Here is a 115,343-nt window from a genome sequence, read left to right on the forward strand (position 1 = left end):
ACATCAAGTCGTACTGATTTTACCCCGGAAACAGAACCCCAGGTTCATGTTTGTCCGATGGTTTGATTAGTAAAAAACGGTCAACCTTTTTTAGGGATCGACAACTCGCAGCTCATAACTCAAAGCTCGCAGCTAATTCAGTCCCATCGAACGCGTATATACTTGTCGTTCTTCTTAAAGTGCGGGGGTATAATTTTGAGGATGGCTTCGCGGAGTTTGAAGAGTAAATTTTCTTTTACGAAGCCGTGGTGTACCGCGAGACTTACTTCACGCACGGGTTCGGGTGATGTAAATCGTTTTACGTGTTTGCTTTTGCTGTTCACGGCCAGCTCGGGTATTAGGGTATAGCCGTAGTTATTATCGACCATGGCTTTCAACGTTTCGAATGAACCGCTTTGATAATTGAGCTGGTGATGTACTTTGTTGTTTTTGGCTGCGCAGAGGTTTTCAACTTGTCCGCGGAAGCAGTGACCTTCTTCCAGCAAGAGTAAATTTTCGTAGGTAAGTGTTTTGAGATTTATTCTCTCTTGCTGATAATATTTCAGGTTTTCGGAAGTATATAATAATATAGGTTCGTAGAAGATTGGGACTTCGCGAATCTCTTTATCATCGATTGGCGTTACGAGTATAGCAACATCAAGCCGGTTTGTTTTCAGGTAGTTGATGATGTCGTGCGTTTGCAGCTCCATCACGGTGAATGATGTGCCCGGATGTTTCTGCAGAAAATCGTTGAGGAATCTGGGCAACAAGTAGGGGGCAAGTGTCGGAATAACTCCGAGTCTGAATTCTCCTTCGATGGAATCTTTTTCGGTGCGTATAAACTCTTTCAGATTTTTTACCTCCTGCAAAATTTGTCGTGCGCGACTGATGATGATTTCACCGGAAGGTGTTGGCTTGAGCGGCTGACTCTTCTGAAAAATTTTTACATCAAGTTCATCCTCCAGTTTTTTCACCATCATGCTCAATGTAGGCTGTGTAACATGACAATGTTCAGCTGCCTTCACGTGATTCCGGTGAATGTCAAGTGCGATTATATACTCTAATTGTTGCAGATTCATTCGTTTGCAAAGATCGTTAAAACGGTATAATAAATATTAATAATATGTAAATAAGTATTATTGATGTGGTTTATATCATTTGCAAATATATTTTTGCAGCATTCACAAACAAACTATATTAAAAATCACTTATGAGTAAAGGTATTATTTCTGTTGGTCAGGCATTCCCTGCGTTTAAAAAGGCTGCTGTTGTATCACTTGAAAAAGGAAAAGAATTTTTTGATATCAGCTCAGAAGATCTGGTAAATGATGAAGGTCGCTGGACTGTAATCTTCTGGTGGCCAAAAGATTTTACATTCGTATGTCCTACGGAGATTGCTGAGTTCAACAAGAATTACGGTGAGTTCCGCGATCGTAACGCAAACCTGATCGGTGCTTCTACCGATTCTGAATTCGTTCACTTGGCGTGGAGAAAAAACCACGATGATCTTCGTGATCTGAAATTCCCGATGCTCGCTGATACTTCCAAATCACTTGCTGAAGAACTTGGTATACTGGAGCCAAACGAGAAGATCGCTTACCGCGCTACTTTCATCGTTGATCCTCAAGGTGTAATTCGTTGGGTAAGCGTTTATGATCTGAACGTAGGTCGTAACGTGAAAGAAGTTGTTCGTGTACTGGATGCGCTTCAGACTGACGAGCTTTGCCCTTGCAACTGGGAAAAAGGAAAAGAAACTTTGAAAGTGTAGGTTGACGATGGAATCAACAATAACATATTCAGAAAGCACGCAAGAGTTCCTTGATTTCTTAAAGTTAGAGAAAGACTATAGCACGCATGCGCTTGATCTGCTTGAAGAAGGCAAGTCGCGCTACCTGGCTGATCTGAAAATCAACTTCAAGAATTCTTTTGAAAGCGAGTATCTGTCGAAAAAAGAAATTGCGTTACTCGGAGTTGCTCTGGCCGTTAATGCCAACAGCAAAATTCTGCGTGCGTTCTTTTCAGACAATGCACGCCAGGAGGGAGCTTCTGCTGAAGAGATCGCTGAAGCCGTTGCGTGTGCATCGTTGCTCAGCGCAAACAATGTGTTCTATCGCTTCCGTCATTTCCTGAACAAGGAAAAATATAACGAGATACCTGCGCGTATCAAGATGAACATTATGGCAAGACCTGTTACGGGTAAAGAGTTCTTTGAACTGGTGAGCCTGGCAGTAAGTGCTGTAAATGGTTGCGAGATGTGTGTGAAAGCGCACGAAGCATCCCTGATTGAACTCGGAGCAAAAGAAGAACGCGTATTTGAAGCCGTGCGTCTAGCGGCTGTTATTACAAGCTTGACTAAAGTTGTTTACTAGTTAGTTTGTTCACATAGATAAGTTGAGAAAAAGAGAAAGCCCGGAGCGATCCGGGCTTCTCTGCTTTTTAGCGTATTGGGCGGGTACCCCCACCGTTGTATATACTTTTAGAAATGACTTACGCCATCGTATAGTTTATTGCCGTCATTGGTGTGCACGGCATAGGTAAATCCTTTTTGCAGACAGTATGCGCCATACTCTCCGTTTTTATTCAGGGCGAGAAATCCAACCTGAACCTGCTTTGCTTTCTCCGGATTCTTTTTCAGAATGCGCTCAACCGCCAGGCGGCATGCATCTGCCGGTGAGTTACCCTGGCGCATCAGTTCTACTACGAGGTGACAACCTACAATGCGAATTACTTCTTCGCCTACCCCGGTAGATGTAGCGGCACCAATTTCATTATCGACATATAGCCCCGCACCAATGATAGGAGAGTCGCCTACACGACCGCGCATTTTATATGCCATGCCACTCGTAGTACACGCACCTGATAAATTTCCCTGTGCATCTAACGCGATTATACCAATGGTGTCGTGATTCTCGATGTTGGCTACCGGTTTATACTCACTCTTCTTTAACCACTCTTTCCAGGCTTTCTCGGATTCCTTCGTAAGCAGTTTTTCTTTTTTGAAACCGTTGGCCAATGCAAACTGCAACGCACCGTCACCTACCAGCATAACGTGTGGCGTTTTCTCCATTACTTTACGTGCAACAGATATAGGGTGAACAATGTGTTCGAGGAAAGCAACCGATCCACAGTTACCATGTTCATCCATAATGCAGGCATCGAGTGTAACTTTTCCTTCGCGATCGGGCAAACCGCCAAGTCCTACGGAGGTTTCCTTCGGATCACCTTCGGGAACACGCGCACCAGCTTCAACTGCATCCAGCGCTCTTCCACCAGACGATAAGATTTTCCAGGCATCTACATTGGCCTGAAGTCCGAAGTTCCAGGTAGAAAGCACGATTGGCTTCTGACCTTCGTGGCCTTTGGCAAAACTTTTTCCGAATGGTAAAAGCGATGCGCCCAGTGCCGAGAGCTGAATGAATTTTCTGCGGGTAGTCATTTTCCTTTGGGTTATTATTCTTCTGTCTCAGGTTAAACGTAAAGGTATACTATATCTAACCTTATGCCTATATATACTTCAAATCAGAGGGGAATGTTGCCGTGCTTTTTCTTTGGAAGCTGGGCAACTTTATTCTCTAACATCGCAAACGCACGAATCAGCTTTTCGCGTGTCTCATCCGGGTATATTACTTCATCAATATAGCCACGGTGTGCTGCGCGATACGGGTTCGCAAATTTATGCGTATACTCTTCTACTTTTTCTGCAAGTTTAGCTTCCGGATCGGCAGCTTCGGAAATTTCTTTTCTGAAAATTATTTCAGATGCTCCTTTTGCTCCCATTACGGCAATTTCAGCGGTTGGCCATGCGTAGTTCAGGTCTGCTCCAATGTGTTTTGAGTTCATCACATCATACGCACCTCCGTATGCCTTGCGTGTAATTACAGTGACACGGGGCACGGTGGCTTCTGAAAATGCGAAGAGTAATTTTGCTCCGTTGGTAATGATGCCGTGCCACTCCTGATCCGTGCCTGGTAAAAATCCCGGCACATCTTCAAACACGAGCAACGGTATATTAAAGCAATCGCAGAAGCGAACAAAGCGTGCGCCTTTCACACTTGAATTTATATCGAGTACACCCGCCAGCGAAGCCGGCTGATTTCCGACTATACCTATACTGCGACCTGCTATACGTGCAAAGCCCACTACTATATTTTCTGCAAAGTTCTTATGTACTTCAAAGAAGCTTCCATCATCCACTACACCGTTGATGACCTCGCGCATGTCGTACGGCTGGTTCGGGTTAGCCGGAATGATGTCGTTGAGCACCGCACGTTTTTCATTGCCCATCGTATAGGGCAGCCGTGGTGCTTCGTCTTCGCAGTTCTGCGGTATATAGCTGAGCAGTCTTTTCAGATATGTTATACATTCCACCTCGTTGGCACACGCAAAATGCGTAACGCCACTTTTCGAACTGTGTGTCTGTGCACCTCCCAGTTCTTCGGCTGTTACATTTTCATGTGTTACAGTTTTTACTACGTTAGGCCCGGTAACAAACATGAACGAAGTGTTCTCCACCATCAGAATAAAATCGGTGATGGCAGGAGAGTATACTGCACCACCGGCACATGGGCCCATGATGGCAGAGATCTGTGGAATAACTCCGGACGCTAATGTGTTCCGGTAAAATATATCGGCATAGCCACCGAGCGATACAACGCCTTCCTGTATACGCGCACCGCCGGAATCGTTCAACCCGATCACCGGAGCTCCGTTCTTCATGGCGAGGTCCATGATCTTCACAATCTTTTCAGCGTGTGTTTCGGAGAGCGAACCTCCGAATACGGTAAAGTCTTGTGAGAATACATATACCAGCCGGCCATTCACCGTGCCGTAGCCGGTAACTACACCATCGCCGAGGTAATATTCTTTATCAAGGCCGAAGTCTTTGCTGCGGTGCATTACAAATTTCCCGAGTTCTTCAAACGAGCCTTCATCGAGCAGTAAATGGATGCGTTCGCGTGCCGTTAGTTTTCCTTTGGCATGCTGTTGTTCGATCCGTTTCTCACCACCACCGGTTAATGCTTCCTGATTCTTGCGTTCCAGTTCATCAAATTTTTCTTGTAATGCTGATTCCTTGATTGTTCGCTTGGCCATCTTGATTGTGAATTTGTCTTAAATATAACAGTCGTCAGACTACCTGCAACAGCCTGCAAAATGTTACACCATTAGTTGCCCGTTAGCCGGGTTGAATGTGGATAATAAATTAGTATCTTCACGCGCCCTTCCTACCCCTTATGAATAGTAAGATTGCTATTATCGACATGGGAACAAACACGTTCCATCTGCTTATTGCCGAAGCAGATGAACGGGGATATCATATTGTCTCGCGCGACCGGTTAGCTGTTAAGATTGGTATGGGAGGTATAAACGAGGGCATTATTACGGAAGAAGGATTGCACCGCGCACTGCTGGCCATGCAGAGTTTTAAAAACACCATGGAGCAATCGGGAATAACAAAAGTTTTTGCGTTTGGTACCAGTGCACTGCGCAACGCACGTAATGGTGAAGAGGTTGTAAAAAAGATCAAAGCTCTTACGGATATAGATGTAAATATTATTTCGGGTGATAAGGAAGCCGAGTATATATACATGGGTGTGAAAGCAGCGCTGCACATGGAGCGTGAGAAATCGCTGATCATCGATATAGGAGGCGGCAGTGTTGAATTTATAATCGGAGATAACGATCATATTTTCTGGAAGAAGAGCCTGGAGATAGGGGCGCAGCGTTTGCTTGAGAAATTTCATAAAAGCGATCCGATCACAGCCGATGAGATCGAGGCACTGAATATATACTTTGAAAAAGCACTCGTTCCTGTTTTTGATGCGCTGAAAATTCATCAGCCTGAAATACTCATTGGTTCCTCCGGTACATTTGATACCCTGAGTGATATATTCTGCATCACACACGATATAAACAAGAGCGCTGAAGAGATCGAAACACCGTTATCAATACCGGGTTTCTATGAAATATACCAGGAGCTTATTCATAAGACTCGCGCAGAAAGAATGAACATGCCGGGCATGATTGAAATGCGTGTAGACATGATCGTTGTGGCGTGCTGCCTGATACGTTACTTACTGGAACACCATGCCTTTAAACGCATCCGCGTTTCTACCTACTCGCTGAAAGAAGGTGTGTTTGCCTCGATGATCAGCGAAATGAAATTACCGGCTTAAGATTCTTTTGCCTCGGTATCGATCTCTTTCATTGTTACCCGCTTCACGATAAATCCGATCACCGCTCCCAAGGCGGCAAAGCCCAGTACAATAAAGAGTATATTTTCTTCATATACATCCGTCTTCAGATTCAGGAACCTGCCAATGAAATAACCAATCGTACTTACGCTGGTTGCCCAGATCAATCCGCTGATGATACTATATACTAAAAATTGAACCGGCCGGATGTTGCTCATGCCAATGATAAGCGGAATGATGATGCGGAAGCCGTAGAGGAAACGATAGGTAAAAAGTATCTGTAGTTTATGGTGCAGAAAGAAATGTACAACAGGTTGAAATTTTGCCTTGAGCTTGGGCCGGTGCTCAACAAAATATTTACCGTTAAGTCTGCCGATGATGTAATACAGCCAGTCGCTGATGAACGACCCGGTAAAGCCGAACAGCACGGTATAAGGACCTTCAAACAAACCGCGATGAATCAATGATGATGCTACCAGGATAGCCGTTTCACCTTCGAAGAAGGTGCCGATCATCAATGCTATATATCCGTACTCATCCAGAAATTTCTCCACTACTCTCCGAAGTTATCCAGCCTGCACATGTTATCCATACCGATGTGCATAAGGGCATCGCCTGCGTTGATCACCGGAATGTTATTCAAACCTACAACATAACCGGTTACCGGAGTAATTACCTTTTCTTTAAATTCTCCGAAAGGATCTGTTATCGTACCTACCCATTCATCTTTTTGTACCAGCTGGCCGCAGTACACATTGGTTTGAAAGAGGCCTGCGTTCTTGGCGCGAATCCACGTAGTGCTCCAGATGGTTTTATTCTCAACTTCCGGATGAGGCGCTTCCTCGATCATGTTCAGGTGTTTCATAAGACGCAACGTACCGGCTATGCCTTCTTTGATGGCGTTCTGATCGAAGCGCAGCGATTCGCCTCCTTCATACACAATTATATATTTACCACGCTTGGATGCTTCCTTGCGCAGCGAATTAGGGCGAAACGGAGAATTGAGGGTAAACGGTGCATGAAACGCGTGTGCCAGTTCAATATTCTTGTCATCGGTTAGCAGTGCCCTTACCTGCGGATAGTTGGCGCGCATAGCCCCACCGGTATGAAAGTCGATACCATAGTCGATATAGGGGATAACATCGTGCATGAGGTGATATGCCACGCGACTGGCCAGTGAACCGTTGCGTGAACCGGGAAATGAGCGATTTATATCTTTACCATCAGGCACATCGCGTGAATAGTTAAGAAAGCCATACATGTTGATGATGGGCATGCAAATAACGGTTCCGCGTTTTGGCTGATGCATACCGCCATCGAGGATTCTGCGAACGATCTCCATGCCGTTGATCTCATCGCCATGCATACCAGCAATAAGTGCGAGCACCGGACCATCTTCGAGTCCGCGTGAGACATAAATAGGAGTATCAATAATGGTATGCGAAGGGAGCCGCGCAATGTTGATATCGATTTCTTTAAACTCTCCGGGAAGAATGGTGTGACCGGCAATCTTAAATTCTTTCATGATAAATCCACAGTCTACAGGCTTACAGATACCGAAAGTTAATATTTATCCGGGAATACCCGTAGGTTCGTTATTGGTTATCCGTTAACAGGTAATCGTTATTCCTGTGTGTAATGGATTTTATTTCACGGATAACGATTCACTGTTAGCGATAACGATTCACGATTAACGACCAACCGATAACGGATCCAGGCATTGCTTACACCATGCTTTTGCAGATGCTATATCCGTAAATGATTTGATAACGAGGGGATCTTTTCGCTCATTATGTCTGGCGATAAAATCGCGGACGTTTATGGCGGCAAAAACACTTTCAGGCATTACAATGGCCCGGTAGTGAAGTCCCAGTGCATAGGCTTTGGTACTCCATTCGAGACCCGTCCACTCAACATCTTCATCATCGAAAATTTCGGATTTACTAAGATCTCCTATCCAGGCAATCTTGCCGTATTTTCTTATTTTCTGCTGTATCATTTCAAGGCCGAACTCACCTTGATTTCTGAAATCTTCAGAACCTATAAATCCATTATAGGTTGAAATGAGACATGGAACAGATGGATCAAAATCTATCGACCCGCTTTCTGTGGTGTATAATTTAGTGATCATTAGGTATATGTTAGGTATCACATCAAAGCTATACCTTCGGAGGAATACGTGTACCATGTGTTTATTTCCAACTGAATGTCGATTATATACAGAGAACGTGGTACGTAGTTTTACGGAAGTTCGTGACTCGTTATCCGTTATTCGTAGGTGGGGTATAGATTTCGATGTGTGGAGGGGTATATCTATATATGACGTAAGAAATCCAATGGCACGAAGGAACACAAAGAAGGCGCAAAGGTTTACAAAGGGAAATTTCTCTGCGTAACGCTGTGCCTTCTTTGTGATTTGTGTAATGGATTTAATTCACGGATAACGATTCACTGTTAACGGATAACGTCAGGTCAGTCATCAGGCATTAACCTTATCCTTCTGAATCTTCTTCTTCGTAGCGTGCTTTTCTACGAAGCGAACAATTTTACCGGCAATGTCTACCTTGGTGGCGGCTTCGATACCTTCCAGTCCGGGAGATGAATTTACTTCTATAATAAGCGGTCCGCGTTTCGAGGGTAACATATCAACACCGGCTATGCTGAGTCCTACTTTTTTAGCGGCTGTTATAGCAGCATGTTTTTCGGTGCGGCTCAGTTTAATTACCTCGGCAACACCTCCGCGGTGGAGGTTCGAGCGGAACTCACCGTCTTTGGCTTGCCTGCGCATGGCACCTACAACTTCACCATCTACTACAAAAGCACGGATGTCGGCACCTTTCGCTTCTTTTACAAACTCTTGTATAATGATGCGGGCATGTACACCGTGAAAAGCTTCTATTACCGATTGAGCTGCTTTTTTATTTTCGGCCAGCACTACACCAAGCCCCTGTGTGCCTTCGAGAAGTTTTATAATTACCGGGGCACCCCCTACAGCATCGATGGAATCTTCAGCATCAGCCGAGTAGTCCATAAATATAGTTTTGGGTAAGCCGAGGCCTGCGCGCGAAAGTATCTGGAGACTTCTCAGTTTGTCACGCGAGCGTATCAACGCCTGCGATTCAACGGCAGAGAAAACTTTCATCATCTCGAACTGGCGCACAACGGCTGCACCATAAAATGTTACCGAGGCGCCGATACGCGGTATAATAGCATCGAAGTAATCCAGCTTGCGTCCCTGATACAGCACCACCGGATTTTTCTTTTCAATGAATAGCACGCACTTCATGTGATCAATAATTTCTACGGTATGGCCGTGCTTCTCACAGGCTTCTTTCAGGCGAAGCGTAGAATATAATTTTGGATTGCGTGACAGTATAGCAATGTTCATACAAAGCGTCTTAGCCTCTTTTTTGTTTTTTTAAAGTACGATGCAGTTTTTGTTTTTCGCGAAAAGAAAGGTTCTTCTTTTTTACGTCAATGATAAAGCGGTTGCGCAAGATCTTTCGTCCTATTAAGATCGGAAATTTAAGTGAACCCCGGTTACTGAGCGAGAATTCTGTAGTTATTTCTTCGTTAAAAATTTTTAACGTTGTAACAATCACAAATCTTCGTTCCACCTCACCAAAAGAATTTTTAATATTTCGTATCTGGTAATCGGAGGTAGTAAATTTCATGCCTGTAAATTCCGGATGTTCTTCGTCCAGCAGAATAAATTCAAGTTTCCCACCAACAACTTCTGCCTTATGGCAATGCAGGCTACTGGTATAGGCACCAGTATCAATTTTAGCATGGATATTAATCAAGCCGAACTCGGGCAGATCAACGCGGTCGTAGCGTCCAAGAATCTTTTGCATTGACGGATAATTGCTGGGCGAAATATAAATAGCCGACATCAGTTTAAAAAAGTTATGCCACCGCAATATTGCAGTGGCATAACCGTTTTGTTTGTATACTGTCCTTATATATACAAGGCAGCGAAAAAATATAGGTAATTCCTAGCCCTTGGCTTTAACCGCAACGGCTGTATTCTCCCACTTCATTACAATTTCATCTTTCACTACGCTGATGTTAAATGTTTCTACAAAAGCCGGTGCTTTCGAAGGTTTAACTTTTACACGCAGTACATCGTCTTTGTCTTTATAATTATAGGCACCCCACTGCTTGGTGTCGCTGTTGAAGATAACAGTCCATTCACTTTCGCCTGGTATAGTGAACAAAGCATATTTACCGGCAGCCAGTTCTTTTCCTTCTATTTTAACAGGCTTGTCGAATTCAATGGTGGTAGCTTCGTTTGCTCCGGTTCTCCATACTTCACCGAAAGGAACCAGGCCGCCCATAATTTTACGACCGCGTGCAGAAGGCTGGCAATAAACAACTTTTACATTGGCAGCCCCGATCTTTCCGGAAGCTTCTGCTTTAGGACTCGCAGGTTTGTCTTGCGCAAACACAGCAGTGATCATGGTTGCGAATGCGAGCGTTAAGAATGCTATTCTTTTCATGGTTTTTGTTTGGTTTTAATTTAACAATGGTGATATACGCAAAAGTGCCTCCGATGGCCGGAGGCACTAACACAAATATTATAATATTACCTGTAAACTTCTTTTTAGAACGCGACACGAAGAGCAAAAGTTACTTCAACGGTAATTTTTAACAATTTATTTACGAATGGTTTCTGATTTTCGGAATTCGCTTCTATTTTCCACCCCGGTACATGCCGAACGCTTACCGTTTATCCTGACTCCGTCTACCCGACAACTATATAATTGAATGCGGGAAATGCGTTCTGTTGGAAGCAGAACATCGTAAAATCACCAGATTTTATAGAGTACCAGGCTTCAGATCATTCGGTATATTTCTTTGGATCAATTTACAGTACGATTAACCCCCTATAAGAATGTTTCTGGTACAAACATCTTTACCCCGATCGCTGTGTGAATTCATCTGTAAAAAGAGTATATACATCCTGCAGGGTGTGTTGCGCTCTTTTACGAATTACACGCATTGCCTGACAACCGGTATCAAATTACCGCTGACAAACACACAAGCTTTCAGCTGCAAAGTATAGTAAGTGGCTGCTTTATCAAACAATCAGATTAACCCCAGACCTATGTTGAAATATATACTTTCCGCCTCGGCTATCGTGTTGATGGCGTTTACACCATTGCCAGTAAAAGATAAACCCGCCAATACTTTTGTGCAGCCGGTATACCAGGAACTGCCGCTCGGCAGTATAAAACCAAAAGGCTGGCTGTTGCAACAATTGCAGATTATGAGCAAGGGGTCAACCGGACACCTTGATGAAGTACACGCCAAGATTGCCAACGACAACGGCTGGCTCGGTGGTAAAGGTGATGGCTGGGAAGAAACTCCGTATTGGTTAGACGGTGCTGTACCACTTGCCTATTTACTGGACGATGCAGCATTGAAAACAAAAGTGTTGAAGTATATCGAGTGGACATTGAAATCACAACGTCCTTCCGGATACTTTGGTCCAATCACGAAACCGGAGCGCGAGCAAAATATACAGATCACTGCCGATAACTGCGAAGCTGGTGAGGACTGGTGGCCGAAGATGGTAATGCTGAAAGTAATGCAGCAATATTACGAAGCAACCAATGACCAACGTGTAATAACTTTCATGACACGCTATTTCCAATACCAGATGAAATCGCTGAAGACTTGTCCTATTGGTAAATGGACCGAGTGGGCAACTTCACGTGGTACGGATAATGAGATGATCATTCAATGGCTATATATGATCACGAAAGATAAAGCGCTGCTGGACCTTGCTGCCCAAATAGAAGCGCAAAGCTTTACATGGAGCACGTGGTTCGGCAATCGCGATTGGGTAATGCACGCTGCTGCGAATCAAACTGATGAACACTGGATGAGTCGCCATGCGGTAAATATAGGGATGGCACTTAAGTCGCCCGCTATAAATTATCAGCGCGCTGGTGATTCGCTATACCTGAAACAATTGAAGACCGGCTGGAACGACCTGATGTTATTGCATGGTTTACCCATGGGTATATTTTCAGGAGACGAAGACCTGCACGGCAATGATCCTACACAAGGTGTCGAATTGTGTGCTATTGTAGAATCGATGTACTCGCTGGAGAAGATCATTTCCATTACCGGAGATATACACTATATGGATGCGCTCGAACGCATGACGTTCAATGCACTACCCACACAAACATCAGACGACTATAATAACAAACAGTATTTCCAGATAGCAAACCAGGTGGAGGTATCGCGCGGTGTGTTTGATTTTTCGTTACCGTTCGATCGTGGCATGAACAACGTATTCGGTTTGCGCAGTGGCTATACCTGCTGCACCTCGAACATGCACCAGGGCTGGACTAAATTTACCACGCACCTGTGGTATGCCACTCCGCAGGGAGGACTTGCAGCGTTGGAATATAGTCCCAACGAAATCACGACCACTATAAAAAGCGAGCGCATTACTATCTCAGAAGAAACAAATTATCCGTTTGAGGATGTGATCAACTTTAAGTTTGCCATGAAGAAACCGGTAACCATGCCGTTGCAACTGCGCATACCAGCCTGGTGCAAGGAAGCGATTGTTACGCTTAACGGTAAACAACTGCGCACAGCCAACGGAGGACAGATTATTACGATTGAGCAAACCTGGAAGAATAAAGATATACTCACACTGCAATTGCCGATGGAAGTAACTACTTCAAACTGGGCAAAAAATTCAAGAGCCGTTGAGCGGGGACCGCTGGTATATGCATTGAAGCTGGGTGAACGCTGGGAGAAAAGTAATGAACCTGCCGAAGGAGATTACTATAGTGTATACCCGACCGAGGCGTGGAACTATGGTTTGTTACAGGAGGCTATCAATAATCCGAAAGCAAAACTGCAGGTAACCGTGCAGCCGGTGGCTACTCCGTTTATCTGGAACCAGCAGCATGCACCCATAACCATAACAGCACCGGCCCGGAAGATACCCGATTGGAAAGTGGTGAACGGTGTTGCCCATCAGCCGATAACCAATCGTACCAATGTATACCAGGGAGAAACCGGAAAAGAAGTTGAGACAATATCGCTGATACCGTATGGATGTACCAAGGTGCGAATCGTTGCATTTCCTGTAGTAAAGTAAATCAGAATGGATAGCCGATAGCAATGTTGAACACAATATTGTCACCACGCCACGAAGAACTGCCGAAGTCTATATCTTTTGTTACCCAGCCTTCGGCAGGTCTTCGCAGTGGGAAGGCTACATCAAAACGTAACACAAAAAAGCTGAAGTCGAAGCGAAGTCCAGCACCAGTACCAACAGCGAGCTGATTCAGGAATTTATCTTTATTAAATTTTCCTCCGCGTCTGTTCTCTTCGTCAGCGCGCATCAGCCATATATTACCGGCATCAACAAACATAGCACCTTTCAATGATTTGATAATGTCAAATCTATACTCCAGGTTTCCTTCAAGCTTAATATCTCCGCGCTGATCGATGAAGCGCAGGGTACCGTCACTTGGATTGGCTAGTATATCGTATGTACCAGGACCAATGGATCTAGCCGGAAACGCGCGTATACTGTTTGAACCCCCTATAGCAAACTGTTTTATATAGGGCATGGTGGCTGAAGAATCTCCAAATGCATAACCAACGCCCACCACAAGTCGCGTGGCAATTTTATTGTGTTCATCCATAGCCCAATAATAGCGCACGTCAACATCGCCACGAACGTAGCGTGAATAGGGGAGATGAAAAATTTCATACTCTTCTCCTTCTTTGGGTTTATCAACGATACGCTGTACGGCATTTAACAGGTTACCGGCGACATCTATATTTCCATTGAAGTAAAAATTATGCTCGCGGTACTTGCGTTCTTCGTAACGCTGCGATATATCTTCCGATAATTGCGTGTTGATGGTATAGGAGTATCGGGTTCCCAATATAAACTGATCTTCGAATGAGCTGGCAAGTACTGGATTTTGTATTAACAGTGTATCAAATATCTTGGAACGTTTATCGGTCTTTAGAAATGTTAAGTCGATTGGAAATAATTCGTGCGATTTGGATATACTTTCTTTCCAGTTATAGCCATAGCCTGCGTTAAACGAGTTGATGCGGAAATAATTGAGCCTGTTTTGAAAATTATAACCAAGCTTGAACTGTGTCTTGGGTAAATAGCGTCTTGAAGTATAGTCAATGTAAATGGGAGCTATAAATCGCGGCACGGTAAGACTTGATTCGATTCCCATCTCAAACGAGTTGAGCGCGCCCGATGTCTGCCGGCTGATCTGTACTTCATACGAAGTGTTGAGCTTGAGCTGAAACAACTCGGCTCCTCTTAGAAAATTACGATTGGTAAATGTTAAGGCTACACCCGGCCCGACAAAGTTATTCGACTTGGACACAGCCTGCACTTCAGCCCGCAGCGATTTCTTCTTCAAAGGCGTCAGGTATACATCGGCATGCAGCATGGCAGAATCCTTTCGGGGTGATTCGGAAAATTTGATGTTTACAAATTTAAAAGCACCCAGTCCCATCAAATGACTCAAAGTAAAATCATGTGCTTCACGACTATAGATCTTACCCTTTTTTAAGTTGATCACATCGGTAACAACCTCCGGCCGGAAAAAATGTTTTTTATCAATGTAATAGTAGTTATTAATAAGAGTTGTGTCTCCCGGAGCCTGAACGGTGCTGTCCATTGACAAGGTATAATCAGGGTATACATTGATTCTGTCCAACCGATAAATTCGCTTCGCCCGATCCGGTATATTATCCTCCAGTTTTAGCGTCAGGTCTACCTTGCGTTTCCCTATAGTGCTATCGGCTTCAAACACCAGGTACTTGTCGTCAAAGTAATAGAAACCATAGTTCTCTACTTCTTCCTCGATGCGCACCTGTTCAGCCTGCATGCGCCCGAGGTCATAACGTCTTCCGGTATCCAGCAGGGATTCATTTTTGAGTGATTCAATGATCGCGGCATAAACACTATCCTTTACCTTGGGATATTCAATACTGCGAAGACGATACGGCCGGTATAGTGTTACATCGTAAATTACCTTGCCATTCTTGCCTTTGGTAACAACTTTACTTTTAACCGTAGAGCGAAAGTATCCTTCATTCTGCAATTGTCCTTGTAATGTCTTGGCCGTGCGATCGGGAGTTGTCTCACTCATTAACACCGGTGTATCACCTAATTTATACTTCAGGAAATTACGAAAGCCACCCTTTTTCTTTTTTGGTGTACCCGCTATATAATATAGCCATACGCCGGGGCGTGACCCGAGAAGCTTTGCGTTGGGTTTCGGGTTTATAAAGGTCTGCAGTTCACTCTCCAGTATTCTCTTTCTGCCTACACGCCCTTGCGGTGTCTCAAATTTTATAACAGCTCCGTTGTAAAATGCTTCACCTTCCTTCAGATATTTTGTACCGGTACATGAAGCCAGCAGCATTGCCGTGAACGTCAGGATGCCGATCATGAAAGGTATACGATGTATGCGCATGGTATCAGTTTTCCTTGGCATTGGCTTTGAATAATTCGCGGAACGCATCGTAATCTTTTATATAAATGAATCCGGCACCGGTCTCGATCAATTCACCATCGATCATATCATAATTACTGTTGCGGAAACCGGTAATGCGCAGCCGCCCGTCTTCCGTAAGTTTATACTCCAGCGCAAGGTCGCCTATATAGTCTGTGAAACCATTCTGATTGGAGGTACTACCTTCCACATCCAGGTTACCGGCTACTTTTACCACAAGCCTGTCGTTGAGTAACGTTTTGGAAACGCCCAATTGTAATTCAGTCTGTCCTTCGGCACGACCACTCGAATAGTCTTCGTATGATTTCACATCGAATGAAAGTTGCACACCCTTGATGTTTTCAGAAAGCCGGTTTAATTGATCGGTTAGTATTTTGCTTACACTGTTGCGTGCTGTAGACGCTACACCCGAGCCGCCACCTTCGCTCTCAAGCGGATTGTCTGAAACAAAGCGCTTCAGTATCAACAGTGCAAATACCTGTTTGTTCAGGTCAGACTCCCGCGTGTTGATATCCTTGATCTTTGCATATATACTTCCGCCAAATGCATTCTGTTTGTCCTGCGGCATATCGAGCAGGAAACTGATATCCGGTGAAAGCAAATTGCCTTCAATGATAAGATATACCAGGAAGGGGAGTCGCTGTTTATAGGATGCATCTTGCGTAGCAGAAGGCATTTGATTTGCCACTAAATCAATAGGTGATGTTTCTACTTTGAACAACGCACGAATGTTCATCTCCGGTTGCAGTATATTTCCAGTCCAGGTAATGGTACTTCCCTTTTCAATCGAGAATTGCCGCTTCACAAGTTTATAGAAGGAAAGATTGTACGATCCTTGAGTGATCTCATAGCGACCGGATAATTGCATGTCACCGGTTTCATCAATATCAAATGTAAGCGTTGAGTTACCTTGTACTGAAAGTTTATCACCGGTCACCGGATCTATAATAATATTCAGAATTTCATCATCATTCAATTCTATATTGGCGGTTAGCTCTATACCGGTAAATTTAGAGGTGACAGTATCTTCAGGTTCAATGGATGCGAGGAACGGATCCTTAACAGCATCGCGATCTACAAACCGAACGATACCTTCCTGTTCCAGGATCGTCTTCTCTGTTTCCGGAACGATGTATGTAAATTCACTTCCTTTGCTCAGACTGGCATTGAGTTGTACTTTCGGAAAGTCGGATGTACCGGTAACTTTTGCCTTTGTATTAATGCGCACGTTACCATAGAAAAGATCGTTGTCATCTTCGGTCGTATTAATCACCTGGAAGTTTTCGGCATTTAGGGTAAGCGCAAGATCATACGAGTTGAACGTGTTTGATTTTACGGTGCCATCCAGTACCGCTTGATTACCTTTATCATCTTTAATCTTGAACTTGTTTAGCGCAATGCCAGTCCCATTCAGCCGAATGCTTTCATTCTCCAGTGTAAATTTACTGCCAATGATCGTGGGTGTAAATTCAGCAGCTTTAAACGTAAGTATACCATCAATCTCCGGGTTATCAGTATAACCTTCTATGCGAACCTCGCCAACAAGTTGTCCTTTCATATTTTTTACCTGTTTCATGGTGAGCGGTTCGACTGCCGCTATATCAAAGCGATTGAGTGTGGTGGTAAAGTGTATTTGTGGTTTTACTTCGTTGGATGTTATATAGCCGGCTGCCTGCAAGTCCATATTGGTGCCATCTACACGCAGGTCTATATTAAAGGGACCCGTAGCCGTTTTACCCAGGGCGAGTGCCAGGTCGCCCCACGATTGATCAAGTATAGCAAGTTTACGAATATAGAGCGTTGAATTAAAGGATCCTTGACGTGCCACGCCTATATTGAGATCGCCATCAATGATGCCGCTTACAGGTGTAGTACCTTCTACAACGCTGGTTATATTTTTAAGATCTACTTCATTAAATACTACGGTCATCGTTGTGTCGCGATCTTCGCGTTTTAACAGAAGAATCCGCTCGTTACCTTTTGAAATATAGAAATTGTTAGGAGTCATGCCCCCGCCCGTAAAACGCAATGTGTTATAGAACGGTATACTCCACGATTCATAGTTCAGTATTACCTGGTTTCGCAAGAAGCGGAATTGAAATGCATCTTCAAAACTGTTAAACACACCGCCCAGCATATACTTCTCGTGTTGCAGCGAATCGTATATAATAAAACGACTATAGATGGAATCGTTCATAACATTCCCCGATAACTTCAATGCTTCCATGCGTAGTGTATCATAACGAACTTTCTGAACCAGAAAAGTATAGTCAAGTGATTGCTCATTGGATATAACTTTTAATCCGATCGAGTCCATTGCGAGCCCCGCGTAATTTATCTCGGCCAGCTTTACCGACATCCATAGTTTGTGTTCAGCACTGTTAAAGGCACCGGCAATTTCTCCGGGTACAAACGGATCGAGATCGGGGAAGATGATCTCGGTAAGCAGGTCAGTATTTTTAATAACCAGGTTGAAATCGAAATTCTGTGGATCGGCAGGCTTGTTGAAAACAGAATCGTGCAGCGAGAAATAGCGATGTATATGTCGCTTGAGTGTTTCAGGCAAACTGAAGATGTTGATGTTACCTTTGAACTCACCAGAGAGTATATCTGAATTTACGGTGATCTCGCTTTGACCATGCTGATCGATGGACGCGAACAACAACGAATCAACTGCATATAGTTTGGTGCCGTTAAAGATGGCCACTTTACGAATGTTCAGGTCGCCATTGATTACTTTGAAATCGGCTGTAGCCAGATTTACATCAATTGTACCGCGGGCCCGTAACGGACGCTCCGATAAATTCAGGGCGCGAAAATCAGCATTGGCAAGGTCGAACTTGAAATCATAGCGCGGTATATCTTCATGGTAATCAAGATCACCTTCGAGCTTGAAGTTTAGATTTTTGTCATCCAGCTTCGCGATACCAGAGAAGAAATATTTTTTGAGCGAGCCGTCTATTATAAAATTCTTATAGCTATAGTTGTTATAGAGAAACTCCTGTATCGTTAATTTTAGCGCTGCGTTAATGTTTTTCATCGTAAAGCCTGCACCTTTTACAGATGCCTGCAGCGATATAGGCCCCATGGTTTGTTCCTGCCTCAGTAATTTGCCCAGGTTGAATTTCTTCATAGATACTTGTGCATCGTAATTTTCAGAAGCGGTGCTGTCAAAGTCCATGTCAGCGCGCAGGTTAATCGCCCCGAAGTCACTGGTGAGTATAGCTTTTGCATCCGGTGCCTGTGGCGTACCTTTTACAGTGCCGGCCAGATTTATCCAGCGTGGCAAGGCGATTGCAGAAGGCAACATGGTATCCGGAAGAATATACTTCACATCGGCTGCCGTGGTATAGAATTTCTTCAATGCTATATTCAATGAAGCTCGCTTGGTATCGGGTAACCCTTTAATCGTGCCGGAAGCTTCCAGTGAAGTTTGCGAGAGTGTACGTAAATATAGGCGTTCGAGTGTGAAGTCTTTAAGCTTGCCATTGGCAATTACCTCGAGGTCAACACGTGTATCTTTCGTGAGTGTAAGCGGAATACTGTCGAGTAAAGCCGGTGCCAGATATAGTATATCCCGTGCAGACAACGAAGAGCGGGTAACATTCATGGTTACAGCAGCATCGCCATATTGTTCTGCCAGTTTCGTGAAAGATGGAAATGTAGCTTCAGCTTCCATGTTAAGCGTAGTGTTGGGAGTATTGAAATGAAAATCCTGTACGCGGAGAGCTTTATCCGTTAACGCGAAGTCGGTCTTGAAAGAAGAGATGGTAAAGCCGCTCTTATCTTGCAATGTCAGATCTTCCAGTTTGCCCGCTATATCTATACCTTTCATTTTCAGATCTTCTGCCTGCATAGAGAAGTTCGTAATCCACAGGTGATTGAAGTCGATGGCATCTTTTACTGCTGGCTGATTGAAATCGTAATATTGAATACTGTTGTCAGTCAGGTTCAGTTCATCCAGCGATATCGTCCATGGTGTAGATGCTATACGGGTGTCCTGCACTTTTTTGCTTTCCGGAGTCTTTTTACCCGCCGTTTCTTTGGGCTGCGCGCCAGGTGTAACGTTGGCCATCTGGTGATACGCTATAAATGTTTTCTCAAGCGTAAACGAATGGAGCTGTAGGGTCTGTTTTTGCAAATCGATTGCTTCTGCATCAAGCTCGGCATTGCCCAGGTCCAGTTCGATCCGTTGTGCTGTGGTATGGTTGGTATAGAATGCTTTTACCGATTTAAGCCGTACAGTATTTACACCCAGATCAAAAGGAAGCGAAGCTGTGTCCGGTAGCGCTGCCGTTGTGCTGTCGGGTCGGGGTGCTGCTGCTGGCCGCTGTGTAACCATAGCAGAAACATTTTCCAGTGCGATTTCATCTGCCTTGATGATGGATTTCGTGAGATCAAACTCATCCATGCTGATTGACAGCTCTTCGCTCCGGAGCTGAATATCATTTCTCTCCAGTGAATCGCGGAATGCAAACCGAGTGTTATGCAATGCTATATCTTCAATAGAAAATTTCCAGGGCGTTGCCGTGGTATCTTTTACAGTGGTAGTATCGGCACTAGCAAAGGCCTTGATTATATAGTCGAAGTTGAAAGCGCTGTCGCGTGCCGAGCGACTGATGTAGCCGCGCAGCGTATCGATTTCGACATCGTTCAGTTCTATCGTGTTACGGGTTAATCCCCACAGGTCAGTATCCACGGCCAGTTCACCTATATATAGCAGCGTGTCGTGTCGCTGGTCTTCGAGGTATAAACCGTTCAGTACAACCTTCTTGGGAAACGAGAGGCTTACGTGGGCAAGCCTGACTTCGGTACCGATCTTATCGTGCAGGAATGTAACAGCCTTTTGAACGATGGCATTTTGAACAGCGGGGATCTGAATGGCAACGGAAAGAGCAACGAGCAGCAGTATTACAGAGAGAACAAACCACCCTAATACTTTTATCGTTTTAACCAGAATTCTTTTCGGCTTCCAAAGCAATTTCATTTCACAGCGTTCTCTCTGCTAATTAATAAAATTATGCCATTTGAGATTTATGTATTGAGGATAACTTTCCTCATTTTTTATTAATAGAAAGGTCAACTACCTGTGAAGTATTTCCACAAAATCACCAAACTGTGGGATTGATTTTTGTAATCAGGAAGCAGTATGAGGGGAGCCGAGGTAAGTATACCGAAGTTGACGTGGCTTTAATACTCTTATAAAATTATATGAAAGAAATTGCCAACCGTGTTAACCAGTATCTCTGGTTAGCGATCCTGCTCTTTATTGTGCTGTATTATGGCAAAGTAATTTTGATCCCGTTGGTATTTGCTGCTATGCTCGCCATGCTGATGGCTCCGGTATGCAGGCGGCTGGATGGATGGGGACTGCACAGAGGGCTGTCATCGTTCATCTGTATTTTTATTTTACTTGTTGTATTGTCGGGTGTAATGGTTGTGGTTATAGCAGAAATATACTCCTTTGCTGACGAGTTTCCGTCCATCGAAAAGAAGGCTAACGGACTGTTATCGCAGATACAAAAATTTGTAGAAGCAAACTTCGGTGTAGAGCCGGAGCGACAGCTTGCGATTGTAAAGGAACAGGTAAAAGAATTTGGTAAATCTGCCGGTATGTTTGCCGGTAAATTGGTAGCTGGGCTCACCAGTACAATTGCCGGATTACTGATCACGCTCGTATTAACCTTTTTATTCCTGTTCAATAAAGAGCGTTACGAAATATTTATACTGAAGCTATATAAAGAAGAAGAGTCTGCAGAGATAAAGAAAATTGTAACGGAGATTTCTACCGTAGCTCAAAAATATCTTACCGGAAGGGCTACTTCTATATTAATTCTTTTTGGATTATACGCTGTAGGATTATTGATTGTTGGTGTAAAGAATGCTGTGCTGCTGGCAGGTATAGCCGCGTTGCTTACCATTGTACCCTATATAGGCTCAACCCTGGGTGGAGCATTTCCATTTATGATGGCACTGGTAACTGAAGATTCGTTTCAGCCCGCACTGGGTGTTGCCGGTGTTATTATTTTTATACAGGCTATGGACAATTACTTCATTGAGCCAAACGTTGTTGGCGGTGAAGTGGCATTGAGTGCGCAGGCTTCTATTCTAACAATTATAGTGGGAGGCTTGATATGGGGAGTTGCCGGTATGATACTCTTCATCCCGATGCTGGGTATACTCAAGATTATATTTGATCATGTGGAACCGTTGAAACCTTTTGGCTATATCATAGGCGATCCCGATGCCAATAAACCTTCGAAACTGAAGATGTGGATTATGGAGAAAATAGGAAAGAAGCGAAACGTGAGACACCCTACACGTAAAAGAAAAACGGAATAATGCTGATTTTAAATTGGTGTTAAACTGCTATCTTTCTGCCGACTTAACACTAACCTGATGAGACTGCCTGCCTGTGCCTGTTGGAAGACCGTTGTGTTTATTCTGTTCGCGTTTATTCCAGTTTCTATTTTTGCTCAACATGTTTCGATTAGATCAGCCCCTGCGTGGGTAACGCCCCATAGACCTGACGTTGGCGCGAAGCCGAATGCGAAAGATGCTGCCGGCTCGTACTACCTGTTAATCGATAAACAGAGTCATGTTGAGAAGCAAACAGATTTTTTTCACTATGCCTATAAACTAATAACGAGCGAAGGTGTACAGGAGATGTCTGATATCTCGGTTGCGTTCGATCCTTCCTTTCAAAAGTTAACCTTCCATCAATGTATCATCCACCGCGATGGTAAAACTATTGGTAAGCTCAGCGCAGGTAACATTCGTACAATACAGCGTGAAGAAAGCATGGATCGTTACTTGTATGATGGTTCGCTTTCTGCCGTTATTAATCTGCAGGATGTTCGGGTCGGAGACATTATTGAATACGCGTACTCGATTGAAGGCTATAATCCTGTTTACGAAGGACACTATACTAATATAGTATATTTTGATTTTACAGTGCCTTACGAGCAGTTTAAAGAACGTATTATTTTCCCGGCCGGAAAAAAGATATATGTCAAATACTTTAATGATGAAGTAAAACCGGAAGTGCGTACGGTGGGAACATCAACGGAGTATCAGTGGTCACTTCATCGTGTCAACGCAGCGGTTTCCGAAAGTAATGAACCTAGCTGGTATGAAGGATATCGTTTTGCGCAGGTGACAGATTTTAAAGATTGGACTGAAGTAGCGGCTTGGGCAACAAAACAATTTGAAGTAACAGAACGTGAGCAAAAGCAACTGCAAAGTAAAACAGACGAATTGTTCAAAGGTCTTGATAAACCTGCGTTGATATTAAAAGCTATACGGTTCGTACAGGATGAAGTTCGTTATCTCGGATTTGAATCAGGACTCAACTCACACAAACCACACGCACCGCTGAATGTTTTCGAACAGCGCTTTGGTGACTGTAAGGACAAATCACTTCTGTTAACTACTATATTGAATATATATGGCGTTGAGGCGTACCCGATGCTGGTAAGCACAACGTTGCGCGATCATACTTCCGAGCGTTTGCCTTCGCATACTATCTTCAATCATTGTGTTGCCCAGATTGTTTATGATGGCAAATCTATATTTATCGATCCTACCATTAACAATCAGGGAGGATCACTGGATAATTATTATTTCCCTACCTATGGACAAGGTCTTGTGGTAAGTGCGAAATCTACGGATTTACGTACGCTGCCAGATCCCGTTAAATCTTCTATTAATGAAGAGCATACCATAGACGTGGCTGAGATTGATGGCGAAGCTATACTTACTGTGCAAACAATATATAAGGGCGTTGAAGCCGATATTCAGCGAAGTGATTTTGCTAGCCGCAGTGTTGATCAGATTCAAAAAGACTATATAACTTTTTATACGAACCTGTATCCGAACATAGCTGTTATTGACACCGTTCGTATGGAAGACAACCGCGAAACAAACACGGTTACAATTCATGAGAAGTATAAAGTACCGGGTATTTGGACAACACGCGATGGCGATGAAGACAAATTGTATGCTGAGTTTTATCCGCTTACGTTGGAAAACTATTTCAATGTACCCAAATTACAGACGCGTAAGGTGCCCTATAGACTTGCATTTCCGTTGTCATATGAGCATACTATACGGGTAAATTTACCTGAAGCCTGGACTATAACTCCTGATAACAAGAATATCGAATCACCCTACTATAAGTATGATTACTATGTTTCGTACAATGAAAATGATCATACTCTAATTCTGCAGACACTCTATAACACCAAGAGCGATCATATACCGGCATCTGCCATGACAAGTTTCGTTGAAGATCATGGTGTAATGATGAAGAACCTTTCCTATAATCTTTCTTATGATAAAAGTCTCGCCAACGCCTCCGGTATCAGCTGGTTTGCTGTGGTTGTTTCATTGGTAGCATTCGTGATAGCAGCATGGTTTGCGTTGCGCTTGTATAATTACTACGATCCGGAGCCGGAACTCACACGAATAAACGGACAGCCTATAGGAGGATGGCTGGTGTTAATTGCAATTGGTTTAATTATAACTCCCTTCAGAATTATATATGAGCTTTTCTTCGCTACTTCATTCTATGATGAGATAACATGGGTTTCTGGCTGGCGCCAGGAAAACTATACATTGGTGGGCCTTACCATTTTTGAGTTGGTTTATAATATAACAATTGTTGTTTTTGCAGTACTGCTGATTGTATTGTTTTTTGAAAGACGATCGTCTCTGCCTAAACTTATTATTATATACTTCTGGCTGAACGTGGCTATTTCGGTTATAGATACCTTGATAGGATGGAAATATTTTTCTGATATCACACAGCGTAACGAGATGTTTAAAACAGTGTTCCGCAATCTCATTGCCGCTGCTATATGGATACCGTACTTCAATACTTCTACACGCGTACGCGAAACTTTTGTGGAGCGATCAGGCACAAGCGATGATTCAAGTGAAATTATCTCATCGGATAGTGATACTCAACAGATGTAATTTTAGCATTGCATACGAGATCTCCCACAGGTTATTTTGCTTTCTCTCCATTCGCCTTTATCATAATACCACTTATGGCTTCGCCCGACTTTCATGCCAGTATATTGGTGGCCTTCAAATTCCTTGAACTGGTTGTAATTTTCGGCCAGGTCTTTTTCAACTTCTTTTTTCTGCGTCTTCACACGTGGCGTTGAACTCCGTTTCTTTACACCCTTTTTGGAGCGTGTTGCAATGGCTTCCATAATCGATAACGATGTGAGTACCTGATATCTTTTTTAACAAAATCCTGCCCGGAGAACAACACTTGCTGCCGGCATTGTATTGATAACCAAGAATAGCAGCATAAAATTTGTATTTTAATGCGCTTTACCCGGAGTGTTCAACTTATGCGTTTGGTTTGTATACTGGTATTTTTGTTCGCCGTTTCGTTTGTTTTTGCAGATACCGAAATCGAAAAGCCGTTGCGTACGCTGGATGGCGTGGTGGCGAATCGTCAGGAATATGTAAATAAAAAGAATGAACGCATTGCCCTTCTCAAGAGCGAATTGAAAGATGCAGTGCCGGCAAACCGGTATACTATATATTTCAAATTATACGAAGAGTATAAAACCTTTATTTACGATTCTGCTTTTACCTATGCGCGCAAGTTACAGGACGAAGCATATCGCTCGCACGATGCTTCCAAAATTGCGTTCGCCAAAGTAAAGCTGGGATTCATCCTCGTTTCTTCCGGTATGTTTAACGAAGCGTTGGATTCGCTCCACACCGTTAATCGTTTTGTTCTGGCGGATAGCCAGCGCGTTGAATTTTACGCACTCATGGCGCGCACGTATTATGACCTGGTGGATTTTAACCGTGACCGGTATTTTACGGAATTGTATACCAGGCTGGGCAATCACTATATAGATTCTGCATTGCAATTTTGTAAAGAGAATTCAGGTGCGTTTTACTCGTTGCAGGCGCAAAAGCACCTGCGGAAACAAGCATACACCGAAGCAACCACTGACCTTGAAAAAGTTCTCAACCGCCCCGGACTCACCGATGCCGAACTTGCCATCGCGGCCAGTACACAAGGCTATATTTACCTGCAGACTGGTAAAACTGACGATGCAATCCTGATGCTGATTACAGCGTCTGCCGCAGATGTTCGTTCGTCTACAAAAGAAACACTGGCTATTCTCAATCTTGCCGAGCTGCTCTATAAGAAAGGTGATGTACTGCGCGCGTACGAATATGTGAAAGTAGCGATGGACGATGCCAACTTTTACGGTGCACGCCATCGTAAGATTCAGGTCGCTGCGATCTTCCCCATCATCGAAGGGCATAAGCTTAACACGGTAGAGCATCAACGTAAACTGCTCATCACGTATGCTGTTGTTATCACCATCCTTTCACTTATCACGATAACGTCTGCTGTTATTATCTATAAGCAGTTCCGCAAATTGAAGCAGGCAGAAGAGCACATTACCAATGCGAATGCAAATTTACAGGAGGCCAATGCGTTGCTGAAAGAAGTGAACAATCGCCTTATGGAAGCCAACAAAATCAAGGAAGAGTATATCGGTTATTACTTCAATATAAATTCAGAATACCTGGTAAAGATACAGGCCTTCAAACAGGCGATCGATACCAAGCTGATGACGAAGAAGTATGATGACATTCGTTACGTGGTGAACAACATAAACCTGAAAAAGGAGCGCGAAGAATTATACCTCAGTTTCGATAAAGTCTTTTTGAAATTGTTCCCGGACTTTGTTACAACCTTCAACTCGTTCTTTAAAGAAGAAGATCGCATCGTTTTAAAAGAAGGACAGTTGCTGAATACCGAGCTTCGTATCTTCGCACTTATCCGCATGGGCATTCATGACACGGAAAAGATTGCGAAGATACTCGATTACTCCATCAACACCATTTACAATTACAAGGCGCGCATCAAGAGTAAATCCAGTGTGGCCAATGAAGACTTTGAACAGAAAATCATGGAGATAAAAGCACTTTAATAACCCGCTTCGGTTTACAATCCATTTATATTTTCCGGATATCATGCAAAATACAACTTCTTGAATGCTAGAAAGTTGATGGTATATAACCCTTAAAAACATTTATATTTTTAGTGGATAAATTCTCCTTCAGGGGGTAACATGCTTGCTTTGTTACACAATCGATAGCAGAAAATATAGCCATCGATAGTATGCAATAGCAAACGCTCTTAAACCCTATCCTGATGAAGGCACTCGCTGTTCTGTTTACCATTCTTGTTACCATTCCCGTTGCTGTGTGCGGAAAGGAAAAGCCGCTGGAGGTAAGCTCTCCTGATAAATCGATTACCGTACGACTTACCCTGAAAGACAACGGTGCCCCGGTCTACACGATACAACGGAATGGCCAGACGCTGATCGCGGATTCCAAGCTGGGTTTTATACTAAAAGATCAACCAGCGCTTACCAAAGATTTTAACTTAGCAGACGCAAAACGCACATCGTTTGACGAAACCTGGACACAGCCCTGGGGAGAAGTGAAGTCCATTCGCAACCAGTATAATAGTCTGGTAGTAACCCTGGAGGAGCAAACCGCACTGAAACGCAAGCTCGTGCTGGCGTTCCGGGTATATAATGATGGGGTGGGTTTTCGCTACGAGATACCGCAGCAACCCAACCTGAAAGATTTCGTGATCATAGACGAGCTCACGGAATTTACTTTCGCGCACAACCTGGACGCATGGTGGATCCCCGCCTATAGCGAAGACATGGATTCAGAATGTCTCTTCCGAAAAAATAAAGTAAGCGAACTGGAAGATAAAGTTCATACGCCTATAACGTTCGAGGGGAGCAATATATACCTGAGCATTCACGAAGCTGCACTGGTTGATTATGCCGCGATGACACTGGTGAACACAAACAGTCAAACGCTGAAGTGTGACCTTGTGCCGTGGGCGAATGGTGATAAAGTAGTAGCCACAGCTCCGATGAAAACACCGTGGCGTACGTTGCAGATTGGCAGTAAACCCGGTGACCTGGTAACATCACACCTGATTCTGAATCTCAACGAACCGAATATACTGAGCGATGTATCGTGGATAAAGCCCGGTAAGTATAATGGTATATGGTGGGGCATGCACATTAAAACACATACGTGGGAAGGTGGCCTGCATCACGGTGCCACGACTGAAAATATGAAGACCATGATTGACTTCGCCAGCAAGCATAAACTCTCCGCAGTGCTAGCAGAAGGATGGAACGAAGGCTGGGAAGGTGATTGGACTGCCGATGGTAATTTCAACTTTACCAAGCCTTACCCGGATTATGATATAGAAGCGATCAGTAACTATGCGCGTGAACGAAATATAGGATTGATCTCACATCATGAGACCGGTGGAAACGTAGCAAACTACGAACGACAACTGGAAGATGCTTTCAAGTTTTGTGCGAAGTATGATATACACCGTCTGAAGACAGGCTATGTAAACAGACGCCCCGCGGGAGAACATCACCAGGGACAGTTTATGGTGCGACACTATCACAAGGTAATGGAAACAGCCGCACGCTATAAAGTAATGCTCGATGTACACGAACCTGTAAAAGATACCGGCCTTCGCAGAACGTACCCGAACATGATGACGCGTGAAGGCGCAAGAGGTACGGAGTACGAAGCATGGAGTACGGGCAACCCACCTGCGCATACAACGATACTACCCTTTACACGCTGCCTCGGCGGGCCACTCGATTATACACCGGGTATATTTGACATCCAGTTTAAAACCGAAGGTGCATTTCGGGTACACACTACGCTGGCGAAGCAACTCGCGCTATATGTCGTGATCTATAGTCCGATGCATATGGCGGCCGATCTGCCACAGAACTACGAAGGTAATCCTGCCTTCAAATTTATTGAAGATGTACCCACCGATTGGGAATATACTTTAATACCCGATGCAAAGATCGGTGAGTATGTAACCACTGTACGCAAAGACCGGAACAGTAACGATTGGTACCTGGGCAGTATTACCAATGAAGAAGCCCGCACGCTTAGCATTAAACTTGACTTTCTGCCGAAAGGCAAAAAATACAAAGCCGAAATATACCAGGATGGCAGAGATGCCGATGTAACCACCAACCCGTTGCCGATTGATATTACAACGCAGCCGGTAGACGCTGGCACGGTGCTGAAGCTGACACTGGCCAAAGGCGGGGGAACAGCCATTCGTTTTGCAGAAGTAAAATAAACAAGAAGTATATATGGAACGGAATATGATGCACAACACCACTACGGCCGTGAAAACTATTGTAAAGGCGCGCAAGATAGAGTTTGATGGCGAGCATAAGAATGATTCGTTGCTGATCGGAAACTTTGGCGATGTTGAATTTACAGCCAAAGGTGTTTTTGATCTTTCCGGGATGATCTACTCAAAGAAGAATGTAGAGTTTACCATTATCGGCACGGGCTCGATCCGCTTTCACGGCGTGTGCAGGAAAATTATTATACACCTTGTTAAAGGCGATTGCACGCTTGACTTCAGCAAACTTACCAGCAAGGAGGTGTGCTGCGTTTCATTACGCGACAACTCCCAGACGATTGTAGGCCCCACCAAAGTGATAAGTCGTGCCAACCTGCAGGACAAAGCTATTTTGAAATATAGCGGCAACCCCCGGTTGCAGAGTTACTCTATTGCCGGCAACTCGCGCATTGAACTGGTGGAAACTATAGCGTAATTACTGCTCTTCAAAGTCAGCATCGGAGCTATAGACGAAGCGTAAGTACATGCGTTCCGATCCGTTCATCGTAGTAATGATGAGCACCGTTATCATGCTGATGCAGAAGAAACCAAAGCTCTCGCCCAGGTAGCTGATATAGCCGCAGGTAACGAGCAACCTTACAATTTCAAGGTAGTATATCCATTGCTGTTGTTCCAGCAAGGCACCACAGTTAATAAGCGTGATCAGGATGAGGATGGAAATGAACGTAGCTTCCACACCACTGAGCTCGTTGAAGAATAATGTAAACAGAAATAAAGCGATTACCGTTGCGACCAGTTGCAGGTTAAGATATAGTTTAAAACGCAGTGTAGACCGGAAGCTTTTCCTTTCCGGCAGCCAGGTGTCCTCCAGGTCTTTTCGGATATCCTGATCCAGGTCTTCCGGTTTCCCCAGCAGTATACGCATGGACTGATATATATTTCCGCTTCTGCGACAGGCCTCAGCCAGTTCGGCATAATAATGAAAATGTTGCCACAGAAAGCTGTGGCGTTTTAAGGGATGGGTGAGTCCGTATACCGGCTCTTCTTCCTCCTTCTGAAATGTGCCGAAGAGCTTGTCCCAAAACACAAAGATGTCTCCATAATTCTTGTTCAGGTATTTTTCATTGGATGCATGGTGTACACGGTGATGGGAGGGAGTTATGAGTATATTTTCCAGCCATCCTAATTTCCCGATCAGTTGTGTGTGCGTAAAGAATGAATACGTGCCATGGATAACCAGTATAGCGATGACCATGGCCGGGTGAAAACCGATGAACGGAAGTATACACCAGAATACATTCCGGACAATGGCCTGTAATGTAGTGATGCGTGCCGATACGGTATAGTTAAAAGTCTCACTGTGGTGATGCACAATGTGAGCACCCCACATAATATTGATTTCGTGGCCGAGGCGGTGATACCAGTACCAGATCAGGTCGGTGGCCAGCAGCAAGGCTACCCACACGGGCCATCCGTACGGTATTTTGAGCAGCGCGTAATGCTCATATATATAGTAATATAATCCGTAGAAACTTCCGGTGATGAATAAGTTCAACAGTCTTTCTGCTATACCAATGGTAATGTTGGAGACCGTGTCTTCGTACGTGAAGAGTTGGTCTTTGCCTTTTTTAACTGCGAGCAGATATTCAAGTGCTAAGAAGATGAAAAAAGCAGGAATGATAAACGCTGCCAGGTTGAGTTGTGTATCCATAGAAATATACAATCAAGGTTGTTCTATATCCTGATGGGATAAATAATAATCTATAGCAATGCGTTGCCATTGCCGGATAACCTCAGGAAATTATTTCGGTGGAATGCCTCAAAAATAATAAAAGTATATTAATTCTATAGAGTTTTGGTAAATCATTTTTAATTTGACCGCTGAAAAAGAAAAACGAGTCCACAGGAACTACCGGGTGATGCGGTTGTGTTTTGGTACAATTATTGGCAGAAAGGGCCATATACCGGACTATGAATGTATGCGCAAACAACGGAGGCCTGTGGATGTATAGGTTGTTAATTATTTGTTAATGATCTGCAGGGTGAATCGGATTGCCAGCGAAATCAATCAATATTACACCGGTTTATTTAGTCTCCTATGGCAACCATTTATACTTTCAACAGGAAGGCTTGTCGGAGAAGAATTATAAAATAACGTAGAACCCATTATTTTAATCATAAAGTTAAATTCTTAAGTATCATGAAAAACAATTCATTGCTCAGAGCATCGGTAGCGGTTTTTGCCGTATTCGCGTTGTTGGCATTTACAAAGCCCGCACCCGTAAAGTTTAAAGTAGACACAAAAGCCAGCACACTGGCCTGGACTGGTAAGAAAGTTACCGGACAACATACAGGTAATGTTCCGCTTACTGCCGGAGAACTTACTGTTGAAGGCAAGCAGATCAAACAAGGTACATTTGAAATCGACCTGTCATCGCTTACAGTAACCGATCTGAAAGATGAAGGCTCCAATGCTAAACTGGTTGGTCACCTGAAGAATGAAGATTTCTTCAACGTTGCTAAATATCCAAAAGCAACTTTCGAGATCTCATCGATTACTCCAAAAGCAGGTGACGAGTACCTGGTAAAAGGTAAACTTACTATTAAAGGTATAACCAATGATATCGAGTTCCCTGCCACTATCAAGAATGACGGCAAGAAACTTACGGCTACTGCAAAGATCGTAGTAGATCGTACTAAATATGATATCCGCTATGGTTCATCAAGCTTCTTCGATAACCTGGGTAACAAGGCTATATCAAATGAGTTTGAACTTGATTTGAACCTCGTGGCTGCAGCACAGGCTGGCGTTTAAGAAAGATTAAGACCATACTAAAAAAGGAAATGCATTTTTTGCATTTCCTTTTTTTATTTTAGGGATATATAGGTTAAGTTCCTTAATAATTTTAGCCACGCTGGCAAGTTATCTTGTTATGAAGTCTTTGTAATATACTTCGTAACATGTTTTTCGCGATTCAATGTATATCTACTTTTGAACCAACCTTACTATATATCTATGCAGAAAAATTACCGCGTGCTTGCCATAATGCTTATGATGGCTTTTGCTGGTTTGAAGATTGCTGTTGCGCAGCCTAAACTGAAAGTAGATCATGATGCGCTGAACTTCCTGGTGATGGGCGACTGGGGCAGAAATGGCGAAGATCACCAGAAGCCTGTGGCTGAACAAATGGGTAAATCTGCTGCAACCCTGGGTGTTGACTTTATAATTTCAACGGGTGATAATTTTTACCCGAGCGGTGTGATCAGCGAGTTCGATCCCTTATGGAAATATTCGTTCGAAGATATATATACTGCGTTCTCGTTGCAGTGGGATTGGTACCCGGTGCTGGGCAACCACGACTATAAATCCAATCCGGATGCGCAGGTAGCCTATACGAAGATAAGCCGCCGGTGGAAGATGCCCGCGCGTTATTACGAGAAGCGATTCGCCATCAATGGTGATACAACGAACCAGGTACTCATTGCCTTTATTGATACCAACCCGCTGATCCGCGAATTTTATAGCAATGCAGAGTATGGACCGAATGTACGTTCACAGGATACTACTGCGCAGAAGAAATGGCTCGATAAAGTATTGTCCAATCCATCGCCCAATATCAAATGGAAGATTGTTGTAGGGCATCACCCGATGTATACCGGCAGCGACAAGCGCAGAAACAGTTACGATACCCGTGCTACACGGGGTTCTCTGAAAAGTATACTGGAGAAGTATAAAGTACATGCTTATATAGCCGGACACGACCACAGCTTACAACATATCGTTCCAGCGGGAGTTACGCATCATTTTGTATCGGGAGCTGCGTCAGAAGCTACCCAGGTTGGAAAGTTGCCCGAAAGTAAATTTGCCGCATCGCAGTATGGTTTCATGGTGTTTAGTGTTACGCGCGATAAGATGGTGGTGCAGGTAATTGAATATACTGGTGCCGTGCTCTATAGCACCGAGATAAAGCGATAGTGACTACACCATTTCCACTAACCATATTTAAAAATGAAAATCAAAAAAACGTTTTTGCTGGCCGCGCTGGTAGCATTGGCTGGTTGCGATCATGAAGTTATTAAACCGCAGGTAACGGACGAACCGGTAAGCGATGAGACAACCGGTATAGCTGCATCAGCGAGAGCGGCATCATCGGGTTCTTTCTCCGTACTGACGTACAACGTTGCCGGATTACCCGAAGGATTGTCAAGCTCGAATCCTGAAGCGAATACGCCAGAGATGGGACTACGCATTCGCGACTATGATATAGTACATGTACAGGAAGACTTTAATTACCACGCTGCCTTGTATGCCAACGACAACCATGCCTACCGCACACCCACCAGTGGCGGTGTACCTTTTGGTGACGGGCTCAACACGTTGTCCAAGTTTCCCTATACCGATTTTCAGCGGGTTAAATGGAATAACTGCAACGGTACAGACTGTCTCACACCCAAAGGTTTTACATTCAGCCGTATACGGATTGATGAAGGTATATATGTAGATTTCTACAACGCGCATCCGAATGCCGGTACAGCTACAGCCGACCTTGCCGCAAGACGTGCGAACATTACTCAACTCTCACAATTTATAACACAGAACTCGACTGGCAATGCTGTTATCGTAATGGGCGATCTCAACTGCCGATATACACGTGCGGAAGATAACGTTCGTGAATTGATAACAAACAACGGTCTTACTGATACCTGGATACAACTGGTGCGCAATGGAAATATACCTGCTATGGGAAGTCCGGCACTGGTATGTGAATTTCCGAACATGACCAACCCTTGTGAAGTAGTGGACAAGATCTTTTATCGCGATAGTAAATTTATAGACTTCACACCCACATATTATCAACTGGATGATCCGGATTTTGTAACGGACGATAACCAACCGCTTTCTGATCATTATCCGTTGCTTACCAATTTTTCGTGGTCACTCAAGAGTGGCTTTTTGTTGAGCGATTTGTTTGGTGGTCCGCATGGCACACCGTTCAATGATCTCGCACAACTTGCAACCACTTCGGTGGCGAGTAAATTTATTATACGCGGTGGTTCGCGTGTAGACCAGGTGGGTGTTCAATTAACAACCGGTACACTACTGCAACACGGTGGTACCGGCGGCACCGAAAAAACGCTTACACTGAATGCTGGCGAGTATGTTCAATCCGTAAAATTATGCTCCGGTCAAAAAGATGGTCGTACGCGTATATTCTATATTGAGTTGCGTACCAACCAGGGAAGAAGTATAGCTACGGGTTCGCAGACCAGTTCCTCAGTAACCTATACCGCTGCGACAGGCTGGCGCGTTACCGGCTTCTTTGGAAACTCCGGTGATGAAGTTGATAAACTCGGAATTATATATACTGCTAACTAGGTATACCTGGATTGAAAAAGCCGGCAACTATATTTATAGTGCCGGCTTTTTGTCTATGATACTTGTTTAAATTTTTTGACAGGTACAGAGCATATTGCTGCAGGTATTTATTTCATAGCATCATTTACCGGCTGACTGTCTACGAATTGCTCAAATGATACAATCTTTCCAGCGGTTAATTTCCAGAGATGTACTACACGTGCCTCGAACGATTTATTCGTATTCTTGTTAATACCAGTATAGGTTCCATAGGCAGCAACCTGGTCTCCATCTGCTATATAGCCTTCGGGAGTAAATTTGTACCCGATCCATTCGGTGGCCAGGCGATGAAATACATTTTTGCTGATTTCCTCTAAGCCGGTATATGTACCGCTATACGGAAAGCCTTTTGCTTCTGTCCACGTAGCATCTGCTGCCAGGTACCGTTCCAGGTTCTTACCGTTTTCTTCAGATGTCTTGCCTTCGTAGGTACTTTTTACAATCTCCAGGTTATTCATACGATGGTTGTTTGATTTGCAACCTGGCAACAGGGTTAGTGCTCCCAGGCAGATGATGAATATATACCTCATGGTGCATACTACCATTTCATTTCACCTGTATTTACTTTTGCTCCGATCTGTAAGGCAATTTCGAACGTTAGTGAAGGATAGTGCGCTTTAATTGCCTTGATCAATGCTTCTGAAGTTTTATTGGTCTTCAACGCTTCTTCATAGTATTGAATGTATTCTTTGGTGTGTTTTACTGAAGCGATCGTAAACGCTGCATCTGCTTTAGCGTGTGCCGGCATTACAATTTCAGGATTCAGTGAAGCGATCTTGTCCAGAACAGTTATCCAGTTGTTACGGGCTTCTGTGGTTTGAGCGTCAGCCATCCACAGGTTAAATGTATTTCCGAATACATTTATACCACCCACAACAGCTTTGGCAGATGGTATCCAAACAAAAGTTCTGGAAGGGAACTGGTCCAGTCCGATAACTTCCAGTTTTTCACCTTCTATATCAAGGGTATTACCCTGAAGTACCTGTGGTAAAACTATATTTGATGTAATGGCTTTACCAAGTTTACCTCCCCATACGTCCAGCTTTTTCTGCGCGGTTGCTTTGATGTGATCGATCGTTGCAGGCGTAGCATATACTGTTACGTCAGGAAAGTGTCTCTTGAAAACTTCAAGACCGAAGTAAAAATCCGGATCGCCATGACTAACATAGATAGTCGTTAATTTCCTGCCAGACTGCTTGATGTGCTGCGCTACAGTTTCAGCATCGGCTAACGTAAATTGTGCATCGATCAATACTGCGTTGGATTTTCCGGAGACAACTACGGAAGCCACTCCAAAACTGTTTTCGGATGCATTGAATACATCGAGGGTTAATTTTCCTGCTTCAATTTTTCTGAAGCTTTGTGCCTGTCCTTCCATACTAAATAAAATTGAGATTGTTAGAAATAAGCTTGCTACTAGTCCATTCATCGCGCTGTGATTAAACAATAGGCAAAGCTATTTCTATCAACACCCACAAAGCATTGAACAAGTTCAACAAAATTCAACAAGGCTACTTCCCTTGAGACAGTTTCTTTCTGATTTTACTTACAAACTCATGGCTGATGCCCAGGTAACCGGCAATGAGTCGGTTGGACAGCCGTTTGTGATGCGGGTATTTATCGATGAAATCCAGGTAACGTTCATCAGCGGTCTTACTTAAATTATCGATCATCCGTCTCTGGAGCGAAACGTGTGTCTTTTGCGTCATGATCCGGAAAAGCCTTTCAATTTTAGGATAATGTTCGTAGGCAAAATCCTTGTCTGATTTACTGATGAGACAAACTTCACTGTCCTCCAACGCTTCTATCGATAGCATGGATGGCTTCTCATTAGTAAAGCTGTCGATATCTGTAATCCACCAGTCAGTGGTAGCGAAATATAGTATCTGCTCAAAACCATTATAGTCTACATGATAAATACGGAAAAGTCCGTTCGAGACAAACCCTTCGAAATTGCATACTTCTCCCTCTCTCAGAAGATGATCTTTCTTCTTAACCGACCTTATTTTGAACAGCCGGCAGAAATCGTCAAGTTCTTTATTGGAAATCGAAATGTGTTTGGCTATATTTTCCTTCAGCGATTCGATCATTGGTTAAATATCCGTGAACTATTTCGAATCTCAAAAAGAGTCAGGTATATACTTTTCAGACCAACGTACGCATATAGATTTTCTACTCCCGCTTAAATGCTTCGAAGAATCCCTCTTCAAAGCTTGCTCCGATGGGTATCTCCTGGTTGCTTCCCAATGTTATAATTTTATTTCGTACACCCGTTATTAATTTGAAAGGAATGATATAGGAACGATGCACGCGTATAAATTCTTTCGGAGAAAGCTTAGACAGCATGGTTTTCATCGTCATGCGTGTTAGTATGGTTTTGCCGTTCTGTAAATGGATCTTCAGGTAATCGGCCAGCCCTTCAATGAAGAATATATCTGCGGTTGCAATTTTTACGAGGCTATATTCTGCGCGGATAAAGATGTGTTTCTGTTCGCGACTTTCTTTCTGGTTCAGAAAATTATAGTACTCGTTCGCTTTGTTTACGGCAACTTCAAAGCGTTCCTGCGAATAGGGTTTCAACAGGTAATCGACTGCGCTCAGGTTAAAGCCTTCAATGGCATACTCGCTGTGTGCCGTGGTAAAGATCACCATCATATCCTGCTCTATATCTTTATAGAAATCAATACCCGATATCGCAGGCATGTGTATATCGAGGAAGATGAGATCGATGGGATGTTTTTGTAAATACTTTTTTCCTTCACCGGTTTGCGTGAAAGTCTTTTCCAGTTTCAAAAAACTTACGTTGCTGCAATAGGCTTCCAGTATTTCCAGCGGAAGCGGTTCATCATCGATAGCAATGGCCTTTATCACAGGTGAATCGTTAGTTGTACGCGAAAGTATTTTTCATCATCATTTAAAATTAGGAAGTGCTGCGAAGGATACAATAGCTGCAGCCTTGATTTTGTATTCTCAATGCCGTGGCCGCTCTTCATGTGCGGATCGAGCGCTACTTTTACTTTGTTGTTCTCTACAGTAAGTTTCAGGCTTTGCTCTTCTATTTCGATCTGAATGTTGATGGATGATTCTTCGTCAGGATTAACTCCGTGTTTAAATGCATTTTCAATGAACGGGATGAGCAGGAGTGGAGCGATGGTTTGATTGGTTAATGTACCGGTTACTTTACAGGACAGTTGCACACGCTTGTCCAATCGCATCTTTTGCAGATCAATGTAGTCGTTAATGTAGCTGATTTCTTTTTCGAGTGATACGCGACCGTTGCTTGTTTCGGTTACAATATAACGCATCATGCCGGAAAGCTTCAGAATGCTGCTGGCGGTAGCAGCTGATTTTTCGCGTACGGCCATCGCATATATATTGTTCATCGTGTTGAACAGGAAATGCGGATTGATCTGCGCCTTGAGTGAAAGTAACTCCGCATGGTTGCGGGCTATTTCCGTATTGAACAACCTGCTTCGTACACGTAACAAAACTGAAAAGAGTATAACGGCTACATAGAGAAATATATGGTGTCTGATTTCTTCTATAAATGTAAACCCTTGTGGTTTGGGTAACGGATCGGCTGGTCCGTTAACAGGTGGAAGCGCCAACGCAACGTGTTTATCAAACGGGTTGTGACCCGTTACGAAAGAAGGGAGCAAGGTGATTACGAGAAAACCCGCGACAATAAAAATAGCGTAGAGGATATATTTCTTCTGGAAATAAAACTGAGGGATGAGTACAAAGAAGTTGAGGTAGAAGAAAAGCAACATGATGGTATTTCCGATGAAGTCGCGCTGCGTAGGGCGCGAGAAAATAAAATCCTTCTCTTCCGGGGGATGCGGGAAAAGAAATATAGGGAGTATCAGGAAGATGATACAGCCGATGATATGCCACCAAAGATACTTGCGTGCGCTCATGAACATGGTGTGTGACGTGAACGGATGCCCCGGTATATAAAAATCATAAAAAGGAATGGTTTATAAATGCCAATCCTTCTCAAACTTAGCATGACGATGGAATAATTTCCAACAATTGCGGTGTAGAACGCTTTTGTGTCGAAAAACGGAATTGTGGTTGGGAAATAATATGCTAGATACCGAATGGCACGTCTACGGCTGTTGTTCGTGCTTCAAACACTTCGAAAACGGAAGTATATTCTTCTTTGCCGCGCAGTATGCACTCTTCTACGTGTTGAATGGTATAGTTGGGCGATTGGCGTATCCAGTCGGCAACACTTTCGGATAGTAGCAGTTCTTTTTTATAGCGGCTGCATAACTCCAGTATGCGTGCACAGGTATTGAGCACATCGCCATGGTATAGCAATTCACGTTTGCCTCCCTGTGCTTCCGATGCTGACACCATACCGGTATGTGCGGCAGCTTTAAACTCAGGGAAGATGCCGAATTTTTCAAGGTATAGCTCGCGGTTTTGGGCAAGCCGCTTTTTGAAATCGTAAAAAAGTTTTATGCACTTCGCGTTTTTATTGTCAGTGTCGGTGCGCCAGGTGAGCACAGCTTCATCGCCCACAAACTGGTATATCTCTGCCTGGTGAAGCTTGATCACTTCTGCCAGATCATTAAAACATGTATTGAGGAAACGACTGTAGCGTGCGTGGCCGAGTTGTTCGGCTATAGTAGTGGATGATTTGAGGTCGATGAACAAAAAGATGCGATCTTCCTCTTGCGGAATACGATACTTACCCGATATGAAGTTAAGCATTGTACCCGGCCCGATATGGTAATGAACTACTTTGAACAGACTCAGGATGATACTGAACAACATGAGGTATATAAAGCTCGACCAGAATATACCGGTTTGAAGAAATCTGCCTGTATCGATAAGTGTATCCGCCCAGGATTTTCCAAAATATACTTTGGCGAACAGCGTTTGTACGAATGCAATACCACAGATAACAGTAGTTGTTGTGATAAGAAAGCGCAATACTGTATAGTGGCGACCGGGTAAGTGTGCTATGCGGGGCAACACGTTGAATTCTATAAATGCCATGCCGGCACCGGTAACTATACCTGCGAGTGCAATAGTCAGGTTAACCATGCCTTCAGGCAGATTTTCCATCATGGATGTATCACTGCCGAGTTCATTCAGTATTCTGAAAAGTATTAACCCTCCTATATATACTGCCATCAGTGCAATGACTTCTGTTATTTTGCCGGATTTCTTTTTCATAAGCGGCTATACATAGCGAAACTGAATGGTAAAGATTTACTACAAAGATGAGATTAATAATGCATTTATAATAGAAAGAGTAATGCCGGTTCGCTCTGAATTAATTACTACCCCAAAGCAATAAAAACGAGTGCAAGCCGAACATTACTCCTATATTTTGACACAGATCACTACATGTAGCAGTTTTCTGTTTATTTACAGAGAAAAAATAATGTCGGGTGCCTGAAATCAATATACCACATACCTAAACCTGCGGCTACCCGAACATTACTTTATATCTATACTTATGTTTTTTGTGTGATGAAACAGAAAAAGAATAATGCCGGGAACCCTAATAATTACTACCCCAAAGCAAGAACCCGGGTAACTCCGGACATTACTCTAAATCTTTTAATATTTATAGTACCGGAGTTACTGTCGGTGACAGCAACCACTCCAGTGCAGCTTTTTCAGAATGAAAGACCACGCGTGTTACACGATCAACGTGTATTCCCTTTTGAAGTTTTTCGAAGCCGGCTTTGGCAAAAACGTCTTCGGCCTCGATCACAGCGATGCGCTTTACACCCTTGCTCTCGATTACGAATACAACTTTCGCCAGGTATTCCTGTACTTCCCTGGAAAGTACCTTCAATTCAGAATGATCAATCAGCAGCATATCGCATAGATTATTCTTCGAGTATGTATCCATAAAAGCAGTTACCGCAGCGAGGTTTGTGACTTTAAGAAAACCCGAGAACTTTAGCTTGAGAGCATGCGGACCAACTTGTGTGATCTCGCAATGCTCTTCCTGAAATATAGTTTTGAATGTCATAGAATGTGATGATGAGGAATATATAGTTATTATTAATTCAGGCTGGCAGGCTCAATCATTTCTCTTTCAAGCACAGTCTCCTCGTGCGCATGGTTTGCCCTTCCTTTTTTCGGACGTGCATTCCATTTGTCTTTTATACGGTCTACCGTATAATATACCATGGGCACTACGAAGATGGTAAGTATGAGCGATGAAAGCAGACCCCCGATCATTACAATGGCAAGGCCGTTCTTCCATTCGGCACCGGCACCTTTTGCCAACGCAATCGGCAACATACCAATCACCATCGCGATGGTCGTCATGAGTATAGGACGAAGACGTGCTTTACCCGAAGCGATTAGTGCATTATACGTTGTATAGCCTTCTTCTTTTTTCTGATTGGTAAAGTCTACCAGCAGAATCCCGTTCTTCAAGACGAGCCCCAGCAACATAATTATACCCAGCATGGTAAAGATGCTCATTGAGCTCATGGCAAGGTTCAGTGCCAGGAACGCTCCGATCAACGCAACCGGAATAGAGAACAACACAACAAACGGATATATAAAGCTGTCGTATAGCGCCACCATGATCAGATATACCAGTAAAATAGCGGCACCCAATGCCATACCCAATGCCGAGAATGAATCAGCCTGACGTTCTATATCTCCGGTCCATTTCATTTCAACAGAAGACGGAAGCGGATCTTTAGCCAATGCCGCGTTGATGTTGGTTGCCATAACACCGGAAGTTATACCCAGTACGTTGCTCTTTATCGTAACCGATGTTCTGCGGTTCTTGCGCTCCAACATAGAAGGACCACTGCTTTGCCGTATGTCGGCAAATTGTGTGAGTGGTATAACTTCCTGATTGTTGTTTACAAAGGTGATGTCTTCAACATCGGCCGGGTTGTTGCGATCAAACTCATCCAGGCGAACGTTGATGTCGTACTCCTGTGTACCCACGCGATACGTGGCATCGGTGTTACCCGTATAGGCATTTTGCAACGTACTGCCTACTGTAAATATATTCAGTCCGAGTTGTGCCATCTTTTCACGGTCGATGTTCACATTCAACTCAGGGTTACCGTCTTCCACACTTACGCTTACATCATTGGCACCGGCCATCTGCCTGATCATCTTCTCCATTTTGTGCGCAGCCTCCATCAATGCTGTGCGGTCTTCGCTGTTTAGTACGATTTGTATCGGTTCATCGGAGCTGGTGATACCTACCACAGCCGTATTTACTTCTATACCCGGATATTTAGCTTCGATCACACTACGAACTTTCAACATATATTTCTCGGTAGTAAGATCACGTTCTTCCTTACCCACCAGTCCTACCGTGAGCTCGGTTTTATTTTCACTGCCCACGTTAGCTACAGATGCAAAACCTGCTGAGCTTGCACCGCCTATATTGGAAAATACACTCAGTACTTCCGGTTGTGATAAAAGGTAATTTTCAATTTCGCGAGTCTTCAGGTTGTTCTCTGCGATTGGTGTACTCTTGTCGTACTCAAGCTTCACGGTAAATTTACCACGGTCACCGGCAGCCACCATTTCCTGTCCAAGTATACCCAGCGACATAACATAGCCAGTTGCTACGAACGCTGCGATAACCGCAAGGCTTGTGATTACTTTATGACGCAGTGTCCACTGAAGCTGACGTGCATACGCATTGGTAAGGGATGTGATAAACGATTCAAACCAGATGAGAGGTTTGTGAAGCCAGTTGGAAGCATTGAGGTGTGTTACTCGGCCGAAGCGTGATGCCAGCCACGGTGTAAGTGTAAAGCAAACAAACAAACTCATTAACGTAGATACCACGATGGTAACGGAATACTGACGGAGCAGGTCGCCAATGGTTGTATTGATCATGGCTATAGGAGCGAACACCACAACGTCCACCATGGTAATGGCAATTGCAGAGAACCCAATTTCCGCGCGGCCTTCCAGGGTAGCCTGTATTTTGTTTTTACCCATGTGCAAGTGGCGGTGTATATTTTCAAGTACCACGATGGAGTCATCAACCAGGATACCGATCACCAGCGACATCGCGAGCAACGTCATCAAATTCAACGAATAGCCGAAGAGATACATGGCTATAAATGTAGAGAGTAGCGAGGCTGGTATAGCAACCAATACAATGAGCGAGTCGCGCAAGCTGTGCAGGAACAATAACATTACGGCAGCAACCAGTATAACGGCTATAATAAGATCGTGCGTTACAGCGTCAGCAGATTCAAGTGTAAATTCAGATGTATCGTCTGCTACAATAATTTTCAATCCCTGGTCAGCATGCTTTTTCTCCAGCTGTACAATTTGATCACGCACTTGTTTACTAATCTCCACGGCATTGGCATCACTTTGTTTTTTAATCGTTATACCGATACCATCCTGTCCGTTATAGCGGTTTAATACCGTTTGTTCTTTTACACCATCTTCTACATCCGCTACATCCTGTACACGTACGGTGCTTCCGTTGGCAGCTGTCGTTATACCTAATAAACGAATTTGTTCGAGGCTGGTAAATTTACCCGCGAGGCGCACAGTCATCTGTTCATTTGTGTTCTTTACCTTTCCGGTAGGAAAATCGAGGTTGGCATTATTTATAGCTTGTGTAACCTGCGACAGGGATATACCATAGTATACCAGTTTATCTTTATCAACATTTACTTTTATCTCGCGTTCCTGTCCACCGAGTAACCGGGTTTCACCGATACCTTGTATCTGCTGGAATAAAGGCAATACTTCATCATCTACAAGGTCATAAAATTCCTGTGTCCCCATTTTGGATATAGCCGTGAGCTGCATAATGGGACGATCGCTTGGCGATACTTTGGATATAGAAGGAGATTCAGCATCATCCGGAAGATCGGAAAGTATATTGTTAAGCTTGCGCTGAACTTCCTGTTGCTTATCATCGATGTCGGTACCTACGGTAAACTCTACCGATATTACCGATACACCTTCGTATGATTGAGACAGTGTACTTTTTACACGGTCGATTCCGGCAACTACATCTTCGATTTTCTTGGTAACCGATTGTTCTACATCTGTGGGAGAAGCACCGGGATATGACGTTGTTACAACCAGCGTAGGTATATCAAAGTCGGGCATGAGCTCATAGTTGAGCTTGGTATAGGTAAACAATCCACCAAGCATCAGCACCGAGAATATAACGATGATGAGCGAGGGGCGTTTAACGGCAATTTCTGTTAGTGACATAAATGCGGTGGTTATTATTTAGCGATTTCTACTTTGGAACCGTTGGAGAGATTGATCTGGCCGCTGGTAACAACCTGTTCTCCCTGCTTCAATCCATCGATAACTTCTACTTCCATTCCGTTGCTGCCGCCGGTGTGGATGTCGCGCAGCGTGGCGATACCATTTTCAATTACATATACCTGTGGATTTTTAGCAGAGCCCAGTAAGGCACTGCGTGGTATAACCAGTGTAGCGGAATGAAGATCTTTACTTACAATCGCTCTTCCGTACATGCCGGCTTTGAGTTCGGTGTTTTTGTTATTCTTCAGCAACACTTTCACCGTATAGTTGTGTGAATCATCGGCACGGTCTGCTACATAATCGATCTTGCCCGTTAAAGGATGGGTAGGGTATATATCCGTTTGGATCGTGATCAGATCGCCTTCACTGAATAGTGTTATTTCATTTTCAGGAACTGCGATCTCGAGTTTCATTTGCGACAGGTCTGTAAGTCTTCCGATGTTGCTCTTCTTGTCTACCACGGTACCGATCTCTACATCTTTCAGGGTTATGGTTCCGTTGAATGGTGCGGTAAGTTTGCTGAGGCGTATATTTTTATCCAGCTGTTTTAATTGCGATTCAGCATCTTTATACTGTTGCCAGTAGCTGTCGTATTGCATCTTGCTTACGCCTTCGCTTTCAGATGCTTTTTCGTAACGCTCGAAGTTTTTCTTGGCAGTTTCGTACGTAGCCTGTGCTGCTATATATTTAGCACGCAACATTTCGTCATCGATCTGCAACAGCAGTTTGCCTTGCGGCACTACAGCGCCTTCTTCAAAATATACTCCGGTTACTTCACCTTCTGACTGTGGAATGAGCATGATTTCACGGAAAGGTTTAAATGTACCGGTATAGGTAAAAGTCTTGTCGAGATCTTTCGGTTCAACAGTTTGAGCTTTCACCAATGCTTTTTTGTCGGGATCAGGACGATATACTTTCTCCTGCACAGTTTTCTGATTGCTGAACAGCTTTACACCTGTGAATACAACAGCCAGTAAAGCAAGAACGATAATGATGATTCTCTTTTTCATATATACTATAACTAAAATGCGAGTATGGTTAGTGGTTTGTTTATGGTTGTACAAGCTGACCGTTAGCTTTTTTAACATCGAGCTCAGCGATTTTCAGGTTGACGAGCGCAGTGCTATAATTATTTCTTGCGTCCGACAAATCATCTTGTACATCGAGAAGGTCCGTGATGTTGATCAACCCGTTATTATATTCGATGCTGGCATCTTTGAAAAGTTGTTCTGCCAGTTCGAGACTTCGTTTACTGTTGGCGACCAGATTTTTATTGCTGGTATAGTTGTTCACCGCATCGAGTGCATCGCGCTCGGCTTTCAGTTTCAAATCCGTCAATGAGTTGATGCTCTTCTGCAGCGTTACCGATTTTTGTTTTACTTGGTATTTTTTTGTGAAGCCATCGAACACCGGTATTTTAAGCGACAGTGTAAAGTAGGTGTTGTTAAACCATTGGTTGTTGATTGTCTCAAAAGGTGCAAACTTGCTGTTGTAGCCGGTATATCCGGAAAAGAAGTTGGCAGAAAGTGTAGGGTAGTATCCGGAGATTGTACTCTTTCTGTCGAGCTCATATAGCTTTATCTGTTCCTGTTGCAGGCGTATATCGGGGCGTTGATTGATGTCTCCGACCTGAACTTCTTCGAATGCTGTATTGAAATCAAAAGGCATTACTTCGACTGAATCACTCAGCGGTACATTCATCAGATACTTTAATAAGTTATAGTATTTGGTTTGACTGATCTTCTGATTCTCATATTCATTGTGCAGGTTTTCGAGATTAATGAGCAAACGTTTATAGGTACTGTTAGACACAATTTCATTTTTGCGCAGTGTCTCATTTGTCTTTACAGTCTTTTCCATGTTAGTAATGTTGCTCTCTAAAAGACTCAGGTTGTCTGATAGCACCTGTATGTTATAGTATGTAGACGTTACGTTATATACTATATCTTCTTTGGTAAGCGTAAGCTGTACGTTTGAGTAGCTGCGTCCGGCTTTTGCTGCTTTCAATCCGATCATTACTTTTTGATTGAAGAGCGTTTGACTTACCTGCACGTTGGCTGAAGTATTCTGCGGCACGCCTAATTTTGCTGTGGTATATTCACCGGCAGCTCCGCCAAATGTTGAAGCTGGTATAAGCTGTGCGGGCACTTCGAGGTAATACTGGTACTGTCCGTTCAAATCAACAGTTGGCAACAGCCCACTCTTCGCTTCGCTCACTTTATGCTCGGTCATCTCGATTTCGAGCTTACTGTTTTTTACCGTGAGGTTATTTTCCAACGAGATTCTGATACACTCCTCCAGGGAGAGCTGTTGACCGAAGCCTAGCGTGCTGACGGCCAGCAGGATAGGTGCAAGGAATAGAGAAATTCGGTTTATCATTATAGTTTAATTAATTTGTTTAACATTTTAGTTAAGGACGGAGCAAAAAAATTTTTATTTTAGATCTGGTGTTAAATTTTTTTGCTTGAATAAAGTCTGGAGCACCACGTTTCTGCGCTCAAGCAGAAATTTCTTATAAGCAGCTTCATCGAAATGGAAAAAATCCTGAACCATCGGTTTGGCAATCAATGGATAGTTGCATAGCGACATCAGGTTGATCATGAAATGCTCAATAGCGATTGGCTCTATTGTCCCGGCGGCGATTTCGTCCCGCAGTTGTTGTTCAACTTTCTTTTTCAGGTCATCCCTTCTTTCATCACTCGGACGCATCTGTTTTATAGTCTCTGAGTTTTTTGCCATCTCCGTCACCAGGAAAGTTTCCAGGTACGGATAGTCTATATTCTGATCAATGAAAATGTCAATGAAGCGGCTGATCTTATTAAATAGAGTCTCGTTAGACGAGAAAATATCATCGATTTTTTGACGCATCGCGCCAAGCGTCTCATGAAGCACTTTTTCAAAAAGAAGGTCGCGACTTCTGAAATAGTAGTGAATCAGAGCCCTGTTGACCCCGGCTTCATCGGCAATTTCCTGCGTAGTGGCGTGAATATGACCCTTCTGAAAGAAAAGGCGCATAGCCGTTTCTTTGATCAGATCTTCCGTTTGCTGGGTTTTTTCTGCCATTGTCGAAAATGTTTAACAATTTTGTTAACGCAAAGTAAACTACAAAGGTTGTAATCTGCAAAGCGAAAATTTAAAAATTTATTCCAAGCCCGGATTTTAAGCCGTATTCGCAGGTTTCTGTCTTTTGAAATCTGCTTTTGTTGAGGTTGCTGGTTAAAATATGTATAATAAAAATAGAAATCCCTGTGATTGAGGAATCAATCACAGGGATTCTATTTTATTAAGGGATATATAGTTATCAGTATATACTATTATATATATATTCTATCGCTTTCCATACATAACAATAGAAGCTTTACCAAGAACCAATTGGTTCAGGTTAAACCCTACTATAGCAGGTGTTGTATTTTTATCAAGCTCCAGTTTTGATTTCAGCGCATATACCGTGATCAGGTATTCATGTATAGGGCCGGGAGGAGGACATGGACCACCATAACCAAATTTACCGAAGTCGGTAATGCTTTGAACTACTCCGGCAGGTGCTATACTTTTCGTAACATCACCAGCGTTGGTTTTGAGCTCCGTAACATTCGCCGGTATATTAAAGATTAACCAGTGCCAGAAGCCGCTTCCGGTAGGGGCATCTTTATCGTAAATCGTTACAGCAAAACTTTGTGTACCCGCGGGTACATTTTCCCATGACAGTTGTGGGGAAACATTTTCTCCTGTGCATCCGAATCCATTAAAGAATTCTTTGTTCGTAGCTTGTCCGCCAATGTCTTTGCTCTTTAAAGTAAATGTCTGGGCATAGGCAAATGTGATGCAGCACATAGCTATCATGGAAATACATATTCTTTTCATAACGCGTATTGTTTGGTTTGTTATTGACAACAAAATTACACGCGCCCGCGAAACAACAACTATAGCAGAAAGACCAAAAACTGTTTTAAACAGTTCAAACACTTTGTTGATAGACCTTCGGTGTTTTTCCAAACTCTTTCTTAAAGGCCTGTACAAAGCTCGACAGGTTTTCATAGCCAAGCTTATGGTGTATCTCACTCGCTTTCACATTTCTGTGCTTTAACAGAAAAGCTGCCTGCTGCATCTTTTTCAAATGAAACCAGCGGGCCGGTGGTGTACCGTATACTTCTTCAAACTTTCGTTTAAACGTGGAGAGACTCATGTTGCAAAGAAACGCGAGCTCTTCCATCGAGAGATTTGTATAAACATTACTCTCTACCACCTTGCGCAGCGGGAGATCAAAAGATGTTGCCGTTAATGAAGCAAGCAATGGTAAGAACTCCTGTGGATACCGATCGCATAAGTATAGCATGATCTCTTCAAACTTGATTTGAAGTAAATGTTCCGACAATGTAGAAGGAGAAACATTATTCGGAAGAAGCTGCAGTGATTGGATGAAGCCCTTCACAAATTCATCCTGGCTAAACAAAAAAAAGGATAATTGATCGCGCGGAATTTTATAGTCTGTGGTAAACAGGAACGGATATTTACTTCGGAACGCAGCAAGGTTGGTGTCGGAGAAAAGAAACAGGAAAGCGCGATACTGTTTGGCATGTGATGGCCGCTCGCTCATTAAACAATTGCTGGCCGGTATAAGCAGCGCCTGTGCCGGTGTAAACTTTACAGAACGATCAAAGAAATGCACTTCCTTCTCGCCCTCTTGCAGGAAACTGAACACATGGCGGTTGGCCGCGACTTTGGCTTTTATTGAACTCTTGTCGGTAGTATGGTAATTATAAATGATAATATCCGGGCGAACCGCGGCCTTGTCATTCAGTAAGTCGTCAGGCAGAGCGAACACATTCATCATCAGGCAAAAGTAAATAGTGAGTATGTATTATGCTGGTAAAGAAGATTGAATATTTGCCGGGTTATGTAATGGAACGAAAGAAGGCTATACTTATTCCTACAAACCATGCTTCTGTCTTCCTCAAACGTATGCATATTAAAGGGGAAGAAGATAAAATTTAAAATAAAATAAACCTCACGGCCGACTGGGGGTTTATAGGGTATTAACTGTCATTGATGAACAACAAACTAAATCAAACCATCTGCAACGAATGATCTTACGATTACCAACGTTTATTATTGTTTTAGGGATGCTCCTGTCGCAGCAAGCCTGGAGCCAGTCGCGATACACCCTTAGCGGCTATATTAAGGATGCATCCAACGGGGAAGTATTGGTGGGTGCAACGGTCTATATTAAAGAGATTGGTAAGGGTGCTACCAGCAATGTTTACGGATTCTATTCCATTACCGTGCCGGCCGCCAGCTATACCGTTGAGTACACTTTTGTAGGCTATCAGAAGATCGAGAAACAGATCACGCTGGACAAAGATGTACGCGAAAATATAGAGTTACCTTCCGATAGCGAGCAGCTGCAGGAGGTAGTGGTAATTGCTGAAGATGAGCAAACCTCCAAAGTACAAACAGTCGAGATGAGCACAGCTAAGCTCGACATTAAAACCATTCAAAAGATACCTGCCTTTTTAGGAGAAGTTGATGTTATAAAAAGTCTGCAGCTTCTGCCGGGGGTGAGTACGGTGGGCGAAGGTGCATCAGGTTTTAACGTGCGTGGCGGAAGTGTAGGGCAGAACCTGGTGTTGCAGGATGAAGCCCCGGTATATAACTCATCGCACATGCTCGGTTTTTTCTCAGCCTTTAATCCTGATGCTGTAAAAGATACCAAGCTATATAAAGGCGCTGTGCCTTCACGATACGGTGGAAGACTTTCATCGATACTGGATATACGTATGAAAGATGGTAACAGCAAAGACTATGAAACCACCGGGGGGATTGGTACCATCTTCAGCAGACTTTCCTTTGAAGGACCTATTGTAAAAGATAAAGGTTCATTCATTGTCTCCGGACGAAGATCTTATATTGATATACTCGCACGGCCTTTTGTAGATATACTCAAAGACGGTGGTGCGCTTAATTTCTATGACCTCACCGCCAAAGCAAACTACTCGCTGAACGATAAGAACCGTGTATACCTTTCCGGATATTTCGGTCGCGATAATTTTTACTTTGACGATAACCAGGGTTTTAACTGGGGCAACGCTACGGCTACTGTACGTTGGAATCACCTCTTCAATGAAAAGCTCTTCTCCAACATAACCGGAGTATACAGCAGCTATAAATACGAGCTTCAGTTTGGTGACGATGCCCGTAACCGTTTCAACTGGAACTCGTCTATCTCTAACTTTATATTCAAGCCGGAGTTCAGCTACTTTGTTAACAGCAACAACGAGATAAACTTTGGAGCAGAGGCTATCTACTACTTCTTCGAGCCGGCCAATGCAAAAGGTATCTCCAACGGACAGCCAACTGATATAAGTCTTGACAAGCGGTATAACCTGGAGACTGCTATATATATCAACAACAACCTTACTATAAATGATACCTGGGCTGTTGAGTATGGCATTCGTTACTCCAACTTCCAGTACTTTGGTCCGGGTACAATCTATACCTATAACGATACGATACCCGGCAAGCGCAAAACCGTAGCTACCGAAACAAAATACAAGCGCGGTAAATCTATAGTTGACTATGGAAATTTTGAACCTAGATTGTCGGTAAAGGCAAGCCTCTCGGAATCAAGTTCGGTAAAGGCAAGCTATAACCGCATGGTGCAATACCTTCACCTGATCTCCAACACAACAGCATCAAACCCGCTGGATGTTTGGACACCGTCCTCGAACAACATCAAACCGGAAATTGCTGATCAGTATACCTTGGGATACTTCCGCTCGATCGGTGCTTCCAAGCAGTGGGAAGCTTCTGTAGAAGGATACTATCGTGAGACACAAAACCAGATTGACTATATAGATGGTGCTGACCTTTTAATAAACGAATACCTCGAAGGTGATTTACTGAGCGGTAAAGGTCGCGCGTATGGTCTTGAATTTTATGTGCAGAAAAAGAAAGGACGTCTCAACGGATGGATAAGCTATACGTTGGGAAGAACTGAATTGAAAGTGGATGGCATAAATAATAATAAATGGTATGCTGCCCGTTATGACCAGACACACAACGTTAAGGTTGCTGCTTTCTACGACATCAGCAAGCGCTGGTCAGTATCTGCAGACTTTGTTTTTGTTACCGGTACACCGACTACGTTCCCGACATCACGTTATGTCATGCAGGGTATATTAATTCCGGATAACGCGAGTGGTTCACGTAACAATGTACGCTTGCCGAACTATCATCGTCTTGATTTATCATTCCGCCTCGAAGGAAGAGAATATAGCCGCAAAGGTAAAGAGCGTAAGAACCGCGACTATTGGGTATTCTCGGTATACAATGTTTATGCTCGTAAGAATGCCTTCTCTACATACTTCTCACAGTCGAATGAGCGGGTAGCAGCAGGACAACCGCTTCAGTCAGAAGCAACACAACTGTCTATCATCGGAAGCATGGTACCCGCTATATCTTACAACTTTAAATTCTAGGAAGCATGTTCATAAAATCTTTTCATAAACAACTTATTGTTCTGTTCGTTACGGCATCACTCTTTTACTCATGTGAGGAAACTATTAACCCCGATCTCGAAGATGCTGACCCTAAACTGGTGGTAGATGCGTGGCTTAATAACAAAGTAGAAGACCAGGTGGTGAAACTCTCCTGGACACAACCGTATCTTGAAAATACATTGCCTACCGGAGTATCAGGTGCTACGGTAGTAGTTACCTACGATGGAGGTGAAGTTATTTTTACAGAGGATGCAAATGCAGCCGGCACCTATCGCTGGACACCAACCGATGTTACCAGTGCAGATGTATTTGGCACCATTGGTCGTAACTATAAACTAACGGTACAGGTAGGCGCAGAGACGTTCGAAGCAACATCGCGCATCAACCGAACCGTTGCCATTGATAGTATAACATTTGAATTTGAAGAAAGCGATCCACAGTATCCTGATAACTCCTACACCGCAGAATTCTGGGCAACCGATCCGGTTGGTAAAGGTGATACCTATTGGATACGCTCCTATAAAAACGGAGTAGCATTGCTCAAGCCGAGTGAGATCAACGTAGCCTACGATGCCGGCTTTACAGCAGGTGGTAATTTTGATGGCGTTACATTTTTGCCTCCGTTGCGCAGTGTAAACCCGGATGAAGAAGATGAAAACGATGAGCCGTTATCTCCGTATGAACCGGGCGATTCAGTATATGTAGAGATACATTCGATCACCCTGGAAGCCTATAACTTTTTAAACCAGGTGATCATTCAAACTGACAGGCCCGGAGGTTTTGCAGAATTATTCTCAACACCGCTGGCCAACGTATCAACCAACATTACAAACCTCGATCCCAACGGAACAAAGGCTGTAGGTTTCTTCAACGTATCGGCTGTATCCGGAATGGGTAAGAAACTTGAGCTCGAATAATATATAGATATATATAAGAATCTGAGACGTATTGCGCGATATGGTGTTGCAGAAGGTTTTCCACTTCCACTTTATCCTGCCTGCATTAAATGAGCTGAGGTATAATTTCGGCATAGTGCTGTACCGTGGCAATACGCTCTCTTAAAAACCGGGTACCAAAAAATGTATTGGACCAGTCGTCAAAGTTTTCGTACTGAAAAACGCAGATAGAAAGTCCAGAACATAAAACCCATCAACGGTATAGCGTTGATCTCCTCATTTGTAATCGGGCGCACTTTCCGGTAGGCTTCTACCAGTATTTTAAAATCTCTTTTAGCTTCTTCAATAGTTTTTTTCTTCATCGCTATATAGAAGTATAAATATACCGTGAAGGAAGCAAGATCGTTCGCCAGCCAGCCCGGTCCTGCAAAATCAAAATCGAACAGCGTAAGTGTATCATGCTCATCGAAATGAAAATTCTTGGGCAGGTAGTCGTAATGGCAATAGCCGTAGTTAAAACTGTTGGTGTCCATAGCTTGCAACGTTTTGGCTACCTGCACAGCGGTTTCCTTTAAATACACATAACCTTCCGGATAATCTTTAAAGGCTGGCTCCAACACAGCTATAGGCTGAGTCAGTGTTGTATCGATGGTATAGGGCTTCCGTGCATGCGACAGTTTTATGGAAGAAGTGATGTTGTGATTAAACGCCATTTCCTGCCCTATAATTTCCATGTGCTTGTCGGTTAAGTCCATAATAACCTTACCGGGCGCATAGTGGAATAGGACACCGTGCCGCGTACCTTCCGCTGCGTTAAATGTCTGGTAAGCATTGCCCTGCATATCGGTTAGCGCATGGGCTACTTTGCCACCTCCGTTCTTCAATAAGGCGAGCAGTTCAATTTCTCCCTGTATCTCTTCGAGCGAGCGATGTGAGCTGCGGTATATTTTCAGAATATATTTGGTGTGTATATTCTCCAGCATATAGGTATCGCTAACACCACGCAGTAAATAGCGGCAGGACAAACCTTGTAGTCCGTAATTTTTTTCTATAGCGTCTTTAAGGGCAACAGATGACAGGGTTGAATACTGGGTTGGAAATATAGCCATGATGGTTGCGGGATTGGGATGGCAAAAATACAGTATTCGTGCACAGTTCAAGAGGTATAGTTATTTATTCCCAGTATCCTGGCGTTTCAGATCCCCAAAAAATCCCGTTTAAAAATTGTGTAACCGATCGGTATCGCATACAGTTTGTAACTGATCGGTTACGTAATTATTGTATCTATGAGAAGAGATGTTTTTCAGGCCATTGCTGATCCTACGCGCAGGGAGATCATTAATTTGATTGCTCATCAGTCGTTGAACCTGAATGCTATTGCGGAGAGTTTTGATGTGAGCCGGCCGGCTATTTCCAAGCACATTAAAATTCTTACGGAGTGCGGACTTGTTGTTATTAACCAACAGGGACGAGAGCGGTATTGTGAAGCCAACCTGAAATCGCTCGGAGAGGTTTCAGACTGGATCGAACAGTATCGTGCTTTCTGGACGAGCAAACTCGATGCGCTCGAAAGCTTTTTGAACAGGGACGCTGCGGCATCCGGTAAAACAAAGTCAACCAAAAAAACGAAACGAAAATGAAACGTGAACCTTTTGTAATCGAACGTATGTACAATGCTCCGGTAGAGCGTGTATGGAAAGCCATTACGGATAAAAATGAAATGAAGCAATGGTACTTTGATATAGCAGCATTTAAACCTGAAGTCGGTTTTGAATTTCAGTTTGAAGGTAACGATGGCAGTAAAACATTTTTACACCTCTGTAAAATAACCGAAGTAATCGCTAACAGGAAGTTAACCTATAGCTGGCGTTACGATGGCTTTGCCGGAAACTCGTTTGTTACTTTTGAATTATTTCCGGAAGCTGGTAAAACAAGACTGAAGTTAACACACGAAGGGCTGGAAACTTTCCCGCAGGACAATCCAAGTTTTGCGAAGAAAAACTTCGAAATAGGCTGGACAGAACTTATCAGCTCCCTGCTCAAAAATCATGTAGAGCAGGTGTCGGTAGAAAAATAAAATGGTTTAATGGGACAGATATATCTTTCGGGTATATCTGTCTTTATAACGTAAGCGAAGGGTATATATATTCTTTCACTAACGCATCAGCATTTTTCTTGAGTGTCCAAAGGTTGTAATTACCCGCGGTGATTACAATCATCAGGTCGTGTTCATGATCAAAGTATATCCGCTGGTCTCCATTGCCAACAGCAACCGCCATCGGTATAGCTGCATTGTCAACAGACATTGTCCATGTCCAGAACTGATAACCGTAGCCACCGCCATCAGCACGCTGTATCTGGGGTGTATGCGAGTTCTTCGCCCACTGTTCCGTTATAATCTGTCTCCCTTTCCATTGCCCGCCCTGCATATAAAGTATACCGATCTTCGCCATATCACGCGAACGCAGCCTCAGTCCTGATGCAGCAGCCGGTACAGATTTTCTTCCCGGCTTGGTAGTCAGCTGTGTCCAGAAAAAAGTAGATATACCCAATGGTTTAAAAAGGTATTGATTGGCAAACGTATCGGCTTCCATTCCGCTTACTTTAAAAAGTATAGCAGCGAGTACCTGTGTGCAACCTCCGTTGTAATTCCAGGTAGTGCCAGGGGTGGCTACCAACGGCCGGCTGAGTACATAGTGAATCGGGTCTGCACTATTGTCCATTTGTATTTCGCTGTTGGCAGGATCGCTATAGGGTATATTTTCGTTCCACTCCAGTCCGCTGCTCATGGTTAATAAGTGGCGTATCGTGAGATTCGATTTTTCTCCAGTATTGAGATCAGCGTATTCCGGAAAAAAGTCCCACACTTTTTGATTTTCACTTTTAATTTTTCCTTGCGCTATAGCTATACCGATGCATGCGGATACTACACTCTTCGAAATGCTCCGCACGTCATGCAGGCTATCTTTTGTATGATTGACCATGCCAATAGAGTTTCCCCATATTTCATCTTTCCCCGGAAAATATCTTTCGTACACCAGTTTTTTGTTTTTAACAATCAATACGCTGTGAATATTCGGATACTCCTGTTGTGCTATAGCTTGTGTCATCCTGCTGATCTGAATCGAATCAAACCCGGCAAGCTTCAACGAACCTAATGAAAGATCATTCTCAGGGGTGTTGTCGATACCCGTTACGGTCGTTGTAGTCGTGCATGCTGATAGAAGTGCTGTGAATAGGACAATCAAAAGAAACCCGGTGAATGCTTGTGATACCATGTAATAGAAATGTTGTATTGGATATGAAATGTATAGCGCTTTATGTAAACCGAGCGGGTGTAATTACGGCAATCTCTGGGGTTGATCGCGACATTTATTTGCCTGAACTTTGAAATATCATGCCACGTGTAAGGGCTGATGTTCAACAACTGAAATGCATATGAAACATATATCTGTATTGGTACCGAAAGGCGATGTTGTGGTGGGAAGCATTGAAGGCCCCTACAAATTATTCACGCATGTAAACGAGTTTCTGCAGCGCGATGGTAAACAACCGGGTTTTAAAATAGAACTGGTGGGACAGGAGCGTGAGACACTTCTGGATAATGGTATTTATAAATTGAATACACATCGCACCCTTCGCGATTCGTTTAAGACAGACCTGATTATTATACCTGCCGTGCATGGCGATCAGCGAAAGGTGATACGCGACAATCAGGACATGATCCAGTGGATCACCGGTCACTACAAACGCGGAGCAGAGGTGGCAAGTTTATGTGTTGGTGCATTTATACTGGCTTCCACAGGATTATTGGAAGGAAAGCGCTGCGCAACGCACTGGCTAATGGCCAACGATTTCAGAAGAATGTTTCCGGAAATAAACCTGGTGGCCGAAAAAGTCATCACCGATGAGCATGGCATTTATACCAGTGGAGGAGCGTACTCATTTCTGAATCTTATACTATACCTCGTTGAAAAATATGTGGGTCGTGAAATGGCTGTGCTGTGTGCCAAAGTATTTGAAATTGAAGTGGACCGGAAAAGTCAATCGCCATTTACGATCTTCAGCGGACAGAAAGATCATGAAGACGTACCTGTACGAAAAGCACAGGAATTCATCGAACAGAATTTTCAACAGAAGATAACCGTTGATCAGCTTGCTTCTATGTTAGCTTTGAGTCGAAGGAACCTGGAACGCAGGTTTAAGCGCGCTACCTCTAACACGACAGTAGAATATATACAGCGCGTAAAGATTGAAGCGGCCAAGATGAGTCTTGAATCATCGCGTGAGAATATAAATGAAGTAATGTATAAGGTAGGCTATACCGATAGCAAGGCTTTCCGCGTAACTTTTAAAAAGATTACCGGTCTTTCTCCTGTGCAGTACAGGAGTAAATATAGTCGGTTGAATTAAGGATCGTGTTCCATATTGCCTCTCATAGTTGATTAATATCGTTCGGGTAAACTGACCGGTCTTGGTTCAATGCGTTGTACGGATTCGAACATTTCATCCGGGTATATTTTGCGTATACACTGTTTCTTTCAGCAATTTCAGCTTTGGCACGGATGTTATTACTACAAATAGGAAATAATTATTCCGAATACCGATTTGCCGAACGCGCTATACGAATGATTCAAAACAACCGACCCTCGCCACCACGTTTTTTTCTGCGCTTCTTCCGATGGTTTTGTCATCCGGCCTTAAAGGATTCTATTGAAGGTGACCTGATGGAATTCTATTATGAGCGATGCAACGCCTCGGGCAAAAGAAAGGCTGACTTGAATTTTATCGTTGATGTCGTATTGCTCTGCAGGCCCGGTATCATCAAACCATCACAACCTCATCACACTATAAATCATTATGGTATGCTAAAAAATTACTGTAAGGTCAGTATCCGGAATATCCGGAAGTATAAAACATTTTCATTCATCAATATATTCGGTCTCTCGGTTGCTATGTCTGTGTGCATGCTCGTGATGCTCATGTTAGCCGACCAGAGAAGTTACGATCAGTTTCACGAAAAGAAAGAACATATATATCGTATACTTTCCGATTATGAAAATTCGCGGCAGCCCTATGCAACAAGTCCGTTTCCACTAGCTACTGCACTAAAATCTGAATACACGATCGCAGAAGAGACAACTAATCTTACACCCGGTGTAGGAGGCGATATAACCTATGACCAGCAATTGACACAGGCGGCAGGATACTTTGCAGACCCCGGCTTCTTTCGTGTATTCAGTTTCGAGCTGGAGGAGGGAAACAAGTATACAGCACTTGAAGCGCCCAACTCGGTTGTGATCAGCAAAGCACTGGCAAATCAGTTATTTTGTGATGCAAATCCGATCGGTAAGATTGTCGAATTTGCTGATCGAAAATTACCTTTCCCGGTTGAACATATCGGTGGCGGAGAAGCGGCTGTTTCCTGGGGAAGCTTTACGGTAACCGGTGTAATCGATATTGATAAATATAGATCACATTTGAAGTTTGATATACTGATGTCGGCATCCACGCAAACACAACTATATACCGACAAGAGAGTCGAAGACTTTTCAAACAACTGGGAGTGGTATTTCAGGACCTATACCTATGCCTTGCTGGCTTCTGATAAGACTGAAGATGATTTGACATTAGCCTTGAATGATCTGGTTGCACGCAAGTATGCCAACATAAAAGCGGAGCACACCAAAGGTTTTAAACTGCAACCTCAAAAGCTGGCTGATATACAGTTAGGACTGAGAAACAACGACACCAACAACCGGATGCCGGTACAAGGTTATTATTTTCTTGGTATACTGGCGCTGGTCATTATGATTTCGGCTTGTCTCAATTATACAAATTTATCGATAGCCCGGGCATTGACGCGCGCGAAGGAAATCGGTGTACGCAAAGTTACCGGTGCGAATAAAAAATCACTGGTTGTACAATTTCTGAGTGAATCGGTTATTACTTCTTTACTCGCTCTCGCCATGGCGCTGGTATTGTTACTCTTCGTGAAACGTGCCTTTAAAGGATTGTGGATTAACAAACACCTGAAGTTTGATCTGCCTGACAGTGTAGAAGTATATATTGGTTTTATAGTATTTGCATTGCTTACCGGGTTGCTGGCAGGTATATATCCGGCTTTTCATTTGTCTCGGTATGAGCCCGTTCGCGTGTTGAAGAACATCGGAAGCATCGGTATAGGAAAGTTAGGCATGCGAAAGGTGTTAAGCGTGTCTCAATTTGTGATCTCGTTATTCTTCATTACTACGTCTATTCTGATCTTCAATCAATTCAAGTATTTCCTGGAGTTTGACTACGGCTTTACATCGGCAAACATTGTCAATATTGATTTGCAAGGTAACGACTATCGTAAATTAGCAAACGAATGGAGCAGTATACCCGGTGTAGGTACAATATCGGCAACGAATATAGTACCGGCTACCGGTCAGAATGATAATATACAGATAAGACGTTCCGGTGACCAGGGCGATTACCTCGAGGCTGGCATCTTGCATACGGATGAAAATTTCACAGACAATCTTGGATTGAAAGTTATAGCGGGTAAAGGACTTCCCGAGCCAACAGATTCGTCCGGTAGATATATCGTTGTGAATGAACAAATGATCCATGCTTTAGGCTACAAACATCCGGCAGAAATTATCGGACAGGTACTTGAAAATAAATGGCGAGACGAGGCGATGACCGTGGTGGGTGTTGTAGAAGACTTCCGGTATAAGCTTCTTATTAACGAGCATGATATAGGACCACTGGTGATGCGAAACCAGCAAGACTATAAATATGCGAATGTAAAAATTGTATCGGCTGATCTGATGGGCACCATTGCCAAAATGGAATCACGGTGGAAACAGCTTGATCCAACCCATCCCATGAGCTATGAGTTCTTTGACGATCAACTCGCCACAACACACCAGGGTATATTTGATATTGTAGCAATATTGGGATTCATCGCTTTTCTCTCCGTAATTATAGCCTGTTTGGGTATGTTGGGTATGGCGACCTATACAGCAGAGCGTAAAAAGAAAGAGGTTGGTATACGCAAAGTATTAGGCGCAGAGAATTTCAGAATTGCCTACTTGCTCTCACGTGAATTTTTGAAAGTGCTGGCCATCGCTATCGTAATTGGTGCTCCGCTTAGTTATATGGTGAACAATCTGTGGCTACAGAAATTTCCAAACCGTGTTGAATTTGGGTTCGGAACGGTTTTTATCGGGACAGTAATTTTGCTGATGCTCGGTTTGTTAACAATAGGATCGCAGACGATACGTGCTTCACGAACCAATCCGGTAGAATCATTGCGAAACGATTAGTATTGTTAACTGTTGAGGAAAGATCATGCAGGGAGACATATACTAAGAGATATACTCCTTGCTGATTTTTTTATATATCAAGTTCCGGTGATAAGCCGTAATGATCTGATAATCGTGCAGAACTACAGGTATAGATTATACTAAATCAACCGAAGAGTTAAGCCACGAGGAGTGACGTAACGTAATCGAAGTAAATCTCACGGGGCCATTTATCGTAACAAAGGCCGTGTATCCCTATATGAAGAAGCAAGGCAGCGGTCACATCATCAACATCAGCCTGCAAGCGGGCCGGCCCAATGCCTCCGCAAACACCCGTATCTGTTAGATCGTTTTCCGGATATAGATACAAACCTGTTACAGAATCCTGAGAATGTAGCCGAGTCCATTCGCTATGTACTATGCAACCCAGCGAAAGCTTTATACCCGAGCTCATGGGTAATTCCGATGAAGGAGACTTCGTGGCCGTAGGGAATGATAAAAGAAAGTGAGGTATAATTACTGGAGGCAATCGAATAAAAAAAGAAACCCGACTGTCTAGTCGGGTTCGTACCTGAGGCCGGAATCGAACCGGCACGCCTCTCGGCACACGATTTTGAGTCGTGCGCGTCTACCAGTTCCGCCACTCAGGCATGTTTCGTAGAAATGGGCTGCAAATATGTTCAAAGTTTTGCAACTCTCACAATCATACCTCTATAAATTTCTCAAGAGTGAATGCCTGCGTGCGTTCCCGGAAAAGTGTTTTCACCTGGCCCCATACCGTTCCGAACAATTCAGACTTCCGGTAACGCTCCAGATCTGCGGCACCATTCCAGTAACTCAAGGTCGTGTATGTGTTCGGTTCGTCCGCATCTTTGAGTAATTCCAGGTGCGTGCAGCCTTCTGAATTCCGGATATCCTTTTTGTAGAGATTGAAAATTGTCAGAAACTCTTCAACACCTGCATCCGTAAAATGCATTCGCACGATTCTTATGATCATATTTTTAAAATTTACAGCAATCGGTACTCTGCCAGACTGGTAGCCTCTGCGTTGTTCAGGTATGACGTTAACTGCTATTCTTCAAACAAAATGCTTACGGTGCTATCGTAGTCGAGTCCTAGTAACTCGGAAGCATTGCCTTTGTAAATGCCCACTTCGAGCAGCCCCAGACTGTTAAATACCATAAAACATTCGCCTTGCTCTGCCTGGTGATATTGGGTATGGATGCGTCTGAATTTTTCTCCGCCAAACTGAACGGTATATAATTTACCCTGGCTCAGAATATCAAATGCCTCCTTCGGTATATTGGTGATGAGATTTCCCATACCATCGACACGGATCACGGTTCCGGTAATTTGTTTTTTGGTAGCCTTTACCTGGCGGTCTATCATCTTCTTGAACGATGGCATCGGTTTGCCGAGGTTGGTGATCGAAACACCACTGGCAAGTTTAACGGCAGCCGGTGCAAAAACATCGCGCTCCGGAAATGTAGTGCTGATGCTGTTGATAGCATTCAGTTCAACCAGTTGCTGATGCGGTTTGTCGCTGATTAATCCGAATAAACCGTTGTCGCATCCTACAAAGAAATGATCTTCGAGTTGCAGCGCGATAAACGCGTCACCACGATTACCGATCGAGTCAACACCAACGAGGTGTACTGTACCTTTTGGAAAATCGCGGAACACAGCTCGCAATACGAAAGCTGCGTGCCCTATATCCGAAGGTTTTATCTTGTGGCTGATGTCTTCCACCCGTATACCCGGATTGATACTGATGATGCGGGCCTTGATGGCTGCCACATAATGGTCACTTTCACCGGAGTCAGTAAGAAGGGTAACAATGGCCATGGTTGATGCTGCGGCAGATATTCATTAATTTTGATATGGCAAAGTAAACATTTTTAGTCCATATAGTGTATTGAACTTTGTGAACTCTGATGCGGTTAAAATTTATGCCATAGTCTGTAGCCGAACTCAACCCACACCCGTACTCGTGAATAACACGAACAATGTTTAACATTTAATCAAAAAGATAGTTGATCGAAAAAACAGTAACACTTGAAAATATTTCCCTGATCGATTTCCTGGGAGTAGCGAATAAAACCATCGATACGCTGGCGGCAGCATTCCCGAAGAGTCGTATCATATCACGCGGAAACCAGATACATATCAAAGGATCTACTTCTGAAATTGTACAGATCGATGATATCCTGGCTTCGCTTATTGAGCATTACCATAAATATGGAAAGGTGACGGAAGAGAACGTTCAAAATTACATCTCGCACGAGCAGGAAATGATGCTGCCCGAAAACCAGCAGCCTGCTGATGATATTATTCTATACGGAACGAAGGGCAATCCTATAAAACCTAAAACCGTTAATCAGCAAAAACTGGTAGATGCTGTAAAGGAGAACGACCTGGTATTTGCACTCGGCCCTGCCGGAACGGGTAAGACCTATATTTCCGTAGCACTCGCAGTGCGGGCGCTGAAGAACAAGAGTGTAAAGAAAATTATCATCACCAGACCTGCTGTGGAAGCCGGAGAGAACCTTGGTTTTCTGCCGGGTGATTTGAAAGAAAAGATTGATCCATACCTGCGTCCTATTTATGATGGGCTTAACGATATGATACCATTCGAGAAGCTGCGTTATTATATGGAACGTGAGATCATCGAGATTGCACCGCTGGCCTATATGCGCGGACGCACGTTGAACAACGCTTTCATTCTATTGGATGAAGCGCAGAACACGACACCGATGCAAATGAAAATGTTCCTCACCCGGATGGGGCCAGACTCGAAGATGATCGTAACTGGTGATGCTTCGCAGATCGACTTACCGTCCAGGCAAAGCTCCGGACTGAAGGAAGCGATCCGTATACTGCGCGATGTACGCGGTATAGGTATGGTGGAACTCAATGAGAAAGATGTAGTTCGCCATAGATTAGTGCGCGATATCATTGAAGCATACCATCGCGAAGCCAACGACATCCGATAGGTATAGCTTGCAAAATATAGAGGAAGGTTAGGAATAATCATTACAATTCCTGACTTTCCTTTTTTTATTACTCGTTGTATGCTTCGTTGGATTCCGTTTGCCGTTGTGCGCATTGTCGTATTCTTTATTGCTGGTATAGTATTCGGTATATATCAGCCGGATTTTATTCCCCAGCTATATCTTCATATCATTTTTGCAGGAGCCATTCTGAGCTATGTAGCTTGTTTTATACTGCAGCGGCTCTACAAGAACTTCTTTAATCCCGGCCTTTTGGGATTGATGGTTATATTTCTTTCAGGTTATCTGCGAGTTCTGGATTGTACGGATGAACGTCAACCGGAGAATTTAATTCATCAGCGCGAACCTGTTCTATACTACCAGGTAACGATAACCAGCCAGGCGCGGAGTAAAGAGAATTCATGGAAAACAGAAGGATATATAACCACCGCGCAGACCTCTACCGGGTGGAAAGCGTGTACCGGAAATTTAATTCTGTATTTCCCCAAGAGTGACTTTCATAAGCCGTTTCAATATGGAGATATACTCTTAGTGAAGGGAATGCCGCAGCCTGTGCCTCCTCCCGGAAACCCCGGGGAGTTTGACTACAGGGAATTCCTGGCATACCGGAAGATATACCACCAGCAGTTTGTGCGGCAGCAGGATGTGAAATACACCGGAAGCAATCCGTCTTCGTCTATAGTATATCATGCCATCCGTACACGCACATGGGCTGATACAACGCTGGCGCGATTTGTAGCCGGAGCGCGTGAACAAGCTATAGCTTCTGCACTTGTACTGGGCGTAACGGACGGACTGGATAACGAATTGCTGAACGCGTATGCTGCAACAGGTGCTATGCATGTGCTGGCCGTGTCAGGCTTGCACATCAGTATAATTTATATGCTCATAGTCGGGTTGCTGCGGCCGCTTAACAATACTCCGGCCGGGCGATGGTGGCTCGCAGCTTTGAGTCTTATCATTCTCTGGGGATATGCGTTTGTTACCGGACTTTCTCCTTCGGTATTGCGTGCTGTAACCATGTTTACGTTCATGGCGATAGGCAAAGCATGGAACCGCCAAACCAATATATACAATACGCTGGCTGCATCTGCATTTTGTCTCCTGATCTATGAACCATACCTCATCATGTCGGTAGCGTTTCAGTTGTCGTACCTGGCGGTGCTGGGCATTGTATACCTGCAACCCGGTATATATAATTTGTGGGAGCCCGCTTCACGCTTCTGGGACGAAGTATGGAAAATTACCTGTGTATCCGTTGCCGCTCAACTTGCTACGTTCTCGCTGGGACTGCTATATTTTCACCAGTTCCCGAATTATTTTCTAATCTCTAACCTGCTCGTTATACCTATATCTTTTGCCGTACTTATACTGGGGCTCGTGGTGCTGGCCGCAAGTTTTATCGGTTCGCTGGCTTCGTTGTGTGGGTGGTTATTGCTGTGGACGATCAAAGCGCTTAACGCAGTTGTGTTTACGGTGGAATCTTTTCCGTATAGTCTTATCGATCATATATACATCAATACATTTCAGAGCTGGTTGCTCATGCTAGCCATCACCTGCTGCGTGTTGCTCTTTCAATTTCGAAAATTTTATTATTTGCCGGCAGCTTGTGTAATCATGATTCTGTTTGTTTCAATGCAGTGGTCTCATTACCGTGATGTTACAAGTCATGCAAAGCTTGCGGTGTATAAAGTGCCGCACCACACCGCGCTCGACCTGATCGATGAAGGAAGTGCTTATTTCATCGCAGATTCTTCGCTGCTGCAAAAAACTTCCGCAGTTCGGTTTCATATACAACCCAACAGATTGAACAATGGTGTTGATCGGGTAGAGGCTGTGACCAAATCGTTATCAGGAGTGTATGGAAACTGGACATGGCATGGCCGATCCATCCTGATAATACGCGACCCGAACGCTATACCGTTGAGCGCGATGAAAGCGGACTATGTCATCATCTCCAACAATGCTGTGAAGAATTTGTCTGTATTGTCTCAAATCAATGCGTCCGAAATAATTTTAGATAGCAGTAACTCTTACTATTTTGCTGAAAGATTACGCACACAGGCTTTGGCAGCCGGTATTCGTATTTACTCCGTGCTGCACGAGGGTGCGTTTATACGAGATATCTGATTTTCTACATTTCAAAATATATAGCATGAACCAGGTAGAATATATTGTACAGGATCGCATTGGGTATATAACTCTTAATCGTCCGGAAAAGCGAAATGCCCTGAGCTTTGAATTAGTGGCTGCGTTGAAAGATGCGTTCGATGTGGCTGAAAAAGACAGCACTGTAAAAGTTATTGTATTGCGGGCAAGCGGTGAAGCGTTTTGTGCCGGTGCCGACCTGGGCTATCTTCAGCAACTTCAGAAATTTTCATACGAAGAAAATCTGGCAGACTCCAATCACCTGAAGGAGTTATTTCAGAAGATATATATGCTTAAGAAGGTAGTGATAGCGCAGGTACAGGGCCATGCGCTGGCGGGTGGTTGTGGATTGGCTACCGTATGCGATTTTTCATTTGCAGTGCCTGAAGCCAAGTTTGGTTATACCGAAGTGAAGATCGGTTTTATACCGGCCATTGTCATGATATTTCTGTTGCGTAAGATTGGTGAAGCCAAAGCGCGACACTTACTGTTAAGCGGAGATCTTGTTACAGCAGAAGAAGCGCGCGCTATAGGACTTGTGAATACTGTTACATCCAAAGAAACGCTTGCGCATGAAGTATATACTTTTGCTCAACGGCTCATTACCACCAACTCGGCAACATCCATGGAGTATACCAAGCAAATGATTGCATCGGTGCAGTCGCTTTCCCTGGACGATGCGCTAACGTTTGCGTCCACGATGAATGCAAAAGCACGTGCCAGTGAAGATTGTGTTAAGGGTATACAGGCGTTTTTGAATAAAGAGAAAATCAGCTGGTAAAAATTTAATATAGCTATATACAGCACATAAATATTACAGCACGGATTGAATTCTCGTGTGAAAATTATATACTCATGGAGAATTTCACTGAACCCAAACATCCATGAAAATTTTAATGTGTATCGTATTGAGTGCGGTAGCTATACCGCTTTTTGCACAGCCGTATGCAGGAGACACCTGGAAGGACGCGAGCAAGAAAGGGACCGGATCTGTCTCGTTTGCCTATGTAGAAACACCAAGTTTTGTTTATGTTGATGAATCCGGAAAACTTACCGGTATATGTGTCGACATTATGAACGACTTTGTCGCATGGTTAAAAGATGTAAAAAAAGTAGACGTCAAGCCTAATTTTGTAGGCAACGGAACAAGTTTCCGCGGCATGTACGACAAGGTAAAGATATCCAAAGGCGGAGTGTTCGGCCTTGGTAACATTACTATAACAGAAGAGCGAAAGAAAGAAGTAAAATTCAGTCAACCGTTCATCACCAACTTTGCAATACTCATCACCCAGGATAAGATTCCAACACTTACGAAGTTCGAGGATTTGCCAAAGACATTTGCCGATCTCACAGCCTATACGGCAAAGGGTACGCTGAACGAGAAGCGTATGATGGAGTTAAAGTCAAATTACTTTCCGAATATGAAAGTAGCGTATACTACTACCAGTCAGGAGACACTGGAGAAGTTGTTCATCGATCCAAAAGGTTTTGCCTATCTCGACCTCGCTTTTTACCTGGAGGCTGTTCAGAAAAAGAAAAACATCAAACGCCATCCGATTGCTGACAAGGCTGCCGAACAATTCGGATTCATCATGCCGCTAGGCACCGATTGGGCTCCTGTACTCGATGAATTCCTGAAAAACAACGGAGGGTATACTGCTTCTGCACGGTATAAATCTATTCTTGTGAAGCACATGGGTGAGGCGGGTATGAAGCTCATGCAATCTTCGAAGTAAAGGAGTCGTTAATCGTAAAAAAGGTCATCGGAGTATATCTTCGGTGACCTTTTTTCTGGACTTTCACCCAATTCTTTCGCAACTAAACCACAGATAACGGTTAACGATTAATCGATAACGATTTACAATTAACGGATAACGAGTATATTCGTCTCCATTGGAGACACCCGTTTCGATATTAAAAAAGTACTGGCAGCATAGTCAGTTCAGACCTTTGCAGGAAGATATAGTCAATTCTGTATTGCAAGGTCATGATACCTTGGCGTTGCTCCCTACAGGTGGCGGCAAGTCTGTTTGTTTCCAGGTGCCCGCGCTATTGCTGGAAGGTGTATGCATTGTTATAACACCGCTGATCGCGCTTATGAAAGACCAGGTAGAGCAATTGAAGAGACGCGGCATTCTGGCCGTTGCCATTCACTCCGGTATGAACCGTTCAGAGATCGATATACTGCTGGACAACTGCATTTACGGTTCGATAAAATTTCTATACGTTTCTCCCGAGCGTTTGCAGACCGAACTTTTCATTGAGCGTGTAAAGCAAATGAAAGTCGGACTTATCGCAGTGGATGAAGCACACTGTATATCGCAGTGGGGTTATGATTTCAGGCCACCGTATCTGCAGATCACAACATTGCGTGAACTCAAACCTGCTACACCGGTAATAGCACTCACGGCAACAGCTACGCTGGTGGTGAAAGAAGATATCATGAACAAGCTGGCGTTCCGGGAGCCGACAGGAGTTTTTCAACGTTCTTTCGCACGCGATAATCTTTCATTTGTTGTTCGTAAAACTGAGAACAAGGAACGTAAGCTGCTGGAAATTTTACAGAAGGTAAAGGGCAGCGCCATTATATATGTTCGTTCGCGCAAGGCTACACAGCAAATTGCCGAGTGGCTCTCGAAGCGTGGTATAAGTGCATCGTATTACCATGCAGGTCTTGATTTTGAAGAGCGATCGAAACGTCAGGAAGAATGGATTCATAACAAGAGTCGCGTTATGGTCGCTACCAATGCATTTGGTATGGGTATAGATAAACCGGATGTACGGCTGGTCGTTCATTTGGATATACCGGAGAACCTGGAATCATATTACCAGGAAGCCGGACGTGCCGGTCGTGATGGTATACGTTCATTTGCAGCTATACTATATCAGGAAGCTGATGTAATAAACCTGCAGTTTAAAACGGAGCAGGCGCATCCTTCACCGGAAGCACTTAAAAAAATATATCAGGCACTGGCTAACTATTATCAATTGGCGATAGGAAGCAGTGGAGGCGAAAGTTTTGATTTCGACTTACTCGATTTTGCCGAACGATTTAAATATCACCAGGCAGAAGTATATATAGCGCTGAAGAAACTGGAGGAAGAAGGATTGATTCAATTCAACGAAAGTTTTTATAATCCTTCGCATTTGTTCTTCCCGGTTGATAAAACGAAACTATATGAGTTTCAGATCGCGAATGCGCGGTTCGATCCGGTTATAAAAATGTTGTTGCGCCTATATGGCGGAGAATTATTTTCAGAGTTTGTAAAAATATCGGAAGCATACCTGGCGAAAGGATTGAAGATCACCGAAAAGGAAATGATCGCTACCCTGAAGCATTTGAATGAACTGAAGATTGTGATCTATCAACCCTTAAAGAATAAACCACAGGTAACTTTTGTACTGCCGCGACAGGATGCTGATAGACTTCCGTTGAATATAGCCCGGCTGGAGGCACGTAAAAAACTTATCGTTGATAAAATGAACGCCATGGTAGCCTTTGCTACCTCCACGCATCGGTGCCGGATGCAGATTGTTCAAGAGTATTTTGGAGAAGACACGTTTGCTGTATGCGGCCTGTGCGATGTTTGCATCGAGCAGCGTAAAACAGATAATCGCTCGGCTTATGATCAGTTGCGCGCGGAAATCGTTAATATTATTAAAAGTACTTCCATGACGATTGAGCAACTGGAAGAGCATATAGAACCCACTGATCACGAACTGTTTGCCGATATAGTGCGTGAACTGGTAGATGAAGGATTGCTGCAATATGATGACAGTTGGCGATTGCAGCTTTCTGAACAAAAAAACTGATTGTATGTTTATACTACTATGCGAAAGGGATTAAAGAAGTTCGTCCGGATTTTTATTTATGTACATGTGTTTCTGGCAGCAGCCTTGTTGCTCACACACTGTACATTCAAGCGTTATGCTGAAAAATCTTATGCACGCGCCAAGAAAGATAAACCATACGATGTAATTATAGTACCCGGAGTGCCTTACGAAAAAGAGAACACTACCATGGTAATGACAATGCGTATGTACTGGGCGAAGCATCTCTACGATAGTGGCTATACCAAGAATATAATTTTTTCAGGCGCTGCAGTATATAGTCCGTTTGTAGAAGGACTCGCGATGAAGACTATTGCTGACTCATTAGGTATACCGCGCGAACATCTCTTTGCAGAAACAAAAGCCGAACATAGCACCGAGAATATTTACTACTCATGGAAGCTCGCGCAGGAATTGGGTTTTAAGAAAATAGCGTTGGCTACCGATCCCTATCAATCCGGTTTGCTACGCAGCTTTACAAGAAAGTATTGTCCTGGAGTAAAAGCTATACCCATCGTATTTGGTATGCTGGATATAGGGAGTAAGAAGTTACCGGTGATCGATACCACAGCATGTCATGCCGAAGGATTTGTTTCGATACTTGACCGTGAAGGATTCTGGCAAAGATTCCGCGGCACCATGGGTAAACGTGTTAAAGAAGAGCGCAAAGCCGAGCTTCGTCAACGCAAAGAAGAAGCGCAGGAAAACGTAAGCCAGACTACATATTGAACTTACTTGCCCGCAGATTTACAGAAGAATAATAGAACTTGTTATATAAGGATATCATCTGAGTTGTCCCGATAGCTATCGAGACGCACCGGGTAGGTATATTTTTATGTATTTATCTGCGGTTAATCTGCGTCCTCTACGGGCCATAAAACACGTGGCAAAATAAAAAATCCCTATAACGAGCAATAAAAAAAGTCCCATTGCTGGGACTTAAATCTTTGAAGGATGATCGAAAGTGGAGAATATCGGAGTCGAACCGATGACCTTCCCGATAGCTATCGGGACGCTCCAGCCAGGGTATATTTTTTAGGTATTTTATCGGTGTAAATCAGCGTCCTCTGCAGGCAATAAAAAAGTCCCATTGCTGGGACTTAAATCTTTGAAGGATGATCGAAAGTGGAGAATATCGGAGTCGAACCGATGACCTCTTCCATGCCATGGAAGCGCTCTAGCCAGCTGAGCTAATCCCCCGAATGGGCGCAAATATAAATGAGTTCCGGTAAAAATCAACGACATCGCCCGGTACAATAACTTTCGTTTCCGGAGGTGAAAGGAGTTTTAACCATAAATAAGTTCTGCTTTGTTGCGGGTAAAGTATAGAAACGTATCGTTATTGAGCGCCTTCTCAGTAATCTCGATTAATAGGCGTACCTTTGCAATCTTATACAATAATATAGAATGAAATCTTTTGAAACCCTGGGCCTGTCCAGGGGCTTGGTGGAGTCGGTTCAGCTAATCGGCTTTGAAACACCTACTCCCATACAGGAAAAAGCAATCCCTGTTTTACTGAACGGTAACCGCGATTTCGTAGGACTCGCGCAAACCGGTACTGGTAAAACTGCTGCCTTTGGATTGCCCTTGCTCGAACTTGTTGATGACAAGAGTCGAGACACACAAGCGCTTGTGCTTGCGCCTACACGTGAACTTGGCCTGCAGATAGCCAATGACCTTGAAAACTTCTCTGAGAAATTTAAGTCATTCAACATTGTGGCCGTATACGGTGGCTCCAGCATTAGTGAGCAGATCCGTAAAGTAAAGAAAGGTGCTCAGATCATCGTGGCAACACCCGGACGTCTGATCGACCTGATTGATCGTAAAGCTATTAACCTCAAGACTATAAAATATATAGTACTCGATGAAGCCGATGAAATGTTGAACATGGGCTTTAAAGATGATCTTGATAAAATTTTATCGTTTACTCCGGATGATAAAGCTACATGGCTGTTCTCTGCTACGATGCCGCGTGAAGTACGCGCCATCATGAAGAACTATATGAGCGATCCGTTCGAGTTAACGGTAGGAGAGCAGAACACAGGTAACGTAAACATCGAACACCAGTACGTAATTGTACAGGAGAGAGATCGCTACCTGGCGCTGAAACGTATACTCGATAACAATCCGGAAATTTTCGGATTGATCTTCTGTCGCACGCGTATCGATACACAGAAGACTGCCGAGATGTTGATGAAGGATGGCTATAGCGCAGATGCACTACATGGTGATCTTACACAACAGCAACGCGATCGCGTGATGTTGAATTTCAGACAACGGTCTTTGCAGATACTGGTTGCTACCGATGTAGCAGCGCGCGGTATAGATGTGGAAGATATCACACACGTTATTCACCTGAATATACCCGATGAGATGGAGTTCTATACTCACCGTAGCGGAAGAACAGCACGTGCCGGAAAGAAAGGTGTTTCGATCGCGATGATTTCAAAGCGCGAGCTTGGCAAAGTGAAGCAGATTGAGAAAACGCTGAAGTCTCCTTTCAAGCGTGCTATGATACCTACCGGTGCAGAAGTTTGTCAGAAGCAGTTGCTGGCATTTATGCACAAGGTAAATGAAGTAAAGGTAAATGAAGATCAGATCGCAGAATTTTTGCCTGCTATCGAAGCTGAGCTGAAGAATTTAACAAAGCAGGAACTGATCAAGCGTTTTGCTTCGCTGGAGTTTAACCGCTTCTTCGATTACTATCGCAATGCTCCTGATCTGAACGTTGAAGGAAAACGCGGAGGAAGCGAAGGCGGTGAAGAACGTTACTCATCAGGTGGCGCGCGCTTCTTTATCAACCTCGGTAAAATGGATGGTCTCGATGTATCAAAGATGATCGAGTTGATTGATGACTATGCCGGTTTAGGAAAGAACGACATCGGTAAGATAGATCTGAAAGGTGCTTATTCATTCTTTGAAGTAGAATCAGAAAAAGCAGATCTGATTCTGAAGAACATGAACGGTATAGAGTTTAAAGGTCGCCAGGTTCGTGTTGAAGTAACAGAGCAGAAAGAGTCAGGTTCAAGAGGAGGTCGCTCTTCGGGTGGTCGCGGACGCTCTTCCGGAAGAGGTTCCGGTGGCGGTGGCAGATCACGCTCATCTGATCAAAAGCGTAACAACAAATGGAGATAAGCGATATATAGCCACTATGTATAGTCTGCAATAAAACGGAAAGGCTTTATGAGTATAATTCTCATAAAGTCTTTTGTTTTTTATCCGCGTTTGTCAGTGGGGAAGACTGTGAAGTTGAGTAACTCGGTGTGGCGTATCACCGATATATCAATAGCATTGATGATATCGCGCCTGCTCAATTCCTTAAAGAGTTCATGTGTACTGTTGATGATCTTATCGTTGAACGAGATAACGATATCGCCGTCCTGCAATTGAGAACGCGAAGCGGGTGAATTGGCTTCGATCTTCGTGATGAATAAACCCTTTTTATTGCGCAGGTTATGGTGCTGCTTTACTTTCGGGTTTATCGCTACTTCCTGCAGCATCAATCCTAAATATGCCTTGAATACTTTTCCGTCTTTCAACAGCTGCTGTGCTATTTCTTTGGCCGTGTTGATATCAACTGAGAAACTCAAGCCTTGAGCACCTTGTATAATGGCCGTGTTCACACCAATTACTTCTCCTTCCATGGTAATCATCGGGCCACCGGAGTTCCCAGGATTCAATGCAGCATCGGATTGTATGACGTTGTCCACCAATCTGCCCGATTGTGTTTGCAAGGTTCGTCCCAATGCGCTTACCACCCCCGTTGTAACGGTATGTTGATAGCCGTAGGGATTGCCTATAGCAATAACAAACTGTCCGATCTGCAGTTGTTGTGCATCGCCTAATTTTGCAACGGAGTAACCTTCGCTATATATCTTGAGTATAGCTAAATCTGTATCCGGATCTTTACCTACCAGAAATCCTTCAATCTCATTTTCATTCAGCAGGCTTACCATAATTTTTTCGGCACCGTCTACTACATGACTGTTGGTAAAGACTAATCCGTCTGATGAAAAAATAAATCCCGAACCGGAGCCGGCCTGACGAAGTACATTGTTCTTGTCTCGCTTGAAGACATCTATTCTGACAACCGCATTTTTAGTTTTCTCTACGGCATCAATGATCATTGTTGAAAATGCATCCATATATCCTCCTTGGAAAGATTTAGCGCTGTCAAAAAACTATCCACGCCTAGGAATGGGCTAAAATGACCTATATCTATAGTGGCTGCGAGCCAAATTGACCGAAGTCGGTAAGCTGGCGAGGGCGATCGTACTCTGAAAAGAAGCCATAAAGGCTGTTTATACACGGTTTTTGATTACCGATTTTTTACCGGTCAACACAATTTTTAACAAAAAATTATTTGGTGAAGCTTTGAAAAATAAAAATTTTTTAGAAATTGCAATGGTTTGCAGGACAGTACTCAAACGTTAGCAGATTAAAATCCGATAACCTTCTTACAAGGCTTTAATTACAGTTGGTTAACAAAGGATAGCTGCCACAATGAATGAAAAAAGAGACTGCAACGAAACCATGTCTAAAGTCGGCCCCTTAATCTAGCTTTTAAACCTATTTTATTTTTTATGAAGCAGATTAATATATATCATTTCCTGGGCTTAGCGATTATGTTTGCCAGTTCAATCGTTTCGATGACGCTTTTGGCAATCATTATTTTTTAATCCCCGTATTGTTTAGCGCTCACTCCGTAGCTAAAAGGAGTGATCTTCCTAATTGTACTACCAACTCACTCATACCGCAGGGTCTTTGCAGGATTACCCAATGCAGCCCGTAAGGTTTGTGTGCTTACCGTTATCAACGCAATGGCAATGGCGCAGATAGCTCCCGCTATATATATGCCGAGGTTCATATCAACCCGGTACGCGAAGCTGCTGAGCCAACGGTCCATCAGATACCAGGCTACCGGCCAGGCTATCAGGTTAGCAATACCAATCAATATCAGAATTTCTTTCGACAAAAGCTGAAGTATGCTTCCCACGGAAGCACCCAGCACTTTGCGTATACCGATCTCTTTCATACGCTGCAGCGTACTGAAGGTGGCAAGCCCGAATAAACCCAGACTGGCAATAAATATAGCCAGTGCTGCAAAGGTGGTGAACAACTGACTTTGTTTCTGTTCGGCCTGGTATAGCTTGCGATACCGCTCGCTTACAAATTCATACTCAAACGGGCGGCCTGGTAAAAATGACTTCCAGGTTTTCTCCAGGTGTGCTAAACCTTGCTGCATGGAGTTGCCGGATATAGTTACCGACAACCGGTTATAATTATTTCTGCGCATCAAAAATACCATCGGTACTATTTGCTGATGCAGCGATTCAAAGTGAAAATCCTTAACGATACCAATCAGTTTACCGCGCACATCGGCATGCCGAAAATCTTTGTCGATGTTCGACTCAAGATCGGTCCAGCCGAATGCTTTGGCAGCAGCTTCATTTACGATAAAGGCGAGTGAATCATCTGTAGGTATAGCCTTCGAGAAATTTCTTCCGGCCACCAGTGTTATACCATAGGTGTCAAAGAAATCTTCGTCAGCGGAGATTGATTTGAGATTTACCGAAGTACTTACCAGGCTATCGCCTTTCATAATACTGGCGTCTCCGTATGAATCCAGTAGTCGTCCCGTAGGTATACGCGAAGAGCGTCCGGCATTTTGTATCAGCGATGATTGCGTCAGGGTATTGTGAAATCCCTCATAAGTATTGTCAAGGTCATTGTAGTATGAAAGTGTAACAACCTGGTCTTTCTTATAACCCAACTCACGATCATTCAGAAATGCGAGTTGTTGAAACGTGATCAGCGTAGCAATAATCAGCACAATGGAAATGGAGAATTGTACCACCACCAATGTTTTACGAATACCTGATTTACCTGTGGCCGAGCCCTGCTGTCCTTTTAACGTAGCGGCAGGATTGAACGAAGAAATAACAAAAGCCGGATATATACCTGCTGCTATACCGATAATGATTGCAAATACAACGAGCCCCGCCATGAGTGGTATATTTGTAAATATATTCGCAGAAAGTTCTTTGCCGGTAAATGTATTCAGCCACACCACACCACGCACCGATAAGATCAGGGCAAGCACCAGCGAAAAAAAGGTGATGATTACCGACTCGCTCAGATACTGACCGATGAGTTGTGCTTTCAGTGCGCCCACAACTTTGCGCATGCCTACTTCTTTTGCGCGTTTGGTAGCGCGTGCCGTAGAAAGGTTAACAAAGTTGAAGCATGCAATGAGTATAATGAACACACCGATTACACTCATCATATATACATTGTTGATGTTACCGTTAACCTCCAGTTCATCATCCAGGTGCGAATGCAAATGTATATCGGTAAGATTTTGCACGAACAACGTAGTTGATTTGGAAGCAACCCAATCTGCCGATGCACCCCAATTGGCACGTGCAAAGTTTCCAAAATGTTTATCGAGAAAGGCAGGCAGTGATGCCTCCAGTTTTTTCGCATCAGCACCTTTTTCCAATAACAGGTATGTGCCGAAAGCGTTGTTGCCCCAGTTTGTTTCAAGACCCTTACGACCATATACATTGTCGTTCTCTAATGTGCTGAATGATACCAGGAACTCCGGATGCCAATGCGATTGCTTCGGAAAATCTTTAAACACGCCCGTTACTTCCAGGTCAAATTGATTGTTGGCACGCAGTCGTTTACCTACGATGTTCCTGCTTTTAAAATATTTCTCGGCAGCCTTCTCCGAAAGCATCACGGTAAAAGGACGTTCGAGTGCTTTGGCAGGATCACCGGATCGGACATCAATATCAAAGATCTGAAATATAGCAGGCTCTGCTACAAACACGTTGTCTTCCGTATTGGAAATCTTTACCTCACCATTTTCTTCCAGTCCGATTACGATACCAAAGTTTATCGTCCGTGCCATCACTTCAATCTCTCCGAAATCATTTTTTAGTAACGGTCCGATAGGAGGGGCAACATTGGCCAGGTGCAGATTTACTTCACCTTCCTGTGAATGGAAACTTCGTGTTACGCGGTAAGTCCGGTCGGCCTTGGCATGATACGCATCGTAACGAATCTCGTCTGTTACAAACAGGAATATAAGTATAGCACAGGCAATCGCTAACGCAAGGCCGGCTATATTGATGAAAGCGGTAAGCTTGTTGCGGAAGATAGAGCGCAGCGCTACTTTAAAATAATTTCGGATCATAGGTGCAAGGGTAAACTTTATCGTTGTCGATTGGTTACACAAAGACCATGCATTTTACGGAAGGATGCACCAGGCATTAAAAAACGCATTTCGCCAAAACACAATGTTCAATTGTGATCAGCGATGTTGTACGGAAATGACCAGAAAGTTTAAATGCCCGGTAACAAACCATTCATAAAAGATTAATTTCACGCACTTGTTGATTAATTATCTTGCTGACTTTATTGCAAACTATGAGAGTATACATTTTTGCGCTGGCCTTGTTGATTTCGGGCGCGGCATCTGCGCAGACATCCCCGGTCGGAGTAAGTGATCGTCCAAAACTGGTAGTCGGTATAGTAGTAGACCAGATGAGACAAGAGTACCTATATCGATACTATAACAAATTTGGTAATGACGGCTTCAAGCGATTGATGGGAAGTGGCTTCATGATGAAGAACGCGCATTACAACTATGCACCAACCTATACAGGTCCCGGTCATGCTTCGGTTTATACCGGCACAACACCTGCCGTGCATGGTATCATCGGAAATGATTTTTATAATAAGAAGTCAGGCAAGATGGTGAACTGTGTGGAGGACTCCCTGCAAAAAATTGTTGGTGCTCCATCCGGTAATGGTGATGTGTCTCCGTGGCGCATGCAGTCTTCTACCGTAACCGATGAGTTAAAACTGTTTACACAAAAACGTGCCAAGGTAATTGGCTTATCGTTTAAAGATCGTGGTGCTGTATTGCCGGCCGGCCACATGGCAGATGCTGCCTACTGGTTTGATAGCGGCAGCGGAAGATTTATTTCAAGCACGTACTATATGAGCAAACTTCCGGAGTGGGCAGAGAAATTCAATGGACTGAATCTTCCGGAAAAATATTTATCGCAGGAGTGGAACACGCTGTTGCCGATTGAGCAATATACCGAGAGCGGACCAGATGATTCTCCATACGAAAAGAAATATAGCGGTAAAACAAAACCTGTATTTCCATACAACCTGCCGCAGATGCGCAAACAGAATGGAAATTATGAACTGCTATATATGACTCCGTTCGCAAATGATTTTCTTACCGAATTTGCAAAAACTGCATTTGTAAACGAGAAGATGGGCAAAGATGATGTTACTGACTTCTTGTGTATATCATACTCTACTACCGATGCTATAGGTCATGCCGTAGGACCGAATGCTATAGAAGTAGAAGATACATACCTGCGCCTGGATCGTAACATTGCCGACCTGTTAAAGACGCTCGATAAAGAAGTAGGGCCTGGTAATTATACCTTGTTCCTCACGGCCGATCATGCAGTAGCAGATGTACCGCAGTATCTGAAGGATAATAAAATGCCTGCAGGATATTTCAACGAAAACTATGCGAGTGCAAAACTCAACGAATACCTGAATATATATTTTCCGGGAAAGAAACTGATAAGTAATGTAAGTAACGGACAGATCTTTTTAAACCACGAAGCTTTTCAGGGAAGCCCGAAGGCATCGGGTATAGATATGTTTATTGTAGCAGAGTTGATCGGTAAATTCCTGATGACGATGGATGGTGTTGCCAACTACTATACCGAAGGTGTGCTTCGTCAGGGTAACTATAGCGATCAGGGTGTTAAAGGACATGTGATCCGCGGATATCATCCGAAGCGCTCAGGCGACATCGTTGTAGTGCTGGAGCCCGGTTGGTTTGAGTCCGGATCAATACAAGGTACAACGCATGGTTCCCCATATACGTATGATACAAACGTACCGATGCTGTTCTACGGTAAAGGTATCAAGCATGGTACATCGGTACGCTATCATCCTGTTACGGATATAGCACCTACTATCTCTGCATTGCTGAGCATCAAGTACCCGAGTGGTTGCACCGGCAATCCGGCAGAAGAAGTACTCGAATGATTTCCCCGCAAGGGTAACAATTATAGCACTCCCTGCGTAGGTTAATATGTACTAACCTTTATGATTTATGCATGTAGACCTTAAACAGAAATTTACCCGGTTCTCCGAATATTGGCATCCCTATATCGTAGGAGAGCTGAATGATAATTATGTAAAGATCGCCAAGGTAAAGGGAGAACTGATTTGGCATAAACATGATGGTGAAGATGAATTATTTGTGGTATTGCAGGGTACATTAATGATGGACTTCCGCGATAAACCAACCATAGCGACAAAGCCCGGAGAAATTCTGATTGTACCCAAAGGCGTGGAGCATCGCCCATGGACAAACGATGAGGAGGTGCGTATTATGCTGATCGAACCCAAAAGTCTGAAACACACGGGAGATATAGTTGTTGAACAAACGGTTCAGAACCTCAAGTGGATCTAGTATAATTTTCTACACTGAAATATTCTTGTAAGATATAGCATGCCATTGTGGTTCGCCACATTGGCATCAATTTTTTAGTTTATATCCGAACTATAGTTGCGCACGCAATTGTTTTTTACGAAAGATAATCCGGTATGCTGAAATCCATCCACCCATTTGATCAGTCTGTTATAGACGAATTTCCTGTGCTTACAGTGCATGATATACAGGCGAAGCTTGATAAAGCCACACTCGCCTTCAGTCATTGGAAGAAGACTACATTTGCGCAGCGCAGCGATGTGTTGCTTAAGGCCGCGGCTATTCTTCGTAAAAATAAGGAAGACTATGCGCGCATTATTACTTGGGAGATGGGTAAAGTAATTTCAGAGTCGCGTGCAGAAGTTGAGAAGTGTGCCGTGGGATGTGAATACTTCGCGCGCCATGCGGAAGCGTTTTTGGCTGATAAGATCATTAAGACAGAAGCCTATAAAAGCCTGGTAGCGCATCAGCCTATAGGAGCGGTACTTGCTATTATGCCCTGGAACTTTCCGTTCTGGCAGGTGTTCCGTTATGCAGCGCCTGCGTTAATGGCAGGTAATGTAGGTTTACTCAAACACGCTTCGAATGTTACACGATGCTCCATGACGATCGAAAAGATTTTTCATGAAGCCGGTATTCCGGATGGTGTATTTCAATCACTCCTCATCGATAACTCTGCGGTTGAAAGTATACTTGAAGCGAAGATCGTACAGGGTGTTGCATTAACGGGTAGTGAAGCAGCCGGTTCGAAAGTTGGCGCACTCGCAGGAAAGAATATAAAGAAGTCGGTGCTTGAACTCGGAGGCAGCGATCCATTTATAGTATTGGAAGATGCAGATCTCGATCTTACCGTAAAGATTGCTACACAATCGCGCATGCAAAACGCAGGACAATCCTGTATCGCTGCGAAACGATTTATAGTACATCAAAAAATAAAAGACGAATTTGTTGATCGCTTCCGTCAGAGTATAGATGCATTGCAACAGGGAAATCCTTTTGATGAAAAAATAACAACTGGTCCGTTGGCGCGCGTTGATCTGGCAGAAGAACTGGAAAAACAACTGAAGCAATCTGTTCTCCAGGGAGCACAATTGGTAACGGGTGGCGAACGCGATGGCAGTAATTTCAGGCCGGCGTTGCTCAACAATGTGAAGCCCGGTATACCTGCATTTGATGAAGAGACATTCGGACCACTCGCAGCGGTAACAACAGCAGCCAGCGACCAGGAAGCTATAGCTTTTGCCAACGCGAGTCGTTATGGTCTAGGAGCATCGGTATGGACAAAAGATCGCGAGCGTGGCGAACGCGTAGCGCGGGAGATTGACGCCGGCTCCGTATTTATCAATGCATTGATGAAATCAGACGCACGACTGCCGTTTGGAGGAATCAAGAAATCCGGTTACGGTCGCGAACTATCCGAAGAAGGCATCCATGAATTCGTGAACATAAAAACAATCTCCATCGCGTAGTTTTTAATTCTTTTTTCGAACGCAATAATTTTTTTGCAGATAAAAATGAAGGCATAGGGGTATGGGTGATGTGAGTTGTCTTGAGGACGAAACAACCCTTAAGACAATGACTAAACATTTTAAAACCCTACTATCTGCAATGTTTTTGGCTGGTGCCTGTATACTTACTTCATGCGATGAAGAAGATCCGGGACCACTGCAGGATAAGGAAAAAGATTATTCGCTGATCGATTTCGATCGCCTGGAAATGGGCAGTGACTTTCATATTAGCGTAGAGCAATCTAATATCTATAGTATTCATGTGGAGGGTGATCGCAGAAACCTTGATGATCTCGAAGTATATAAAGAGGGCAGCACACTCGTGATCAAGTATGAAGACAACGCAAACCGTAAGCACAACACGTATATAACGATCAAGATGCCGGAGCTGAACGGTGTAAATTTCTCAGGCGCGAGTGTATCTACTATAAAAGGATTTGAAAGCGACCATGATCTTGATTTCATTTTATCGGGTGCTTCCGATTGCCAGATTGATGCAGGCTATCGCGAACTGAATGTAGATATATCGGGTGCATCGCGTTTACGTCTCTATGGATTAGGTGATTCGATTGAGGGGAAAGTATCAGGGGCCTCTACTCTCTCTGCATTTGACTACCCCGTGCGCGAAGCAACGCTGGACGCATCTGGTGCCAGCAATGTAAAAGTAACGGTGTCTGATCAGCTCGAAGTTGTTGCCAGCGGAGGGAGCTCCGTGATATACCGTGGTAATCCTTCTGTGTCATCCAATGTATCCGGAGGAAGTACGGTTCAAAAGGACTGATCGTAAATTATATATAGCATTTTGAAAAAAGGGGTTCGCCCCTTTTTTCGTTTTCAGGGAGATGATAGAGCAGTATGAAAAAAGATTTGAAACTTTCAGGTCATTCATACAACCATTTTTAATAATTTACGTGAGAATAAATTTCTGGAGCCATTATCTGATTCCAAATTCGTAACGCCTATGTTCCTCGTATTTTAAGTTTGGTACGTCCAAGCACTTGCGTTTTGTGAGCTTCCGCTCCGGGAGCTGTCATGTTATTATTTTTTTCTTACGACTAAACTTATCCCCATGTCATTTAGTACGAAAGTCAATTCATTTATAAAATTATTTAAGAAAGCCATTAAAGGTGAGGAGCAGGAGTATACTTCGGGCAGTATAGATCGTGCTATATTTCTGCTTTCCATCCCAATGATCCTCGAGATGCTGATGGAATCATTGTTTGCTGTAGTCGATGTATACTTTGTAAGTCGTCTGCGCGATAATGATGCCGTAGCAACCATTGGCTTAACCGAGTCTGTATTAACCCTGATATACTCCATTGCAATCGGGTTGAGTATGGGGGCTACCGCCATGGTGGCACGCAGGGTAGGTGAGAAGGACATTCCTTCTGCGGAGGTTGCCGCAGCACAGGCTATATATATAGGCATCGGGTTGTCAGCACTGATCAGTGTGTCAGGAGTTTTCTTTGCAGACGATATACTGCGATTGATGGGGGCGAACGAGCGCCTCATAACAAACAACGTAGGATATACACGCTGGATGCTCGGCGGAAACATTACGATCATGATGTTGTTCCTGATCAACGCGGTTTTCAGAGGTGCCGGTGATGCCACTATCGCCATGCGTTCACTATGGGTAGCCAACATTCTGAACATGATACTCGGTCCGCTCTTTATATTTGGTGTAGGTCCGTTGCCCAAGCTTGGTGTAGAAGGTGCCGCTATCGCTACAACCATTGGTCGTGGTACAGGTGTGCTGTATCAGGTATATCATTTACTGAAAGGTAAAGGTATTCTCAGGTTGCATAGCGAGAATCTGCGAATCAAATGGGACATTATCGGGAAGTTGCTGAAAGTATCAGCCGGTGGCACCGGACAGTTTCTGATCAGTTCAGCAAGCTGGATCTTCCTGGTGCGCATCGTATCTGATTTCGGCAGTGCCGCATTGGCCGGCTATACTATTGCTATCCGCATCATTGTATTTGCTATACTGCCTGCATGGGGCATGGCGAATGCATCGGCAACACTGGTAGGTCAGAACCTGGGCGCAGGCCATCCTGATCGCGCAGAGAAGTCTGTGTGGCGAGCTGCATTTTTCAACATGTTGTTTTTAGGAATGGTAACGGTATTGTTTTTCAGTCTGGCCAATCCTATACTTCATTTCTTTACTACCGATGAGAAGGTGCTGGCCAATGGTATACAATGTCTGCAGGTGGTATCGCTGGGGTATATATTTTATGCGTACGGTATGGTGATCAACCAGTCGTTTAACGGAGCCGGTGATACGCGTACACCTACCATCATCAGCTTCTTTGGGTTCTGGATTTTTCAGATACCTTTTGCTTATTTCCTCGCTTCATGGATGGGCGTTGGGCCAGTAGGGGTATATACTGCGATAGCGGTTGCAGAATCGCTGATGGCTATTGTTGGTATTCTTATTTTCCGTCAGGGAAAATGGAAGGCTGTTAAGATATAGTGTAGATGTAAATGTAACGAGTCTTGTTAATCAACAAGACTCGTTTTTTATACTATATCTTCGTTTAAGGATTTCTCTTTTTAAAGGCGGCTTTAAAAGCATTGCCCAGTTCATCGCCTGCTTTCTTCAGGTTTTGTTCTACTTCTTTCCAGCGGTCGTTATTCTCAGCTTCCTGCTTGAGTTTTTCTGCTGATACTTTGAGCTCTTCCAGCTTCACTTCAAATTCCTGTCGCAGTCTTTCGCTGGCTTCGTTGAATTCTACCAGGAAATCATCTACACGTTTGCCGAAATTTTTAAATGATTTTTCAGCTCTTCCTTCTTCTTTGGGTTCCATAGGGTTAATGTTTTATACAACATACCAAAGATAATAGTAAGTATTTTAAAATGTTGGTTAGATTCAGTAAGTGCTTTGACGCGTTTTATCGTTGATAACTATATTTACGCAGATTTAGGTTAGCCATAATGGATTTTAATATTGATTTTTCGATGATCGACTTCATCGAAATGCGGAAACGTGATATTACGCGCGAGGAGATTGTAAGTATTTTGAACAACCGGAGCTCCTATTTTGAGCAAAATGAGGATTTTATTAACGTGCTGGGCTTTAGCATCAGAAGAAAATTCATTCCGATGGCCTATCGCGTTTCTAAAAATGCTAATTTTGAAATAGAAATCCTTCAAGTTGATTTGCCCTATGAAAAAGATATCAAACAAAACTGGTGCGGATTCTCCTGATGTGAAGAAAGACTATTTTGAAATTGTCCGTAATACTCCTCTTCATTTAAAAAGAAAATTCAGCATGACTGATTTTCATTCGATGATAGAAGCATTACGAGAACAACGTGAAAAAAAAATCTTAAATCTTACTGCATGTTAAGATTACTTATCTTTTTTATAGTTTTTAGTTTAACAGTATCAGCCTGCGGCTCATCCAAACATCATAAAAAACTGAAGCCCGGAAGACCAATTCCCTGTCCGCAAAAAGACTGCTGATGAATCTACGCAAAATCGTAATCGCTATAGACGGATACTCTGCCTGTGGTAAGAGTTCCACTGCCAAGGAAGTAGCCGCCATTCTCGGATATCGTTACATTGACTCGGGCGCTATGTACCGTGCAGTAACGTATTATTTTCAGGAGCACCATATATCGCTCACCAACCCGAAGGAGATAACCAAGGCGCTGGAGCAGATCCATATTTCATTCAAGGTAAATCAGAAAAACGGTACCGACACTTTTCTGAATGGTTTGAGTGTTGAGAAAGAGATACGCAAGATGCGTGTGTCTGAAATGGTAAGCCAGGTGAGTACAATTAAAGATGTGCGCACCGCGATGGTTGATCAGCAACGCAGGATGGGTAGAGAGCGCGGTATCATTATGGATGGACGCGACATCGGTACGGTTGTATTTCCTACGGCAGAACTTAAACTCTTTATGCAGGCCGAAATGAATGTAAGAGCCTTTCGCAGGCAACAGGAATTACTGGAACGCGGCCAACTGGTAGACCTAGATGATGTTATTGAAAACATTCGTCAACGGGATGAAATCGATACCACGCGTGCCGAGAGCCCGTTACGAAAAGCTGAGGATGCTATCGAAGTAGATACCACTTATGTTTCATTTGACGAGCAGGTGGATGAAGTGGTTCGACTCGCGCTTTCCAAAATTGTTATACCGGCTAATTAAAGTATTCGAGTTTTACGGAAATACATGTTGCCTTCCGTAATTTTGCTAAAGGAGAATAACGTATTCTTTATCCCGGTTATTCTACCCCCGCATCATGGAAAGCACGCTCAGACGAATCGTCCGCTATTTTTTTAGTGGCACACTGTTCATTGTTCCATTAGTCGCTACAGCCTACTTTATTTTTGTTGCATTCAGTTGGCTTGATAGTCTGCTTAAGCTGCCGTACCCGGGGCTGGGCTTTATTATCATCCTGTGCGCTATTACGATCTTCGGATACCTTACCACCAACTTTGCATTTAAGACTTTCACTACGTGGTTCGATCATCTTATGAATCGCATTCCGCTGGTGAAACTTATTTACTCATCGTTAAAAGACCTGCTCAATGCCTTCGTGGGCGACAAGAAAAAATTTAACAAGCCTGTGCTGGTGTTGATGAATGAAGAGAACAAACTATACCAGATCGGCTTTATAACGCAGGCTGACCTTTCTGAACTTGGCCTAGATGATATGGTGTCGGTTTACCTGCCTCATTCGTATGCAGTTTCCGGCTGGCACTATATTGTACCGAAGAGCCGCATCACACCGCTAAATATACCGGGACCAACAGCGATGAAATATATAGTGTCCGGTGGTGTGAGTGGATTTAAAGAAAACTACTAAAATAAAAATGGGTATCCGCTATATATACCGGATACCCATTAGAAATATAGTACTGGAAAACCAGTAGTTTTTAGAATCTGAACGTTACACCGCCAGATATAGGAGTAAGACCAATGCTTACTTCACCAAATACACCAATGTTTGGCTGGAAGAAATAGCGTGCACCAGCATATATACCGCTACGAACAGCACCATCATAGTCATCATCGTAAGCTGAGTTTGCGGGACCATCATAATTATAGCTTGATGCAACATAACCCAGGAATGCACCTGCGTATGGATCAAACTTTTTGTTGCTAACTCTCAGGAGTTTTGCAAAGTGATAAGAAGCACGTGCACCGAAATCAATGAAGTTATAAGTGTAATCGTAGTCATTTCCCAAGTAGCCGTAGTCGTGAGTCCAACGGGTATAGGCTAAATAACCACCACCGCTGATCTCATCTGTAAACGCATACTCCCCGTTAACACCAATGGTTGCAGCTAAGCCACTACCAGCGTAGTAATAACCAAGACCCAGGAATGGGCTTAGTAAGAATTGCCCTTTTTGAACTTGTTGTGCGGAAGCGTTGTAGCTTGAGAAAGAGATTAGCAGAAGCATAACTACTGCCAGAAAACGCATGTCTTTTTTCATAGAGTTTTTATTTGTGATAAAATTAAGCAAAGACTTTTAATGCCTGAAATTTAAACAGGAATGTATACACGTGTAAATTAAACCTGAAAAAAATCGACATACCCAAGTTTAGTCCGTTACTACGGTTAAACTATAGGACAAGTTTCAGACCAAAATGTTTTAACTGCTTAATTTATCACTCCGGAACCTACCAGGTCTTCACCCTCATACCAGGCTGCAAACTGGCCGGGGGTTATACTTTTCATTGGAGTATCGAAGATGATATAAAGTCCTTCTTCTTTTTTATGAAGGGTACACGGTGCCAGGGTTTGGCGATAACGAATACGCGCTGTGTACCGTGCGGACTCGCCAATGTTTAATTTCAGATCAGCTCGCACCCAATGTTCATCCTCATTCGGAATAAATAATCCTTTACGGTATAGGCCTGGATGTTCTTCACCCATGCCGGTATAGATAACATTTTCGTTTGTATCTGTACCAATCACAAACAACGGTTCAGCAAAGCCCCCCAGGTTTAAACCTCTGCGCTGTCCGATAGTATAGTAATGTGCACCGTTGTGCTCGCCTACTATATTACCCAGTGCGGGCTCAAAATGATAGGGTGCTGTTATTTGTTGAAGATCGTCTTTCTCAAAACCATTTTTAAACGCAACAGCATCGGCCGGTATATTTACCACACGTCCTTTGCGGGGCTGCAGGCGTTGTTGCAGAAAATCCGGTAAATGTACTTTACCAACAAAACACAACCCTTGCGAATCTTTTTTATCAGCTGTTACCAAACCTATCTCTTTCGCTATAGCGCGCACTTCCGGTTTCAGTAATTCCCCTATAGGAAACAGTGATCGCGACAGCTGCTCTTGCGTTAACTGGCAAAGGAAATAACTCTGATCTTTATTCGGATCTTTACCCGCCAGCAATTGATATACAGTCTTGCCGTCTTTTTCAACTTCTCCTCTACGGCAATAATGTCCGGTGGCTACATAGTCAGCACCAAGCTTCAAGGCAGCATTCAGAAAAACATCAAACTTTATTTCACGGTTACAGAGTACATCCGGGTTGGGAGTGCGGCCGCGTTGATACTCGGCAAACATATAGTCCACTATACGCGCTTTATACTCCGCACTTAGATCGATCGCCTGGAAAGGTATACCCAGGTGCTGTGCCACGATCATGGCATCATTACTATCATCCAGCCACGGGCATTCATTGCTGATAGTAACAGAGTCATCGTGCCAGTTCTTCATAAACATGCCGATCACTTCATAACCCTGCTCTTTCAGCAAGTATGCAGCTACGCTGGAGTCCACTCCACCTGATAGACCAACCACAACGCGTTTACCGAGTCCTTGCTTGGTGGCAGAGACACTTGTATTCGTGTTTGTTTGGGCTGTCGTATGGTTGGCTGTTGCGTTCATTATTTCTTAGAAGTGAGATTTTCGCTCAAAAGTTCATTTACAGTCTCATTAAACTTTTGAATTCCCTGCTCATAATAGAAACCGGTACCGGGTCCTGAGAAACCAGTATGTATCTTTTTTACTTTACCATCTTTACCAATAAAGATGGTGGTAGGGAATGCCACAACTTTGTTCAGCATGGGTAAAGTTTCAGCAGCTTGTGCTTTGTCGTTTGTGCCGGCAATGACAAAATCGTAACTAACTTTCAGTTTATCGATCATCTTCTTTACGCGACCACTCGCATAATCGAAGTCGGGTTTGCGTTCGTACGCAAGACCGATGATCTCCACCCCGCGTTTTTTATTTTCATTATACCAGGGTGAGAGGAACATTGTCTCATCCATACAATTCGGGCACCAGGTTCCGAACATCTGTAGTATAACTACTTTGTTTTTATACTTCTCGTCATTGAGCGTTACCGGATTACCGTTAACATCCGGGAACTTGAATTCAATGCGCTCGTAACCGGGCTTCAGATAGGTGAGTGATTCCGGATCAGGCAACGAAGCATTTTCATCTTTTATACCTTCCCAAAACTCCATGTGATTTTTTCCGGAGATAAACTCTCCTGTCAGGGAACCATCTTCTTTTTTCGTTGCACGGAATATATAGGCATGATTGCCATCGAAGGTACTGAGCTGCATCAGTCCGTTAACAACGTTGCCTTGTAAATAACGATAGTCACCGGTAGGTGTCAGAAATGTGCCGGTTACACTATCACCTTGTTGTTTAAATATACCTACAGCTTTCGTAGTATCGAATTCATGTGTAAAGGTTACAGCATATTTGCCGGTGAAGTCAGGAACATCTTTTTGATCCTTAACTTTTTCGAACCGGAACGTTTGTCCATACACCGCTGTAAACGCAATGTTGAAATCCTTTTCGTAGTTCTTGATGAATTCGCCCTGCAGCGTATCGCCTTTTATAGCAGCCTTAATGTTAGCATCGAAAATGTGAAGACCTATATTTACCGAATCGCCGGCAACATTTACTTCATCCAGTAATAAACGCTCATCGGCATTGCGCAGGTAAATATCATATCCGCCATCATCATCTTTAGCAAGTTCAAAATTGAAAGGCAATTGCTGGCCTTGTATTTCGATGGTTGCCCGCCACATGCCGGTTTTCAAAGTGTCGGGTGTTTCAGTTTTTTTACCGCAGGCCGCCAGTGCAAGGGTGGTGATAACAACGAGATATCTCCTCATGGATTTTTAGAATTTTATCAGATCACAAAAATGCTATAAATGATTAACAATTGGATGAGAAGTATGATTTTTGGTTCTTATTGATCGTTCAATCGTATGTTTTCTGATCTCAAAGTACTTGAACTGGCTTCGGTGCTGGCCGGGCCGAGTGTAGGGCAGTTCTTTGCCGAACTGGGTGCCGAGGTAATTAAGGTTGAAAATCCTGCTACCGGTGGCGATGTTACCCGTAGCTGGAAGCTGGCAGGCGAGCAGACAGACGATCGCTCTGCTTATTTCTGTTCCGTTAACTGGGGAAAGAAGTCTGTAGCATTAAACCTGGGCAATTCGCGCGATCGTGAAGTAGTATATAAACTGGTAAAGCAATCGGATATAGTCATCGCCAGCTATAAGCCCGGTGACGCAGAAAAACTGGGTGTTGATTATGAGTCATTGTCGTCTATGAACCCTCGCATCGTTTATGGTTTAATAACGGGCTACGGCCAGGATAACGCACGCGTTGGCTACGATGCCATTATACAGGCGGAGACAGGGTATATGTATATGAATGGCGAGCCGGGTGGTGCGTCATTAAAAATGCCGGTAGCACTTGTCGATGTACTGGCTGCGCATCATTTGAAAGAAGGTATATTGCTGGCGTTGTTGAATCGTGAACGAACAGGCAAGGGCGACCGTATAGCCGTATCGTTGATACAGGCTGCTGTTGCATCGCTGGTGAACCAGGCAACGAACTGGCTGGTGGCCGGAGTGCTGCCGCAGAAACAAGGCTCATCGCACCCGAATATAGCGCCTTATGGTGATGTGTTCAGAACGGCAGATGGTAAAGATATACTCCTGGCTGTAGGCAGCGACCGGCAGTTTCGTGATTTGTGTACGTTACTGGATATTGAAACGATTGCTGATGACGATCGCTTTAAAACCAATGCTGCACGTGTCGTTCATCGTGTGGAATTGAATTCTATTTTACAATCGCAGATGATCTTGAAGCACGCTGATGTATTGATGACATCGATACATGAATCAAAGATCCCGGCAGGCTTTATACAAAATATGCAGCAGGTTTTTGAAACGCCTGAAGCAAAAGCATTGTTGTTGGTACAACGTGGTATAGCCGGTGTGAGAAGTTTTGTTGCCCAGGGTGAAAACCTGAAGACGCAGTCTACATTAACAAGTCCTCCACACCTGGGTGAACATACACACGAAGTGACGCAACGTTTAGGATCGTAACAGACATGAGAGATATAGCAACACGTGCTGACATTGAATTGCTGGTGAATGAATTTTATGCGAAGGTGATGAGAGATGATTTGCTGGCTCCTGTATTTCAACATATAGATTTGCCGCATCACCTTCCGGTGTTGTATAATTTCTGGTCATCGGTTTTACTGGGCGATCAGAGTTACAAAAGCAATCCCTTTGAAAAGCATATCAACCTGCCGATTAATGCTACACATTTTGATCAATGGTTGTCACTTTTCATGAGCACGCTGGATGAACATTTTGCCGGAGAAAAAGCAACCGAGGCCAGGCAGCGGGCGCAGAGCATTGCCGGAATTTTTCAGCACAAGTTGGGGTTGTTAAAGTGAGTTTACACGGTGGTTTTGCCGCTGAACTGGCAAATCCGGGAACTCTGAACATTTAGCATTATTTTCGCACACCGAAGTGCAAACATTGAAAATGGTAACAGACGAAATTATAGTAAAAGCCACCGAGCGGCTTCATCAGAAAGGTTTCCTCAATATTCCGGTTGAAAAGGATGTTGACGTGGTCGCGGAGATCAACCGCCTGCGCAAGGAAAAGAATGCTGTGATTCTGGCGCACTATTATCAAACACCGGATATACAGGATATAGCGGATTATGTTGGTGATAGTCTTGGATTGTCTCAACAGGCTGCAGCTACTACTGCCGACATGATTGTTTTTGCAGGTGTTCACTTTATGGGTGAGACTGCGAAGATTCTCAATCCGCATAAAAAAGTTTTGTTACCGGATCTGAAAGCCGGATGCTCACTGGCCGAATCCGCACCGCCAGATCAATTCAGAAAATTCAAAGAGCAACATCCCGATCATATCGTAATCACCTATATTAACTGTACAGCCGAGATCAAGGCGATGAGTGATATCATCTGTACATCCGCTAATGCAGAAAAGATTGTTAACTCGGTACCGAAAGATCAACCGATCATATTTGCGCCTGATAAAAATTTAGGTCGCTATCTTATCAACAAGACCGGAAGAGATATGTTGTTGTGGGATGGCGCCTGCATTGTACACGAGGCCTTTGCTATTGATAAGTTACTTGAACTTCACAAGCAGCATCCGAATGCCAGGATTGTAGCGCACCCTGAATCAGAAACTCATATTCTGAAAGTAGCGAACTATATAGGATCTACAACGGGCATGATCAACTATGTGAAGAACGATTCTGCCTCCGAATATATCATTGCCACCGAGGCGGGTATACTTCACCAGATGTCGAAAGAAGTTCCGCATAAAAGTCTTATACCGGCTCCCAGCCACGAAGACAACACCTGCGCCTGCAGCGAGTGTGCCTTTATGCGTATGAATACTATGGAGAAACTATATCTTTGTTTAAAGTATGAACTGCCGGAAATTATAGTGCCGGAAGACATACGCAAAAAAGCATTGATACCAATTCAGCGTATGCTGGAAATCTCTAAAAGCTAAACATGCCGCAGACTGACGTTCTTATTATAGGCTCGGGTATAGCCGGGCTTTCGTTTGCCATTAAAACCGCGAGACGTTTTCCGGAGCAATCCATAACGGTTATTACCAAAGCAGACGACAGCGAGTCCAATACAAAATATGCACAAGGCGGTATAGCTGTGGTGCTGGATGAAATCACCGACTCATTCGATAAACATATAGAGGATACGTTACGTGCAGGCGATGGCTTGTGCGACCGCGAGGTGGTAGAGCTGGTAGTAAAGGAAGGACCCGATCGTTTACTCGAAATTATACAATGGGGTGTTGAGTTTGACCAGGATGAATCAGGCAACCTCGCACTCGCGAAAGAAGGTGGCCACACCGCCAAACGCATCATTCACTATAAAGATATAACAGGCTGGCAAATTGAGCAGGCGCTGTTGAGAGAGGTGAGTACATTAACAAACATTACTGTACTGTCTCATCACTTCTCGATTGATCTTATTACAGAACACCATTTCAAAAGCAGAATATCACAACCACAGCCGGGCATTACGTGCTATGGTGCTTACGTTATGGATCAGTATACCTGCAAGATTGAAAAATATACATCGAAGGTAACGTTGCTGGCCACAGGTGGTTCCGGACAAGTATACCGCACCACGACTAATCCATTGATTGCAACAGGCGATGGTGTGGCGATGGCCTATCGTGCCATGGCACGTGTTCGCGATATGGAGTTTGTACAATTCCATCCGACCGCATTTTATTCGAAAGATGATAATCCATCGTTCCTTATCACCGAAGCTATACGCGGGCATGGTGCATACCTGCGTGCGAAAGATGGCGAGCGCTTCATGTTCAAGCATGATGAACGTGGCGAGCTGGCATCACGCGACATCGTGGCACAGGCAATCGATAATGAACTGATTACACGAGGAGATGAATGTGTATACCTTGATTGTACACATTTACCGAAAGAAGATTTTATATCGCACTTCCCGAATATATATGAGAAGTGTTTGAGTAAAGGTATCGATATAACCCGTGAAATGATTCCGGTGGTACCTGCTGCGCATTACCAGTGTGGAGGTATAGATGTGGATACGTTCGGAAGAACATCGATTACAAACCTGTATGCTTGTGGCGAATGCTCACGTACGGGGTTGCATGGTGCCAACCGACTCGCCTCTAATTCTTTATTGGAAGCTATTGTGTTTGCTCACCGTTGTTTTGTTGATGTTGAGAAGAAGCTTCACGCGATATCAGTATCGCAGAGTATACCGGAGTGGAATGCAGAAGGTACAACGGTTCCGCGCGAGCAGATACTCATTACGCACAACCGGAAAGAGCTGCGCGACCTGATGAGCGATTATGTTGCTATAGTTCGCTCGAATGAGCGCCTGCAACGCGCATTAAAAAGAATTGACGTGCTATACCATGAAACCGAAAAGCTGTATGATGAAGCTGTGCTCTCACCGCAACTTTGTGAGTTGAGAAACCTCATCACCATTGCGTATGTGATTACCAAGCAGTCGCTGGAGCGAAAGGAAAATCGCGGAGGTTTCTACAACGTAGACCTTACACGCAGCAAGCACGCGCACTAATTCTATTTTTTCTCTTCTATCATTTTCTGAATCGCGAGGTATTCATCGCGAAGCTTAGCGGCTTCCATGAACTCAAGCTCTTTGGCAGCTTTCTCCATGGCTTTACGTGTGCGTTCAGCCATTTTGTTAAGTTCATCTTTGCTCAGGTAGGCTACTACCGGATCAGCCGCTAATGTTGCTTCTTCATTCTCTACGTAGTAATTACGAGTAGACTTTTTCGAATCCGCCACTTTGGTTTGCCCCAGAATAGCTTCTTTGGATTTCAGTACAGTCTTCGGTGTAATACCGTTCGCTTTGTTATAGTCTATCTGGATCTTTCTTCTTCGGTTCGTCTCTTCAATGGCAACCTGCATGGACTCCGTAATGTTATCGGCATACATAATTACCCTTCCGTTTGCGTTTCGTGCAGCGCGACCAATGGTCTGCACCAATGAACGCTGGTTACGAAGGAAACCTTCTTTGTCAGCATCCAATATAGCGACAAGCGATACTTCTGGAAGATCAAGACCTTCACGCAGCAGGTTGACTCCTACCAATACATCATATACTCCCAAACGCAGTTCACGCAACAGCTCGACACGTTCCAGCGTATGTACTTCCGAATGTATATACCGGCATTTGATGCCGACACGATCCATATATTTAGTAAGTTCTTCGGCCATGCGTTTGGTAAGCGTTGTTACCAGTACGCGTTCATTTTTCTTGACACGCTCATCGATCTCTTCGAGTAAATCATCAATCTGGTTTTTGCTCGGACGTACATCAATCTCTGGGTCAAGAAGTCCTGTAGGACGAATCAATTGTTCAACTACAACACCTTCCGATTTACGCAGTTCATATTCCGCAGGAGTAGCACTTACATAAACGGATTGATTAATCAACGCTTCAAATTCATTGAAGGTAAGCGGCCGGTTATCCAACGCAGAGGGTAGACGAAAACCATAGTCTACAAGATTTACTTTGCGCGAGCGATCGCCTCCCCACATGGCCCTGACCTGCGGAATGGTAACGTGGCTTTCATCAATCACGAGTAGAAAATCATCCGGAAAATAATCAATGAGACAGAAGGGGCGTGCGCCTGGCAAGCGTCTGTCGAAGTAGCGAGAGTAATTTTCTATACCGGAGCAGTATCCTAACTCGCGCATCATCTCAAGATCAAACTCGGTGCGTTCCTTCAGTCGCTTGGCTTCCAGGTGACGTAGCTCAGTCTCAAACATTTTTACCTGTGCCACCATGTCGTCCTGTATCTCGTGGATGGCCTGATTCAGAAGAGATTTACCGGTAACAAAGAGGTTGGCCGGAAATATAGTCACCACTTTCTCATCGGATATTTTTTTGCCGCTATACGGATCGATGCGTTGTATCGATTCAATTTCATCGCCCCAGAAATATATACGGATGGCGTAATCCGCGTACGCGAGAAACACATCTACCGTATCGCCCTTTACACGGAATGTACCGCGTTTGAATTCAAGTTCGGTGCGGTGATAGAGTATATCTACCAATGCGAATAGTAATTTATTCCGAGGGATAACTTCACCTGCTTTTAGTTTGATAACATTCTTTCCAAATTCCTCGGGGTTTCCAATACCATAGATACACGATACGGATGCCACGACTATAACATCTCTGCGACCGGTGAGGAGCGAGGAGGTAGCACTCAATCGCAGTTTCTCGATCTCTTCATTAATTGAAAGATCTTTCTCAATATATAGGTTGGAGGAAGGTATAAATGCTTCAGGCTGATAATAATCGTAGTACGATATAAAATACTCGACAGCGTTCTCCGGAAAGAATTGTTTGAATTCACCATAAAGCTGTGCGGCAAGTGTTTTATTGTGGCTCAATACCAACGTAGGCCTGTTACACTGTGCAATAACGTTGGCCACAGTAAATGTCTTACCCGAACCCGTTACACCGAGTAATGTCTGGTGTGCTTCACCATCGTTAAGACCTTGTACTAGTTTTTTTATAGCCTGAGGCTGATCACCGGTAGGTACGTATTCACTGCTGAGTTTGAAATCCATAGGGGAAATTAACCGTTATCTGTTAATAGTTAATCGCCAGTGCTTTGAAATAGTTCATCCGTATTTTTTAATGAGCAAAGGCGAAATAGAGTTTAACGAACATAGCCGTACCGTTGTTTCCTTATCGGGAAAAAAAGAAGAGTCGCCTTTCGGGCGACTCTTCTTTTTTTTGTTATCCGGTTATTCGTTAATGGTTATCCGTCTCTAAAGATTGTTAAACGATTAACGTTAGTTATTCCATATTGTCCACGACTTCTCTGCTTGCACATGCAGCATTTCCAAACCGTTCTTGATTGTTGCTCCTCGCATTTCAGACTTTTGTAAGAACAATGTACGAGCCGGGTTATAGATCAGGTCGTATACATAATGCTCGCTGCCGATGTGTTCGTAGTTGATCGGAGGCATTGCTTCTGTCTTTGGACTCATACCCAGCGGAGTGGTGTTGATGATGAGTTTGGAGCTGGTGGTGATGGTAGGATCTTTCTCCAGATCTTCGTAAGTAAAAACGCCTTTCCTGGCTTCGCGTGATACAAGTTTATAGTCGATTTTCAATTTCTTCAACGCCTCCTGTACGGCTTTTGATGATCCACCAGTACCGAGTATCAGCGCGTTGAACGTTTTGTCTTTAGGAAGCCACTTCTCTAATGTCTCATGAAATGCATCGGAGTCTGTGTTGAAGCCTTTCAGTTTACCGTCTTTGATCTTGATAACATTTACGGCACCGATCTTCTTGGCAAAACCGTCTACTTCATCGAGGTATTTCAAGACTTGCTCTTTGTACGGGATGGTGACATTGAGACCAGTGAGACCTTTGGTTTCTTTCAAAAGAGTTTCTATCTCTGTGATGTTGCCTAACGGAAATAATTCGTAACGATAGTCACGCAGACCTTCGCGAAAAAATTTCTCATCAAAATATGACTTTGAGAACGAATGACTAACCGTTCCTCCGATTAGTCCGAATACTTTTTCCATGTTAGATGTTTGTTTTAAATCTTGCTGTTATTCTTTCTACTAAAACCACTATAAATACACCGAGTGCTACCATGAGTATAGCCTGAAGAACCAGCGGGTCTTTTCCGGTTATGGTAACATAATCCCAAGGTAAAACACTCTTTTCTGCTACCGGCACTTGTTCGCCCGAGCCGTTGGTAACGTACCTCAAAACCTGCCTCCACGGCCATACTTTGTTTAGAGAGCCCAACATGAACCCGGTCATCAAAGCTACGGCCGTATTATAATATCTATTCATCACCCAGGTTAAAATCCGGGAGAAGCCCATTAAACCTATAGCTCCACCCAGTAAGAAGGTGATCAATACTATACCATTAAATTTTGATACCGCATTGATAACCGCCTGGTAGCGATTGATGAGCACCAGTAAAAATGCTCCTGATACACCGGGTATCAACATGCCTCCACTACATAAAATACCGGCTACAAAAATCATCCAGAGGGCAGCCGGCAGTTGTAATGAATTAAGTCGTGTTAATGCGTACATGATTACAATGCCCAGTAAAAAACTGAACACTGTGCCCATACTCCACTTGGTAATTTTGCGCAGGGCGAGGGGAGCAGCCATCAGAATTACACCAAAGAAAAATGACCAGAGCTGTATGTGATAGTGACGCAGCAGGTAGGCCATGGTGGGGGCCAGCAGAAATATACTGGTAAAAATCCCTGCAAATACAGTGGTCAGGAAATTACCATGAATCTTCTTCCAGAAATCGGCAAGGCGGAATTTCAGCAGAAGCTGAAAAGCTTCGCGGTCAATAGCACGAATTGAACGCAGAAGGTCCTGATATATACCCGTAATAAACGCTACGGAGCCTCCGGAGATTCCTGGGATGACATCCACTGCTCCCATGCTTAGTCCTTTTACATAGAGGAGAATATAATCCAGTGGTTTCTTCAATACGCTGTTTGCTTAGTCGATTTCAAAAGGCGGTGCAGTGTTTGTGTTCTTCTTTTCTATACCGAGAAAATGTAAAAAGGTATCACCGCGTAATCCAAGACGGATGGTTTCGAGCGGAATAACTTCTTCCGGAGCAATGTTTCCTAAGTTTACATTGGCACCCAACAATTTTATAAACCACACCTGCTGTGCCTTCTGAGGAGCTTCCCAGATTATTTTTTCGAACGGAATCTTCGTTAATATCTCCTGCACCAGTCCGGAACGAACTTCACCTGATGAGCGGAATAAACCAACATTACCACCTTCGCGTGCTTCACCAATAACTTTCCAGGCACCGGCATCAAGTTCTTTTTGCATGAGTTCAATCCATTGATAAGGCGGAATGATCTTGTCTGCATCTTTAGACCCTACTTCTGAAAGTACGGTTACCTGTTCTGAAAGTTTTGTAATGTAGTCGCATTTCTTGTCATGGTCAATATCCATTGAACCATCTGATACTTCTGCGAACGACATATCGAATTTATCGAGCAGTCTCCGGTAATCATCAAACTGATTCCGGATTACAAATGCTTCGAAGAGTGTACCTCCGAAATAAACCGGTAAGCCTGCCTCTTTAAAGACCTGAAGTTTTTCTTTGAGCTTTGGAGTGACAAATGATGTAGCCCATCCCAGTTTTACGATATCGACATGATCCGCACAGGTACTCACAAAATCTTCAGCTTGGCGGATACTCAGGCCTTTATCCATGGCCATGGTAAAACCGAATTGCCTGGGCTTTTTGGTACGCTCAGGCAAATTGTTAAGGTCGTAATTCATTAATTATTGTCTTTTCTAAACTGCTCAATGATCTTATACAGAGCCTTTTGTGTTTCCATTTTCGGAAAGAAGTCAAATAAGGCTGTGTGACCATCGAAGTCCAAAATTAAGGCATTTTCCAAATAATTAAAGGCCTCTTTAAAACGACCTGATTCTATGAGGTATACCGTCATGCGGTAGAAAAGCTCCGCATCGTCTGGAATTTCTTCAAAACCAGTTAATAACGTGTCTATCGCCTTTTCGTGATCGCCTTGTTCATAATAAATAAACGACCAGTTGAGCCATATTTCTTTGTCGTTCGGATCAAGCTTGCTCGCTTCTTCATACGCATCTATACTCGATACGGTATTACCAACCTTAAACTCAGCGTGAGCTACAGCTTTCCAGTATTCTGAATTTTCAGGATGAATCTTTAAAGCTTTGTTATAAAAATGAAGAGCCTGATACCACTTCTCCTGTTTTTCAAGACAGGCACCGGCACCAAACCATGCTTCATCATATAAGGTGTCAAGCTTGGATGCTTTTTGGAAATATTTTAATCCTAATTCGTACTGCTCCAGACTTTCGTATGCCGCACCGAGGCAACAGTATACTTCGGGACTCGGACCTTCCAGATCAATTGTTTTTCTGAACGCATCCAATGCCTTGGTATACTCACCCATGTTCATATAGGTGTTACCCGTGTTGAAGTGTGCAGAGGCAAATGATTCATCAATAGTTATAGCATAGTCGTACGCATGAAGTGCTTCTTCGTACTTCTCCAGTTTATTATATACGATACCCAAATTATACCAGGCCGCAGCCGAGTACGGATCTTCGTCTATAAATTTCTGATAGTATTCTATGCTGCTTTCAAGTTGTCCGGTTACATCGAGGCAGAACGCAAGTTCATATAGCGCACCATCGTGATTGATGTTGATCTCGATCGCTTTTTTATAAGCATCGATGGCTTGCGTATAGTGTTCCATACTTTGATAGGCCAAACCGATGTTATAGTATACCTCATCTTTGTCGTCTGCAAAGTTGAGAGCCTGCTCAAAGTTTTCGATTGCTTCTTTATGATTTCCTTTTAATGAAAGGATAGATCCTTTTGTTAAAAATATTTCCGGATCGTTAGGTTGAAGAGCATGAGCCTGATCAAGTAAGTCAAGTGCTTCGGTATACTCTTCTAAATTAGAAAGTATCTGTGCCTTAACGGTGATCAGTTCAGTTGAAAAAGGATATTGACTGATGGCCTGGTTAACAGCCTGCAATGCTTTATTATACTTGCCACGGAACATATAAAAATCAATGATCTGTTCGTAGGCATCTAAATCAAAAAACTCGGCTTTCTTTTTTCGGAGATGGTCTTCAAATCTTCTAATCAGCTCGTTTCCTTCTTCTTCTCGTTTGCGGTATTCTCTCGCCATGTATTAAAAGGTTTTCCTAAAATAAGGTAAAATTTAACGTAAAGCTACCACGATCATTCTATTTTTTCCCGGCCATTTTTTCGCTGTAATATTGGCAACACCACTCGATGCTGGCATCAATCGGTTGAAATTCAAAAGAAAATAATTGCCGTATTTTCTTGTTATCGTAGATAAATTCTGTTCCTGCAATTCTGGCAGTTTCCTTCGTAATAAGCGGTTCCGAACTTGTAAACCACGAACGAAAATTTTCCAGTCGAGCAATAATCTTTAGCGTGGTAGAATTCAATTTAATGTGAGGTGCTTTTTTATGAAAAGATGTTGCCAACCTCGAAAAGAAATTCTTGAATGCTATATTTCCGGCATTGGCAATGAAGCGTTCACCTTCTACTTTTTCATGAAGCATGCGATACGCTATAGCAGCAACATCGCGTACGTCTACATAGTTCAGAAAACCGTCTACATAAAACGGCTTTTCGTTCCATACATACTTGAAAAGTTTTGCACTGCTATTGTCCCAATTGGCAGGCGCGAGTATAACAGACGGATTGATGATTACCGTACTCAGTCCTTCTTCCTGCCCGCGAAACACTTCTAGCTCTGCAAAGTATTTTGATTCAGCATAGGTACTGTTGATGGAGCTATCTACCCATTTATTCTTCTCATCGATAACACGCTGTTCTTTCTGGCGCCCCAGTGCAGCAACAGAACTGATGTGTACCAGTCGCTTAACATTCTTCACTAAACATGCATTGACAACATTGCGTGTACCCATTACATTGATATCCATCAGTTGATCTGCTTTGCGCGGATTGAATGAGACAATGGCAGCAGCATGTATAACATGGGTAACATCTTCCAGGGCATCTGCTAATGCAACTTCATCCGCTACGTCAGCATCGCGCCATGTGATATATTGTGCCACATCTTGCAGCAAGGAAGTATCGCTGTTGGTTCTTTTTATAGCAACGAACGATTCCTTGTTTTCAATCAGCTTACGAATAATAAAACTTCCAAGAAGTCCGTTAGCACCGGTTACAGCAATCATGTTAACTCCGTGTTAGAAAGGTTAAGTATATAGCACCGCTTGTTGTTATACCAGAAATATAGCTGGAATATTTAAGACTATTCCGTAATGTTTTGGATAACAATATGGTGTGCCTGCCCGGGATATATAGCGCCACGGCTATAAACTGTTGTTGAGCAGCGGTAAAGATAGAGCTTTTTGAAAGTACTTCATCTGTCGCGCACTGTTAATCAAATTAACGTGCTGAATGGAGTGGCAGTCACTCCCCAGAAAATGTACCCAGCCTTTGTCGATCAGCTTGTTGGCCGTTGCTTGTGCTTGTTTGGAGTAGTAGCCGGTAATGGAACTGATGTTTACCTGGAACAGTACACCACGTTGTAGTAAATCTTCCAGCTTTACTAAATCATTTTGCAAGTAAATATACCGCTCCGGGTGTGCCAGTACCGGTTTATATCCGTTTGTGGTAGCCTTAAAAATAAAATCTTTAAGGTTGAAAGGTTCGGTCAGAAAATTTGTTTCAAACAGCAGGTAGTTTTTGCCGAATGTGAGCATCGGTTCTTTCCGGGTAACCAAACCAAAGGTGTGTTCATCCAGGTAATACTCCGCGGCCGCTTCAATTTCGATTGGTATATTTTTCTCTTTTAGATAAAGTCTCAACGCTTCGAGTTTAGCACGTATACCTTCCGGAGTATTCCGATACGTATCGCTCATCACATGAGGCGATGTAATTACTTTCTGATAACCCAGCTTGATGAATTGAAGAAGTATAGCTTCGGCTTGTTCGAATGTCTCAACACCATCGTCCAGTGCGGGCAGAAGATGGGAATGTATATCAGTTGTGATGGGATTACTGACAACTGATGGAGTTTTTTTTCTAAACCAACTGATCACGCTTTTACCTTAAACAGAGATTTGATTCTGTCGACATTGCTTTTGCCTTCATCTTCATAATATCCGTACCCGTAAGCACTTGATTTTTTCGATGATGGCAAAGCGTTGAGCAAGGTAGTAACATTTACGATCTTATTTATCGAAACGATGCGCTGAAGATTAAACAGAAATTCGCGCTTCGAATAGTTTGCTCTAAAAATATAGATGGATATATCCGCGCGCATCATGGCCTGAATACCATCGGTAACCAAACCAACCGGTGGTGTATCCAGTATAATAATGTCGTAATGGTTCTTTAGCTCTTCCAGCAAGTTGGTGAATTCACCGTTGAGCAGTAACTCAGAAGGGTTTGGAGGTATCGGACCGGAAGGTATATAATCCAGGAAATCGAGGTTCGTAGCGTGTACGCAATCCTGCCAGCGATCTTTACGGATCAGCACGGTACTCATTCCCTTGGAAGGATCCTGAACATGTACCGGTAAATATGACTTTGCCTTGCGCAGATCCAGGTCGATGAGTAGTACTTTTTTCCGCGACAGCGCCATAGCTCCACCGAGGTTCAGCGCCAGAAAAGATTTACCCTCCCCCGAGATAGTAGACGAAATAGCAATAACCCGTTGTTGTTTTTCGGTGCGGAAAAAATCCAGGTTGGTGCGAATAGTGCGTATCGCTTCACTTACCATGGACTTCGGGTGACTGATCACATGAAGTCCTTCCTGTGCAGAGTAACGTGATGATGGCACAACACCCAGCACCGGAACACCCGAAAGTTTTTCGAGCTCGTGTATATTGGTAATTCTGTTGTGAAGCAGGTATAGCAGACCAATAAAGAAAAATATAGCCACCATACTGCCTACAAAACCAATCCCCAACACAATCATCCGGTTAGGGGATATAGGTTGAAAGGGCAATGTAGCAGGAGAGAGTATTTGAAAATCAGGTGTAGTACCAGCCTGTGCAATTTCAAAACCTGATTTTGTCTGCATCAACGATAAATAGAACTCTTCATATAGTTTATAGAACCGTTGATTCTTGGAGTACTGTGTATTTTGATCAGGCATGTTTACAAATGCAGCTTCGAGATGTGCTTTCTGCTGATTCATTTCCTGCAACTTGCGCATCCAGTCTTTCTTGAGTTCGGCCAGCTGCTCGGTTGTTTTGTCTGTGCGAATATCAATTTCCTGTTGTTTCTCGCGGTAAGCGAATGTGTTTTCGTTATACGATAATGTTAACTTCTGTTGTTCCAGCAGCAGGTTTTGTACTTCATCTATATTCCGGTATAAATACTCGGGTATCGACTGGCGCACGGAAGGCGTTATGGCAAAATTCCGCCCCTGTAAACCATCCATCAGTTTGTTTATCTCTTCAAGCCTGCGTGACATAACGTATCGCTGTGAATCGATCTTATTGATGTTGTCGATCGTTTTACGGAGATCTTCCTGAAGGTCGCTTGATTTATTCTTCAGTGTAAAACGTTCAAAGTAATCTTCGAAGCCCTCCATCTTTAGCTCGATTAACTGCAGCTCATTATTCAGCCAGTCAATCTTCTGCTTGTTGGCAAGTTTCTTTTGTTCGTAGCTATAGTTGAGATATGTTTTGTTGATGGCGTGTACAATAGCCTGAGCCTTGTATGGATTATTATCCTGAAAGGCAATGCGTATGGTTTTAGCAGAGTAGTTAAGAGGTTCAACCGAAAGGTTTGAGATGATGTAGCTTAGTAATACATCTTTGCTGTTGATGATGAAGAAAAGGTCGATCTCATCTTCCGAGACAAAGTTCTCATTTTTGTTTATGGTTAATTCAACTCCAGGCATGCGCACAGGCATACCATAGCGTCCGCTGATGCGGTTGTTGCCTTCATTCCAAATCAGTGAAAATGTTTCAGGCGATTCGCGTTCAAAGAATATGGGCCTGTTGAAGAATGAACCGTCCGTTATTTTAAAATCAACTTGAATAGGAGAGTTGTAGAAGAGTTCGTGGTTGAGTACTTCACCCTTGCTGAAATAGCTTACTTCCAGGTTTAATGAATCCAGTACCTGGTTGAGAAAAAGTTTGGAGCGGATCATTTCAATTTCACCTGAAATAATATCCGTATTCTGCGGAGCTTGTCCGGTCACCATGTTGATTCCCAACTCGGAAGCCTCATCTTTTACATCAAGCTTGATCTCAGATGATGATTCGTACCGGTCTTGCGTATAGCGAATGATGAGGTAAGCCGTGAGATTGATAGTAATAAAAATCAATGCAATCCACACCAGGTTATTGCGCATAATAACCAACAGCTTGTTAAAGTCTATTCCTTCGGCAGGTATTTGCGGATTGATATTGTTTTTTACTGACTCCACTAAATCTATTTATATTATCGGGTAATAATAACGATGAGCGTTGTAAGACTGGTGATAATACTCAAGAGAGGACCATAGTCGCGTAAACTTTCAAGCAGTGGTCTGCGAATCGGCTCTACATATACTATATCTCCAGGCTCTATCAGTATATCGTTCTTTTTATATCCTTCAAATGTAGTGAGGTCGGCTATAAATAAAGTGTCACCTCTCATTACGCGTATATTAGAGGCACGTGCATCGTTGTTAATACCTTTGGCGAGCGCTAATACTTCTGTGAGTCGCATGTTCTCATTTATCAACGGAATAACCTGACCACCCGGAGCCCCCAACAGTACTACACGCTTGTTGGTATATTTCAGTATAACAAAAGAATCTTTATAGAACTTTGTAAATTCTTTCTGCAGAAGTTCTTCGGCCTGCGTGATGGTTAGTCCTACCAGGTTGATCGAACCTACCATCGGTAATTTTACGAGACCGTCCTGTCCAACCAGGTAAGAGTTTACTTCTTTCTGGGTTGTAGCCGCCTGCACGTTATTACCGGTTGAAAGATAACGATCCGGATCTATCAGCCGCTCACCTTTACTGGTATATACCTCCAATTCCAGCCTGTCGTTTTTTTGAATAACATAATTTTTTTCTGTTGCCCGAACCTGGGTCTGTACAGCTTCCATATTCGTAGCACGGAACATAATGTTCTGCCGATACGAAGCGCAGGATAAGATCAGGAGGCTCGCAGAAAAAAGAGTCAGTATGGAATAGGAAAGTCGTAAAAGTCTCAACTTCAAAAAAAGTTATTTCAAGTGATCACCGTGAAATTACTGAATTTCTTAATAACTCTTCGAGTGTTGGCAGAACTTGATCTTTGTCAGATATATTCGGGTTCTCAACCTGCCAGTTAATATTGAGCTGAGGATCGTTCCAGCGGATACCATTTTCGGATTCTTTGTTATATACATTCGAGCATTTGTAGAAGAACACCGAGTCTTCCAACGCAGCAAATCCGTGGGCAAATCCTTCCGGCACCATCAGCATATTGCACTTTTCAGCTTCCAGCAGGCAGTAATAAACCTGTGCAAAAGTCTGGGAGCCCTTGCGCAGATCAACCACGACATCAAGTACTTTGCCCGATAATGCTGTTACAAGCTTGGCCTGTGCATAGGGGGGGAGTTGCATGTGCAGTCCTCTGACTACACCCTTTTTAGAAAACGAACGATTCTCCTGCAGGAATTTATAATGTATACCTGCCTTGCTGAAGGTGTCTTCCTTGTAGAACTCATAAAACCAGCCCCGGTTGTCGTGATAAACCGAAGGAATAATCTCTACCAGCCCTTCAATGCCGGTTTGCTTTACTTCCATGAAAATATTGTCTGTAAGTTTAAGAAACCTTTCTTAACTCGCAGATGGTCTGAAGGTACTTGTCGATAACAATGGACTCACTATACTCGGCTTCCATTTTCGCTCTGCCATTTTCTCCGAAGAGTTTTAATGTGGCGTTTTCGAAACCGGCCATCATCTTCATCTTCTCCGCCAGATCATCAGCGTCTTTCAATCTGCAAAGAAGTCCATTAAAATTGTCTTTCACAACATGATTACAGCCGGGCACATCGGTAGCAATGATAGGCTTGGATGAACTGGCAGCTTCCAGCAAGGTACGGGGTGTACCCTCGCGGTAGGAAGGTAATACAATACAATCCGCTTGATGAATATATTTTTGAACGTTATCGGTAGTGCCTAAGTATTCTATAGTCTTGCTGTCAATCCAGTCCTGAATCACTTCTGTTTTGATTCCGCGCTTATGTTCAGGATCCATAGCACCCAACACCTGGAAGTGTGCATTAACACCTGATGATCTTAATTTACGTACGGCCTCTATATATTCCATCACTCCTTTATCGGTAATGAGGCGCGATATGAGGAGGAATGTAAATTTTTCGTTGCGCTGGAAATTCGCAGGCTGAAACTTTTTAAGATCTATACCGGACCCTGGTAACAAGTCTACAGCATTGGCGCGAACAAGTTTACGATTCACGAACAACGTGAGATCATCCGGATTCTGGAAGTAAACTTTTTTAGCGAAGCGGAAGCTGATCTTGTATAAAAAAATGGCGATCGCGGAGACAAGATTTTTTTTGAGGAAGACAGTCCCCAATCCACAAACATTGTTCACTACCGGTATACCCAATAATGATGCAGCAAGTGTGCCGTATACATTTGGCTTAATAGTATAATGAAGAATGATATCAGGATTTACCTTTTTGTAGATGGAGTAGAGTTCAACAACCAAGGCAGAATCCTTAATAGGATTGGCTCCCCGACTGTCCATCTTTACTTTATGATGGATACATCCAGCTTCTTCAAGCAGGTGGGTATATTCATCTACGGGTGCAATCGTGTGTACTTCGTAACCTTGCTCAAGCAGGGCGTGAACGAAGTTCATCCTGAAATTGTAGATATTCCAGGACGTGTTAAGGACGATAGCAATTCTCATGGTCTGGCTCTGGTTATGAGAACTTTCACATTCCTACGATCCGACAAATGGTCGAATTTCTAGACGGCTTTGTAAAAACTCTGGTTTAGATTCACCAAATATAGAAAAAAGTAACCACGGGCGGTAGGGTGCATAAGTTTTTATCACGTATGTTCGCCTCCTGTTAATTCCCCGTTAACGACCTATGAAAGAGAGTTTGAACACAGCAGTATTAGTGGCATTGAGTAGCACACGCACACAGGAAGAAACCGATGAACACCTCGATGAATTGGCCTTCCTGGCGGAAACTATTGGTATTAAGACAGAAGAGCGTTTTGTTCAGAATCTTCCGCATCCGGACCCCCGCACATTTCTGGGAAAAGGAAAAATTGGGGAGCTAAAAGCGTACGTTCATTCCAATAAGATCGGTAATGTAATATTTGATGACGATTTAACTCCTTCGCAGCTACGAAATCTGGAAAGAGAGCTGAATCCAAAAGAACAGGAAGATTTCAAGACCCGGATTTACGATCGAAGCTTGCTGATCCTTGACATCTTTTTATGGCGCGCACAAACTGCACAGGCTCGCACACAAGTTGAGCTGGCGCGCAATCAATATCTGTTGCCCCGACTAACCCGCATGTGGACTCACCTGGAACGCCAGCGTGGCGGGACAGGGACGCGTGGTGGTGCCGGTGAAAAAGAAATAGAAACCGACCGCAGAAATATCCGCTTTCAGATTACAACACTGAAGGAGAAGCTTGAGAAAATCGAGAAACAGCGAGCTACACAGCGCAAGGCCCGCAGCAGCGTAGTTCGTATTGCATTGGTTGGATATACCAACGTAGGTAAATCAACCCTGATGAATTTACTTTCAGGTTCAGGCGTGCTGGCGGAGAATAAACTTTTTGCTACCGTAGATTCTACTGTGCGAAAAGTAGTTTTTGGAAATATACCTTTCCTGCTCTCCGATACGGTTGGATTTATACGGAAGCTTCCACATCACTTGATCGAATCTTTTAAATCAACACTCGATGAAGTGCGCGAAGCAGATTTACTGTTGCATGTTGTAGATCTTGCACATCCCTTTCACGATAACCAGATTGAAGTGGTGATGAAAACGCTGGAGGAAATTGGAGCTGCAAATATACCTACGGTACTGGTATTGAATAAAATAGATTTGTTTCGCGAGAAGCACCCGGATGTAAATCTTGAAGAAACACGGGGCTATTACCGTCAGCATGGTTTTGCTGAAGTGATATTTGTATCGGCACTGGCTAACGAGAATATTAACGCGCTGAAGCAACTTATTTTTGAGAAGGTTAAAGAAAGACATCTGCAGATCTATCCCAACTTTATGAAGGATGGCTACGAATTCTCTCCCTGGCCAACCGAAACAACTTAAAACAGAGCTACTATTTTTTATATTTGCGCCCCGTTTTTATTTGAACTTCAACATAACTGGTCCCGTAGTTCAATGGATAGAATAGGAGTTTCCTAAACTTTTGATGCAGGTTCGATTCCTGTCGGGACTACATGCAAAAAAGCCTTCAAATCATTGAAATTCGAGGGCTTTTTTGTTGAACCTAACGGGATGATCGAACCTCTGCTTCAAGCAGACGCGGCTATAAGTCAGTGGATTATATATTTGTGTGTAGTGGTAGTGCGCTTGGACGAATCTTTGATTCGTTGAACTTTCAGCGGCTGGCAGTTTGTCCAACACTAGTCATAGTCCTCAATTTTGAATTTACTCCTTCCACGTGGGTAAGTTTCTCCGTCCCTCAATTTTACATCAATTAGATTGGTGCAATAAAGAAAAATAACCTGTCCGATTTGACCAATTTTTTTTTTGTTCGTCCTGAAATAAGAACTCTTTTTTTGCTAGCAATCAGGTCTGCCCGTTTGTATATTTTAATTCGATCATAGTCTGCGGAGTCAAGATACAATGTAATTATCGAATCCCTCGTTGGTCTTATGTCAACAGACGGTTTATAAAGAAGATGATCCTTTTTTAGTTTATTGAAAATGTCTATGAAAGACTTGTCTTCACCCTTATGATTAAAGTCAGTGTTGGTAGTGTCCATCCCCAATTCAATTCTTCCCTTTAAACTATCTGGCAAATTGTAAAAACTACTCATTCTCCAAATGTCAAAGGTCAAGTCTCCAATGAGTAAATCGTTGTCATGGTTCGATGAACATGAACTGGTTAAAACCAAAATTAAAATCGCTGTAAATCTCATTGTCATCAACTGCTTGCCGCAAACATTTTGTTGGCGGTAGTTTTATTGTTGTTCACTTTGTTTCCGTTGTCCAAACACAGGTGTCAGTCCCACAAAACAAGCTTGAAATTCTTTGTAGCAAAAATCCATTATCAATAGATCGAGAGGATAAAGTGGAATAAATCTGTCGAAGGGAAGCACAAAGTCTTTTCTTTTTCCAAGGTATTTGAATTCATTCTCTCGAAGTAGGAAATGTCTGTCCATCGGATGTATTCTATAGCGGAGGTAGTCATACCCGAATCCGAATCTTATAGTGTGTTTAAGTCTGTCATCATTCATCACGATGAGATCATTCTTCAGCGTCATTTTAAATTCCATGTATTCGCCACCGATCTCCCCTGGTAAATAATAATTTGTCCGACCACCGGTTGTCATTCTGGCGAGTTGGTATAACAAAGACTGGTTGATTGAAGTCCTCAGACTCCTCACTGAATATAAATCCAAATGAATTGTCTCCATTAGGTTCAAAAATCATTTGGTATATAGGTCTCATATTTTATAGAATCCGTTGAATTGTTGAATTATTCTCGATGTCTCAATCGCTATCAGTATTATTTTCATTTTAATAGCATTAAGTATATATCTTAATTGAATATGGTTAGTCTGTAAGGTGTATATATAACTTGAGGGCAGTTGTTTAAAATTGTTTGTGCCGATTAAAGTGTCAAGTCTCATGAATAAAGTGAAGGGATGTTTTTTAATATGGCAATAAATTTTTGATACATCAATATGTGGTATACTATGTTGTTTTTAATGCCATTTATATAGGTAAATATATAAATTCATTAGAGTTATATATATGTAGGTTAATTTTTGCTGTAATTTTAGGGGGTCAAAATCTGAATCCTCACCCTTGAACCCTTAATCAATATCTTAATGAAAATTGTTGTGTATGCCAAGGCCGTATTGCTGATGGCAGTTTTACTCGTATTTAATTCATGTAACGATGATGATTCCGGAACAGCTTCACCATCCATAACTGACTTTTCTCCAACGGAAGGAATCGAAGGAACAACTGTGACGATCAACGGCACAAACTTTAGCACAATCGCAAGTGAAAACATTGTCAAGTTTAATGGCACGACTGCAAACGTGACGGCAGCCTCGACTACAACGCTTACTGTAACGGTCCCTGCCGGGGCGACCACAGGCAAAATAACTGTCGAAGTTAACTTACAAACGACCACTTCGTCTGGCGATTTTAAAGTACTCGCGGTGCCAGCTATAACTGGTTTTACTCCTATGGAGGGAAGTGAAGGGACAACCGTAACGATTACTGGCACAAACTTCAGCACTGTTATCAGTGAAAATATAGTCATGTTCAATGGCGAGGCAGCAAGCGTTACTGGAACTACCGCTACAACACTTACGGTAACTGCACCTTCAGGAACTACAGGAAAGATTACGGTGCAAGTAGGCACACAGAAAACCACCTCACTGGATGATTTTGTATACAAACCGCTGGTAACGGTAAGCACGCTGGCCGGAAGCGGTATAGCGGGTTTTGCCGATGGTACTGGTACGGCCGCTCAATTTGATCGTCCTTATGGGGTGGCGTTGGATGCCAATGGTAATGTGTATGTGGCAGATGGGGTAAACCAACGTATTCGCAAAATTACAACGGGTGGAGCGGTTAGTACGCTGGCAGGAAGCGGTACCGCAGGCTTTGCTGATGGTATAGGTGCTACGGCACAATTTCGTAACCCGACTGGTATTGCTGTAGATGCGTCCGGTAATGTATACGTAGGGGATGTTACGAATAATCGCATTCGCAAGATTACTCCCAATGGCGTGGTTAGTACGCTTGCGGGTGATGGTACGTCGGGGTTAGCCGATGGCACGGGCACAGCCGCGAAATTTTCTAGCCCTAGTGGGCTGACAGTGGACGCTGCAGGCAATGTTTATGTGTGTGATAGAGAGAATAATTGTATTCGCAAGATTACACCCGATGGTGTAGTGAGTACGCTGGCAGGAGATGGAGCGGCAGGAACCTTCGGCTATGTTGATGGTGTAGGAACGGCCGCTCGATTTACTCAGCCTCAAGGTATAACTGTAGACCCCGCAGGCAATTTATATGTGGTCGACTATGGCAACCATCGAATCCGCAAGGTTACTTCTGGCGGTGTAGTGACTACGCTGGCAGGAAGCTCAAAAGGTTTTGCCGATGGCATCGGTATAGCTGCCAAATTTGACTATCCCCTTGGCATAGCACGGGATACCGAAGGCAACTTGTATGTAGCAGATTATAATAACCAACGCATCCGAAAGATTACGCCAAGTGGTGAGGTTAGCACACTGGCAGGAAGTGGTACGCAAGGCTTTGTCGATGGAACAGGCATTACTGCCCAGTTTGAAGGTCCCTTCGGTGTAGGTATAGATGTCTCTGGCAATTTATATGTGTCAGATAGACTTGGCCATCGCATCCGCAAGATTACGATTCAATAAATCCGTTTACTTCTTCTTTCGATACCTTAATCAAAACCTTAATGAGAATTTTTATACCTGCTACGGCTGTGTTGCTGATAGCGATTTCACTCGTATTTAATTCATGCAACGATGATGACTCAACAACAGCATCTCCATCCATAACCGACTTTTCGCCAACGGAAGGAATTGCAGGAACAACCGTAACGATCAGCGGGGCGAATTTCAGCATCGTCACAAGTGAAAATATTGTCAAGTTCAATGGTACCAGAGCTAACGTCACGGCCGCCACTACTACAACACTTACAGTAACTGCACCTGCAGGTGCAACTACTGGCAAAATAACGGTAGAAGTTGGCACACATACGGCCACTTCGGTTAATGATTTCACTGCACTGACGATACCAACCATATCCGGTTTTTCACCTACTAAAGGAACTTCCGGAACAATCATAACAATTACCGGTACAAACTTCAGTACTGTTATAGGTGAAAACATTGTCAAGTTTAATGGCAAGGCGGCAAACGTAACGGCAGCCACTACCACAACGCTGATGGTAGCAGTACCTGTAGAAGCAACAACTGGCAAAATAACTGTTCAGGTAGACATTAAGACCGCTACCTCATCAGATGATTTCGTATATGTACCACAGATGATGGTAAGCACATTAGCGGGAAGCGGCTCAGCCGGTTTTGTTGATGGTGTTGGCACAGCCGCTCAGTTTAATGATCCTATAGGTATAGCAGTCGATGCTGCAGGCAATTTATATGTGGCTGATACAAAAAATAATCGCATTCGCAAGATTACGTTCAGTGGTGAAGTTAGTACGTTGGCAGGAAGCGGCACTGCCGGCTCTGCTGATGGCACCGGTACCAACGCCGAGTTCAGTACGCCATTTGATGTAGCTGTAGATGCTTCGGGCAATGTATATGTAGCGGACTATGGGAATAATCGCATCCGTAAAATAACAACCAGTGGTGTGGTGAGTACATTGGCAGGGAGTACAGCGGGGTTTGTTAATGGCACAGGAACAGCTGCTAAGTTTAGTGGTCCGGAAGGCGTAGTCGTGGATGCCTCTGGTAATGTATATGTGGCGGATCATCGTAACCATTGCATCCGTAAGATTACAGCAGGTGGTGAGGTAACTACACTTGCGGGAAGCGGTACACTCGGCTTTGTCGATGGCACCGGCACAGCCGCTCAATTTTATGGGCCTACGGATGTAGCTGTAGATGGTGCAGGTAATATATATGTCGCAGACCGTTTCAACCATCGCGTTCGCAAAATTACTTCAGAAGGTGTGGTGAGTACGCTGGGTAATGGTGCTACGTTTAGCGGTCTTATGAGCGTAGCGGTAGATGCTGAAGGAAACGTGTATATAAGCGATAATTCAAGCAATCGTATTAGCAAGATAGCGGATGGTGTAGTGACTACGTTGGCAGGAAGTGTGGCCGGCTTTGCAGACGGCGCAGCTACAGATGCTAAATTTAATGGTCCTGCAGGTGTGGTCATTGATGCATCTGGGAATATTTACGTAGTAGATGAAATCAACCGGCGCATCCGTAAAATTGCGATTCAATAACTTCACGTAGTTAGTTTAGATCTTTTTGCTTTAGTCCTAAAAAACTTGATTTTGATTAAATCCTGAAGGAAAAGGTTCGAAATACCGACCCTCCAGTCTACATTCAACTAAAAAAGCCTGAGATTGTAAGATTTCAGGCTTTTTTTGGTTCGAAGTGATCCTGTTCAGTTCACTGTATCTTCGAAATGCTTACAATTTCAAGGTCTCCTTAATTTGACTAATCGAGAATGTTCGAACCTTGTATGAATATAACTTAAATACGAAGCAATAATTATTAGGAAGGTATATATACCAGTAACTAGCCTGGCTATATAGCAGCAACGCGTTAGCTAATGTAATCTCCTAAACGACTGCCTAAACTTCAAGGGCGAAAGCTTGGTTTTTGTTTTGAATAGTTTACTGAATGATTGTGAATGCTCAAAGCCCAATTCAAAAGCAATTTCGCCTACAGAAAGGTCTGTAGTAGAAAGTTTCTCTTTAGCTTTTTCTATGAGTTTGTTGTGTATATGTTGTTGTGTATTTTGACCTGTTAAAACTTTTAGAAGTCCACTTAAGTAACTTGGGGAAACATTTAGCACTTCAGCAAGGTGTTGAACAGTTGGTAGTCCTTTCGCTATAATATTATCACCATTGAAATATTCATCGAGGTATCTTTCTAAACGGCCAAGTATTTGATGATTGTTTTTCTTCCGGGTTATAAACTGGCGCTGATAGAAACGATCTGCATAGTTGAGCAGCGCTTCTATTTGAGAAATGATAATACTCTGACTAAACTTGTCAATGTTCGAATGATATTCTTGCTGAATGTTTTGAATGATATTATTTATAATGTTTTCTTCTTTCTCCGACAAAAACAGCGCTTCATTAGCTGCGTAGCTGAAGTATTCATATTGCTTTATATTTTTAGCCAACGGTGTGTTCCAGAAAAAATCCGGATGAATAAATAATATCCATCCGGCAGGGCCGGAGTCTGCATCTTCTTGTTTTTCAATTCTCAAAAGCTGATTTGGAGCAATAAAAAACATTACACCTTCATCGAAATCATATGTTTGCTGACCATAAATCATCTTACCAAGCATATTTCTCTTAATAGAGATGGAATAGCATCCAAAGACAATACTGTTCGGGATGCTCTTTGATTTGATGTTCGAAAAATCTACGAGGCTGATTAACGGATGCTCAGGCTGTGGTAATCCCAATAGCCTATGAAACTCCATTATCGATTTCACTTTGAGTGGATTTGTACTACTCATTTTACTAAGATAATATTGCTGCAGTTTATTTCTCGTGCATACCCGACCATGTCTAGCAGAACATCACATGCTTTCTCCGGAAAAAGTGAATACAACTTTACCTGCAATTCGCTGACCATTCTCGATAGCCCTGATTGTTTCAACCGCATTTGAAAAACTGACACGTAAACCAATTTCAGGTTTTAACAATCCATGAGCAGCCAGCTTAGCGATTTCTGGAAGATGTTTAGTACCCATCGTTGCAAAAACAATTTTATATCGACCTGATAGCACGCCACGAATTATCCTCCCGGCTGTGGGGTTAATGTCTATAAACTTTCCCCTTGGCTTAAGCATTGACAGCGCATGACCTATATTCATTGTTCCTGCTGTGTCGAAAATTAAGTCAACTGGTTCAGCTTTCTTCTGATATCCCTCGTCATTATAGTTAAAGACAGGGTCAACGCCCAGCAGCTTGGCCCGATGCATCGATGTCTGACTGCAAGTGCCTGCTACTTTCGCACCCTTCGCTATAGCCAATTGAACCGCCGTTAAACCAACTGCACCAGTGCAACCGTTGATCAATACCTGTGAATGACTCGATACCGGTTTTTTACCAAGTAGAGCAGCCCATGCCGTAGTAGCTGCAATTGGGAGACATGCGGCTTCTTCGAAGGACACTTGTGAAGTTTTTTTTACCACGTATCGGGATTTTGTAACGAGGGCTTCTGCAAATGCTCCTGGGTGTTTAACATCCATTGTGCCGAATACCTTATCGCCCTTCTGAACATTCGATACATTTCTTCCAACCGCTTGGACAATGCCTGCGAAATCTGAACCGATACCTTTGGGGAATTGCCTGTTCATAAAGAGTTTCATAGCACCTTGTCTCTGCTTCCAATCCAATGGATTGACCGCCGCTGCAACTACTTTTATTAATACGTCATCAGGTTTTAACTGCGGTAATTCGTATTCACCCATGTACATTTCAGAAGCATCACCATATTTATTGAATTGTATTCTTCTTGCTTTCATTTTATAAGTTTTAGTATGTCAATTCATTTTTGTTGAGTCCAAATCTGAGGCGCACCGTTATTGGATAACTATGTTTTGAACTGCTTTTTCGAGTGCAGTTTCCTTTATTCCCGGTATAGCTAATCCTTCAACCCTTACTGCTTCAACATCAGTTAATCCAATAAATCCTAACACAGCTTTTAAGTATGGCTCTGTAAAATTGAACATCTTCCTGGGGCCTTCGGAAAATACACCACCGCTAGATATGGCTAGATATACCTTTTTATTGCCGATCAAACCGTTAGCGCCATCTGCTGTATATCTGAATGTTTTGCCCGCACGAACTATAAAATCTATCCAGGACTTTAACACCGAAGGAATGGTGAGATTGTATGTAGGTACACCAATAACAATGATATCGGCATCTATCAATTCGCTGATAAGTTGGTCTGATAGCTTCACGGTTTCTTCCTTCTCTACAGGATCTATATCATCGCTATTGCTGAATGCTTTAAAATGATTTTCTGAAAAGTACGGCAACGGAGAATTTGTTAGGTTTCTTGTAACTAATGTTAAAGAGGGCTCTTTTTCTCTTAGTTTTTCAATGATGGCATTTGAAAGCTTGGAGCTATAAGAGTGCTCTGTCTTTAAGCTCGAGTTGATTTGAAGTATTTTCATTTTCTTATTTTTCCGTAAAGCTCTGACGCAGCAAAAACACAGATGTAGTCGTATTAACTTTCCTTGTAGTCAAAATCGAAAATTGGGCCTTGCGAACCACTTTGATATGCATAGATTGTTGATGAACTGTAAAAAAGGAGGAGTATATATATGAGTATCAATACAACAGAATTCAGAAAGAACTTTAGTATATAATATCTAGGCAGACATTACGATACATATCCGGGGAGGAAGCAGTTTGTTGCATTTGTTAATGTAGCGGTAGCCAGAAGCTCGAAAAGGCCGGAGCAAAAGTGTTGCACTATAATTTGGCTACAACAATCTCAGATTTAGATACATTTCTCTAATAGCCGTTGCAAATCTTTGTCATTAGATAACTGAATATTATGGCAACTCTTAACAGGCAATCATTACTTGCAGAACCCTATGCATCCATTCTGATTCGTGAAGATCGAATACTCTCGATAACGTTAAAGGGCTTCATTAAATCAGAGCAAATCAATAAAGTCATGTCCGTTGTTATGGGTGCTGTTAAAGAACTAAATTCAAAGTTGATTTTGATCAATCAGCAGGACCTAAAGGTTTTATCGAGAGAAACACAAAATCAAATAGTCACGAATATCAATGAACTGAACCGTCTCGTTTCGCGTGTGGCTATTATTGAATCAGAGGATATATTTGCTGTTGCTGGGCTAAAAGCCGTTCAAAAAAATGTTCATGCAATCCTGTTAGGTTCACCATACCCAGACTTTGTACCAATGCAACTACCGCCAACAAAATGTTTATGTCAGCTGGGGTTTTTTGTAAGCAACTCTGTATATTTGTGTAACTAGTTACGTAATTAAATACTTAACAAATTATGAGATTATGAAAAACGTAGTCAAGAAGGAAAATGCAGTTGCCAGACAATTTTTAGGGGTTGATTTTGTGGTCCTCTCTATAGGTAAGGATTCAATGGTTACAAAGATGCTATATAAGACAACCGATTTTGTTCCTTTCCATAAGCACCCGAATGAGCAGAGTGGCTATGTTATTTCAGGTAAATACAAATTGAAATTTAACGGGGAAGAATTTTTATTATCGGAAGGTGATACCTATTCTATTCCGGCTGACATTGAACATTCAATCGAAATTATTGAGGCAGGTCAGGTGGTAGATGTGTTTACACCAATTCGACAAGATTATTTGTAAATATGTGTTTATGAAAAAAGCGACTCTACAGATCGCCTTTTTCATGCTTGCACAGGAGCCTATATATTCTAGTTATCCTGCCATAACTTCGGAATAGTAAGCAGGGTATAATCGTCTAAACATAGCGTAGGTCACGGCTACCATTGCAGAAGCAACAATAGCATCCGTTGTTGCACCTATACCAAGTACCGCGAGTTTGGAGGCGAAGGCAAAAATGATATCGAAGAATATACCGGCAAATACCCATTCTTTTAAACGCAGAAGTTTATTGGGAGTCAATAAGACAACTACGCCTGACACTTTAGCGACACCAAGTATATAGATGAAATGTGACGGGTATCCTAACTGTTGTGTGATG

The 115,343-nt window shown here is 43.4% G+C and carries 95 protein-coding genes and 3 tRNA genes (1 of these 98 running past the window's edge); 44 read left to right on the forward strand and 54 right to left on the reverse strand.

The genetic code is table 11. The annotated features are described in order from the left end of the window. Positions 1 to 137 precede the first annotated feature (137 nt). A complete protein-coding gene (locus ACFQ21_RS28630; protein WP_377585892.1) occupies positions 138 to 1,058 on the reverse strand; it encodes a hydrogen peroxide-inducible genes activator in 921 nt (306 codons plus the stop codon). A 131-nt stretch (positions 1,059 to 1,189) separates the two neighbouring features. Between ACFQ21_RS28630 and ACFQ21_RS28635 the strand changes: the two genes are divergently transcribed. Together ACFQ21_RS28635 and ACFQ21_RS28640 are read left to right on the forward strand one after the other, a co-directional pair. Further along, positions 1,190 to 1,747: a peroxiredoxin gene (locus tag ACFQ21_RS28635; RefSeq protein WP_377585895.1), complete on the forward strand. Its 558-nt coding sequence runs from the start codon at positions 1,190 to 1,192 to the stop codon at positions 1,745 to 1,747. Positions 1,748 to 1,754: 7 nt separating this feature from the next. After that, on the forward strand, positions 1,755 to 2,348 hold the full coding sequence (locus tag ACFQ21_RS28640; protein WP_377585898.1) for a carboxymuconolactone decarboxylase family protein: 594 nt from the start codon (positions 1,755 to 1,757) through the stop codon (positions 2,346 to 2,348). Between the two features lie 107 nt (positions 2,349 to 2,455). Here ACFQ21_RS28640 and ACFQ21_RS28645 read toward each other — a convergent pair whose 3' ends face one another. Both ACFQ21_RS28645 and ACFQ21_RS28650 read right to left on the reverse strand, forming a co-directional pair. Beyond that, positions 2,456 to 3,415 (reverse strand): isoaspartyl peptidase/L-asparaginase family protein, encoded by a 960-nt coding sequence (locus tag ACFQ21_RS28645; RefSeq protein ID WP_377585900.1) that lies wholly within the window; start codon positions 3,413 to 3,415, stop codon positions 2,456 to 2,458. A gap of 83 nt (positions 3,416 to 3,498) precedes the next feature. Then, the gene (locus ACFQ21_RS28650) at positions 3,499 to 5,070 is read right to left on the reverse strand and encodes an acyl-CoA carboxylase subunit beta (protein ID WP_377585902.1); all 1,572 of its coding nucleotides are present in this window, start codon (positions 5,068 to 5,070) and stop codon (positions 3,499 to 3,501) included. A 140-nt stretch (positions 5,071 to 5,210) separates the two neighbouring features. Here ACFQ21_RS28650 and ACFQ21_RS28655 point away from each other — a divergent pair, with 140 nt between their 5' ends. Next, positions 5,211 to 6,152 (forward strand): Ppx/GppA phosphatase family protein, encoded by a 942-nt coding sequence (locus tag ACFQ21_RS28655; protein WP_377585905.1) that lies wholly within the window; start codon positions 5,211 to 5,213, stop codon positions 6,150 to 6,152. On the opposite strand, the gene ACFQ21_RS28660 is transcribed toward ACFQ21_RS28655, so the two are convergent. The 6 genes from ACFQ21_RS28660 to ACFQ21_RS28685 form a co-directional block, all read right to left on the reverse strand. Further along, positions 6,149 to 6,724: a DedA family protein gene (locus tag ACFQ21_RS28660; protein ID WP_377585908.1), complete on the reverse strand. Its 576-nt coding sequence runs from the start codon at positions 6,722 to 6,724 to the stop codon at positions 6,149 to 6,151. The two genes, ACFQ21_RS28655 and ACFQ21_RS28660, sit on opposite strands and share 4 nt — an antisense overlap. Beyond that, complete coding sequence (locus tag ACFQ21_RS28665) at positions 6,724 to 7,695, reverse strand: succinylglutamate desuccinylase/aspartoacylase family protein (protein ID WP_377585911.1); 972 nt, start codon at positions 7,693 to 7,695, stop codon at positions 6,724 to 6,726. The genes ACFQ21_RS28660 and ACFQ21_RS28665 overlap by 1 nt, the downstream gene beginning before the upstream one ends. A gap of 165 nt (positions 7,696 to 7,860) precedes the next feature. Continuing rightward, the gene (locus ACFQ21_RS28670; RefSeq protein ID WP_377585914.1) at positions 7,861 to 8,301 is read right to left on the reverse strand and encodes a hypothetical protein; all 441 of its coding nucleotides are present in this window, start codon (positions 8,299 to 8,301) and stop codon (positions 7,861 to 7,863) included. A gap of 348 nt (positions 8,302 to 8,649) precedes the next feature. Further along, positions 8,650 to 9,558 (reverse strand): 30S ribosomal protein S6--L-glutamate ligase, encoded by a 909-nt coding sequence (gene rimK / locus ACFQ21_RS28675; protein WP_377585917.1) that lies wholly within the window; start codon positions 9,556 to 9,558, stop codon positions 8,650 to 8,652. A gap of 10 nt (positions 9,559 to 9,568) precedes the next feature. After that, positions 9,569 to 10,024: an ATP-dependent zinc protease family protein gene (locus ACFQ21_RS28680; RefSeq protein WP_377585919.1), complete on the reverse strand. Its 456-nt coding sequence runs from the start codon at positions 10,022 to 10,024 to the stop codon at positions 9,569 to 9,571. Between the two features lie 141 nt (positions 10,025 to 10,165). Next, positions 10,166 to 10,669, reverse strand: coding sequence for a DUF2911 domain-containing protein (locus ACFQ21_RS28685; RefSeq protein WP_377585922.1), 504 nt, complete (start codon positions 10,667 to 10,669; stop codon positions 10,166 to 10,168). 608 nt (positions 10,670 to 11,277) lie between these two features. Between ACFQ21_RS28685 and ACFQ21_RS28690 the strand changes: the two genes are divergently transcribed. Next, positions 11,278 to 13,299, forward strand: coding sequence for a beta-L-arabinofuranosidase domain-containing protein (locus ACFQ21_RS28690; RefSeq protein ID WP_377585925.1), 2,022 nt, complete (start codon positions 11,278 to 11,280; stop codon positions 13,297 to 13,299). 1 nt (position 13,300) lies between these two features. Here ACFQ21_RS28690 and tamL read toward each other — a convergent pair whose 3' ends face one another. Then, the gene (tamL, locus tag ACFQ21_RS28695; protein WP_377585929.1) at positions 13,301 to 15,682 is read right to left on the reverse strand and encodes a translocation and assembly module lipoprotein TamL; all 2,382 of its coding nucleotides are present in this window, start codon (positions 15,680 to 15,682) and stop codon (positions 13,301 to 13,303) included. Next, positions 15,666 to 20,687: a translocation/assembly module TamB domain-containing protein gene (locus tag ACFQ21_RS28700; RefSeq protein ID WP_377585932.1), complete on the reverse strand. Its 5,022-nt coding sequence runs from the start codon at positions 20,685 to 20,687 to the stop codon at positions 15,666 to 15,668. Before ACFQ21_RS28700 ends, tamL begins: the two co-directional genes overlap by 17 nt. Before the next feature lie 224 nt (positions 20,688 to 20,911). Between ACFQ21_RS28700 and ACFQ21_RS28705 the strand changes: the two genes are divergently transcribed. Together ACFQ21_RS28705 and ACFQ21_RS28710 are read left to right on the forward strand one after the other, a co-directional pair. Beyond that, on the forward strand, positions 20,912 to 22,042 hold the full coding sequence (locus ACFQ21_RS28705; protein WP_377585935.1) for an AI-2E family transporter: 1,131 nt from the start codon (positions 20,912 to 20,914) through the stop codon (positions 22,040 to 22,042). Positions 22,043 to 22,099: 57 nt separating this feature from the next. Further along, positions 22,100 to 24,676, forward strand: coding sequence for a DUF3857 domain-containing protein (locus ACFQ21_RS28710; protein WP_377585938.1), 2,577 nt, complete (start codon positions 22,100 to 22,102; stop codon positions 24,674 to 24,676). A gap of 2 nt (positions 24,677 to 24,678) precedes the next feature. On the opposite strand, the gene ACFQ21_RS28715 is transcribed toward ACFQ21_RS28710, so the two are convergent. Beyond that, positions 24,679 to 24,918, reverse strand: a complete 240-nt coding sequence (locus tag ACFQ21_RS28715; protein ID WP_377585941.1) for a hypothetical protein — start codon at positions 24,916 to 24,918, stop codon at positions 24,679 to 24,681. A gap of 144 nt (positions 24,919 to 25,062) precedes the next feature. Between ACFQ21_RS28715 and ACFQ21_RS28720 the strand changes: the two genes are divergently transcribed. From ACFQ21_RS28720 to ACFQ21_RS28730, 3 genes are all read left to right on the forward strand, one after another. After that, a complete protein-coding gene (locus ACFQ21_RS28720; protein ID WP_377585944.1) occupies positions 25,063 to 26,676 on the forward strand; it encodes a DUF6377 domain-containing protein in 1,614 nt (537 codons plus the stop codon). A 224-nt stretch (positions 26,677 to 26,900) separates the two neighbouring features. Next, the gene (locus tag ACFQ21_RS28725) at positions 26,901 to 28,898 is read left to right on the forward strand and encodes a glycoside hydrolase family 97 protein (RefSeq protein WP_377585946.1); all 1,998 of its coding nucleotides are present in this window, start codon (positions 26,901 to 26,903) and stop codon (positions 28,896 to 28,898) included. Positions 28,899 to 28,911: 13 nt separating this feature from the next. Then, a complete protein-coding gene (locus ACFQ21_RS28730; protein ID WP_377585949.1) occupies positions 28,912 to 29,385 on the forward strand; it encodes a hypothetical protein in 474 nt (157 codons plus the stop codon). Here the strand turns inward: ACFQ21_RS28730 and ACFQ21_RS28735 are convergent, their stop codons facing one another. Further along, positions 29,386 to 30,621 carry a sterol desaturase family protein gene (locus tag ACFQ21_RS28735; protein ID WP_377585952.1) on the reverse strand — a complete coding sequence of 412 codons (1,236 nt, stop codon included), beginning with the start codon at positions 30,619 to 30,621 and terminating at the stop codon, positions 29,386 to 29,388. 489 nt (positions 30,622 to 31,110) lie between these two features. On the opposite strand from ACFQ21_RS28735, the gene ACFQ21_RS28740 reads away from it, so the two are divergent. From ACFQ21_RS28740 to ACFQ21_RS28750, 3 genes are all read left to right on the forward strand, one after another. Continuing rightward, the gene (locus ACFQ21_RS28740; RefSeq protein WP_377585955.1) at positions 31,111 to 31,725 is read left to right on the forward strand and encodes a YceI family protein; all 615 of its coding nucleotides are present in this window, start codon (positions 31,111 to 31,113) and stop codon (positions 31,723 to 31,725) included. 201 nt (positions 31,726 to 31,926) lie between these two features. Beyond that, positions 31,927 to 32,886, forward strand: a complete 960-nt coding sequence (locus tag ACFQ21_RS28745) for a purple acid phosphatase family protein (RefSeq protein ID WP_377585959.1) — start codon at positions 31,927 to 31,929, stop codon at positions 32,884 to 32,886. Between the two features lie 33 nt (positions 32,887 to 32,919). Next, positions 32,920 to 34,287: a jacalin-like lectin gene (locus ACFQ21_RS28750; RefSeq protein WP_377585962.1), complete on the forward strand. Its 1,368-nt coding sequence runs from the start codon at positions 32,920 to 32,922 to the stop codon at positions 34,285 to 34,287. Positions 34,288 to 34,394: 107 nt separating this feature from the next. On the opposite strand, the gene ACFQ21_RS28755 is transcribed toward ACFQ21_RS28750, so the two are convergent. The 13 genes from ACFQ21_RS28755 to ACFQ21_RS28815 all read right to left on the reverse strand — a co-directional run bounded on the left by ACFQ21_RS28755 (position 34,395) and on the right by ACFQ21_RS28815 (position 48,421). After that, a complete protein-coding gene (locus ACFQ21_RS28755; RefSeq protein WP_377585965.1) occupies positions 34,395 to 34,856 on the reverse strand; it encodes a nuclear transport factor 2 family protein in 462 nt (153 codons plus the stop codon). Between the two features lie 8 nt (positions 34,857 to 34,864). Then, on the reverse strand, positions 34,865 to 35,755 hold the full coding sequence (locus tag ACFQ21_RS28760; RefSeq protein WP_377585968.1) for an MBL fold metallo-hydrolase: 891 nt from the start codon (positions 35,753 to 35,755) through the stop codon (positions 34,865 to 34,867). Positions 35,756 to 35,837: 82 nt separating this feature from the next. Further along, positions 35,838 to 36,416, reverse strand: coding sequence for a Crp/Fnr family transcriptional regulator (locus ACFQ21_RS28765; RefSeq protein ID WP_377585971.1), 579 nt, complete (start codon positions 36,414 to 36,416; stop codon positions 35,838 to 35,840). 82 nt (positions 36,417 to 36,498) lie between these two features. Further along, positions 36,499 to 37,197: a LytR/AlgR family response regulator transcription factor gene (locus tag ACFQ21_RS28770; RefSeq protein ID WP_377585974.1), complete on the reverse strand. Its 699-nt coding sequence runs from the start codon at positions 37,195 to 37,197 to the stop codon at positions 36,499 to 36,501. Further along, complete coding sequence (locus ACFQ21_RS28775; RefSeq protein ID WP_377585977.1) at positions 37,194 to 38,243, reverse strand: sensor histidine kinase; 1,050 nt, start codon at positions 38,241 to 38,243, stop codon at positions 37,194 to 37,196. Before ACFQ21_RS28775 ends, ACFQ21_RS28770 begins: the two co-directional genes overlap by 4 nt. Before the next feature lie 172 nt (positions 38,244 to 38,415). Continuing rightward, positions 38,416 to 39,513 (reverse strand): adenylate/guanylate cyclase domain-containing protein, encoded by a 1,098-nt coding sequence (locus ACFQ21_RS28780; RefSeq protein WP_377585980.1) that lies wholly within the window; start codon positions 39,511 to 39,513, stop codon positions 38,416 to 38,418. Between the two features lie 397 nt (positions 39,514 to 39,910). Next, positions 39,911 to 40,324: a hypothetical protein gene (locus ACFQ21_RS28785; protein WP_377585983.1), complete on the reverse strand. Its 414-nt coding sequence runs from the start codon at positions 40,322 to 40,324 to the stop codon at positions 39,911 to 39,913. Between the two features lie 32 nt (positions 40,325 to 40,356). Next, a complete protein-coding gene (locus ACFQ21_RS28790) occupies positions 40,357 to 43,527 on the reverse strand; it encodes an efflux RND transporter permease subunit (protein ID WP_377585985.1) in 3,171 nt (1,056 codons plus the stop codon). A 14-nt stretch (positions 43,528 to 43,541) separates the two neighbouring features. After that, entirely contained in the window at positions 43,542 to 44,597 is a 1,056-nt protein-coding gene (locus ACFQ21_RS28795; protein ID WP_377585987.1) for an efflux RND transporter periplasmic adaptor subunit, read from the reverse strand. Between the two features lie 40 nt (positions 44,598 to 44,637). Beyond that, entirely contained in the window at positions 44,638 to 45,966 is a 1,329-nt protein-coding gene (locus tag ACFQ21_RS28800; protein WP_377585989.1) for a TolC family protein, read from the reverse strand. Between the two features lie 54 nt (positions 45,967 to 46,020). After that, on the reverse strand, positions 46,021 to 46,650 hold the full coding sequence (locus ACFQ21_RS28805) for a TetR/AcrR family transcriptional regulator (protein WP_377585991.1): 630 nt from the start codon (positions 46,648 to 46,650) through the stop codon (positions 46,021 to 46,023). Between the two features lie 264 nt (positions 46,651 to 46,914). Continuing rightward, a complete protein-coding gene (locus ACFQ21_RS28810) occupies positions 46,915 to 47,451 on the reverse strand; it encodes a YbhB/YbcL family Raf kinase inhibitor-like protein (protein ID WP_377585993.1) in 537 nt (178 codons plus the stop codon). 94 nt (positions 47,452 to 47,545) lie between these two features. Then, a complete protein-coding gene (locus tag ACFQ21_RS28815) occupies positions 47,546 to 48,421 on the reverse strand; it encodes a helix-turn-helix domain-containing protein (RefSeq protein ID WP_377585995.1) in 876 nt (291 codons plus the stop codon). Between the two features lie 250 nt (positions 48,422 to 48,671). Here ACFQ21_RS28815 and ACFQ21_RS28820 point away from each other — a divergent pair, with 250 nt between their 5' ends. Both ACFQ21_RS28820 and ACFQ21_RS28825 read left to right on the forward strand, forming a co-directional pair. Beyond that, positions 48,672 to 51,065 (forward strand): TonB-dependent receptor, encoded by a 2,394-nt coding sequence (locus ACFQ21_RS28820; protein ID WP_377585997.1) that lies wholly within the window; start codon positions 48,672 to 48,674, stop codon positions 51,063 to 51,065. A gap of 5 nt (positions 51,066 to 51,070) precedes the next feature. Continuing rightward, on the forward strand, positions 51,071 to 52,003 hold the full coding sequence (locus tag ACFQ21_RS28825; protein WP_377585999.1) for a DUF4249 domain-containing protein: 933 nt from the start codon (positions 51,071 to 51,073) through the stop codon (positions 52,001 to 52,003). 179 nt (positions 52,004 to 52,182) lie between these two features. Here the strand turns inward: ACFQ21_RS28825 and ACFQ21_RS28830 are convergent, their stop codons facing one another. Continuing rightward, positions 52,183 to 53,091 (reverse strand): phosphotransferase enzyme family protein, encoded by a 909-nt coding sequence (locus ACFQ21_RS28830; RefSeq protein ID WP_377586001.1) that lies wholly within the window; start codon positions 53,089 to 53,091, stop codon positions 52,183 to 52,185. Positions 53,092 to 53,268: 177 nt separating this feature from the next. Between ACFQ21_RS28830 and ACFQ21_RS28835 the strand changes: the two genes are divergently transcribed. Both ACFQ21_RS28835 and ACFQ21_RS28840 read left to right on the forward strand, forming a co-directional pair. Then, the gene (locus tag ACFQ21_RS28835) at positions 53,269 to 53,622 is read left to right on the forward strand and encodes an ArsR/SmtB family transcription factor (RefSeq protein WP_377586003.1); all 354 of its coding nucleotides are present in this window, start codon (positions 53,269 to 53,271) and stop codon (positions 53,620 to 53,622) included. Then, entirely contained in the window at positions 53,619 to 54,059 is a 441-nt protein-coding gene (locus ACFQ21_RS28840) for an SRPBCC family protein (RefSeq protein ID WP_377586005.1), read from the forward strand. Before ACFQ21_RS28835 ends, ACFQ21_RS28840 begins: the two co-directional genes overlap by 4 nt. 43 nt (positions 54,060 to 54,102) lie before the next feature. Here the strand turns inward: ACFQ21_RS28840 and ACFQ21_RS28845 are convergent, their stop codons facing one another. Further along, entirely contained in the window at positions 54,103 to 55,260 is a 1,158-nt protein-coding gene (locus ACFQ21_RS28845) for a serine hydrolase domain-containing protein (RefSeq protein ID WP_377586007.1), read from the reverse strand. A 160-nt stretch (positions 55,261 to 55,420) separates the two neighbouring features. On the opposite strand from ACFQ21_RS28845, the gene ACFQ21_RS28850 reads away from it, so the two are divergent. From ACFQ21_RS28850 to ACFQ21_RS28860, 3 genes are all read left to right on the forward strand, one after another. Continuing rightward, the gene (locus ACFQ21_RS28850) at positions 55,421 to 56,395 is read left to right on the forward strand and encodes a GlxA family transcriptional regulator (protein ID WP_377586009.1); all 975 of its coding nucleotides are present in this window, start codon (positions 55,421 to 55,423) and stop codon (positions 56,393 to 56,395) included. Between the two features lie 215 nt (positions 56,396 to 56,610). Then, a complete protein-coding gene (locus ACFQ21_RS28855) occupies positions 56,611 to 59,295 on the forward strand; it encodes an ABC transporter permease (protein WP_377586011.1) in 2,685 nt (894 codons plus the stop codon). A 184-nt stretch (positions 59,296 to 59,479) separates the two neighbouring features. Further along, positions 59,480 to 59,620 carry an SDR family NAD(P)-dependent oxidoreductase gene (locus tag ACFQ21_RS28860; RefSeq protein WP_377586662.1) on the forward strand — a complete coding sequence of 47 codons (141 nt, stop codon included), beginning with the start codon at positions 59,480 to 59,482 and terminating at the stop codon, positions 59,618 to 59,620. A gap of 222 nt (positions 59,621 to 59,842) precedes the next feature. On the opposite strand, the gene ACFQ21_RS28865 is transcribed toward ACFQ21_RS28860, so the two are convergent. The 3 genes from ACFQ21_RS28865 to ACFQ21_RS28875 all read right to left on the reverse strand — a co-directional run bounded on the left by ACFQ21_RS28865 (position 59,843) and on the right by ACFQ21_RS28875 (position 61,119). Beyond that, positions 59,843 to 59,924, reverse strand: a tRNA-Leu gene (locus ACFQ21_RS28865). A 53-nt stretch (positions 59,925 to 59,977) separates the two neighbouring features. After that, positions 59,978 to 60,271, reverse strand: a complete 294-nt coding sequence (locus ACFQ21_RS28870; RefSeq protein WP_377586013.1) for a putative quinol monooxygenase — start codon at positions 60,269 to 60,271, stop codon at positions 59,978 to 59,980. A gap of 74 nt (positions 60,272 to 60,345) precedes the next feature. Further along, positions 60,346 to 61,119 (reverse strand): SAM hydrolase/SAM-dependent halogenase family protein, encoded by a 774-nt coding sequence (locus ACFQ21_RS28875; protein WP_377586015.1) that lies wholly within the window; start codon positions 61,117 to 61,119, stop codon positions 60,346 to 60,348. 188 nt (positions 61,120 to 61,307) lie between these two features. Here ACFQ21_RS28875 and ACFQ21_RS28880 point away from each other — a divergent pair, with 188 nt between their 5' ends. The 6 genes from ACFQ21_RS28880 (at position 61,308) to ACFQ21_RS28905 (ending at position 68,993) form a co-directional block, all read left to right on the forward strand. Then, complete coding sequence (locus tag ACFQ21_RS28880) at positions 61,308 to 62,267, forward strand: PhoH family protein (RefSeq protein ID WP_377586017.1); 960 nt, start codon at positions 61,308 to 61,310, stop codon at positions 62,265 to 62,267. A gap of 78 nt (positions 62,268 to 62,345) precedes the next feature. After that, a complete protein-coding gene (locus tag ACFQ21_RS28885) occupies positions 62,346 to 64,415 on the forward strand; it encodes a ComEC/Rec2 family competence protein (protein WP_377586019.1) in 2,070 nt (689 codons plus the stop codon). A gap of 25 nt (positions 64,416 to 64,440) precedes the next feature. After that, positions 64,441 to 65,214, forward strand: a complete 774-nt coding sequence (locus ACFQ21_RS28890; protein WP_377586021.1) for an enoyl-CoA hydratase/isomerase family protein — start codon at positions 64,441 to 64,443, stop codon at positions 65,212 to 65,214. 103 nt (positions 65,215 to 65,317) lie between these two features. Beyond that, complete coding sequence (locus tag ACFQ21_RS28895; protein WP_377586023.1) at positions 65,318 to 66,169, forward strand: substrate-binding periplasmic protein; 852 nt, start codon at positions 65,318 to 65,320, stop codon at positions 66,167 to 66,169. Positions 66,170 to 66,326: 157 nt separating this feature from the next. Further along, on the forward strand, positions 66,327 to 68,246 hold the full coding sequence (locus ACFQ21_RS28900) for a RecQ family ATP-dependent DNA helicase (protein WP_377586025.1): 1,920 nt from the start codon (positions 66,327 to 66,329) through the stop codon (positions 68,244 to 68,246). Positions 68,247 to 68,264: 18 nt separating this feature from the next. Then, complete coding sequence (locus tag ACFQ21_RS28905) at positions 68,265 to 68,993, forward strand: YdcF family protein (RefSeq protein ID WP_377586027.1); 729 nt, start codon at positions 68,265 to 68,267, stop codon at positions 68,991 to 68,993. A 397-nt stretch (positions 68,994 to 69,390) separates the two neighbouring features. Here the strand turns inward: ACFQ21_RS28905 and ACFQ21_RS28910 are convergent. Then, positions 69,391 to 69,464: transfer RNA gene (locus tag ACFQ21_RS28910), tRNA-Ala, on the reverse strand. A 207-nt stretch (positions 69,465 to 69,671) separates the two neighbouring features. Here ACFQ21_RS28910 and ACFQ21_RS28915 point away from each other — a divergent pair. Continuing rightward, positions 69,672 to 71,399: a DEAD/DEAH box helicase gene (locus ACFQ21_RS28915; protein WP_377586029.1), complete on the forward strand. Its 1,728-nt coding sequence runs from the start codon at positions 69,672 to 69,674 to the stop codon at positions 71,397 to 71,399. A gap of 80 nt (positions 71,400 to 71,479) precedes the next feature. Here ACFQ21_RS28915 and ACFQ21_RS28920 read toward each other — a convergent pair whose 3' ends face one another. Then, the gene (locus ACFQ21_RS28920; RefSeq protein ID WP_377586031.1) at positions 71,480 to 72,409 is read right to left on the reverse strand and encodes a S1C family serine protease; all 930 of its coding nucleotides are present in this window, start codon (positions 72,407 to 72,409) and stop codon (positions 71,480 to 71,482) included. Between the two features lie 599 nt (positions 72,410 to 73,008). Continuing rightward, positions 73,009 to 75,465 (reverse strand): ABC transporter permease, encoded by a 2,457-nt coding sequence (locus ACFQ21_RS28925; protein ID WP_377586033.1) that lies wholly within the window; start codon positions 75,463 to 75,465, stop codon positions 73,009 to 73,011. A 233-nt stretch (positions 75,466 to 75,698) separates the two neighbouring features. Here ACFQ21_RS28925 and pafA point away from each other — a divergent pair, with 233 nt between their 5' ends. The 5 genes from pafA to ACFQ21_RS28950 all read left to right on the forward strand — a co-directional run bounded on the left by pafA (position 75,699) and on the right by ACFQ21_RS28950 (position 81,786). Further along, the gene (pafA, locus tag ACFQ21_RS28930) at positions 75,699 to 77,354 is read left to right on the forward strand and encodes an alkaline phosphatase PafA (protein WP_377586035.1); all 1,656 of its coding nucleotides are present in this window, start codon (positions 75,699 to 75,701) and stop codon (positions 77,352 to 77,354) included. Positions 77,355 to 77,421: 67 nt separating this feature from the next. Then, entirely contained in the window at positions 77,422 to 77,784 is a 363-nt protein-coding gene (locus tag ACFQ21_RS28935; protein WP_377586037.1) for a cupin domain-containing protein, read from the forward strand. Between the two features lie 134 nt (positions 77,785 to 77,918). Then, on the forward strand, positions 77,919 to 79,271 hold the full coding sequence (locus tag ACFQ21_RS28940) for an NAD-dependent succinate-semialdehyde dehydrogenase (protein WP_377586039.1): 1,353 nt from the start codon (positions 77,919 to 77,921) through the stop codon (positions 79,269 to 79,271). A 139-nt stretch (positions 79,272 to 79,410) separates the two neighbouring features. Then, positions 79,411 to 80,091, forward strand: coding sequence for a head GIN domain-containing protein (locus ACFQ21_RS28945; RefSeq protein WP_377586041.1), 681 nt, complete (start codon positions 79,411 to 79,413; stop codon positions 80,089 to 80,091). A 288-nt stretch (positions 80,092 to 80,379) separates the two neighbouring features. Next, on the forward strand, positions 80,380 to 81,786 hold the full coding sequence (locus tag ACFQ21_RS28950) for an MATE family efflux transporter (protein ID WP_377586043.1): 1,407 nt from the start codon (positions 80,380 to 80,382) through the stop codon (positions 81,784 to 81,786). A 64-nt stretch (positions 81,787 to 81,850) separates the two neighbouring features. Here the strand turns inward: ACFQ21_RS28950 and ACFQ21_RS28955 are convergent, their stop codons facing one another. Then, complete coding sequence (locus ACFQ21_RS28955) at positions 81,851 to 82,120, reverse strand: hypothetical protein (protein WP_377586045.1); 270 nt, start codon at positions 82,118 to 82,120, stop codon at positions 81,851 to 81,853. A 128-nt stretch (positions 82,121 to 82,248) separates the two neighbouring features. Between ACFQ21_RS28955 and ACFQ21_RS28960 the strand changes: the two genes are divergently transcribed. The 3 genes from ACFQ21_RS28960 to ACFQ21_RS28970 all read left to right on the forward strand — a co-directional run bounded on the left by ACFQ21_RS28960 (position 82,249) and on the right by ACFQ21_RS28970 (position 84,132). After that, entirely contained in the window at positions 82,249 to 82,521 is a 273-nt protein-coding gene (locus ACFQ21_RS28960) for a hypothetical protein (RefSeq protein WP_377586047.1), read from the forward strand. Between the two features lie 257 nt (positions 82,522 to 82,778). Continuing rightward, entirely contained in the window at positions 82,779 to 83,471 is a 693-nt protein-coding gene (cmk, locus tag ACFQ21_RS28965; RefSeq protein ID WP_377586049.1) for a (d)CMP kinase, read from the forward strand. A 94-nt stretch (positions 83,472 to 83,565) separates the two neighbouring features. Continuing rightward, positions 83,566 to 84,132: a DUF502 domain-containing protein gene (locus ACFQ21_RS28970; protein WP_377586051.1), complete on the forward strand. Its 567-nt coding sequence runs from the start codon at positions 83,566 to 83,568 to the stop codon at positions 84,130 to 84,132. Positions 84,133 to 84,202: 70 nt separating this feature from the next. On the opposite strand, the gene ACFQ21_RS28975 is transcribed toward ACFQ21_RS28970, so the two are convergent. From ACFQ21_RS28975 to ACFQ21_RS28985, 3 genes are all read right to left on the reverse strand, one after another. Then, on the reverse strand, positions 84,203 to 84,763 hold the full coding sequence (locus ACFQ21_RS28975) for an outer membrane beta-barrel protein (RefSeq protein WP_377586053.1): 561 nt from the start codon (positions 84,761 to 84,763) through the stop codon (positions 84,203 to 84,205). Positions 84,764 to 84,930: 167 nt separating this feature from the next. Then, positions 84,931 to 86,178 (reverse strand): tRNA 2-thiouridine(34) synthase MnmA, encoded by a 1,248-nt coding sequence (gene mnmA / locus ACFQ21_RS28980; RefSeq protein ID WP_377586055.1) that lies wholly within the window; start codon positions 86,176 to 86,178, stop codon positions 84,931 to 84,933. Further along, positions 86,178 to 87,422 (reverse strand): TlpA disulfide reductase family protein, encoded by a 1,245-nt coding sequence (locus ACFQ21_RS28985; RefSeq protein WP_377586057.1) that lies wholly within the window; start codon positions 87,420 to 87,422, stop codon positions 86,178 to 86,180. The genes mnmA and ACFQ21_RS28985 overlap by 1 nt, the downstream gene beginning before the upstream one ends. Positions 87,423 to 87,518: 96 nt before the next feature. On the opposite strand from ACFQ21_RS28985, the gene ACFQ21_RS28990 reads away from it, so the two are divergent. The 4 genes from ACFQ21_RS28990 (at position 87,519) to nadB (ending at position 91,693) form a co-directional block, all read left to right on the forward strand. Next, positions 87,519 to 88,646: a CaiB/BaiF CoA transferase family protein gene (locus ACFQ21_RS28990; protein ID WP_377586059.1), complete on the forward strand. Its 1,128-nt coding sequence runs from the start codon at positions 87,519 to 87,521 to the stop codon at positions 88,644 to 88,646. A gap of 5 nt (positions 88,647 to 88,651) precedes the next feature. Then, a complete protein-coding gene (locus ACFQ21_RS28995; protein WP_377586061.1) occupies positions 88,652 to 89,005 on the forward strand; it encodes a group III truncated hemoglobin in 354 nt (117 codons plus the stop codon). A 91-nt stretch (positions 89,006 to 89,096) separates the two neighbouring features. Further along, on the forward strand, positions 89,097 to 90,107 hold the full coding sequence (gene nadA / locus ACFQ21_RS29000; RefSeq protein WP_377586664.1) for a quinolinate synthase NadA: 1,011 nt from the start codon (positions 89,097 to 89,099) through the stop codon (positions 90,105 to 90,107). 2 nt (positions 90,108 to 90,109) lie between these two features. Then, positions 90,110 to 91,693: an L-aspartate oxidase gene (nadB, locus tag ACFQ21_RS29005; RefSeq protein ID WP_377586063.1), complete on the forward strand. Its 1,584-nt coding sequence runs from the start codon at positions 90,110 to 90,112 to the stop codon at positions 91,691 to 91,693. 2 nt (positions 91,694 to 91,695) lie between these two features. Here nadB and uvrB read toward each other — a convergent pair whose 3' ends face one another. The 11 genes from uvrB to ACFQ21_RS29060 form a co-directional block, all read right to left on the reverse strand. Continuing rightward, the gene (gene uvrB / locus ACFQ21_RS29010; RefSeq protein ID WP_377586065.1) at positions 91,696 to 93,720 is read right to left on the reverse strand and encodes an excinuclease ABC subunit UvrB; all 2,025 of its coding nucleotides are present in this window, start codon (positions 93,718 to 93,720) and stop codon (positions 91,696 to 91,698) included. Positions 93,721 to 93,948: 228 nt separating this feature from the next. After that, positions 93,949 to 94,692: a shikimate dehydrogenase family protein gene (locus ACFQ21_RS29015; protein ID WP_377586067.1), complete on the reverse strand. Its 744-nt coding sequence runs from the start codon at positions 94,690 to 94,692 to the stop codon at positions 93,949 to 93,951. A gap of 1 nt (position 94,693) precedes the next feature. Continuing rightward, complete coding sequence (locus tag ACFQ21_RS29020; RefSeq protein WP_377586069.1) at positions 94,694 to 95,632, reverse strand: DUF368 domain-containing protein; 939 nt, start codon at positions 95,630 to 95,632, stop codon at positions 94,694 to 94,696. Between the two features lie 12 nt (positions 95,633 to 95,644). Next, on the reverse strand, positions 95,645 to 96,448 hold the full coding sequence (locus ACFQ21_RS29025) for a phosphosulfolactate synthase (RefSeq protein ID WP_377586071.1): 804 nt from the start codon (positions 96,446 to 96,448) through the stop codon (positions 95,645 to 95,647). Then, on the reverse strand, positions 96,448 to 97,857 hold the full coding sequence (locus ACFQ21_RS29030) for a tetratricopeptide repeat protein (RefSeq protein ID WP_377586073.1): 1,410 nt from the start codon (positions 97,855 to 97,857) through the stop codon (positions 96,448 to 96,450). Before ACFQ21_RS29030 ends, ACFQ21_RS29025 begins: the two co-directional genes overlap by 1 nt. Before the next feature lie 58 nt (positions 97,858 to 97,915). Continuing rightward, on the reverse strand, positions 97,916 to 98,902 hold the full coding sequence (locus tag ACFQ21_RS29035; protein WP_377586075.1) for an NAD-dependent epimerase/dehydratase family protein: 987 nt from the start codon (positions 98,900 to 98,902) through the stop codon (positions 97,916 to 97,918). 138 nt (positions 98,903 to 99,040) lie between these two features. Beyond that, positions 99,041 to 99,772 (reverse strand): tyrosine-protein phosphatase, encoded by a 732-nt coding sequence (locus ACFQ21_RS29040; RefSeq protein WP_377586077.1) that lies wholly within the window; start codon positions 99,770 to 99,772, stop codon positions 99,041 to 99,043. Then, the gene (locus ACFQ21_RS29045) at positions 99,769 to 102,117 is read right to left on the reverse strand and encodes a GumC family protein (RefSeq protein ID WP_377586079.1); all 2,349 of its coding nucleotides are present in this window, start codon (positions 102,115 to 102,117) and stop codon (positions 99,769 to 99,771) included. Before ACFQ21_RS29045 ends, ACFQ21_RS29040 begins: the two co-directional genes overlap by 4 nt. Positions 102,118 to 102,131: 14 nt before the next feature. Beyond that, the gene (locus ACFQ21_RS29050; RefSeq protein WP_377586081.1) at positions 102,132 to 102,788 is read right to left on the reverse strand and encodes a polysaccharide biosynthesis/export family protein; all 657 of its coding nucleotides are present in this window, start codon (positions 102,786 to 102,788) and stop codon (positions 102,132 to 102,134) included. 133 nt (positions 102,789 to 102,921) lie between these two features. Then, a complete protein-coding gene (gene rfbC / locus ACFQ21_RS29055; protein ID WP_377586083.1) occupies positions 102,922 to 103,473 on the reverse strand; it encodes a dTDP-4-dehydrorhamnose 3,5-epimerase in 552 nt (183 codons plus the stop codon). Between the two features lie 19 nt (positions 103,474 to 103,492). Next, positions 103,493 to 104,605, reverse strand: a complete 1,113-nt coding sequence (locus tag ACFQ21_RS29060) for a glycosyltransferase family 4 protein (protein ID WP_377586085.1) — start codon at positions 104,603 to 104,605, stop codon at positions 103,493 to 103,495. A gap of 184 nt (positions 104,606 to 104,789) precedes the next feature. Between ACFQ21_RS29060 and hflX the strand changes: the two genes are divergently transcribed. Next, positions 104,790 to 105,989: a GTPase HflX gene (gene hflX, locus ACFQ21_RS29065; protein WP_377586087.1), complete on the forward strand. Its 1,200-nt coding sequence runs from the start codon at positions 104,790 to 104,792 to the stop codon at positions 105,987 to 105,989. Between the two features lie 58 nt (positions 105,990 to 106,047). Then, a tRNA-Arg gene (locus tag ACFQ21_RS29070) sits at positions 106,048 to 106,119 on the forward strand. A 747-nt stretch (positions 106,120 to 106,866) separates the two neighbouring features. Here ACFQ21_RS29070 and ACFQ21_RS29075 read toward each other — a convergent pair. Next, the gene (locus ACFQ21_RS29075) at positions 106,867 to 107,238 is read right to left on the reverse strand and encodes a hypothetical protein (protein ID WP_377586089.1); all 372 of its coding nucleotides are present in this window, start codon (positions 107,236 to 107,238) and stop codon (positions 106,867 to 106,869) included. Between the two features lie 501 nt (positions 107,239 to 107,739). Here ACFQ21_RS29075 and ACFQ21_RS29080 point away from each other — a divergent pair. Both ACFQ21_RS29080 and ACFQ21_RS29085 read left to right on the forward strand, forming a co-directional pair. Beyond that, complete coding sequence (locus ACFQ21_RS29080) at positions 107,740 to 109,308, forward strand: IPT/TIG domain-containing protein (protein ID WP_377586091.1); 1,569 nt, start codon at positions 107,740 to 107,742, stop codon at positions 109,306 to 109,308. A gap of 41 nt (positions 109,309 to 109,349) precedes the next feature. Beyond that, the gene (locus tag ACFQ21_RS29085) at positions 109,350 to 110,870 is read left to right on the forward strand and encodes an IPT/TIG domain-containing protein (protein ID WP_377586093.1); all 1,521 of its coding nucleotides are present in this window, start codon (positions 109,350 to 109,352) and stop codon (positions 110,868 to 110,870) included. 329 nt (positions 110,871 to 111,199) lie between these two features. Here the strand turns inward: ACFQ21_RS29085 and ACFQ21_RS29090 are convergent, their stop codons facing one another. The 3 genes from ACFQ21_RS29090 to ACFQ21_RS29100 form a co-directional block, all read right to left on the reverse strand. Beyond that, positions 111,200 to 112,123, reverse strand: coding sequence for a helix-turn-helix domain-containing protein (locus tag ACFQ21_RS29090; RefSeq protein WP_377586095.1), 924 nt, complete (start codon positions 112,121 to 112,123; stop codon positions 111,200 to 111,202). 63 nt (positions 112,124 to 112,186) lie between these two features. Then, a complete protein-coding gene (locus ACFQ21_RS29095) occupies positions 112,187 to 113,137 on the reverse strand; it encodes an NAD(P)-dependent alcohol dehydrogenase (RefSeq protein ID WP_377586097.1) in 951 nt (316 codons plus the stop codon). Between the two features lie 57 nt (positions 113,138 to 113,194). Further along, complete coding sequence (locus ACFQ21_RS29100) at positions 113,195 to 113,794, reverse strand: FMN-dependent NADH-azoreductase (RefSeq protein ID WP_377586099.1); 600 nt, start codon at positions 113,792 to 113,794, stop codon at positions 113,195 to 113,197. A gap of 386 nt (positions 113,795 to 114,180) precedes the next feature. Between ACFQ21_RS29100 and ACFQ21_RS29105 the strand changes: the two genes are divergently transcribed. Together ACFQ21_RS29105 and ACFQ21_RS29110 are read left to right on the forward strand one after the other, a co-directional pair. Further along, positions 114,181 to 114,627, forward strand: a complete 447-nt coding sequence (locus tag ACFQ21_RS29105; RefSeq protein ID WP_377586101.1) for a hypothetical protein — start codon at positions 114,181 to 114,183, stop codon at positions 114,625 to 114,627. 34 nt (positions 114,628 to 114,661) lie between these two features. Then, positions 114,662 to 114,985 carry a cupin domain-containing protein gene (locus ACFQ21_RS29110; protein WP_377586103.1) on the forward strand — a complete coding sequence of 108 codons (324 nt, stop codon included), beginning with the start codon at positions 114,662 to 114,664 and terminating at the stop codon, positions 114,983 to 114,985. A gap of 72 nt (positions 114,986 to 115,057) precedes the next feature. Here ACFQ21_RS29110 and ACFQ21_RS29115 read toward each other — a convergent pair whose 3' ends face one another. Then, on the reverse strand, positions 115,058 to 115,343 hold the 3' portion of the coding sequence (locus ACFQ21_RS29115; protein WP_377586105.1) for a DoxX family protein. 110 nt of this gene lie beyond the right edge of the window; only the last 286 of its 396 coding nucleotides appear in the window; its start codon lies off the right edge, out of view; the stop codon is at positions 115,058 to 115,060.

The sequence above is a fragment of the Ohtaekwangia kribbensis genome (assembly GCF_042676245.1).
Classification (GTDB): domain Bacteria; phylum Bacteroidota; class Bacteroidia; order Cytophagales; family Cyclobacteriaceae; genus Ohtaekwangia; species Ohtaekwangia kribbensis.

Coding starts and splice junctions, on each gene's coding strand:
- ACFQ21_RS28630 (WP_377585892.1), bottom strand. CDS start 1,058: ATGAATCTGCAACAATTAGAGTATATAATCGCACTTGACATTCACCGG.
- ACFQ21_RS28635 (WP_377585895.1), top strand. CDS start 1,190: ATGAGTAAAGGTATTATTTCTGTTGGTCAGGCATTCCCTGCGTTTAAA.
- ACFQ21_RS28640 (WP_377585898.1), top strand. CDS start 1,755: ATGGAATCAACAATAACATATTCAGAAAGCACGCAAGAGTTCCTTGAT.
- ACFQ21_RS28645 (WP_377585900.1), bottom strand. CDS start 3,415: ATGACTACCCGCAGAAAATTCATTCAGCTCTCGGCACTGGGCGCATCG.
- ACFQ21_RS28650 (WP_377585902.1), bottom strand. CDS start 5,070: ATGGCCAAGCGAACAATCAAGGAATCAGCATTACAAGAAAAATTTGAT.
- ACFQ21_RS28655 (WP_377585905.1), top strand. CDS start 5,211: ATGAATAGTAAGATTGCTATTATCGACATGGGAACAAACACGTTCCAT.
- ACFQ21_RS28665 (WP_377585911.1), bottom strand. CDS start 7,695: ATGAAAGAATTTAAGATTGCCGGTCACACCATTCTTCCCGGAGAGTTT.
- ACFQ21_RS28670 (WP_377585914.1), bottom strand. CDS start 8,301: ATGATCACTAAATTATACACCACAGAAAGCGGGTCGATAGATTTTGAT.
- rimK (WP_377585917.1), bottom strand. CDS start 9,558: ATGAACATTGCTATACTGTCACGCAATCCAAAATTATATTCTACGCTT.
- ACFQ21_RS28680 (WP_377585919.1), bottom strand. CDS start 10,024: ATGCAAAAGATTCTTGGACGCTACGACCGCGTTGATCTGCCCGAGTTC.
- ACFQ21_RS28685 (WP_377585922.1), bottom strand. CDS start 10,669: ATGAAAAGAATAGCATTCTTAACGCTCGCATTCGCAACCATGATCACT.
- ACFQ21_RS28690 (WP_377585925.1), top strand. CDS start 11,278: ATGTTGAAATATATACTTTCCGCCTCGGCTATCGTGTTGATGGCGTTT.
- tamL (WP_377585929.1), bottom strand. CDS start 15,682: ATGCCAAGGAAAACTGATACCATGCGCATACATCGTATACCTTTCATG.
- ACFQ21_RS28700 (WP_377585932.1), bottom strand. CDS start 20,687: ATGAAATTGCTTTGGAAGCCGAAAAGAATTCTGGTTAAAACGATAAAA.
- ACFQ21_RS28705 (WP_377585935.1), top strand. CDS start 20,912: ATGAAAGAAATTGCCAACCGTGTTAACCAGTATCTCTGGTTAGCGATC.
- ACFQ21_RS28710 (WP_377585938.1), top strand. CDS start 22,100: ATGAGACTGCCTGCCTGTGCCTGTTGGAAGACCGTTGTGTTTATTCTG.
- ACFQ21_RS28715 (WP_377585941.1), bottom strand. CDS start 24,918: ATGGAAGCCATTGCAACACGCTCCAAAAAGGGTGTAAAGAAACGGAGT.
- ACFQ21_RS28720 (WP_377585944.1), top strand. CDS start 25,063: ATGCGTTTGGTTTGTATACTGGTATTTTTGTTCGCCGTTTCGTTTGTT.
- ACFQ21_RS28725 (WP_377585946.1), top strand. CDS start 26,901: ATGAAGGCACTCGCTGTTCTGTTTACCATTCTTGTTACCATTCCCGTT.
- ACFQ21_RS28730 (WP_377585949.1), top strand. CDS start 28,912: ATGGAACGGAATATGATGCACAACACCACTACGGCCGTGAAAACTATT.
- ACFQ21_RS28735 (WP_377585952.1), bottom strand. CDS start 30,621: ATGGATACACAACTCAACCTGGCAGCGTTTATCATTCCTGCTTTTTTC.
- ACFQ21_RS28740 (WP_377585955.1), top strand. CDS start 31,111: ATGAAAAACAATTCATTGCTCAGAGCATCGGTAGCGGTTTTTGCCGTA.
- ACFQ21_RS28745 (WP_377585959.1), top strand. CDS start 31,927: ATGCAGAAAAATTACCGCGTGCTTGCCATAATGCTTATGATGGCTTTT.
- ACFQ21_RS28750 (WP_377585962.1), top strand. CDS start 32,920: ATGAAAATCAAAAAAACGTTTTTGCTGGCCGCGCTGGTAGCATTGGCT.
- ACFQ21_RS28755 (WP_377585965.1), bottom strand. CDS start 34,856: ATGAGGTATATATTCATCATCTGCCTGGGAGCACTAACCCTGTTGCCA.
- ACFQ21_RS28760 (WP_377585968.1), bottom strand. CDS start 35,755: ATGAATGGACTAGTAGCAAGCTTATTTCTAACAATCTCAATTTTATTT.
- ACFQ21_RS28765 (WP_377585971.1), bottom strand. CDS start 36,416: ATGATCGAATCGCTGAAGGAAAATATAGCCAAACACATTTCGATTTCC.
- ACFQ21_RS28775 (WP_377585977.1), bottom strand. CDS start 38,243: ATGAGCGCACGCAAGTATCTTTGGTGGCATATCATCGGCTGTATCATC.
- ACFQ21_RS28780 (WP_377585980.1), bottom strand. CDS start 39,513: ATGAAAAAGAAATCCGGCAAAATAACAGAAGTCATTGCACTGATGGCA.
- ACFQ21_RS28785 (WP_377585983.1), bottom strand. CDS start 40,324: ATGACATTCAAAACTATATTTCAGGAAGAGCATTGCGAGATCACACAA.
- ACFQ21_RS28790 (WP_377585985.1), bottom strand. CDS start 43,527: ATGTCACTAACAGAAATTGCCGTTAAACGCCCCTCGCTCATCATCGTT.
- ACFQ21_RS28795 (WP_377585987.1), bottom strand. CDS start 44,597: ATGAAAAAGAGAATCATCATTATCGTTCTTGCTTTACTGGCTGTTGTA.
- ACFQ21_RS28800 (WP_377585989.1), bottom strand. CDS start 45,966: ATGATAAACCGAATTTCTCTATTCCTTGCACCTATCCTGCTGGCCGTC.
- ACFQ21_RS28805 (WP_377585991.1), bottom strand. CDS start 46,650: ATGGCAGAAAAAACCCAGCAAACGGAAGATCTGATCAAAGAAACGGCT.
- ACFQ21_RS28810 (WP_377585993.1), bottom strand. CDS start 47,451: ATGAAAAGAATATGTATTTCCATGATAGCTATGTGCTGCATCACATTT.
- ACFQ21_RS28815 (WP_377585995.1), bottom strand. CDS start 48,421: ATGATGAATGTGTTCGCTCTGCCTGACGACTTACTGAATGACAAGGCC.
- ACFQ21_RS28820 (WP_377585997.1), top strand. CDS start 48,672: ATGATCTTACGATTACCAACGTTTATTATTGTTTTAGGGATGCTCCTG.
- ACFQ21_RS28825 (WP_377585999.1), top strand. CDS start 51,071: ATGTTCATAAAATCTTTTCATAAACAACTTATTGTTCTGTTCGTTACG.
- ACFQ21_RS28830 (WP_377586001.1), bottom strand. CDS start 53,091: ATGGCTATATTTCCAACCCAGTATTCAACCCTGTCATCTGTTGCCCTT.
- ACFQ21_RS28835 (WP_377586003.1), top strand. CDS start 53,269: ATGAGAAGAGATGTTTTTCAGGCCATTGCTGATCCTACGCGCAGGGAG.
- ACFQ21_RS28840 (WP_377586005.1), top strand. CDS start 53,619: ATGAAACGTGAACCTTTTGTAATCGAACGTATGTACAATGCTCCGGTA.
- ACFQ21_RS28845 (WP_377586007.1), bottom strand. CDS start 55,260: ATGGTATCACAAGCATTCACCGGGTTTCTTTTGATTGTCCTATTCACA.
- ACFQ21_RS28850 (WP_377586009.1), top strand. CDS start 55,421: ATGAAACATATATCTGTATTGGTACCGAAAGGCGATGTTGTGGTGGGA.
- ACFQ21_RS28855 (WP_377586011.1), top strand. CDS start 56,611: ATGATTCAAAACAACCGACCCTCGCCACCACGTTTTTTTCTGCGCTTC.
- ACFQ21_RS28870 (WP_377586013.1), bottom strand. CDS start 60,271: ATGATCATAAGAATCGTGCGAATGCATTTTACGGATGCAGGTGTTGAA.
- ACFQ21_RS28875 (WP_377586015.1), bottom strand. CDS start 61,119: ATGGCCATTGTTACCCTTCTTACTGACTCCGGTGAAAGTGACCATTAT.
- ACFQ21_RS28885 (WP_377586019.1), top strand. CDS start 62,346: ATGCTTCGTTGGATTCCGTTTGCCGTTGTGCGCATTGTCGTATTCTTT.
- ACFQ21_RS28890 (WP_377586021.1), top strand. CDS start 64,441: ATGAACCAGGTAGAATATATTGTACAGGATCGCATTGGGTATATAACT.
- ACFQ21_RS28895 (WP_377586023.1), top strand. CDS start 65,318: ATGAAAATTTTAATGTGTATCGTATTGAGTGCGGTAGCTATACCGCTT.
- ACFQ21_RS28905 (WP_377586027.1), top strand. CDS start 68,265: ATGCGAAAGGGATTAAAGAAGTTCGTCCGGATTTTTATTTATGTACAT.
- ACFQ21_RS28915 (WP_377586029.1), top strand. CDS start 69,672: ATGAAATCTTTTGAAACCCTGGGCCTGTCCAGGGGCTTGGTGGAGTCG.
- ACFQ21_RS28920 (WP_377586031.1), bottom strand. CDS start 72,409: ATGGATGCATTTTCAACAATGATCATTGATGCCGTAGAGAAAACTAAA.
- ACFQ21_RS28925 (WP_377586033.1), bottom strand. CDS start 75,465: ATGATCCGAAATTATTTTAAAGTAGCGCTGCGCTCTATCTTCCGCAAC.
- pafA (WP_377586035.1), top strand. CDS start 75,699: ATGAGAGTATACATTTTTGCGCTGGCCTTGTTGATTTCGGGCGCGGCA.
- ACFQ21_RS28935 (WP_377586037.1), top strand. CDS start 77,422: ATGCATGTAGACCTTAAACAGAAATTTACCCGGTTCTCCGAATATTGG.
- ACFQ21_RS28940 (WP_377586039.1), top strand. CDS start 77,919: ATGCTGAAATCCATCCACCCATTTGATCAGTCTGTTATAGACGAATTT.
- ACFQ21_RS28945 (WP_377586041.1), top strand. CDS start 79,411: ATGTTTTTGGCTGGTGCCTGTATACTTACTTCATGCGATGAAGAAGAT.
- ACFQ21_RS28950 (WP_377586043.1), top strand. CDS start 80,380: ATGTCATTTAGTACGAAAGTCAATTCATTTATAAAATTATTTAAGAAA.
- ACFQ21_RS28955 (WP_377586045.1), bottom strand. CDS start 82,120: ATGGAACCCAAAGAAGAAGGAAGAGCTGAAAAATCATTTAAAAATTTC.
- ACFQ21_RS28960 (WP_377586047.1), top strand. CDS start 82,249: ATGGATTTTAATATTGATTTTTCGATGATCGACTTCATCGAAATGCGG.
- cmk (WP_377586049.1), top strand. CDS start 82,779: ATGAATCTACGCAAAATCGTAATCGCTATAGACGGATACTCTGCCTGT.
- ACFQ21_RS28970 (WP_377586051.1), top strand. CDS start 83,566: ATGGAAAGCACGCTCAGACGAATCGTCCGCTATTTTTTTAGTGGCACA.
- ACFQ21_RS28975 (WP_377586053.1), bottom strand. CDS start 84,763: ATGAAAAAAGACATGCGTTTTCTGGCAGTAGTTATGCTTCTGCTAATC.
- mnmA (WP_377586055.1), bottom strand. CDS start 86,178: ATGAACGCAACAGCCAACCATACGACAGCCCAAACAAACACGAATACA.
- ACFQ21_RS28985 (WP_377586057.1), bottom strand. CDS start 87,422: ATGAGGAGATATCTCGTTGTTATCACCACCCTTGCACTGGCGGCCTGC.
- ACFQ21_RS28990 (WP_377586059.1), top strand. CDS start 87,519: ATGTTTTCTGATCTCAAAGTACTTGAACTGGCTTCGGTGCTGGCCGGG.
- ACFQ21_RS28995 (WP_377586061.1), top strand. CDS start 88,652: ATGAGAGATATAGCAACACGTGCTGACATTGAATTGCTGGTGAATGAA.
- nadA (WP_377586664.1), top strand. CDS start 89,097: ATGGTAACAGACGAAATTATAGTAAAAGCCACCGAGCGGCTTCATCAG.
- nadB (WP_377586063.1), top strand. CDS start 90,110: ATGCCGCAGACTGACGTTCTTATTATAGGCTCGGGTATAGCCGGGCTT.
- uvrB (WP_377586065.1), bottom strand. CDS start 93,720: ATGGATTTCAAACTCAGCAGTGAATACGTACCTACCGGTGATCAGCCT.
- ACFQ21_RS29015 (WP_377586067.1), bottom strand. CDS start 94,692: ATGGAAAAAGTATTCGGACTAATCGGAGGAACGGTTAGTCATTCGTTC.
- ACFQ21_RS29025 (WP_377586071.1), bottom strand. CDS start 96,448: ATGAATTACGACCTTAACAATTTGCCTGAGCGTACCAAAAAGCCCAGG.
- ACFQ21_RS29030 (WP_377586073.1), bottom strand. CDS start 97,857: ATGGCGAGAGAATACCGCAAACGAGAAGAAGAAGGAAACGAGCTGATT.
- ACFQ21_RS29035 (WP_377586075.1), bottom strand. CDS start 98,902: ATGATTGCTGTAACCGGTGCTAACGGACTTCTTGGAAGTTTTATTATT.
- ACFQ21_RS29050 (WP_377586081.1), bottom strand. CDS start 102,788: ATGGAAGCTGTACAGACCCAGGTTCGGGCAACAGAAAAAAATTATGTT.
- rfbC (WP_377586083.1), bottom strand. CDS start 103,473: ATGGAAGTAAAGCAAACCGGCATTGAAGGGCTGGTAGAGATTATTCCT.
- ACFQ21_RS29060 (WP_377586085.1), bottom strand. CDS start 104,605: ATGAGAATTGCTATCGTCCTTAACACGTCCTGGAATATCTACAATTTC.
- hflX (WP_377586087.1), top strand. CDS start 104,790: ATGAAAGAGAGTTTGAACACAGCAGTATTAGTGGCATTGAGTAGCACA.
- ACFQ21_RS29075 (WP_377586089.1), bottom strand. CDS start 107,238: ATGACAACCGGTGGTCGGACAAATTATTATTTACCAGGGGAGATCGGT.
- ACFQ21_RS29080 (WP_377586091.1), top strand. CDS start 107,740: ATGAAAATTGTTGTGTATGCCAAGGCCGTATTGCTGATGGCAGTTTTA.
- ACFQ21_RS29085 (WP_377586093.1), top strand. CDS start 109,350: ATGAGAATTTTTATACCTGCTACGGCTGTGTTGCTGATAGCGATTTCA.
- ACFQ21_RS29090 (WP_377586095.1), bottom strand. CDS start 112,123: ATGAGTAGTACAAATCCACTCAAAGTGAAATCGATAATGGAGTTTCAT.
- ACFQ21_RS29095 (WP_377586097.1), bottom strand. CDS start 113,137: ATGAAAGCAAGAAGAATACAATTCAATAAATATGGTGATGCTTCTGAA.
- ACFQ21_RS29100 (WP_377586099.1), bottom strand. CDS start 113,794: ATGAAAATACTTCAAATCAACTCGAGCTTAAAGACAGAGCACTCTTAT.
- ACFQ21_RS29105 (WP_377586101.1), top strand. CDS start 114,181: ATGGCAACTCTTAACAGGCAATCATTACTTGCAGAACCCTATGCATCC.
- ACFQ21_RS29110 (WP_377586103.1), top strand. CDS start 114,662: ATGAAAAACGTAGTCAAGAAGGAAAATGCAGTTGCCAGACAATTTTTA.